This window comes from Pseudomonas sp. FBF18 (assembly GCF_024261405.1).
Lineage (GTDB): Bacteria > Pseudomonadota > Gammaproteobacteria > Pseudomonadales > Pseudomonadaceae > Aquipseudomonas > Aquipseudomonas palmensis.
The window spans coordinates 1-114,538 of the sequence record NZ_QKRS01000010.1; the positions used below are offsets into that span (position 1 = coordinate 1).

At 64.7% G+C, this 114,538-nt stretch carries 101 protein-coding genes (1 of these 101 cut by a window edge); 69 read left to right on the forward strand and 32 right to left on the reverse strand.

From position 1 onward, the window contains the following. Both DN387_RS16430 and DN387_RS16435 read left to right on the forward strand, forming a co-directional pair. Positions 1-4,354, forward strand: a 4,354-nt coding sequence (locus tag DN387_RS16430; RefSeq protein ID WP_254506142.1) for an amino acid adenylation domain-containing protein, incomplete at its 5' end; no start/stop codon positions are given. Positions 4,355-4,420: 66 nt separating this feature from the next. Then, complete coding sequence (locus DN387_RS16435) at positions 4,421-5,371, forward strand: alpha/beta hydrolase (protein ID WP_054915659.1); 951 nt, start codon at positions 4,421-4,423, stop codon at positions 5,369-5,371. 59 nt (positions 5,372-5,430) lie between these two features. Here the strand turns inward: DN387_RS16435 and DN387_RS16440 are convergent, their stop codons facing one another. The 5 genes from DN387_RS16440 to pvdM all read right to left on the reverse strand — a co-directional run bounded on the left by DN387_RS16440 (position 5,431) and on the right by pvdM (position 13,495). Continuing rightward, complete coding sequence (locus DN387_RS16440; protein WP_043863163.1) at positions 5,431-7,908, reverse strand: TonB-dependent siderophore receptor; 2,478 nt, start codon at positions 7,906-7,908, stop codon at positions 5,431-5,433. Positions 7,909-8,198: 290 nt separating this feature from the next. Further along, a complete protein-coding gene (locus DN387_RS16445) occupies positions 8,199-9,848 on the reverse strand; it encodes a cyclic peptide export ABC transporter (protein WP_054915660.1) in 1,650 nt (549 codons plus the stop codon). A 36-nt stretch (positions 9,849-9,884) separates the two neighbouring features. Beyond that, entirely contained in the window at positions 9,885-10,757 is an 873-nt protein-coding gene (locus DN387_RS16450; RefSeq protein WP_088515709.1) for a formylglycine-generating enzyme family protein, read from the reverse strand. Between the two features lie 76 nt (positions 10,758-10,833). Beyond that, a complete protein-coding gene (locus DN387_RS16455) occupies positions 10,834-12,129 on the reverse strand; it encodes an aminotransferase class V-fold PLP-dependent enzyme (RefSeq protein ID WP_054915661.1) in 1,296 nt (431 codons plus the stop codon). 19 nt (positions 12,130-12,148) lie between these two features. Further along, positions 12,149-13,495: a pyoverdine-tailoring dipeptidase-like protein PvdM gene (pvdM, locus tag DN387_RS16460; RefSeq protein WP_043863160.1), complete on the reverse strand. Its 1,347-nt coding sequence runs from the start codon at positions 13,493-13,495 to the stop codon at positions 12,149-12,151. Positions 13,496-13,706: 211 nt separating this feature from the next. Here pvdM and DN387_RS16465 point away from each other — a divergent pair, with 211 nt between their 5' ends. Continuing rightward, positions 13,707-15,326, forward strand: coding sequence for a hypothetical protein (locus DN387_RS16465; RefSeq protein ID WP_054915662.1), 1,620 nt, complete (start codon positions 13,707-13,709; stop codon positions 15,324-15,326). 21 nt (positions 15,327-15,347) lie between these two features. Here the strand turns inward: DN387_RS16465 and DN387_RS16470 are convergent, their stop codons facing one another. From DN387_RS16470 to DN387_RS16480, 3 genes are read right to left on the reverse strand one after another with little or no spacing between them, the layout of a single operon-like run. Next, positions 15,348-16,754 (reverse strand): efflux transporter outer membrane subunit, encoded by a 1,407-nt coding sequence (locus DN387_RS16470; protein WP_043863158.1) that lies wholly within the window; start codon positions 16,752-16,754, stop codon positions 15,348-15,350. A gap of 7 nt (positions 16,755-16,761) precedes the next feature. Then, complete coding sequence (locus DN387_RS16475) at positions 16,762-18,735, reverse strand: MacB family efflux pump subunit (RefSeq protein ID WP_043863157.1); 1,974 nt, start codon at positions 18,733-18,735, stop codon at positions 16,762-16,764. Continuing rightward, positions 18,736-19,905, reverse strand: a complete 1,170-nt coding sequence (locus tag DN387_RS16480; RefSeq protein WP_054915663.1) for an efflux RND transporter periplasmic adaptor subunit — start codon at positions 19,903-19,905, stop codon at positions 18,736-18,738. Between the two features lie 256 nt (positions 19,906-20,161). On the opposite strand from DN387_RS16480, the gene DN387_RS16485 reads away from it, so the two are divergent. The 3 genes from DN387_RS16485 to DN387_RS16495 all read left to right on the forward strand — a co-directional run bounded on the left by DN387_RS16485 (position 20,162) and on the right by DN387_RS16495 (position 22,683). Continuing rightward, the gene (locus tag DN387_RS16485) at positions 20,162-20,638 is read left to right on the forward strand and encodes a sigma-70 family RNA polymerase sigma factor (protein WP_043863155.1); all 477 of its coding nucleotides are present in this window, start codon (positions 20,162-20,164) and stop codon (positions 20,636-20,638) included. 178 nt (positions 20,639-20,816) lie between these two features. Further along, a complete protein-coding gene (locus DN387_RS16490) occupies positions 20,817-21,302 on the forward strand; it encodes a response regulator (protein WP_043863154.1) in 486 nt (161 codons plus the stop codon). 67 nt (positions 21,303-21,369) lie between these two features. Continuing rightward, the gene (locus DN387_RS16495; protein ID WP_043863153.1) at positions 21,370-22,683 is read left to right on the forward strand and encodes an MFS transporter; all 1,314 of its coding nucleotides are present in this window, start codon (positions 21,370-21,372) and stop codon (positions 22,681-22,683) included. A gap of 75 nt (positions 22,684-22,758) precedes the next feature. Here the strand turns inward: DN387_RS16495 and DN387_RS16500 are convergent, their stop codons facing one another. Further along, positions 22,759-24,423 (reverse strand): electron transfer flavoprotein-ubiquinone oxidoreductase, encoded by a 1,665-nt coding sequence (locus DN387_RS16500; protein WP_054915664.1) that lies wholly within the window; start codon positions 24,421-24,423, stop codon positions 22,759-22,761. Positions 24,424-24,966: 543 nt separating this feature from the next. Between DN387_RS16500 and DN387_RS16505 the strand changes: the two genes are divergently transcribed. The 9 genes from DN387_RS16505 (at position 24,967) to DN387_RS16545 (ending at position 31,972) form a co-directional block, all read left to right on the forward strand. Beyond that, positions 24,967-25,716, forward strand: a complete 750-nt coding sequence (locus tag DN387_RS16505) for an electron transfer flavoprotein subunit beta/FixA family protein (protein ID WP_043863151.1) — start codon at positions 24,967-24,969, stop codon at positions 25,714-25,716. After that, entirely contained in the window at positions 25,717-26,646 is a 930-nt protein-coding gene (locus DN387_RS16510) for an electron transfer flavoprotein subunit alpha/FixB family protein (protein ID WP_043863150.1), read from the forward strand. A 70-nt stretch (positions 26,647-26,716) separates the two neighbouring features. Then, positions 26,717-27,547 (forward strand): ABC transporter substrate-binding protein, encoded by an 831-nt coding sequence (locus DN387_RS16515; protein WP_054915665.1) that lies wholly within the window; start codon positions 26,717-26,719, stop codon positions 27,545-27,547. A gap of 9 nt (positions 27,548-27,556) precedes the next feature. Beyond that, positions 27,557-27,910 carry a DUF4398 domain-containing protein gene (locus tag DN387_RS16520; protein WP_043863148.1) on the forward strand — a complete coding sequence of 118 codons (354 nt, stop codon included), beginning with the start codon at positions 27,557-27,559 and terminating at the stop codon, positions 27,908-27,910. Next, entirely contained in the window at positions 27,907-28,716 is an 810-nt protein-coding gene (locus DN387_RS16525) for an OmpA family protein (RefSeq protein ID WP_043863147.1), read from the forward strand. Before DN387_RS16520 ends, DN387_RS16525 begins: the two co-directional genes overlap by 4 nt. A gap of 189 nt (positions 28,717-28,905) precedes the next feature. Further along, positions 28,906-30,351 (forward strand): PLP-dependent aminotransferase family protein, encoded by a 1,446-nt coding sequence (locus DN387_RS16530; RefSeq protein WP_043863146.1) that lies wholly within the window; start codon positions 28,906-28,908, stop codon positions 30,349-30,351. A 67-nt stretch (positions 30,352-30,418) separates the two neighbouring features. Then, complete coding sequence (locus tag DN387_RS16535; RefSeq protein WP_043863145.1) at positions 30,419-30,949, forward strand: hypothetical protein; 531 nt, start codon at positions 30,419-30,421, stop codon at positions 30,947-30,949. A 127-nt stretch (positions 30,950-31,076) separates the two neighbouring features. Then, positions 31,077-31,331, forward strand: a complete 255-nt coding sequence (locus DN387_RS16540; protein ID WP_043863144.1) for a YkgJ family cysteine cluster protein — start codon at positions 31,077-31,079, stop codon at positions 31,329-31,331. A 35-nt stretch (positions 31,332-31,366) separates the two neighbouring features. Continuing rightward, positions 31,367-31,972, forward strand: coding sequence for an START domain-containing protein (locus DN387_RS16545; protein WP_054915666.1), 606 nt, complete (start codon positions 31,367-31,369; stop codon positions 31,970-31,972). A 134-nt stretch (positions 31,973-32,106) separates the two neighbouring features. Here DN387_RS16545 and gltA read toward each other — a convergent pair whose 3' ends face one another. Then, positions 32,107-33,396: a citrate synthase gene (gltA, locus tag DN387_RS16550; protein ID WP_043863142.1), complete on the reverse strand. Its 1,290-nt coding sequence runs from the start codon at positions 33,394-33,396 to the stop codon at positions 32,107-32,109. Between the two features lie 350 nt (positions 33,397-33,746). Between gltA and sdhC the strand changes: the two genes are divergently transcribed. From sdhC to DN387_RS16610, 12 genes are all read left to right on the forward strand, one after another. Next, positions 33,747-34,133 carry a succinate dehydrogenase, cytochrome b556 subunit gene (gene sdhC, locus DN387_RS16555; protein ID WP_088515660.1) on the forward strand — a complete coding sequence of 129 codons (387 nt, stop codon included), beginning with the start codon at positions 33,747-33,749 and terminating at the stop codon, positions 34,131-34,133. Beyond that, entirely contained in the window at positions 34,127-34,495 is a 369-nt protein-coding gene (gene sdhD, locus DN387_RS16560; RefSeq protein WP_043863140.1) for a succinate dehydrogenase, hydrophobic membrane anchor protein, read from the forward strand. The genes sdhC and sdhD overlap by 7 nt, the downstream gene beginning before the upstream one ends. 3 nt (positions 34,496-34,498) lie before the next feature. After that, a complete protein-coding gene (sdhA, locus tag DN387_RS16565) occupies positions 34,499-36,271 on the forward strand; it encodes a succinate dehydrogenase flavoprotein subunit (RefSeq protein ID WP_043863139.1) in 1,773 nt (590 codons plus the stop codon). Between the two features lie 11 nt (positions 36,272-36,282). Then, positions 36,283-36,987, forward strand: coding sequence for a succinate dehydrogenase iron-sulfur subunit (locus DN387_RS16570; RefSeq protein ID WP_043863138.1), 705 nt, complete (start codon positions 36,283-36,285; stop codon positions 36,985-36,987). Positions 36,988-37,231: 244 nt separating this feature from the next. Beyond that, positions 37,232-40,063, forward strand: a complete 2,832-nt coding sequence (locus tag DN387_RS16575) for a 2-oxoglutarate dehydrogenase E1 component (RefSeq protein WP_043863137.1) — start codon at positions 37,232-37,234, stop codon at positions 40,061-40,063. 42 nt (positions 40,064-40,105) lie between these two features. Continuing rightward, the gene (odhB, locus tag DN387_RS16580; RefSeq protein WP_054915668.1) at positions 40,106-41,323 is read left to right on the forward strand and encodes a 2-oxoglutarate dehydrogenase complex dihydrolipoyllysine-residue succinyltransferase; all 1,218 of its coding nucleotides are present in this window, start codon (positions 40,106-40,108) and stop codon (positions 41,321-41,323) included. Positions 41,324-41,417: 94 nt separating this feature from the next. Continuing rightward, positions 41,418-42,854: a dihydrolipoyl dehydrogenase gene (gene lpdA, locus DN387_RS16585; RefSeq protein WP_043863135.1), complete on the forward strand. Its 1,437-nt coding sequence runs from the start codon at positions 41,418-41,420 to the stop codon at positions 42,852-42,854. Between the two features lie 175 nt (positions 42,855-43,029). After that, positions 43,030-44,196, forward strand: a complete 1,167-nt coding sequence (gene sucC / locus DN387_RS16590) for an ADP-forming succinate--CoA ligase subunit beta (RefSeq protein WP_043863134.1) — start codon at positions 43,030-43,032, stop codon at positions 44,194-44,196. Then, a complete protein-coding gene (gene sucD / locus DN387_RS16595; RefSeq protein ID WP_038613108.1) occupies positions 44,196-45,080 on the forward strand; it encodes a succinate--CoA ligase subunit alpha in 885 nt (294 codons plus the stop codon). Before sucC ends, sucD begins: the two co-directional genes overlap by 1 nt. A gap of 348 nt (positions 45,081-45,428) precedes the next feature. Next, on the forward strand, positions 45,429-46,742 hold the full coding sequence (gene brnQ / locus DN387_RS16600; RefSeq protein ID WP_043863133.1) for a branched-chain amino acid transport system II carrier protein: 1,314 nt from the start codon (positions 45,429-45,431) through the stop codon (positions 46,740-46,742). Positions 46,743-46,920: 178 nt separating this feature from the next. After that, entirely contained in the window at positions 46,921-47,661 is a 741-nt protein-coding gene (locus DN387_RS16605) for a DUF599 domain-containing protein (RefSeq protein ID WP_054915669.1), read from the forward strand. After that, complete coding sequence (locus DN387_RS16610; RefSeq protein WP_054915670.1) at positions 47,658-48,059, forward strand: MAPEG family protein; 402 nt, start codon at positions 47,658-47,660, stop codon at positions 48,057-48,059. The genes DN387_RS16605 and DN387_RS16610 overlap by 4 nt, the downstream gene beginning before the upstream one ends. A gap of 49 nt (positions 48,060-48,108) precedes the next feature. Here DN387_RS16610 and DN387_RS16615 read toward each other — a convergent pair whose 3' ends face one another. Further along, positions 48,109-48,390 (reverse strand): hypothetical protein, encoded by a 282-nt coding sequence (locus tag DN387_RS16615; RefSeq protein WP_043863130.1) that lies wholly within the window; start codon positions 48,388-48,390, stop codon positions 48,109-48,111. A 177-nt stretch (positions 48,391-48,567) separates the two neighbouring features. Here DN387_RS16615 and DN387_RS16620 point away from each other — a divergent pair, with 177 nt between their 5' ends. The 4 genes from DN387_RS16620 (at position 48,568) to DN387_RS16635 (ending at position 52,280) form a co-directional block, all read left to right on the forward strand. Next, positions 48,568-49,026: a PaaI family thioesterase gene (locus tag DN387_RS16620; RefSeq protein ID WP_043863129.1), complete on the forward strand. Its 459-nt coding sequence runs from the start codon at positions 48,568-48,570 to the stop codon at positions 49,024-49,026. Then, on the forward strand, positions 49,023-49,484 hold the full coding sequence (locus DN387_RS16625; RefSeq protein WP_043863128.1) for a PaaI family thioesterase: 462 nt from the start codon (positions 49,023-49,025) through the stop codon (positions 49,482-49,484). Before DN387_RS16620 ends, DN387_RS16625 begins: the two co-directional genes overlap by 4 nt. Positions 49,485-49,593: 109 nt before the next feature. Next, positions 49,594-51,498, forward strand: coding sequence for a molecular chaperone HtpG (htpG, locus tag DN387_RS16630; RefSeq protein WP_054915672.1), 1,905 nt, complete (start codon positions 49,594-49,596; stop codon positions 51,496-51,498). 56 nt (positions 51,499-51,554) lie between these two features. After that, entirely contained in the window at positions 51,555-52,280 is a 726-nt protein-coding gene (locus DN387_RS16635) for a dienelactone hydrolase family protein (protein ID WP_043863126.1), read from the forward strand. A 60-nt stretch (positions 52,281-52,340) separates the two neighbouring features. Here the strand turns inward: DN387_RS16635 and DN387_RS16640 are convergent, their stop codons facing one another. Then, positions 52,341-53,201 (reverse strand): pirin family protein, encoded by an 861-nt coding sequence (locus DN387_RS16640; protein ID WP_054915674.1) that lies wholly within the window; start codon positions 53,199-53,201, stop codon positions 52,341-52,343. A gap of 113 nt (positions 53,202-53,314) precedes the next feature. Here DN387_RS16640 and DN387_RS16645 point away from each other — a divergent pair, with 113 nt between their 5' ends. The 3 genes from DN387_RS16645 to DN387_RS16655 all read left to right on the forward strand — a co-directional run bounded on the left by DN387_RS16645 (position 53,315) and on the right by DN387_RS16655 (position 56,610). Next, the gene (locus DN387_RS16645) at positions 53,315-54,319 is read left to right on the forward strand and encodes an amidohydrolase family protein (protein WP_054915675.1); all 1,005 of its coding nucleotides are present in this window, start codon (positions 53,315-53,317) and stop codon (positions 54,317-54,319) included. A gap of 60 nt (positions 54,320-54,379) precedes the next feature. Next, positions 54,380-54,844 (forward strand): DUF3859 domain-containing protein, encoded by a 465-nt coding sequence (locus tag DN387_RS16650; RefSeq protein WP_043863123.1) that lies wholly within the window; start codon positions 54,380-54,382, stop codon positions 54,842-54,844. Positions 54,845-54,984: 140 nt separating this feature from the next. Beyond that, positions 54,985-56,610 (forward strand): methyl-accepting chemotaxis protein, encoded by a 1,626-nt coding sequence (locus tag DN387_RS16655; protein ID WP_054915676.1) that lies wholly within the window; start codon positions 54,985-54,987, stop codon positions 56,608-56,610. 141 nt (positions 56,611-56,751) lie between these two features. On the opposite strand, the gene fabB is transcribed toward DN387_RS16655, so the two are convergent. The 5 genes from fabB to DN387_RS16680 all read right to left on the reverse strand — a co-directional run bounded on the left by fabB (position 56,752) and on the right by DN387_RS16680 (position 63,631). Continuing rightward, positions 56,752-57,972, reverse strand: a complete 1,221-nt coding sequence (gene fabB, locus DN387_RS16660) for a beta-ketoacyl-ACP synthase I (protein WP_054915677.1) — start codon at positions 57,970-57,972, stop codon at positions 56,752-56,754. Positions 57,973-57,983: 11 nt separating this feature from the next. Then, positions 57,984-58,499, reverse strand: coding sequence for a 3-hydroxyacyl-[acyl-carrier-protein] dehydratase FabA (gene fabA / locus DN387_RS16665; RefSeq protein WP_043863120.1), 516 nt, complete (start codon positions 58,497-58,499; stop codon positions 57,984-57,986). Positions 58,500-58,704: 205 nt separating this feature from the next. Continuing rightward, the gene (locus DN387_RS16670) at positions 58,705-60,630 is read right to left on the reverse strand and encodes an ATP-binding protein (RefSeq protein WP_054915678.1); all 1,926 of its coding nucleotides are present in this window, start codon (positions 60,628-60,630) and stop codon (positions 58,705-58,707) included. Next, positions 60,627-61,520: an ABC transporter substrate-binding protein gene (locus DN387_RS16675; RefSeq protein ID WP_043863118.1), complete on the reverse strand. Its 894-nt coding sequence runs from the start codon at positions 61,518-61,520 to the stop codon at positions 60,627-60,629. The genes DN387_RS16670 and DN387_RS16675 overlap by 4 nt, the downstream gene beginning before the upstream one ends. Next, positions 61,520-63,631 (reverse strand): TonB-dependent siderophore receptor, encoded by a 2,112-nt coding sequence (locus DN387_RS16680; protein WP_054915679.1) that lies wholly within the window; start codon positions 63,629-63,631, stop codon positions 61,520-61,522. Before DN387_RS16680 ends, DN387_RS16675 begins: the two co-directional genes overlap by 1 nt. Before the next feature lie 170 nt (positions 63,632-63,801). Between DN387_RS16680 and DN387_RS16685 the strand changes: the two genes are divergently transcribed. The 15 genes from DN387_RS16685 (at position 63,802) to DN387_RS16755 (ending at position 78,254) form a co-directional block, all read left to right on the forward strand. Beyond that, positions 63,802-64,827 (forward strand): NAD(P)H-dependent glycerol-3-phosphate dehydrogenase, encoded by a 1,026-nt coding sequence (locus tag DN387_RS16685; protein WP_043863116.1) that lies wholly within the window; start codon positions 63,802-63,804, stop codon positions 64,825-64,827. A 16-nt stretch (positions 64,828-64,843) separates the two neighbouring features. Further along, positions 64,844-65,191 carry a DUF4389 domain-containing protein gene (locus tag DN387_RS16690; protein WP_043863115.1) on the forward strand — a complete coding sequence of 116 codons (348 nt, stop codon included), beginning with the start codon at positions 64,844-64,846 and terminating at the stop codon, positions 65,189-65,191. Continuing rightward, positions 65,188-65,643, forward strand: coding sequence for a phosphohistidine phosphatase SixA (sixA, locus tag DN387_RS16695; RefSeq protein WP_054915680.1), 456 nt, complete (start codon positions 65,188-65,190; stop codon positions 65,641-65,643). The genes DN387_RS16690 and sixA overlap by 4 nt, the downstream gene beginning before the upstream one ends. 26 nt (positions 65,644-65,669) lie before the next feature. Then, the gene (locus tag DN387_RS16700; RefSeq protein WP_043863113.1) at positions 65,670-66,113 is read left to right on the forward strand and encodes a hotdog fold thioesterase; all 444 of its coding nucleotides are present in this window, start codon (positions 65,670-65,672) and stop codon (positions 66,111-66,113) included. Positions 66,114-66,194: 81 nt separating this feature from the next. Further along, complete coding sequence (locus DN387_RS16705) at positions 66,195-66,542, forward strand: hypothetical protein (RefSeq protein ID WP_043863112.1); 348 nt, start codon at positions 66,195-66,197, stop codon at positions 66,540-66,542. A gap of 92 nt (positions 66,543-66,634) precedes the next feature. Next, a complete protein-coding gene (locus DN387_RS16710; RefSeq protein ID WP_054915681.1) occupies positions 66,635-67,429 on the forward strand; it encodes an alpha/beta fold hydrolase in 795 nt (264 codons plus the stop codon). Next, positions 67,426-68,277 carry an alpha/beta hydrolase gene (locus DN387_RS16715; RefSeq protein ID WP_054915682.1) on the forward strand — a complete coding sequence of 284 codons (852 nt, stop codon included), beginning with the start codon at positions 67,426-67,428 and terminating at the stop codon, positions 68,275-68,277. Before DN387_RS16710 ends, DN387_RS16715 begins: the two co-directional genes overlap by 4 nt. Before the next feature lie 115 nt (positions 68,278-68,392). Continuing rightward, on the forward strand, positions 68,393-69,202 hold the full coding sequence (locus tag DN387_RS16720; protein ID WP_043863109.1) for a DUF4892 domain-containing protein: 810 nt from the start codon (positions 68,393-68,395) through the stop codon (positions 69,200-69,202). 11 nt (positions 69,203-69,213) lie between these two features. After that, on the forward strand, positions 69,214-70,266 hold the full coding sequence (locus DN387_RS16725; protein ID WP_043863108.1) for an AI-2E family transporter: 1,053 nt from the start codon (positions 69,214-69,216) through the stop codon (positions 70,264-70,266). 193 nt (positions 70,267-70,459) lie between these two features. Further along, entirely contained in the window at positions 70,460-70,549 is a 90-nt protein-coding gene (gene kdpF / locus DN387_RS16730; protein ID WP_043863107.1) for a K(+)-transporting ATPase subunit F, read from the forward strand. 8 nt (positions 70,550-70,557) lie between these two features. Beyond that, entirely contained in the window at positions 70,558-72,252 is a 1,695-nt protein-coding gene (gene kdpA / locus DN387_RS16735) for a potassium-transporting ATPase subunit KdpA (protein WP_054915683.1), read from the forward strand. Positions 72,253-72,262: 10 nt separating this feature from the next. Next, positions 72,263-74,314 (forward strand): potassium-transporting ATPase subunit KdpB, encoded by a 2,052-nt coding sequence (kdpB, locus tag DN387_RS16740; protein ID WP_043863105.1) that lies wholly within the window; start codon positions 72,263-72,265, stop codon positions 74,312-74,314. Between the two features lie 14 nt (positions 74,315-74,328). Beyond that, positions 74,329-74,889 carry a potassium-transporting ATPase subunit KdpC gene (gene kdpC / locus DN387_RS16745; RefSeq protein ID WP_054915735.1) on the forward strand — a complete coding sequence of 187 codons (561 nt, stop codon included), beginning with the start codon at positions 74,329-74,331 and terminating at the stop codon, positions 74,887-74,889. A gap of 15 nt (positions 74,890-74,904) precedes the next feature. Beyond that, positions 74,905-77,559, forward strand: a complete 2,655-nt coding sequence (locus tag DN387_RS16750) for a sensor histidine kinase KdpD (RefSeq protein ID WP_043863104.1) — start codon at positions 74,905-74,907, stop codon at positions 77,557-77,559. Continuing rightward, entirely contained in the window at positions 77,556-78,254 is a 699-nt protein-coding gene (locus DN387_RS16755; protein WP_054915684.1) for a response regulator, read from the forward strand. The genes DN387_RS16750 and DN387_RS16755 overlap by 4 nt, the downstream gene beginning before the upstream one ends. A 16-nt stretch (positions 78,255-78,270) precedes the next feature. Here DN387_RS16755 and DN387_RS16760 read toward each other — a convergent pair whose 3' ends face one another. Then, positions 78,271-79,290: a patatin-like phospholipase family protein gene (locus DN387_RS16760; protein WP_043863102.1), complete on the reverse strand. Its 1,020-nt coding sequence runs from the start codon at positions 79,288-79,290 to the stop codon at positions 78,271-78,273. A gap of 160 nt (positions 79,291-79,450) precedes the next feature. On the opposite strand from DN387_RS16760, the gene DN387_RS16765 reads away from it, so the two are divergent. The 3 genes from DN387_RS16765 (at position 79,451) to DN387_RS16775 (ending at position 81,399) form a co-directional block, all read left to right on the forward strand. Beyond that, entirely contained in the window at positions 79,451-79,729 is a 279-nt protein-coding gene (locus tag DN387_RS16765) for a hypothetical protein (RefSeq protein ID WP_043863101.1), read from the forward strand. Between the two features lie 14 nt (positions 79,730-79,743). After that, complete coding sequence (locus tag DN387_RS16770) at positions 79,744-80,511, forward strand: CHAD domain-containing protein (protein ID WP_043863100.1); 768 nt, start codon at positions 79,744-79,746, stop codon at positions 80,509-80,511. A gap of 84 nt (positions 80,512-80,595) precedes the next feature. Next, positions 80,596-81,399, forward strand: coding sequence for an acyl-CoA thioesterase II (locus tag DN387_RS16775; protein ID WP_054915685.1), 804 nt, complete (start codon positions 80,596-80,598; stop codon positions 81,397-81,399). Position 81,400: 1 nt separating this feature from the next. Here DN387_RS16775 and DN387_RS16780 read toward each other — a convergent pair whose 3' ends face one another. The 3 genes from DN387_RS16780 to DN387_RS16790 form a co-directional block, all read right to left on the reverse strand. After that, positions 81,401-81,607 carry a hypothetical protein gene (locus DN387_RS16780; RefSeq protein WP_052504289.1) on the reverse strand — a complete coding sequence of 69 codons (207 nt, stop codon included), beginning with the start codon at positions 81,605-81,607 and terminating at the stop codon, positions 81,401-81,403. Between the two features lie 84 nt (positions 81,608-81,691). Further along, a complete protein-coding gene (locus DN387_RS16785; RefSeq protein ID WP_054915686.1) occupies positions 81,692-83,170 on the reverse strand; it encodes a methyl-accepting chemotaxis protein in 1,479 nt (492 codons plus the stop codon). 86 nt (positions 83,171-83,256) lie between these two features. Beyond that, complete coding sequence (locus DN387_RS16790) at positions 83,257-84,063, reverse strand: TatD family hydrolase (protein ID WP_054915687.1); 807 nt, start codon at positions 84,061-84,063, stop codon at positions 83,257-83,259. A 164-nt stretch (positions 84,064-84,227) separates the two neighbouring features. On the opposite strand from DN387_RS16790, the gene DN387_RS16795 reads away from it, so the two are divergent. From DN387_RS16795 to DN387_RS16805, 3 genes are all read left to right on the forward strand, one after another. Beyond that, the gene (locus tag DN387_RS16795) at positions 84,228-85,649 is read left to right on the forward strand and encodes a transglycosylase SLT domain-containing protein (protein WP_043863096.1); all 1,422 of its coding nucleotides are present in this window, start codon (positions 84,228-84,230) and stop codon (positions 85,647-85,649) included. Between the two features lie 106 nt (positions 85,650-85,755). Next, positions 85,756-86,187: a DoxX family protein gene (locus tag DN387_RS16800; RefSeq protein WP_043863095.1), complete on the forward strand. Its 432-nt coding sequence runs from the start codon at positions 85,756-85,758 to the stop codon at positions 86,185-86,187. Between the two features lie 361 nt (positions 86,188-86,548). Beyond that, a complete protein-coding gene (locus tag DN387_RS16805) occupies positions 86,549-86,857 on the forward strand; it encodes a hypothetical protein (RefSeq protein WP_054915688.1) in 309 nt (102 codons plus the stop codon). Positions 86,858-86,861: 4 nt separating this feature from the next. On the opposite strand, the gene greB is transcribed toward DN387_RS16805, so the two are convergent. Genes greB through DN387_RS16820 form a run of 3 tightly spaced genes read right to left on the reverse strand, consistent with a single transcriptional unit; the run spans position 86,862 to position 90,587 of the window. Further along, a complete protein-coding gene (greB, locus tag DN387_RS16810; RefSeq protein ID WP_043863093.1) occupies positions 86,862-87,359 on the reverse strand; it encodes a transcription elongation factor GreB in 498 nt (165 codons plus the stop codon). A gap of 36 nt (positions 87,360-87,395) precedes the next feature. Next, positions 87,396-89,903 carry an ABC transporter permease gene (locus tag DN387_RS16815; RefSeq protein WP_054915689.1) on the reverse strand — a complete coding sequence of 836 codons (2,508 nt, stop codon included), beginning with the start codon at positions 89,901-89,903 and terminating at the stop codon, positions 87,396-87,398. Further along, positions 89,904-90,587 carry an ABC transporter ATP-binding protein gene (locus DN387_RS16820; protein WP_043863091.1) on the reverse strand — a complete coding sequence of 228 codons (684 nt, stop codon included), beginning with the start codon at positions 90,585-90,587 and terminating at the stop codon, positions 89,904-89,906. Between the two features lie 10 nt (positions 90,588-90,597). On the opposite strand from DN387_RS16820, the gene DN387_RS16825 reads away from it, so the two are divergent. From DN387_RS16825 to DN387_RS16835, 3 genes are all read left to right on the forward strand, one after another. Next, entirely contained in the window at positions 90,598-91,203 is a 606-nt protein-coding gene (locus DN387_RS16825) for an arylesterase (RefSeq protein ID WP_043863090.1), read from the forward strand. A gap of 56 nt (positions 91,204-91,259) precedes the next feature. Continuing rightward, on the forward strand, positions 91,260-91,547 hold the full coding sequence (locus DN387_RS16830; protein ID WP_043863089.1) for a hypothetical protein: 288 nt from the start codon (positions 91,260-91,262) through the stop codon (positions 91,545-91,547). A gap of 113 nt (positions 91,548-91,660) precedes the next feature. After that, the gene (locus DN387_RS16835; RefSeq protein WP_043863088.1) at positions 91,661-92,632 is read left to right on the forward strand and encodes a L,D-transpeptidase family protein; all 972 of its coding nucleotides are present in this window, start codon (positions 91,661-91,663) and stop codon (positions 92,630-92,632) included. 122 nt (positions 92,633-92,754) lie between these two features. On the opposite strand, the gene oprI is transcribed toward DN387_RS16835, so the two are convergent. Beyond that, positions 92,755-93,006 (reverse strand): outer membrane lipoprotei OprI, encoded by a 252-nt coding sequence (gene oprI, locus DN387_RS16840; RefSeq protein ID WP_037058464.1) that lies wholly within the window; start codon positions 93,004-93,006, stop codon positions 92,755-92,757. A gap of 509 nt (positions 93,007-93,515) precedes the next feature. Between oprI and DN387_RS16845 the strand changes: the two genes are divergently transcribed. After that, a complete protein-coding gene (locus DN387_RS16845; RefSeq protein ID WP_043863087.1) occupies positions 93,516-93,797 on the forward strand; it encodes a GNAT family N-acetyltransferase in 282 nt (93 codons plus the stop codon). A 64-nt stretch (positions 93,798-93,861) separates the two neighbouring features. On the opposite strand, the gene DN387_RS16850 is transcribed toward DN387_RS16845, so the two are convergent. Beyond that, positions 93,862-94,938: a 3-deoxy-7-phosphoheptulonate synthase gene (locus DN387_RS16850; RefSeq protein WP_043863086.1), complete on the reverse strand. Its 1,077-nt coding sequence runs from the start codon at positions 94,936-94,938 to the stop codon at positions 93,862-93,864. 283 nt (positions 94,939-95,221) lie between these two features. Between DN387_RS16850 and DN387_RS16855 the strand changes: the two genes are divergently transcribed. From DN387_RS16855 to cysB, 3 genes are all read left to right on the forward strand, one after another. Next, a complete protein-coding gene (locus DN387_RS16855; protein ID WP_043863085.1) occupies positions 95,222-96,130 on the forward strand; it encodes a 5'-nucleotidase in 909 nt (302 codons plus the stop codon). 91 nt (positions 96,131-96,221) lie between these two features. Then, positions 96,222-96,719 (forward strand): universal stress protein, encoded by a 498-nt coding sequence (locus DN387_RS16860; RefSeq protein ID WP_043863084.1) that lies wholly within the window; start codon positions 96,222-96,224, stop codon positions 96,717-96,719. Between the two features lie 124 nt (positions 96,720-96,843). After that, positions 96,844-97,818 (forward strand): HTH-type transcriptional regulator CysB, encoded by a 975-nt coding sequence (gene cysB / locus DN387_RS16865; RefSeq protein ID WP_043863083.1) that lies wholly within the window; start codon positions 96,844-96,846, stop codon positions 97,816-97,818. A gap of 156 nt (positions 97,819-97,974) precedes the next feature. Here the strand turns inward: cysB and DN387_RS16870 are convergent, their stop codons facing one another. Then, positions 97,975-98,709, reverse strand: coding sequence for a phosphoadenylyl-sulfate reductase (locus DN387_RS16870; protein WP_054915690.1), 735 nt, complete (start codon positions 98,707-98,709; stop codon positions 97,975-97,977). Positions 98,710-98,837: 128 nt separating this feature from the next. On the opposite strand from DN387_RS16870, the gene thrH reads away from it, so the two are divergent. Next, positions 98,838-99,455 (forward strand): bifunctional phosphoserine phosphatase/homoserine phosphotransferase ThrH, encoded by a 618-nt coding sequence (gene thrH, locus DN387_RS16875; protein ID WP_043863081.1) that lies wholly within the window; start codon positions 98,838-98,840, stop codon positions 99,453-99,455. A 65-nt stretch (positions 99,456-99,520) separates the two neighbouring features. Here the strand turns inward: thrH and pabB are convergent, their stop codons facing one another. The 4 genes from pabB to DN387_RS16895 form a co-directional block, all read right to left on the reverse strand. Next, positions 99,521-100,864, reverse strand: a complete 1,344-nt coding sequence (pabB, locus tag DN387_RS16880) for an aminodeoxychorismate synthase component I (RefSeq protein ID WP_054915691.1) — start codon at positions 100,862-100,864, stop codon at positions 99,521-99,523. 108 nt (positions 100,865-100,972) lie between these two features. Then, entirely contained in the window at positions 100,973-101,953 is a 981-nt protein-coding gene (locus tag DN387_RS16885; RefSeq protein WP_043863079.1) for an alpha-L-glutamate ligase-like protein, read from the reverse strand. Further along, positions 101,953-103,485 (reverse strand): inactive transglutaminase family protein, encoded by a 1,533-nt coding sequence (locus DN387_RS16890; protein WP_043863078.1) that lies wholly within the window; start codon positions 103,483-103,485, stop codon positions 101,953-101,955. The genes DN387_RS16885 and DN387_RS16890 overlap by 1 nt, the downstream gene beginning before the upstream one ends. A 5-nt stretch (positions 103,486-103,490) precedes the next feature. Beyond that, on the reverse strand, positions 103,491-104,027 hold the full coding sequence (locus DN387_RS16895; RefSeq protein WP_043863077.1) for an ATP-dependent zinc protease: 537 nt from the start codon (positions 104,025-104,027) through the stop codon (positions 103,491-103,493). A gap of 210 nt (positions 104,028-104,237) precedes the next feature. Between DN387_RS16895 and DN387_RS16900 the strand changes: the two genes are divergently transcribed. The 6 genes from DN387_RS16900 (at position 104,238) to prpD (ending at position 112,684) form a co-directional block, all read left to right on the forward strand. After that, positions 104,238-104,954 (forward strand): GntR family transcriptional regulator, encoded by a 717-nt coding sequence (locus DN387_RS16900; RefSeq protein ID WP_043863076.1) that lies wholly within the window; start codon positions 104,238-104,240, stop codon positions 104,952-104,954. Further along, positions 104,951-105,841, forward strand: a complete 891-nt coding sequence (prpB, locus tag DN387_RS16905) for a methylisocitrate lyase (protein WP_043863075.1) — start codon at positions 104,951-104,953, stop codon at positions 105,839-105,841. The genes DN387_RS16900 and prpB overlap by 4 nt, the downstream gene beginning before the upstream one ends. Before the next feature lie 58 nt (positions 105,842-105,899). Further along, entirely contained in the window at positions 105,900-107,027 is a 1,128-nt protein-coding gene (prpC, locus tag DN387_RS16910; RefSeq protein ID WP_043863074.1) for a 2-methylcitrate synthase, read from the forward strand. 193 nt (positions 107,028-107,220) lie between these two features. Continuing rightward, positions 107,221-109,809, forward strand: coding sequence for a Fe/S-dependent 2-methylisocitrate dehydratase AcnD (gene acnD / locus DN387_RS16915; RefSeq protein ID WP_054915692.1), 2,589 nt, complete (start codon positions 107,221-107,223; stop codon positions 109,807-109,809). 148 nt (positions 109,810-109,957) lie between these two features. Then, complete coding sequence (prpF, locus tag DN387_RS16920; protein ID WP_054915693.1) at positions 109,958-111,148, forward strand: 2-methylaconitate cis-trans isomerase PrpF; 1,191 nt, start codon at positions 109,958-109,960, stop codon at positions 111,146-111,148. Between the two features lie 51 nt (positions 111,149-111,199). Then, the gene (gene prpD, locus DN387_RS16925; RefSeq protein ID WP_054915694.1) at positions 111,200-112,684 is read left to right on the forward strand and encodes a 2-methylcitrate dehydratase; all 1,485 of its coding nucleotides are present in this window, start codon (positions 111,200-111,202) and stop codon (positions 112,682-112,684) included. Between the two features lie 71 nt (positions 112,685-112,755). Here prpD and acnB read toward each other — a convergent pair whose 3' ends face one another. Then, positions 112,756-114,538, reverse strand: the 3' portion of a protein-coding gene (gene acnB, locus DN387_RS16930) for a bifunctional aconitate hydratase 2/2-methylisocitrate dehydratase (RefSeq protein WP_054915695.1). It continues 827 nt past the right edge of the window; 1,783 of the gene's 2,610 nt are visible here — the last part of the coding sequence; its start codon lies off the right edge, out of view — the gene reads right to left on this strand; it ends in the stop codon at positions 112,756-112,758.

Here is a 114,538-nt window from a genome sequence, read left to right on the forward strand (position 1 = left end):
ACCCGACAAGGGCATCGGTTTCGGCGCGCTGCGCTACCTGGGCGACGCGCAGGCCCGTGAAGCCCTGGCCGCGCTGCCGGTGCCGCGCATCACCTTCAACTACCTGGGCCAGTTCGACGCCAGCTTTGCCGACGAGCAGGGGGAGGGCGGGTTCTTCACCCCGGCCCGCGAGTCTGCCGGTGACAGCCAGAGCTCCGAAGCACCGCTGGGCAACTGGTTGTCGATCAACGGCCAGGTGTATGGCGGCGAGTTGACCCTGAGCTGGAGTTTCAGCCATCGGATGTTCGCCGAATCCAGCATCCAGACTCTGGCCCAGGCCTATACCGCTGAACTCCAGGCGCTGATTGCGCATTGCATTGCACACGATACGGCTGGCGTGACGCCTTCGGACTTCCCGCTGGCCAGGCTGACCCAGGCACAACTGGACAGCCTGCCGGTAGCGCTGGGCGATGTCGAAGACATCTACCCGCTGTCGCCGATGCAACAGGGCATGCTGTTCCATACCCTGCAGGCCCCCGAGACGGCGCTGTACATCAACCAGATCGCGGTATCGGTCGATGGCCTGGACAGTGCCCGGTTCATTGCGGCCTGGGGCAGCGTGCTGGCTCGTCACGAGACTCTGCGCACCGGCTTCTGCGCCGCGTCACAACTGGCCGAGCCGTTGCAGGTGGTGTATCGCCACGCCGAGCTGCCTGTGCGTCTGCTCGACTGGCGCGACCGCCAGGTGGCTCCGTCGGACCTCGAGGCGCTGGCTGCGGCGGACGCTGGCGAAGGCTTCGACCTGGCCACGGCACCCTTGCTGCGCCTGACCCTGGTCAGGCTCGACGCGCAGCGTAGTCACCTGCTGTGGACCTGCCACCATATCCTGATGGATGGCTGGAGCAGCTCCCGGCTGTTCGCCGAGGTGTTCATGGCGTACCACGGCCGTGCGAGCGACACCGGGGTGGGACGCTACCGTGACTACATCGAGTGGCTGGGACGCCAGTCGCAAGGGCAACTGGAGCAGTTCTGGCGCGCCCACCTGGCCGAGCTGGAAGGCCCCACGTTGCTGGCCGACAACGTGGCCCCGCAGCCGGACTTGGGGCTGGGCGGCCACGCGGCGCTGTACCTGCGCTGGGACCAGGCACGCACCGAGCACCTGCGCACCCAGGCCCAGCACCTGCGGGTGACCCCGAACACCCTGGTGCAGGCTGCATGGCTGCTGCTGTTGCAGCGCTATACCGGGCAGCGCACCGTGTGCTTCGGCGCCACCGTTGCCGGGCGCCCGGCGACGCTGGCGGGTGCCGACGAGATGCTTGGGCTGTTCATCAATACCCTGCCGGTGGTGCAGACCCCGCAGCCGCACCAGCGCGTCAGCGACTGGCTCTCCCAGTTGCAGGGGCACAACCTGGAACTGCGTGATCACGAGCATGCGGCACTGGCCGATGTGCAGCGCTGGGCCGGGCGACCGGGCCAGGCGCTGTTCGACAGCATCGTGGTGTTCGAGAACTACCCGGTGGACGAGCGCCTGCAGGAAACCAGCAACAACGACCTGCAGTTCGGCCAGGCCAGTACCCGTGACGTGACCAACTACGCCATGGACCTTGCGGTGAACCTGGGCCAGACCCTGACAGTCGAGTTCCTGTACCTGCAGAACCGGTTTACCGAGGCGGCCACCGCAGCCATTCTGGGCAACTTCGAACGCCTGCTCGGGGCAATGCTGGACAACCCGCAGGCCACGCTGGGCAGCCTGGACATGCTGACCCCGGCGCAGGCGCGGCTTCTGCAGAGGCGCAACGAGCTGGCAGCACTGCCTGTCGCGGCCCCTGGGTTGCTGGCAGACGATATCGTGGCCCACGCCGGTCGGCGTCCCGACGCTATTGCGGTGATCTGCGCCGACCAGCAACTGAGCTATGCCCAGCTCGATGAGCAGGCCAACCGTCTGGCGCAGTACCTGCTGGCACAGGGTGCGGGTGCCGAAACCTGCATAGGCATCGCCCTCGAGCGTTCGGTGCACACGCTGGTTGCCTTCCTGGCGGTGATGAAGAGTGGCGCGGCCTATGTGCCGCTGGATATCGACTACCCGCAGGAGCGTCTGGCCTGGATCGTCGAGGACTCTGGCATGCACCTGCTACTGACCCACAGCACGCTGAGCCAGCGCTTCGCCGGCGTGGCCTGCACCCTGGAACTGGACCGCCTGGACCTGCATGGCCAGGCGGGCGGTTGCCCGCAGGTGGTAGTGCAGCCGGACAACCTGGCGTACCTGATCTACACCTCCGGCTCGACCGGCAAGCCCAAGGGGGTAGCGGTCAGCCACGGGCAGATCCGCATGCACTGCCGCGCGATTGCCGAGCGCTACGAAATGAGCGAGAAGACCCGCGAACTGCTGTTCATGTCGTTTGCCTTCGACGGCGCGCAGGAGCGCTGGCTGTCGACCCTGCAGGCCGGTGGCTGCCTGGTGGTGCGTGACAACCACCTGTGGACCGCCGAGCAAACCTTGCAGGTGCTTGGGGCACAGCGCATCGATATCGCGTGCTTCCCGCCGGCCTACCTGCAGCAGTTGGTGGAGTGCGCCGAGCGTCAGCACCTGCCGGCGCCACCGGTGCGCGTCTATTGCTTTGGCGGCGATGCCGTGCCGCAAGCGCTGTTCGAAGACGTCAAGCGGGTGCTGCGTCCGCAGTGGCTGGTCAATGGTTACGGGCCGACCGAGACGGTGGTCACGCCGATGCTGTGGAAGGTGCCGGCCAGCGGGCAGTGCGAGGCGGTGTATGCACCGATCGGCGAGCGGGTGGGCCAGCGCACGCTGTATGTGCTGGACGAAGACCTCAACCCGCTGCCCGATGGCGTGGCCGGTGAGTTGTACATCGGCGGCCTGGGGGTTGCGCGCGGCTACTACCGCCGCGCGGCCCTGACGGCCGAGCGCTTCGTGGCCGATCCGTTCGCCGCCGGTGCCCGTCTGTACCGCAGCGGTGATCGTGTGCGTCGGCGCGCCGACGGGGTGATCGATTACCTGGGGCGCCTGGACAACCAAGTCAAGATTCGCGGTTTTCGTATCGAGCCGGGCGAAGTTGAAGCGCGCTTGCGCAATCAGCCGGGGGTGCGCGAAGCGGTGGTGATTGCACGTGACACCCAGGGCAGCAAGCAACTGCTGGCCTACGTCGTGGCCACGGCCCAGGCCGCTGGCGTGGAGCAACTGCGCGAGGCGCTGCGCAGCGAGTTGCCCGACTACATGGTGCCGGCCCATGTCATGCTGCTGCCGGCCCTGCCGTTGACGCCCAATGGCAAGCTCGATCGCAATGCCTTGCCGGCCCCGCAATTGGCCAGCCGGCCCCGGAGTGCACCGCGCAATGCGCTGGAGCGCACGCTGGCGAGCATCTGGCAGGACGTGCTGGAAGTGGACAACGTGGGTATCGACGATAACTTCTTCGAGCTGGGGGGCGACTCGCTGCGTGTGCTGAAGATGCTGTCCAGGGTGCGCGCCTGCGCCGACCTGGACATCGAAATCAAGCTGCGCGATGTGATGGCCGGGCCGACGATTGGCGAGTTGTCCGGCTATTCGACACTGCAGGAGCAGAACCTCGACCCGCTGCTGTTGCTCAACACCCCGGTCGAGCACGGACCTGCGTTGTTCTGCCTGCATGCCGGCTTCGGTACGGTGTTCGACTACGAGCCGCTGGCGCGCCGCCTGGAGGGGCGCTGCAGCGTCTACGGCCTGCAGTGCCGCATGCTGCTGGACCCTGGCTGGGTGGACGAATCGCTGCAGTCGATGGCCATCGACTATGCCCAGTACATTCGCCAGAAACAGCCCGAGGGCCCGTACCGGCTGCTGGGCTGGTCGTTGGGCGGTGCGCTGGCGAGTCTGGTGACCCAGGAGCTGGAAAGCCAGGGGCAGCAGGTGACGTTCCTTGGCCTGGTCGACAGCTTCATCCCGACGTCCTCGCCGGCGCAGCCGGACACTGACTGGGGCGAGGATCTGCGAAGCTTCCTGGGCGTGGTGCTGCAGGCAGCGAAGGCGGATCTGGCATTGCCCGCAGTGCCGGCCGGTGCGCAGGTGGCAACCTTGCACGCGCTGATCGACAGCGTGCGTGCAGGGCTGCCCAGCTCGGCATTTGCCGAGGTCGAGAGCGCGGAGCTGGCGCACACCTTTGCCGTGGCCATGCACCTGAAGGCGCTGTCGACGCGCTTGAACCAGCTGCCGCTGACAGCCGCGGGTGCCTGTTGCTGGTGGGCCGGTGCTCGTGCCGAGGGGGTACGCATCGACGGCAGCGTCGAGGACCTGGCCATCGCCGCCGGCCACTACGACATCCTCAGGCATCCGGACTGGCTGGCCAGCCTGGGCCGACGACTGACCGACGACCTGACTGTTGCTGGCTGAGCCCTGCCGCCCCTCGATCGGGGCGGTTTTTCATTTCTGTTCACTGATTGGCAAGGATAAAAGAAGATGGCCCTGGACCCTGACCTGGAAGGTTTCCTCGAGCTGGTTCAACTGGGACGCCTGAGCGGCAAGACCCGGCCCATGCATGAACTGCAGGTAGCGCAGGCGCGCAGCGACTTCGCCTCGGCCTCGGGCATCCTGGACCCTGCGCCGCCAGGCGACCTGCAGGTGGTCGAGCTGAGTGTACCGAGCCGCGATGCCCAGGCGGTGCCGCTGCGCCTGTACCGGCATGCTCGACGTGGCCCCGGCCTGCAACCGGCGATCCTGTACTTTCATGGTGGTGGCAATGTGGTTGGCAGCCTGGACTCGCATGATGCGGTGTGCCGGCGCCTGGCCAGCAGCGGTACCCATGCGGTGCTGGCGCTGGGGTATCGGCTGGCGCCGGAGCACCCTTACCCTACGGCGGTCAACGATGCGCTGGATGCCGCCGACTGGCTGGCGGCGCAGGCGACATCACTGGCTATCGACAGCCGGCGGATCAGTGTGGCGGGCGACAGCGCCGGTGCTACCCTGGCCACGGTGCTGGCACTGAGCGCACAGCAAGGCCTGTGCCGGCTTGCGCCCAGTGCGCAGTTGCTGTTCTACCCGGTCACGGACATTACCCGCGAGCGTGATTCGCATCGGCGCTATGCCGAGGACTACCTGCTCGAGAGCCAGACCCTGCGCTGGTTCTACGCCCACTACTGCCCCGACCCGGCCCTGCGCGGCGACTGGCGCGCCTCGCCGTTGCTGGCCGGGCACGCCGAGCCGATGATCCGTACCTATGTCAGCCTGGCCGAATACGACCCGCTGTTCGACGAGGGGCAGGCCTATGCCCAGCGCCTCCAGGCCTCGGGCACCGACGTGACGCTACGGGTGGAACAGGGCCTGACCCACGATTTCCTGCGCATGGGAGGGATTTCGTCGCGGGTCGCGGGGATCTATGCCGAGGTCGAGCACTGGCTGCAATCGGCCTGAGGTACGCGGGCTGCTCGACGCAAAAAGGCGCCGAGGCGCCTTTTTTCGTGGGTGTCGATTTACCAGTCGTAGGTCAGGTTGGCGGTCACCGTGCGGCCCTGGCCGTAGGTGCACTCGAACATGCCGCTGCAGCGGGTGACATACAGTTTGTTGTCCAGGTTCTCCACGTTGGCCTGCACTTTCACGCCCTTGATGTGCAACGGGGAGCGTTCCAGGTCGTAGGAGATCATGCCGTCGTACACGTTGAACGACGGGACGTTGAATTCGCTCCAGGCATAGCTGGTGCCCGGGCTGCTGCGCACATAACGCACCCCGACGCCAAAGCCGAGGCCGACCAGGGCGGTGTCTGCCGGCATCTGGTAGTCGACCCAGGCCGAGGCGGTCAGCGGCGATACGCCGACCGGATGACGACCTTTGAGGCCATCGTTGTCCTTGGTGAACTCGGCGTCGACCCGTGATACCGAGGCGATCAGGTTGAGGTTGTCGGTCAGCGCCGCCTTGCCTTCGAGTTCAAAGCCCACCGAACGCATGGCGCCGGCCTGGTTGTTGAAGCCGGGGTTGGCCGGGTCGCTGGTCAGCACGTTCTTCTTGTCGATCTGGTAGGCCGAGAGCTGGATGAAACTGTCAGAACCTGGCGGCTGGTATTTGATGCCCACTTCGTACTGCTTGCCGGTGGAAGGCTCGAATGTCTTGCCGTCCACGTTGGCGGTGCCGGCCACCGGCTGGAACGATTCGGAGTAGCTGAAGTAGGGCGTGATGCCGTTGTCGAACAGGTAGCCAAAGCCTGCGCGGCCGGAGAACTGCTGATCGCGGGTGGTGGAGGGCTTGACGTACAGCGGGTGGTCGTAATCGATCTTGGCCCAGTCGAAGCGCCCGCCCAGGGTAAGGAACCAGCGGTTCCATTTCAGCTGGTCCTGAACGTAGACGCCGGTCTGGGTGATGGTGTCGTCCCAGGGGTTGGCGGCTGCCTGGCTGAAGTCCAGCGGCTGGCCGTAGTGCGGGTCGTAGAGGTCGATGCCTGGCGGGTTGCGGTCGTAGCGGCCGAGGAACTTGGAGTTGAAGTGGTAGTAGTCCAGGCCCAGCAGCACGGTGTGGTTGACGTCGCCGGTGTTGAACACGGCCTGGGCCGAGTTGTCGATGCCAAAGACCTTGTTGGTCTGCTTCCAGTCGATGGCGTAGCGGTCGGTGTAGCGCTGGTTGTTGACCCCCGTGGCGGGGTTGGCGATGAAGCTGTAGCCGTGCAGCACTGCGGCGAAGCGGTCATCGACGTAGGCGTAGCGCGCGTTCTGGCGCAGGCTCCAGACATCGTCGATCTGGTGGGTCAGCTCGTAGCCGAAGACGTACTGTTCACGGTCGTAGGCGTTGAGCCCGGGCTCGCCGATGAAGGTGTTGCGATCGAGCTTGCCGTTGGGGTTCTTGAATACCGTGCCCACTGCCGGCAGGCCCTGGGGCTCGGGCACGTCGTTGTCTTTCTGGTACTGGCCGTAGAAGGTCAGGCTGGTGTCGTCGTTGATGTTCCAGGTGAAGCTGGGGGCCAGCAGCATGCGCTTCTGTTCGGCATAGTCGACTTCGGAGTTGCTGTCGTTGGCCAGGCCGGTGAGGCGGTACAGGAAGGTGCCTTGCTCGTCGAGCTTGCCGCCGAAGTCGAATGCGCCGTAGCGCCGATCATAGCTGCCAGTACCCAGCACCACCTGGTGGATGGGCTCGACACCGGGGCGCTTGGAGACCATGTTGACGATGCCGCCGGGCTGGTTCTGGCCGTACAGCACCGAGGCGGGGCCCTTGAGAACCTCGACCCGTTCGAGCAGGTAGGGGTCGACCTGCAGCGCACCGCCGGTACTGCCGCCGCCATAGGGCAGGTGCAGGCCGTCCAGATACATCGGCGTGGGGCTGAAACCGCGGGAGGTGGGTTCATCGAAGGCCTTGACCCGTGCCGAGAAGCCCTCGACCTGGATGCCGGGGGTATAGCGCAGTGCCTGGGTGACGGACAGGGCGCCGCGGGCGGTCATCTCGTCCTGGGTGACCACGTTGATGGTCTGCGGGGTTTCCAGGATCGAGGTGTCGGTCTTGGTTCCGGTGGCGCTGCGTTTGGCGACATATCCCTGTACCGGCCCCCACGCCGATTCAGTGAACTTGCCTGACACCAGCGACGGTTCCAGGTTGATCTGGTCGGCATCGGCCCCCGAGCGTGCGCCGCTGAAGTAGATGGCGTTGTCCTGCACGCTGTAGCGCACACCGGTGCCTTGAAGCATGATCTGCAGCGTTTCTTCAAGCGGGTAGCGACCCTTGACGGCGTGCGCGTGCAGGCCGTTGATCTCTTCGGGGTTGAACAGGATCTGCAGGCCGGTCTGATGGCTCAGTTCCTGGATCGAGCGGCCAAGCGGGCCGGCGGGGATGTCCAGCTGCCACTCCTGGGTCTGCGCCTGTGCAGCCAGGGTGAACGCCATGCCCAGCCCGACCGCGGGCAACGTGGCTTTGAAGGCGTGGCGCAGGCGCAACGCAGTGGTCAGGGGCTGCAAGCAGTGTCGTGTTGGCATGGCGATGCTCTTGTCTTGGTTGGCTCAAGTGGTTGGGAAGGTAAGTGTCAGCAGTTTTTTTCGAATGTGGGTAAGACGCGTGACCGCTGAAAAACCGGAAATAAAAAAACTTCTCATTGCCTTTCAGGCGATGGCATCTAGCTGTCAGACGAAGTGGGCGGGGCGGGATTTAGCGCAGGGGGGTGGCAGCGCTGGATTCAGGCCGTGGCGCGTTGCAACCGATGTGGGAGCCGGCAAGGCCGGCTTCTCCACCTGCTGCAACGCACCTGGCCTGTGGCAGGCAGGTTTGCTCAGGCCGGCTGCAGTTCGCTCACGACCTTGCCGGCGTGCAAACGGATCAGCTGGTCGGCAATGTCGAAGTAACGGTCGTCGTGGGAGATGACGATGATGGTCTTGCCCAGGCGCTTGAGGTCAGGCAACAGCTCGGTGTAGAAAATTCGCCGGAAGGTCGGGTCCTGGTCGGCCGCCCATTCGTCGAACACCAGCACCGGTCGCTCTTCCAGCCAGGCACTGACCAGCGCCAGGCGCTTGCGCTGCCCGGTGGACAGATCGGTGGTGCTGAACACTCCATCGCGAATGCTGACCTTGTGGTCGATCTCCAGTCGTCTGAGGTAGCGCGCAGCATCCTCGGGCACCGGCTTGTCACCCTGGATCACGTCGTCGAACAGGTAGTAGTCGGCAAAGATGGTGGTGAAGATCTGCCGATAATCATCGCGGTTGGCCGCCGTCACCGCCTGGCCATTGAGCTCGATGCTGCCCGACTGCGGCGCGTACAGGCCCAGCAGCAACTTGATCAGGGTGGTCTTGCCACACCCGTTCTCGCCGACGATGAAGACGATGTCGCCCTGCTGGATGCTTACGTTCACCGGGCCCAGGCGGAATGGCTCGCTGCCCGGCACCGGGGCGAAACTGTAGCTCACCTGATTCAGGACCAGGCTATGCAGCGGCGTGGCCGGCTGGCTCTGGTCGTCGAGCAGCAGGTGGGGCTCGGGGGAGGAGAACTGCTTGGACAGCTCGGCAATGCGGCGGAAGGCGATCTGTGCCTTGCTGATGATCGGCAGGGTGCCGATCAGGTGCTCCAGCGGGCCCTTCATGTACAGCAGCACCAGCACGAAGCCGCTCATCACCGTCTTGTCGGCGCTGGGCCACCAGGACTGCAAGGCCAGCGCCAGGCCGATGACCACGAAGAACAGCATCGAGCCCAGGCTCTTGGCGATCACGAAGGTGTTGATGGAGCGGATCTGCGTGTCGCAGATGCGGTTGGCGGTGTTGCGGATGCCGTGCAGGAACATGCGCTGGCGGCGCGGGCGGTGGATGCGCAGTTCCTTGGCGCCCTCGGCAATCGCGTTGTAGTGCTTTTGCAGGTCGTCCTCGGCTTCACGCGCGGCCTCGAAGCCGCGCATGCCCCAGGCGCGGGCGACAAACTGCATCGCCGTGCCCAGGCCGATGGCCAGCAGCATCACCAGGAACATCGGCCACGACAGGCTCGCCAGGTAGCCCAGGCAGCCCAGGGTCACGGTGAGGGACACCGCCAGTGGCGCGAAGGCGAAGGCGAAGTCGCTGATGGTGTCGACGTCGTGGGTCAGCACCGGAATCAGGCGGTGGCTGCGGTAGCGTTCGATCTGGTCGATGGGCGCAGCCAGGACCTTTTCGCCCAGTTCGCGGCGCAGCCTGGCGATGATGTGCTGGCCCACGTAGTTGCTGCCGATATCGGACAGGATGGTGCTGAGCAGGGCCATCAGGCACAGCCCGGCAAAGCCCAGCACCAGCCCCTGGGTGAGGCCGCTTTCGTTGTGCAGGGCGCTGTTGATGGTGGCCAGCAGCGCGGTGACGCTGAGGCCGCCGAGCATGCCCAGGCCGATCGACAGGCTTACCAGCGGCCAGAAGGGTTTGAGCAGGCCGAACAGTTCACTGATGGCCCCGCGAGGTTTGCTGGTCATTCGAGTCTCCCGAATCACACGTGGTTGAGGGGGCGGTCAGAGCTCGCGGGCAACGCGAAAACCCAGGTAGTCGCCGCGTACATCGGGGGCGCGGCTGTTACGGTTGCCCGAGCGCGAGAACACCGGCGCCTCGCCCCAGTCATTGCCGCGCATGATTCGGATGTCGCAGTTGCCGGTCAGCCACGCGCTGCCATCGGCGGGGGCGCCTTCATAGCTGGTGTTGAGGCAGTCGGCGACCCACTCGTAGACGTTGCCGTGCATGTCGTACACGCCGAAGGCATTGGGCGGGAAACTGCCTGCCGGGGAGGTGTACGAATAGCCGTCGGCAGGCCCGTAGGTGTTGGCGTGCCGAGCGATGCTGTACTTTTTTTCGTCGTTGTCATCGAACGGGAACGGGAACGGCCCGCGCGAGCCGGCGCGTGCGCCGTACTCACGCTCGGCCTCGCTGAGCATGCGGTAGGTGTGGCCGGTCTTTTTCGACAGCCACCGGGCGTAGTCCTGCACGTCGAAGTAGCTGACGCACACCGCTGGCTGGCGGGGACCCTGTTTGTAGGTCGGCTTGCTGGCGGTGCAGGCGCGCCCGGGTCGGGTGTCGCCGTCGGCGATCTTCACCCCGGTTTCGCGGATGTAGGCGTCCAGCTCGCCGGCGGTGACCTGGTAGCGGCTGATGGCAAAGGGCCTGGCGAAGGTCACGGTGTGCAGCGGCCCTTCGTCGTCCTCACGGCCGGTCTCGCCGGGCTCGGTGCCCATGGTGAAGCTGCCGGCGGGCAGTACCACCATTTCGGGGCAGTCCTTGCAGTCGGTGAATACCTGGCCCGGCTGGCGAGGGGAATCTGCCGCGTGGGCGCCCGCGCACAGTGCCAGGCCGAGCGCGGCACTGCACGACAGCTGTGCAAGGGTGCGCGACATGCGCGGGTACGGGGTTGAACGATGGTGAGGCATGGCAGGTTCCGTCAGCTGTTGGCTACAAGATGAAAGGGCGCGATCAGGCACGCAGGCGTTGGCCCAGCACGCTGATCAGGCGATCGATTTCGGCTTCGGTGTTGAGCAGGCCGGGCGCAGCGCGCACCACCGGGCCCACGTCGCGGGACACCGCATCCACCACGATGCGGTGGCGAGTCAGGTACGCGGCCACCTCGTCGGCGTCCTGGCCCTTGACCCGGAAGAAGGTGAAGCCTGACGAGTGACGCGGGCTGCGCGGGGTGACCAGTTCGATCGCCTTGTACTCGGCCAGGCGTTGCTTGAGGTAGTCGTTCAGCCCGTGGATGCGCGCCTGGATCGGCGCCTTGCCCACCTGCAGGTGCAACTCGAAGGCCTTGCCCAGGGCCCAGCGGTGCTCGAAGGCGTGGTAGCCGCCGGGGCTCATGATGGTGGCGAAGTCCTCGTTCTCGGAAAACGTGGCGAAGGTCGGCACCAGGTCCTTGAGCTCGGTGGAGGCCGCGCAGATGATGCCGGTGCCCCGCGGGCCGAACATCCATTTGTGGGTACCGGAGATGAAGTAGTCGCACTTTAGGTCGGCAAAGCGCATGTCTTCCACGCCGAACCCGTGCACGCCGTCGACCACATAGAGGATGCGGTCCTGCTCGTCGCGGTTGCGGTTGCGCTCGCGTACCAGCTCGCCGATGGCCCCGATGGGCAGTTTGACGCCGCTGCCCGAGTGCACCCAGGTCATGCCCAGTACCCGCGTGGACGGGCGGATCGCGGCGGCGATGTTGCCCAGTACCTCGTCGTCCGAGACCCGCTGCGGGTCGCGGAACAGGCGGATCTTGCGCACCTGGGTGCCCTCGCGGGTGGCGCGGTAGGCGAGGCTGTTGCGGGTGGAGTAATGCTCGTGTTCGGTGGTCAGGATCTCCTGGTGGGCGGCCACCTTAAGGCCGCCGTAGATCAGGCCCAGGCCCTCGGTGGTGCTGCCGGTGAGGGCGATCTGGCGTGGCTTGACCTCGAGGTAGCGGGCGGCCCAGTCGCGCACTTCGCCTTCGCGCTTCCATTCGGCCTGGGTTTCCCAGTCGACCCATTGCGCGGGGTGGCGGTCGAGTTTTGCGCGATAGTCTTCGATGGCATCGCGCACCGGCTTGGGATGGGAGGTGATCAGGAAGTTGGCGAAATGAGCGTAATCGGGGTCGAGCTCGAACAGGCTGCGAAAGCCGGCCCAGGCATCGCTGCCGCTGCCGCTGCCGAGCAGGGACGGGCCGGCGAGGGCGCCGGGCAACAGCTGGCTGCCCAGCGGCAGGCTGGCGGCCAGCAGGCCGGCGTACTTGAGAAGGGTGCGGCGATCGGTCATGACGGGGCTCGCTGGCGAGTCAACGGGAAGAGGCGGCTACAGGGCGGGCGGCGTTTTGCGCCTGTTCCCACACCCGCAGGAAGTTGCCGCCCCAGAGCTTGGCGATATCGGCCTCGGAGTAGCCGCGTGAGAGCAGTTCGGCGGTGACGTTGCGGGTTTCGCCCACATCGCGCCAGCCGTCCACGCCACCGCCCTCGTTGAAGTCCGAGCTGATGCCAACGTGATCGATGCCGACCTTGCGCACGGTGTAGTCGATGGCGTCACCGAACTCCTTGAGCGAGGCCGGCGGCTCTTCTTCGAGAATGCCGTACAGCTCGCTGGCGTACTGGCCGAAGCGCTGCTCGGGCCAGGCAGCGATGATCGGGTCGCCGGGCATCAGGGCCACCGCCAGGTTGGGCAGCGGCAGCAGGTCGAAGCGCGCACGCAGGGCGTTGAGCTTGTCCTGGGTCTTCTGGCTCAGGGGCTTGAGGTAGGTGGAGAAGGCCACCACCTGGATCACGCCGCCGCTGTCCTTGATCAGTTGCATCTCCTTGTCGCTGAGGTTGCGCGGGATGTCGACCATCGCCCGTGGGGCGGAGTTGGACGCCACCAGCGGCGTGCGGCTGAGCCGGGCCACCTGCTCCAGGGCCTTGGTGGACATCTGCGAGACGTCGATGATCACGCCCAGGTCGTTGAGCCGCTGTACCGCCTGGCGGCCCAGGGGCGACAGCCCGTCAAGGGCGTCGGCGGTGTCGTTGAAGAACGGCAGCGGGCGCGAGGAGTCGGCCCAGGCGTTGTTACCCACGTAGCTGAAGCCGAACATGCGCATGCCGCGCGAGGCCCACAGGTCGAGCAGGTCGAGGTCGGTACCCAGCGGGTAGGCGTTGAGCATGCTGATGAACACCGCGAACTTGCCTTCGCCGTGCAGGCGCCGCATGTCCTGTGGGGTGTAGGCGATGGCCACCTGGTTGGGGTAGTCGCGCACCATCGCCATGATCGACTTGTAGCGCACTTCCTGCAGGTTGCGTGCTTCCTGCACGAAGCCTTCGGTGGGCCGGTGCGGACCGTTGGGGCCGTTCCACATTTCGGGCCAGGCAAAAATGGTCAGCGCGGCGCCGGACAGGCGCCCGCGGGCGGTCTTGACGAGGTCGAAGCGTCCGCTGCCTTCCTTGTCGGCTTCATTGCCTTCCATGCCGAAGTTGGCCGGCAGGGTGATGTGGCTGTCGAACGAGAGCAGGCGATCCTGCAGTTCATTGGCCTGCTTGACCACCTCGCGGGGGTAGCCGGCGCTGGGGCCGAAGTAGGTCCAGGCGGCCACCCCGGCACCGGCGGTGAGCGCGGTGGCCAGGCTGATGTACAAGGCTTTTTTCCAGCGTGGTGTGGTCATCGTGGTCTCAGTCAGGTTCACCGTCGAGGTTCAGGCACGAGGCCTTTGCTATCTGGTGAGAACGAGCGCAATCGGCAGAAATTTAGCCGTCGCCTGCGCCCTGTGCGGGCCGCCCGGGGCCGCTTGCTGGCTAAATTTCCCTGTGTGCACAACGTTCTAGCTTCGACAACGCCATGCTCCATGGCGCAACGCGAGACACACAGGTAGGTCAATGACGATTTCTCGACGAGGGTTCATTGCGGGTGTTGCACTGACGGGCGTGGCGGTGCCTGGGGCGCTGTACGCGCACCGCGAGCTGACACGCGAGGAATTTCCGATCACCCCCGGGGAGGCCACCGTCGACTTGCCCGATACCGCCGGCCAGCAGTTGGCCGATACCCTGCGTGGCATCTGGCAGCTGGAAGGCGGCAATGCCGGCCTGGAAGGGCTTGAACACACGTCCCTGGAGTTGTTGCTGGATATTGCTCCGCGTGGCCGCGGCCTGCGCGGTTGCCTGGACACGCCCGAGCGCCTGCGCAGTGACGCCGAGCCCCGCTACCGGGTGGTGGGCGACCTGATGCCGGGTGCGCCGAATGTGTTGAGCTGGCGGCTGATACCCACAGCGGACGCTGCGGGGCTGGCGCGCTATGAGTGCCGCGTGCTGCTCGATGAGGTATGGGGCGATTTCGGTAACGCCGGCACTGCCACGCTCACCGGCCAGGTGCTGGACCTGCAGCGCCCGCTGGCCCTGCCCGAGCAGAACCACCGCTTTGTGGCGCGCAAGCGGACCTTCCCCGAAGCTCGCGAGCGCACCGCGCTGAACCCGACGTTGCTGGCGTGGCTGATCTCCCCCGAGCATCGCCTGTTCCACCAGTTGTGGCATGCCTCGCGGGACAAGTGGCACAAGCTGGCACCCAAGCAGCACGAGGCGTTGCGTGCCATCGGCTGGCAGCCCGGTCCGCGTGACCATGAGCGCGATGCCCGTGGCCCGCGCAAGGATCGCAACGGTTCGGGCGAGGACTTCTTTTTCATGCACCGGCACATGCTCGGTACCGCACGTTCGATGCAGGACCTGCCGTCTTGGCCGCGCTTTCCGATGCCGCAGCCGGAACTGGCGCGTGACCGCGCAGGCTTTTTGCGCTACTTCGACAACCAGGATGGCAACGCCTTGCCGCCCACCTGGCTGGCGCAGGGCGATGACGAGTACACCCAGTGGGTCAAGGACATCAAGAGCAGTGAGGTTTTCCATGCCAACTTCGAGCTGTGGGAGTCACGCTACAGCGACCCGCATTATCTTTCGCGCCTGACCCTGGGGCAGTTCGGCTCGGAGGTGGAACTGGGGTTGCACGACTGGCTGCACATGCGCTGGGCGTCGGTGCCGCGTGACCCGGTCAACGGTGCACCGGTGCCCTATGCGCGCACCCCTAGCGATTTTGCGCCGCGCTGGTACGGGCCCGAAAACGATTTTCTCGGCGACCCGTTCTCGTCCCACGTCAACCCGGTGTTCTGGCGCTTCCATGGCTGGATCGATGACCGTATCGAGGACTGGTACCGCGCCCATGAGCGCTTTCACCCCGGCCAGGTGGTGCGGCGCGAGGTCAACGGGGTGGCGTGGTTCGCGCCCGGGCGCTGGGTGGAGGTGGCCGACCCCTGGCTGGGCCCGATCACCCACGGTTGCAGCACGGTGCCGGGCCTGCAGGTGGGCAAGAGCGTGGAGATGGACCCGGAGACCATGAAGCTGGCGTTGCGCATCACCTACAGCGACGAAGACGGGCTGGCCAGCCTGGTTCGCCGGGTGCCGCAGCGTCCGTGGTACGCCCGTCACCTGAAGGTCAGGCAGCGCCAGGTGTAAGGCGCTGCCTGCCGGTGTGCCCTAGCGTACCTGGGGGGTTGCCTGCCAGCCGCCGCCCAGCGCCTTGTACAGCGCGATGCTGGCCTGCAGGCGCGAGCGGCGCAATTGCACGTTGTCGTCCTGGGCAGCGAACAGCGTGCGCTGGGTTTCCAGCACGGTGAGCAGGTCTTCGGCACCTGCCTGGTAGCGGCTCTGGGCAATCTGGAAGGCGCGTTGCGCCTGGGCCAGCTCTTCGCTTTGCCACTGGCGTTGCTGGTCCAGCCCGCGAATGCTGTTCAGGGCCTTCTCTACGTCGGCAAAGCCATTGATGATCGCGCCGCGGTAGGTTTCCAGCAGTTCCTGCTGGCGTGCCGTGGCCTTGTCGCGCTCGGCCTTCAGGCGCCCGCCGTTGAAGATCGGCGCCACCAGCCCGGCACCCAGGTTGTACACCGGGTTGCGCAGCATGTCGTCGACGTGGGAGGCGCCCGAACCGACGGTAGCAGTCAGGGTCAGTGCTGGCAGCATGTTGGCCCGCGCCACCTGCACATCGGCTTGCGCTGCGGCCAGCTGGGCTTCGGCGCTGGCGATGTCGGGGCGACGGGTAAGCAGCTCGCTCGGCAGGCTGGCGGCAATGTCCGGCCAGCTCAGCCGGGCGAAGGCTTCACGATCCAGCTGCAGTTGCTGGCGCGGTTGGCCAAGCAGGGCGGCCAGGCTGATCAATGTCTGCTCGGCGTCCTGGGCCAGCAGTGGCAGCTGGCGCTGTTGCGCGGCCACCAGGCTCTTCTGCTGGGCCAGTTCCAGTGCGGTGGCGGAGCCCGAGTCGTAGCGGCTCTGCACCAGGTGCAGCACGCTCTGGGCGTTGTCCAGGTTCTGTTCGGCAATGCGCTGCTGTTCGACCAGGGCCAGCCAGCGCGTGTAGTGGTCGGCCACGCCGCTGAGCAGGGTCAGCTCGACGGTGTCGCGCTCGAACTCGCTGGCTTGCAGGCTGAAGCGGGCGCTGTCGCGACCGGCGCGCTTGCCACCCCAGAAGTCCACCTCGTAGGTAGCGCTCAGGCTGGCCTGGTAACTGTTGGTGGCCTTGTTGGCGGTGCTGTTGTCCAGGGTGCTGGAGCGGTAGGCGTACATGCGCTTCTGGCGCGTGGCGTTGAGGCCCGCATTGAGTTCGGGCAGCAGCGCGGCGCCGGCGATCACGGCACTGGCCTGGGCCTGGCGCACACGGGCGACGGCACCGGCCAGGTCATGGCTGCCCACCCGCGCCTGGTCGATCAACTGGTCGAGTTCGCGGCTGCCGAAGGTGGTCCACCATTGCCGGTCAAGGGTGCCGGCCGCGTCCAGGTGTTCGGTATGCCAGCGTGGCGGTAGCTGCAGGCCGCTGTCCGGGCGCGGCGCCTGGCTGGCGCAGGCCGCGAGCAACAGGCTGGCGGCAAGTAGGGTCAATGGCGCTTTCATAGTGTGTTCATTCGCTGGTAAGGGCTGCCACCGGGTCGAGCCGGGCGGCCTTGCGGGCAGGCATGAAGCCGAAGATGACGCCGGTGACCAGGGCGCAGGCAAAGGCACCGAGCACGGCGGTCAGGGAAAACGCCACGGCCACCTCGCTGAGCAGCAGCGCCCCCCCCACCAGCAGGGCCAGGCCGATGCCGGTGAGGCCGCCGACCACGGAGAGCATCACCGCCTCGGTCAGGAACTGGCGCAGGATGTCGCGCTGGCGGGCACCGGTGGCCATGCGGATGCCGATCTCGCGGGTACGCTCGCGCACGGTCATGAGCATGATGTTCATCACGCCGATGCCGCCCACCAGCAGCGAGATGGCGGCAATCGCGCCGAGCATCAGCGACAGGGTGCCCTGGGTGCGGGCTTCGGCCTGGATCATGGCGGCGTTGTTGGTCAGCTCGTAGTCGCGCTTGCCGTTGTGCAGGCGCAGCATCAACTGGTCGATGGCCTTTTCGGCCTCGTTGACGCGACGTGCATCGGCGGCGGCAATGGCCACGTACTCGGGGTTCTGGCTGCCGAACAGGCGGATGCTGGCGGCCGAATAGGGCACCGCGATACGGTCGTCGCTGTCCTGGTCGCCTGAACTTGCGCCTTTTTCGGCGAGCACACCCACCACCTGGAAGGGCACGTTCTCGATCAGGATGTATTCGCCAATGGGGTTGGCGGCGTCCTTGAGCAGCTTTTCGCGCACCTTGTGGCCGATGACCGCGACGGCGCTGGCGTTGCGCTCGTCGGCTTCGGTGAAATAGCTGCCTTGCACCACCGGCCAGTTGAAGATGGCCGGGAAGTTGGTGTCGTTGCCGCCCACGTAGCTGGTGTAGTCGGCATTACCGTAGCGCACGCCGGCGGTGGAGCCGTTGACCGGCATGATGCGCTGGACCTGCGGCAGCCTGCCCACGGCGGCGACGTCTTCCAGGGTGATGACCCCAGGCGGTGTACGCGGGTTGGGAGCGTGCCCGCTGAGGTAGATGATGTTGGAACCGAACGCGCCCATCTGCGCCATCACCTGGCGCTTGCTGCCTTCGCCCACCGCCAGCATCACCACCACCGAGGCCACGCCGATGACGATGCCGAGCAGGGTGAGGGCAGTGCGAAAACGGTTGATCCACATGACGCGCCAGGCGGCCTGCACGGCATCGACCAGCTCGCCCTTCCAGGCCCCGGCATATTCGCTGCCGTCGGCCATGCGTTCGCGCAGGTCGACGGCCTGCAGGGCACCCGGCGGAGCGTCCACCGGCTGGTCCAGCGGGACCGGCGCCGAGTCGCTGATGATCCGGCCGTCGCTGATCTCGATGATGCGCCTGGCGCGGGCCGCCACCGCACGGTCGTGGGTGATGAGGATGACCACGTGGCCCTGGCTGGCCAGTTCGTCCAGCAGCTTCATGACCTCTACGCCGCTGTGGCTGTCCAGCGCCCCGGTGGGCTCGTCGGCGAGGATGATGTGGCCGCCGTTCATCAGTGCGCGGGCGATCGACACCCGCTGTTGCTGGCCGCCGGACAGTTGGTGCGGGCGGTTGGCGGTACGCTGGCCCAGGCCCAGGCGCTCGAGCAGCGCAGCGGCGCGCGCGTGTCGCTCCGGCGCCGGGGTGCCGGCGTAGATCGCGGGCATCTCGACGTTCTCTTGGGCCGAGCAGGAGGGGATCAGGTGATAGCCCTGGAACACGAAACCGAAGGCCTCGCGGCGCAGCCAGGCCAGGGCGTCGCTGTCGAGGTGGGCGACGTCCTCGCCGGCGAACAGGTAGTGGCCGCTGGTGGGGCGGTCGAGGCAGCCGAGTATGTTCATCAGGGTCGACTTGCCGGAGCCCGAGGCGCCGACGATGGCGAGGAACTCACCGGCATGGATGGACAGGTCGATGCCATGCAGGACGTCGACCCGCGGCGTGCCTGCGCCGCCGTAAGACTTGCTGATGGATTTGAGCTGGATCAGTGGCGTCTGCATTCAACCCTCGCTGCCTTCTAGCGGGCCGATCAGCAGGCGGTCGCCTTCGCTCAGGCCATCGAGGATCTCGATGTGCAGGCGGTCGCTGATGCCGGTGCGTACCTGACGTTCCTCGACGCGGCCGTTGCTGGCCACCACCCTGGCCATCTGCGTGGTGTCCCTGAGCCCGCCGTGCAGGGCGGCGATGGGGGCGGTGAGGACATTGCTGGCCTGGCTGGCCACGAAGAATACCTGGGCGGTCATCTCGGCCATCAGTGCGCTGTCGGCGTTGTCGACGTCCAGCAGTACGGTGTAGAGCACCACGCGGCCACTGCCGCTTTTGCTCGAGGTGTTCGGGCTGCCACCGCCCTGGCCGCTTTCGCCCAGCGGTTTGGGCGGGATCGGCAGGATCTGGCGCACGGTGCTGGCCCAGCGCCGGCTACCGCCGCTGAGGGTGGTGAAGTAGGCGTTCATGCCCGGCTTGACGTGGCCGATGTCGGCTTCGGAGACCTCGGCCCACACGGTCATCGGCGAGAGCTTGGCGATGCGCAGGATCAGCGGGGTCTGCTGCTGTGCGTTGAGGGTCTGGCCTTCGCGGGCATCGACGGCCACCACGGTACCGGACATCGGCGCGTAGATGCGCGTGTAGCCCAGTTCTGCCTGGTCGCTGCGCAGGGTGGCCTGGGCCTGGCGGATCTGCGCCTGGTACATGTCGATGCGGGCCTGGGTGGCCTTGAGTTCGGCGCGCGCGGTCTGTACGTCTTCCTCGCGGGTGGCGCCATTGGCCACCAGGCTCTGCTGGCGCTGGTACTTCTGGCGGGCCAGTTCGTTCTGGGCGCGCTGTTCCTGGAGCTGGGCCTGCAGGTTCTCGATGGCGAAGCGGCTGGCATCGAGCTTGGCCTGCTGGGTGGAGGGGTCGATCTCGACCAGCAACTGGCCTTCCTCGATCGAGTCGCCGGCTTCGACGTGGATCTTGCGGATCTGCCCGGAAGCCTGGGCACCGACATCGACGTAGCGTCTGGGTTGCAGGGTGCCCAGCGCGGTGACGCTGCTTTCGATGTTGGCGCGGGTGACCGCCACGGTGGTCAGTTGGTCGTTGCCTGGCAGGGTCTTCCAGGCGACCAGCGTGCCCAGGGCAAGCAGGCCGAGGCAGCACACGAGCAGGCGGCGTTTGTTTTTCGGGCGTTTCATGCGGGCTTCCAACCAGGGGGTTGATCCATGCCAGGAGGTGACGAACACGCGCTCGGCAGGCATGGAAGGCTGCAAGTTAAACGAGCGGTATTCGAGGTAATTTAAACCGGTGCGTGGCTGGGCCAGCCCGCGCCAGGGCAACACGGGCGAGAGTATGACCGAGTCGCTTGATGAGAATAATATTAATTAGTGTTATTGTGTCGAGCCATACGACCCAGCGGGTTCAACCTCGGCAACGTCGCGCACAGGTACTGTTGTGGAACACTACTATCGAGAGCTGGTGAGCTTTCTGATGTCGCGCCTGGGCAGCCGCCACGCGGCCGAAGACGTCGCCCATGACGCCTACCTGCGGGTGCTGGAGCGGGCTGATTCGCAACCTATCGAGCACCCTCGCGCGTTTCTCTACCGTACTGCACTGAACCTGGTGGTGGATGGCCATCGACGCGAGCGGATCCGCCAGGTCGAACCCCTGGAGGTGCTCGATACCGACGAGCGCTGGCACAGCCCGACCCCCTTGCACGCCATGCATGGCGATCAGCGCCTGGCATTGATGCAGCGTGCGCTGGCCGAACTCAGCCCGACATGCCGCGACAGCTTCATATTGCGCAAGCTCGATGGCCTGTCGCATCAGCAGATCGCCTTGCGCCTGGGCATTTCCCGCAGCCTGGTGGAGAAGCACATCGTCAATGCGATGAAGCACTGCCGCGTGCGCATGCGCGAGTGGGAATCCTGAGCGCGGGGCTGCGATCCAGGGTGAAAGTTCGGGTTGTTCCTTGATTTATGCGCGATTCCCTACAAGTATCAGTGGCAGACCTCTGTTCAGGCGCGATGTTTGCAGCAACTTGCAGTCGTGGATTGTCGCTGTAGGGTCAAGGACGCTAACTCCCTTTACCTTCTGCCAGGTCCGGACGATGCCAAACAAATCGATGCGCATCCTGATCGCCGACGAGCACCCCAGCCAGTTGCTGCAACTGGAAAAGATGCTCAATGGACTGGGCTATTACCGCATTGCCCCGGTCGAGAGTTTCGTCGAACTGCAGCGCCTGGTGCAGGCGGCCCTGCAGCCCTTCAATCTGCTGATCGGCAACATCGATCTGGCCAGCCACGCGGGCGTGGACATGGCGCGCTTCTGCAAGGCGAGCCTGCCGATCCAGCATGCCTTGCTGTATCACTCTCAGCACCTGAAGGTACCTGCAGTACCGGTGTCACAGCGCCAGGCGGTGAGCCTGAGCCTGCCCAAGGTGCCAGACAGCGAGGCGCTGGAGTCCTTCATGGCGATCATCGATGCGCCGGTGGTAATCGATCAGATGGAGCTGAGCGGTGGCCTGGGCGCCCGTGCAGGCTACCTGCCGCGGCGCACCAATTTTGCCCAGACCGTGTTCTGTCGACCGTCCTGAAGCTTGTCGGGCCATTGGCCGCAGTGTTTTGCTATCCTCTTGCGTTTGCCGATTTGCGGAAACGCCCATGAGTGCCATCGCTACCCCCCGACCGTCGTTGTCACGCGCAGACCACAAGACCCTGGGCCTGGCGGCGCTGGGCGGTGCGCTGGAGATCTACGATTTCATCATCTTCGTGTTCTTCGCGCTGACCCTGAGCCAGCTGTTCTTCCCGCCCGAGATGCCGGAGTGGCTGCGTCTGCTGCAGAGCTTCGGGATCTTCGTCACCGGGTACCTGGCGCGGCCGCTGGGCGGCATCCTGATGGCGCATTTTGCCGATCACCTGGGGCGCAAGAAGGTCTTCAGCCTGAGCATCCTGATGATGGCGCTGCCGTGCCTGCTGATCGGGGTGATGCCGACCTATGCCGACATCGGCTACGCGGCGCCGCTGATCCTGCTGGGCCTGCGCATTCTGCAGGGCGCGGCGGTGGGCGGTGAGGTGCCAAGTGCCTGGACCTTCGTCGCCGAGCATGCGCCGGCCGGGCGGCGGGGCTATGCGCTGGGTTTTCTGCAGGCCGGGCTGACGTTCGGCTACCTGCTGGGCGCGCTGACCGCCACGGCGCTGGCCCAGGTGTTCACCGCCCAGGAGATTCTGGACTACGCCTGGCGCTATCCATTCTTGCTGGGCGGGGTGTTCGGCGTGATCGGGGTGTGGCTGCGCCGCTGGCTGAGCGAGACGCCGGTGTTCCTGGCGCTGCGCGAGCGGCGTGAACAACCGGTGGCCTTCCCGCTGCGCACGGTGCTGCGCGAGCACCGCCGCGCGCTGGTGCCGGCGGCCCTGCTGACCTGCGTGCTGACCTCGGCGGTGGTGGTGCTGGTGGTGATTACCCCGACGGTGATGCAGCAGCGCTTCGGCATGAGCGCGGCCGACACCTTCGCCCTGAGCGCGCTGGGTATCGTGTTCTTGAACATCGGTTGCGTGCTGGCCGGCTTGCTGGTGGACCGGGTAGGTGCCTGGCGCGCGCTGATGGTCTACAGCCTGTTGCTGCCGTTGGGAGTGGGGGCGCTGTATGCCAGCCTGATCGGCGGCTGGGGCTGGACCGGGGTGGCCTATGCGCTGGCAGGGCTGGCCTGTGGTGTGGTGGGGGTGGTGCCGTCGGTGATGGTCGGGCTGTTTCCGCCGGCCATTCGCGTGTCGGGGATTTCCTTTACCTACAACCTGGCCTATGCGCTGTGGGCCAGCACCACGCCGCTTATGCTGATTGCGCTGATGCCGTGGAGCCCATGGGTGTGTGTTGGGTTCTGCCTGCTGATGGGCACGGTGGGCCTGCTCACGGCGGTGTACTTCAGTGCGCGGGAGGACCTGCGGGCCGGGGATGAACTGGTGTTGGCGAAGGTGTGAGACCGTTTGCTCGAACGCCTTCACGAAAAAGCCCCCAGCGCCGCAAGGCGTGGGGGCTTTTTTTGTGGGCGGTACTTACATGTTCGGGTAAGTCGGGCCGCCAGCACCTTCCGGGGTCACCCAGGTGATGTTCTGCGAAGGGTCCTTGATGTCACAGGTCTTGCAGTGCACGCAGTTCTGGGCGTTGATCTGGAAGCGCTTGCTGCCGTCTTCCTGGCTGATCACCTCGTATACGCCGGCCGGGCAGTAGCGCTGCGCCGGTTCGTCGTACAGCGGCAGGTTGGTGCCGATCGGAATGCTCGGGTCGGTCAGCTTAAGGTGGCACGGCTGCTCTTCTTCATGGTTGGTGCTGGAGAGGAACACCGAGCTCAGCTTGTCGAAGCTCAACTTGCCATCGGGCTTGGGGTAATCGATCTTCTTCGAGTCGGCCGCCAGCTTGAGGCAGGCGTAGTCCGGCTTGGTGTCGTGCAGGGTGAACGGCAGCTTGCCGCCGAACCAGTTCTGGTCGACATAGTTGAATGCCGCGCCGAGCATCGGGCCGAACTTGTGCATCGCCGGGCCGAAGTTGCGGCTGGCGAACAGTTCTTCGTACAGCCAGCTGGCCTTGAAGCCGTCGACGTAGGCGGTCAGTTCGTCGCCACCCTCGCTACCGGCCAGCAGCGCATCGGCCACCGCTTCGGCTGCGAGCATGCCGGACTTCATGGCGGTGTGGCTGCCCTTGATCTTGGCCACGTTCATGGTGCCCAGGTCGCAGCCGATCAGCGCGCCGCCCTTGAATACCATTTTCGGCAGCGAGTTCAGGCCGCCCTTGGCCAGGGCACGGGCGCCATAGCTGATGCGCTTGCCACCCTCCAGGTACTGGGCGAGCACCGGGTGGTGCTTGAGGCGCTGGAACTCGTCGAACGGGGAGAGGTAGGCGTTGGCATACGACAGGTCGACGATCAGGCCGACCACCACCTGGTTGTTTTCCAGGTGATACAGGAACGAGCCGCCGGTGTTCTCGGTGCTCATCACGTCCAGCGGCCAGCCGGCGGTGTGGATCACCAGGCCTTGCTGGTGCTTGGCCGGGTCGATTTCCCAGATTTCCTTGAGGCCGATGCCGTAGTGCTGCACGTCGCTGGCGTTGTCCAGGTCGAAGCGCTTGATCAGTTGCTTGCCGATATGCCCACGGCAGCCTTCGGCGAACAGCGTGTACTTGCCGCGCAGTTCCATGCCGGGGGTGTATACGCCTTCCTTGGGGTTGCCTTCGCGGTCGACACCCAGGTCGCCGGTGATGATCCCGCGGACCACGCCGTTTTCATCGAACAGCGCTTCCTGGGCAGCGAAGCCTGGGTAGACTTCCACGCCCAGGTTCTCGGCCTGCTGGGCCAGCCAGCGGCACAGGTTGCCCAGCGAGATGATGTAGTTGCCTTCGTTGTGCATGGTCTTGGGCACGAACAGATCGGGCACCTTGACCGAGCTGCTGGCGTCGCGCAGCACGTAGATGTCGTCGCGCTTGACCTCGGTGTTCAGTGGCGCGCCGAGTTCTTTCCAGTCCGGGAACAGTTCGTTCAGGGCATGCGGCTCGAACACCGCACCGGAGAGAATGTGTGCACCGACCTCGGAGCCTTTCTCGACCACGCAGACGCTGATTTCATTACCGGCTTCGGCGGCCTTCTGCTTCAGTCGGCAGGCGGCGGACAGGCCTGCCGGGCCAGCGCCGACGATGACCACGTCGAATTCCATGTATTCGCGTTCCACAGGTTCTCTCCTACTCAAGGCTCATCGGTTTTTCTTTGTTGGCGGGTGTCAGGCGGTCATTTCGATGTACCCGGGTGTGTAGCTCGGGTGATGACGGACTACACCGCTTTCTCTTGGCCGCGCATTATATCTACACCACTTGCGAGGTCCAATACAAACGTTTGTTTGAATTTGCCGCAGCCCAGTAAAATCAAAGACGCACGGCTTGAAGCTGGCTGGTTTGCCGTATTGACCGGATTGGGCGTTACGGTCAAGATACGGGCGGTTTTACGCTCGCCGTAGGCTGACCGTCGGATGCAGGAGCACCCCTAAAAACCAGGCAAAAAGCAGGGCAGTTACGCCAGGACCCGCCTTTGTAGTGGAGTTTACACGCCACGACAAACAATGACCCACGGGTTTTGCGCGCAAGCGTCGAGAACAGACTGCACAGTCAGTTGAATTTCACCTGCTCGCGTTCGTTTTTGGAGGTGCCCTTGTACCCACGCGCAATCGCCCGGTTCTGCCCAGGCGACATTCTTTTCACCGGAGAGTAACGAGGAATCCATGAAGGTTCTTGTAGCTGTCAAACGAGTGGTCGACTATAACGTCAAGGTTCGCGTCAAGGCGGACAACTCCGGCGTAGACCTTGCTAACGTCAAGATGTCCATGAACCCCTTCTGCGAAATCGCCGTAGAAGAAGCCGTGCGCCTGAAAGAGAAGGGCGTGGCGAGCGAAATCGTCGTCGTTACCGTCGGCCCGGCCACTGCCCAGGAGCAGCTGCGTACCGCCCTGGCCCTGGGTGCCGACCGCGCCGTGCTGGTCGAGTCGGCTGAAGAGCTGACCTCGCTGGCCGTGGCCAAGCTGCTCAAGGCTGTGGTCGACAAGGAGCAGCCTCAGCTGGTCATCCTTGGCAAGCAGGCCATCGACAGCGACAACAACCAGACCGGCCAGATGCTGGCTGCGCTGACCGGTTATGCCCAGGGTACTTTCGCCTCCAAGGTGGAAGTGGCCGGCGACAAGGTCAACGTCACCCGTGAAATCGATGGCGGCCTGCAGACCGTTGCACTGAACCTGCCAGCGATCGTGACCACCGACCTGCGTCTGAACGAGCCGCGCTATGCGTCGCTGCCGAACATCATGAAGGCTAAGAAGAAGCCGCTGGAGACTGTGACTCCGGACGCGCTGGGCGTTTCCACCGCCTCTACCAACAAGACCCTGAAAGTCGAAGCGCCAGCTGCACGCAGCGCTGGTATCAAGGTCAAGTCGGTGGCTGAACTGGTCGAGAAACTGAAGAACGAGGCGAAGGTAATCTAAATGACTATCCTGGTTATCGCTGAACACGAAAACGGCGCCGTTGCCCCGGCGACCCTGAACACCGTTGCTGCCGCCGCGAAAATCGGTGGCGATATCCACGTACTGGTCGCTGGCCAGAACGTGGGTGGCGTTGCCGAAGCTGCCGCGAAAATCGCTGGTGTGGCCAAGGTGCTGGTAGCCGACAACGCTGCCTATGCGCACCAGCTGCCGGAAAACGTCGCGCCGCTGGTGGCCGAGCTTGGCAAGGCCTACAGCCACGTGCTGGCACCAGCCACCTCCAACGGCAAGAACATCCTGCCGCGCGTTGCCGCTCTGCTGGACGTCGACCAGATCTCCGAGATCATCGCGGTCGAGTCGGCGGACACCTTCAAGCGTCCGATCTACGCCGGTAACGCCATTGCCACCGTGCAATCGAGCGCTGCGGTCAAGGTCATCACCGTGCGTGCCACCGGCTTCGACGCCGTTGCCGCCGAAGGTGGTTCGGCTGCTGTCGAAGCGGTTGGCGCTGCCCACGATGCGGGCAAGTCGGCATTTGTCGGCGAAGAGCTGGCCAAGTCCGATCGTCCTGAGCTGACCGCTGCCAAGATCGTCGTCTCCGGCGGTCGCGGCATGCAGAACGGTGACAACTTCAAGCACCTGTACGCGCTGGCCGACAAGCTCGGCGCCGCCGTGGGTGCTTCGCGCGCCGCGGTCGACGCAGGCTTCGTGCCCAACGACATGCAGGTCGGCCAGACCGGCAAGATCGTTGCGCCGCAGTTGTACATCGCCGTCGGCATCTCTGGCGCGATCCAGCACCTGGCCGGCATGAAGGACTCCAAGGTGATCGTTGCGATCAACAAGGACGAAGAGGCGCCGATCTTCCAGGTGGCCGACTACGGCCTGGTCGCCGACCTGTTCGAAGCCGTACCTGAGCTGGAGAAGCTGGTTTAATCCAGCCGCTTCACTTATAAAGAGCCCGGTCTTTTGATCGGGCTTTTTTATTTCGCGACGCAAGGGAGGCATGTGCATGGGGTGGCTTGGCCGAATGGCGATGGCGGGATTGCTGGGGTTTGCCTGCTTGCCCACGGCGGCGCTGGCGGTGGGCAAGTGCGAGCGTCTGGTGGCGACCGGCAGCCCCGATGCGCCGCCCTATGCCTGGCGCGACCCGCAGGACCCCAGGCACCTGATTGGCGCCAACGTCGACCTGCTCAAGCAGGTGGCGACGGAGCTTGGGCTGAAGGTCGAGGTGCTGTACGCAGGCAAGCGCAACGAGGCGCAGGATGAAGTGCGCAGCGGACGCATGGACCTGCTGGTGGATGCGCCGCTGGCCACTGAAGACCTGACCCGCGTCGACTTCATCCACCCGGCGCTGCTGCAGAACGACTACCTGGTGTGGACCCGGCACGACTCCACGCTGGCCTACGACGGCCTGGCCGATCTGCACCAGCACCAGGGCGCGATCTCGGAGAAGGCCAGACTGACCCCGGCGTTCGCCCAGTTTGCCAAGGACCAGTTGAAGCTGGCGCCGGCGCAGAACCTGACCCAGGCATTCCAGAAGCTTTTGCTTGGCCAGGTCGACTATGTGCTGGCCGGGCGTTACGCCGGCATGGCCATGGCGCAGACCCTTGGCATGGCCAACGACCTGATCGCCCGCGGCCTGCCGCTGGATCGCCCCGGGCTGTACCTGGCGCTGTCGCACAATTCGGCGTGCAATGACGCCTGGTTGCGCGGACAGCTGGCCAAAAAACTGACAGAATTGCCGGCCTCAGGCGTGCCTCAGGCAGTACTGCAACGCAATGTCGAGCGCTGGAAGGCGCAGCTGCAGCAACCGCTCGACGCCCCCAAACAGTAGGAAGATTGTGTGAGAACTCAACCGCTTTTCGCTGCCATGGCGTTACTGGCCCTGGCCGGTTGCGCTGCCGACCCGGCGCCCCACGAGCAGATGCGCCTGTCCGAACAGGCGCTGGAGCAGGCCAAGGCCGTCGGTGCCACCGACGAAGTGGCCGAGCTGAAGCTGGCCGAAGACAAGCTTGCCCGCGCCCGCAGCAACATGGCCAGCGAGTCGTACCGTGATGCGCGGCTGCGCGCCGAGCAGGCCGAACTTGATGCGCGGCTGGCCGAAGCCCGGGTGCTGACCCTCAAGAGTCAGGAGCAGCTGTCGCTGCTGCAATCGCGGGTCAATCGTCTGCGCAAGCAGTTGGGGGAGCAACAGTGAGTTCGATCAAGCCCTTGGTGGCCGTGTTGTGTGCAGGTGTGCTGGGGTTGCAGGGCTGCGCCAGCGAGCGCAGCGAAACCGCCCTCGACCAGGCCGCCGCCAGTTTCCAGGCAGTGAAGGACGATTCCAATGTGCTGCGCAGTGCGCCGCGTGACGTGATCCGCGCCGGCGAGTCGCTGGCCCGTGCCGAGCGGTTGTCCAGCTACGTGGGCAGTGGTGCGGACGTGCGCCATTACGCCTACCTGAGTCAGCGCTACAGCGAGATTGCCCGCGAGCACAGCAACCTGGTGCTCAATCAGGAGCGCCTGGCCAAGCTCGAACTGGAGCGCCAGCGCCTGCAACTGGCCCTGCGCGAAGCCAAGCTGGTCAGCGTGCAGCAGCAGGGCAAATGGCTGGAGGCGCAGATCGTCAGCCTGGCCACGACCCAGAGCGACCGTGGCCTGGTGATGACCCTGGGTGACGTGCTGTTCGATACCGGGCAGGCCGAATTGAAGAACTCCGCCAGCCGTACCGTGCTCAAGCTGGTGCAGTTTCTGCAGCTCAACCCCCGGCGCGTTGTGCGCATCGAGGGGTATACCGACAGCACCGGCACCCCCGAGGACAACCTGACGCTGTCGCGTGATCGTGCGCAGGCCGTGGCGGACATGCTGGTCGACCTGGGCGTCGACGAAAAACGCATCCAGGTCGAAGGCTATGGCGACCAGTACCCGATCGAGGCCAATGCCTCGGAGCGGGGCAGGGCGCAGAACCGTCGGGTGGAGATCGTGTTTTCCGACGAGAAAGGCCACCTGGGTGCGCCGCGCTGAGGTCGAGGTAAACAAAAAACCGGTGATAGTCACCGGTTTTTTTATGCCGCAAAGCTTGAAAAAGCCGCTGTCACACAACTGTGTAGTCGACTATTCTGGCATCTGTGCCCGTACACTTATGCACTGTTCCGGTATTCTTCGCCGACTGTACAAGAACAATTAGATAGCCCGCGTTTCGAGATCCGTCCCATGACCAATCTGTTGCTCTACCAGCGCATCGCCCAGCAACTGGCGGAAGACATCCGCCGCGGCGTCTATCAGCCCGGTGAGCGCGTACCGTCGGTACGCAAGATGAGCTCGCAGCTCAATGTCAGCCATGCCACCGTGCTGCAGGCCTATGCCAACCTCGAGGACCAGGGGCTGATTCGCGCGCGGCCGCAATCGGGCTACTACGTCCACCAGACCCCGGCCCTGACTGCGCAGACCCCGGACATCGCGCGGGTCGAGCGTCCAGGGCTGGTCACGCGCAGCAGCATCATCCAGCAGGTACTGACCGAAGCCCGGCGTGATGGGGTGTTCCCGCTGGGGGCGGCGGTTCCGCATGTGGACTACCTGCCGGTGCGCGCGCTGCACCAGCAACTGGCCAAGGTCACGCGGTTCCAGAGCCCGCGCGCGTTCAGCTACATGTTCAGCCCGGGTTTCGAGCCGCTGCGCCGGCAGATCGCCATTCGCATGCGCGACGCCGGGGTGGTGGTCGACCCGTCCGAAGTGGTGGTGACCCACGGTTGCGTCGATGCGCTGCAGATGTCGTTGCGGGTGCTGACCCGGCCAGGCGACCTGATCGCCGCCGAGTCGCCCACCTATTACGGGCTGCTGCAACTGGCGGACCTGCTGGGGCTCAAGGTGATCGAGATCCCCAGCGACCCGGCCACCGGCATCAGCCTGGAGGCCCTGCAACTGGCGGCCAACCAGTGGTCGATCAAGGCGCTGGTGCTGACTGCGCGGTTGAGCAACCCGCTGGGCGGCACCATTCCCGAGGAACGTCAGAAGCAGTTGCTGCGCCTGGCCTCGGATTTCAATATCCAGATCGTCGAGGACGATATCTACGGCGAGCTGATGTTCGAGCAAGGGCGCACCAAGGCACTCAAGGCCTTCGACCGGCTGGGGCGGGTGATCTATTGCTCGAGCTTTTCCAAGACCCTGTCGCCGGGGGTGCGTATCGGCTGGATGATCGCGGGCAACTATCAGCAGGAAATCCAGCGACTGCAGACCTTTACCACGCACTCGGCGTGCAGTGTGACGCAGATGGGGGTGGCGGCCTACCTTGAAAATGGTGGCTATGACCGCCATCTGCGCTACATTCGCCAGGAATATCGCAAGAACCTCAGTGCCTACCAGCTGGCGGTACAGCAGCACTTTCCGGAAGGCACCCAGATGAGCCGGCCTACCGGGGGCTTCATCCTGTGGGTCAGCCTGCCGGGGCGGGTCAACACCCAGGAGTTGCATGTACGTGCCTTGCAGCAGGGCATCAGCATCGCGCCCGGGCTGATCTTCAGTAACACGGAGCAGTTCAACCACTGCATTCGCCTCAACTGCGGCATTCCGTGGAACCGCGAGGCTGAGCGGGCGCTGCTGACATTGGGGATGCTGGCCCATCAGCTTTGCCAGGAAACCGCCTCGGGCGGATACCTCTAGATCGCGGGCTTGCCAGCGACTGCAGGAACAAGGAGCATGTGCGACTCATGAATACGTCTCGTTGCCTATGAAAGCGTTGAGCTGTGCTGCCGTGATGTTGTGTGCGCTGGGCCTGTGTGCAACGGGCCCGGCACTGGCTGTGCCCGGACCGGGGCCGATACTGCTGGCACAGGCGTCGGCTGCCCCGGCACCGGACCGGAAGCCTTCGACCCAGGCCCCGGTAAAAGCGAGTGCCAAGCCACAGGCCAAGCCCAAGGCGCAACCCAAGACCAAGGCTGGCGACCCCAGGAAGACGCCGGCCAAGGCGGTAAAGTCGGGCAAGCGCAAGGCCTCCGAGGTGATTGCCGCGCCCTTGCCCAAGGCGCGCCTGGATCTGAGCCTGCCCCCGGAGATGGTCAAGGACCTGCAGCCGAGCAGTCAGGAGGAAGTCCGTGTGCGACGTCCGCTGCTGCCGTCGTTGTTCGAAGAAAAGCCTGCCGCGGACAGCCCGTTCCAGCTCAATGGCCGCTTGATCAGCAACGAAATGCAATTGCAGTTGCGCAATGATGCCCGTCAGGACATCGAGGGTGCAGCCATCGATTTCGAGTTCAAGCAATAAACGCTGCTCGACCTGTCGGTCACATTCTGCGCGGCGATATTTCATCTGAGCGGTAATTTCAAACACCTGTTTTAGCGGTTACTATCCCCATTCACCCATCATTTGTTAGGCCGAGGTCCATGTCGTCATGAACTGCCGTGAAGGCTGTGGCGCTTGCTGCATTGCCCCTTCCATCAGCTCGCCCATTCCTGGCATGCCGCACGGCAAGCCGGCTGGCGAACGCTGTGTGCAACTGTCCGAGCACAACCTCTGCAGCCTGTTCGGCCAGCCTGAACGGCCGGCGGTGTGCTCGGGCTTCCAGGCGGAGGTGGACACCTGCGGCAATGATCGCGACGAGGCGATCAGGATCATCGGTTGGCTGGAGCAAGTGACGGCGGCTTGAGTGAGTGGAACTTCGCAAACAAGGAAAACAACACGATGGGTTCGATGAAGCGGGTAGTGGTGATTTGTGGTCTGAGTGCGATGTTCATGTCGGTGGCGCAGGCTGAAGACTGGAAGGTTGCCAAGCAAGCGGATGGCATCAAGGTATCGCTGAGCGAAGTGAGTGGTTCGAACTACAAGGCCTATCAGGGCGTGACGACCATCAAGGCGCCGCTGGCCAAGGTCCGGGCGCTGCAGGAAGACGTGGCCGGGGCCTGTGCCTGGATTCACGAGTGCAAGAGCCAGAAGCTGCTCAAGCACGAGGGTGACCAGAGCTGGACCTACACCCAGTTCAATACGCCGTGGCCGGTCACCCCGCGCGATTCGATCATCCATGTAACCACCAGCGAAGGTGCCGACGGCAGCCTGACCCGCAAGCTGGAGGGTGTGCCCAAGTACCTGCCGGAAGAAAAAGGCTATGTGCGGGTGGCTGAAGTGCAGGGTTTCTGGAAGCTGGTGCCCAAGGGTGACACTACCGAGGTGACATACCAGGTGCACACCGAGCCAGGCGGCAGTGTGCCAGCGATGGTGGCGAACAAGTTCGTGGTGGATGCGCCGTTCAATACGCTCAAGGCGTTGAAGGAGCGGGCGGAGAAACCGTAACAGTTTGATGGTAGGCTGCAATATGTCTCAACTGTAGGGGCCGCCAAGGCTTGCTCCTCCTGCATGAAGCGTTACGCAACAAAAAAGGCTGCCCGAGGGCAGCCTTTCTTGTTGTTGCAGGCGAGCCGTTTGGCTTACTTGCGGTCTTCCAGTTTGACGATGTCACGCGACTCGTAGCCGGTGTACAGCTGGCGCGGACGGCCAATCTTGTACGGGCTGGAGAGCATTTCCTTCCAGTGCGAGATCCAGCCGACGGTCCGCGCCAGGGCGAAGATCACGGTGAACATGCTGGTAGGGATGCCGATCGCCTTGAGGATGATCCCCGAGTAGAAGTCGACGTTCGGGTACAGCGAGCGCTCGATGAAGTACGGATCGGTCAGGGCGATCTCTTCCAGGCGCATGGCCAGTTCCAGCTGCGGATCGTTGGTGATGCCCAGCTCGCGCAGCACTTCGTCGCAGGTCTGCTTCATCACGGTGGCACGCGGGTCGCGGTTCTTGTAGACGCGGTGACCGAAGCCCATCAGCTTGAACGGGTCGTTCTTGTCCTTGGCCTTGGCGATGAAGGTGTCGATGTTCGAGACATCGCCAATTTCGTCGAGCATGGTCAGCACGGCTTCGTTGGCGCCGCCGTGGGCAGGGCCCCACAGTGCAGCGATGCCGGCAGCGATACAGGCGAACGGATTGGCGCCCGAGGAGCCTGCCAGGCGTACGGTGGAGGTCGACGCATTCTGTTCGTGGTCGGCGTGGAGGATGAAGATCCGGTCCATTGCCTTGGCCAGCACCGGGCTGATCGGTTTGATCTCGCACGGGGTGTTGAACATCATGTGCAGGAAGTTTTCGGCGTAGGTCAGGTCGTTGCGCGGGTACATCATGGGCTGGCCCATGGAGTACTTGTAGACCATCGCGGCCAGGGTCGGCATCTTGGCGACCAGGCGCACTGCCGAGATTTCCCGGTGCTGCGGGTTATTGATGTCCAGCGAGTCGTGATAGAACGCCGACAGGGCGCCAACCACACCGCACATGACGGCCATCGGGTGGGCGTCGCGGCGGAAGCCGTTGAAGAACGACTTCAACTGCTCGTGCACCATGGTGTGATTTTTGACGGTGCTGACGAACTGAGCCTTCTGCTCGGCATTCGGCAGTTCGCCGTTGAGCAGCAGGTAGCAGGTTTCCAGGTAGTCGGATTGCTCGGCGAGCTGTTCGATCGGGTAGCCGCGATGCAGCAGGATGCCCTTGTCGCCGTCAATGTAGGTGATCTTGGACTCGCACGATGCGGTCGCCATGAAACCAGGGTCGAAAGTGAAGTGACCCGTGGCCCCCAACCCTCTAACGTCGATAACATCGGGACCAACGGTGCCGGTTAAAATGGGCAGCTCGACGGGGGCTGCGCCCTCGATGACCAACTGCGCTTTTTTGTCAGCCATGTGGCCTCCTATTAATGCTTGAAATCATCAGACAGACCCCCCACGCAGGGCCCGCACCACTATAGTGAGATAAATTCGAATGTCAATTTGCCTAAAGCACGGTTGTAAAGGGCTTTGGGCGCTGTTTTTCCGCGAAATTGCGGCCCGTTTACGCCTTTTGTTCGCCAAAGGCAATGCGCTATTTGGGCTAGGGCTTCACGTTGTCATTAGTAGCCTAACTGTCTATACTCGGCACCCGACTGCCAGGGGCTTTAAAGCCCGCTTTTCTGGGGTCGTCACTCCCTGGGTGGTGGGTACCTGACCAGTACACTTACCAACAACTTTGCCCTGCTTGCTAGGGGCTCTTCAGTGTGAAAAAAGCCGTGAAAAGCCAACGACCTGTAAACCTAGACCTAAGGACCATCAAACTCCCCATTACCGGCGTTACGTCATTTCTTCACCGTGTTTCCGGCATCATCCTCTTTCTGGGCCTGGGCATCATGCTGTACGCATTGAGCCAATCCCTGAGTTCCGAGGAAGGTTTTGCCGAGGTGAAGGCATGCCTGACCAGTCCGCTGGCCAAATTCGTGGCGTGGGGCCTTCTGTCCGCCTTGCTGTATCACCTGGTTGCCGGTGTGCGCCATCTGATTATGGACATGGGCATCGGTGAGACGCTGGAAGGCGGCAAACTGGGCTCGAAAATCGTTATCGCCATTTCCGTGGTGGTGATCGTTCTGGCGGGAGTTTGGATATGGTAACTAATGTCACGAACCTGTCGCGTTCGGGCCTCTATGACTGGATGGCGCAGCGCGTTTCTGCGGTCGTTCTCGCGGCTTACTTCATTTTTCTGATCGGCTACCTGGTGGCGCACCCTGGCATCGACTATGCCCAGTGGCACGCCCTGTTCTCCCATAACGCGATGCGGATCTTCAGTCTGCTGGCCCTCGTTGCCCTGGGCGCTCACGCCTGGGTCGGCATGTGGACCATTGCCACCGACTACCTGACGCCGATGGCGCTGGGCAAGTCGGCGACTGCAGTTCGTTTCCTGTTCCAGGCGGTATGTGGTGTCGCGATGTTCGCGTACTTCGTCTGGGGTGTGCAGATTCTCTGGGGTATCTGATTCATGGCTAACATTCCAACGATTTCCTTCGACGCCATCATCATTGGTGGTGGCGGTGCCGGCATGCGCGCTGCGCTGCAGCTGGCTCAAGGCGGCCACAAGACCGCCGTGATCACCAAGGTGTTCCCGACCCGTTCGCACACCGTATCGGCCCAGGGTGGCATCACCTGCGCCATCGCTTCGGCCGACCCGAACGATGACTGGCGCTGGCACATGTACGATACCGTCAAGGGTTCCGACTACATCGGTGACCAGGACGCTATCGAATACATGTGTCAGGAAGGCCCGGCTGCGGTGTTCGAGCTGGACCACATGGGTCTGCCGTTCTCGCGTACCGAAACCGGCCGTATCTACCAGCGTCCGTTCGGTGGCCAGTCCAAGGACTACGGTAAAGGTGGCCAGGCCGCCCGTACCTGCGCCGCTTCCGACCGTACCGGTCACGCGCTGCTGCACACCCTCTATCAGGGCAACCTGAAAGCCGGCACCACCTTCCTCAACGAGTGGTACGCGGTTGACCTGGTCAAGAACCAGGACGGCGCCTTCGTCGGCGTGATCGCGATCTGCATCGAAACCGGCGAGACCGTCTACATTCGCGCCAAGGCCACCGTACTGGCCACCGGCGGTGCAGGGCGTATCTACGCCTCCACCACCAACGCCCTGATCAATACCGGCGACGGTATCGGCATGGCCCTGCGTGCCGGCGTGCCGGTGCAGGACATCGAGATGTGGCAGTTCCACCCGACCGGCATCGCCGGCGCAGGTGTACTGGTTACCGAAGGCTGCCGTGGTGAAGGTGGTTACCTGATCAACAAGCACGGCGAGCGTTTCATGGAGCGCTACGCGCCAAACGCCAAGGACCTCGCCGGTCGCGACGTTGTGGCCCGCTCCATGGTCAAAGAGATCATCGCCGGCAACGGCTGTGGCCCGAACGGCGACCACGTGATGCTCAAGCTCGACCACCTGGGCGAGGAAGTGCTGCACAGCCGCCTGCCAGGCATCTGCGAGCTGTCCAAGACCTTCGCGCACGTCGACCCGGTCGTTGCACCCGTACCCGTCGTTCCAACCTGCCACTACATGATGGGCGGCGTTGCCACCAACATTCATGGCCAGGCGATCTCGCAGAACGCCGACGGCGAAGACACCATCATCGAAGGGCTGTTCGCGGTCGGTGAAGTGGCTTGCGTATCGGTTCACGGCGCCAACCGCCTGGGCGGCAACTCGCTGCTCGACCTGGTGGTGTTCGGCCGTGCGGCCGGCCTGCATCTGGAAAAGGCCCTGAGCGACGGTATCGAATACCGCGACGCCAGCGACACCGACGTGGAAGTTGCGCTGAACCGTCTGAACAAGCTCAACGAGCGTACCGACGGCGAAGACGTGGCAACCCTGCGTCGCGAGCTGCAAAGCTGCATGCAGAACTACTTCGGCGTGTTCCGCACCGGCGAATACATGCAGAAGGGTATCGAACAGCTGGCTGGCCTGCGCGAGCGTATCGCCAACGTCAAGATCAACGACAAGTCCCAGGCCTTCAACACCGCGCGTATCGAAGCGCTGGAGCTGCAGAACCTGCTGGAAGTCGCTGAAGCCACTGCAATCGCTGCTGAAGTGCGCAAAGAGTCCCGCGGTGCCCACGCCCGTGAAGACTTCGAAGACCGTGACGACGAAAACTGGCTGTGCCACACCCTGTACTTCCCGGGTGAAAAGCGGGTTGCCAAGCGTGCAGTCAACTTCTCGCCGAAAACCGTTCCGACGTTCGAGCCTAAAGTCCGGACTTACTAAGGGTGGCCACTATGTTGAAAGTCGAAGTTTATCGCTACAACCCCGACACCGACTCGGCACCTAAGACCCAGGTGTTCGAAGTCGATACCGGCGGCAAGGACCTGATGGTTCTGGATGTGCTGGCACTGATCAAGGAACAGGACGAAGGTTTCTCCTATCGTCGTTCGTGCCGCGAAGGCGTGTGCGGTTCCGATGGCATGAACATCAACGGCAAGAACGGCCTGGCCTGCATCACCCCGCTGTCGGCGGTGGTGAAGAAGAACAAGCTGGTCGTGCGTCCGCTGCCCGGCCTGCCGGTCATCCGTGACCTGGTCGTTGATATGAGCATCTTCTACAAGCAGTACGAGAAGGTGAAGCCGTTCCTGCAGAACGATACCCCGGCGCCGGCGATCGAACGCCTGCAGTCACCGGAAGAACGCGAGAAGCTGGACGGTCTGTACGAGTGCATCCTGTGCGCTTGCTGCTCGACTTCCTGCCCGTCGTTCTGGTGGAACCCGGACAAGTTCCTGGGCCCGGCCGCTCTGCTTCAAGCTTATCGCTTCCTGGCCGATAGCCGTGACACCAAGACCCAGGAGCGCCTGGCGTCCCTGGATGATCCGTTCAGCGTATTCCGCTGCCGCGGGATCATGAACTGCGTAAACGTTTGCCCCAAAGGTCTGAACCCGACCAAGGCAATCGGCCACGTACGTAACATGCTGCTGCAAAGCGGCACCTGATTCAAAAGTGTTGTACCCGTAGCACACCGAAGTGCGGGCCCTTGCCCGCACCGAGGTGCAACTTGAGCAAAGGCCAAAAGCCCGAGCTTTTACCTATGAAGATATGAGACCAGCAGGGGCGTCCGGGCTGGTACCCGGTAAATCTGCGGAACTCTCGGTGGCTTGGTTCAGTCGCTGCATACGGACTCAACTCAGCTTGCTGTGGTTCTTGCCGATCGAGGCCCCTAACCGAGGGTGACCAAGCATGCAAGAAAGCGTGATGCAGCGCATGTGGAACAGCGCCCACCTTTCAGGTGGTAACGCTGCCTATGTGGAAGAGCTCTACGAGCTCTACCTGCACGACCCTAACGCTGTGCCAGAAGAGTGGCGCACTTACTTTCAGAAGTTGCCCGCCGAAGGCAGCACTGCCACCGATGTATCGCACTCGACGATCCGCGACCATTTCGTACTGCTGGCAAAGAACCAGCGCCGCGCCCAACCGGTTTCCGCCGGTAGCGTGAGCAGTGAACACGAGAAGAAGCAGGTTGAAGTGCTGCGACTGATCCAGGCCTACCGTATGCGCGGCCACCAAGCCGCGAAGCTCGACCCCCTGGGGTTGTGGCAGCGCCCTGCGCCAGTAGACCTGTCGATCAATCATTACGGCTTGACCAATGCCGATCTTGATACGACCTTCCGTGCCGGCGACCTGTTCATCGGCAAAGAGGAAGCGAGCCTACGCGAAATCTTCGAGGCGTTGCAGCAGACATATTGCCGCACCATCGGCGCCGAGTTCACCCACATCGTCGACTCCGAGCAGCGCAGCTGGTTCCAGCAGCGTCTGGAGAGCGTGCGTGGGCGTCCTGAATTTTCCGCAGACATCCAGAGCCACCTGCTCGAGCGCGTTACCGCGGCAGAAGGCCTGGAGAAATACCTGGGTACCAAATACCCGGGCACCAAACGTTTCGGCCTGGAAGGCGGCGAAAGCCTGATTCCGATGCTGGACGAGCTGATCCAGCGCTCCGGTTCCTATGGCACCAAGGAAGTCGTGATCGGCATGGCCCACCGTGGTCGCCTGAACGTACTGGTCAACACCTTCGGCAAGAACCCGCGCGAGCTGTTCGACGAGTTCGAAGGCAAGAAGAAGGTCGAGCTGGGTTCCGGTGACGTGAAGTATCACCAGGGCTTCTCGTCCAACGTGATGACCGCCGGCGGTGAAGTTCACCTGGCCATGGCGTTCAACCCTTCGCACCTGGAAATCGTCTCGCCAGTGGTGGAAGGTTCGGTGCGTGCCCGTCAGGACCGCCGCAACGACAGCGTTGGCGACAAGGTACTGCCGATCTCGATCCACGGCGACGCGGCCTTCGCTGGCCAGGGCGTGGTCATGGAAACCTTCCAGATGTCGCAGACCCGCGGTTTCAAGACCGGCGGCACCGTGCACATCGTGATCAACAACCAGGTTGGTTTCACCATCAGCAACCCGCTGGACTCGCGTTCCACCGAGTACTGCACCGACGTCGCCAAGATGATCCAGGCGCCGATCCTGCACGTCAACGGCGACGATCCGGAAGCGGTGCTGTTCGTGACCCAGCTGGCGGTCGACTACCGCATGCAGTTCAAGCGTGACGTGGTCATCGACCTGGTCTGCTACCGTCGTCGCGGCCACAACGAGGCCGACGAGCCGAACGGCACCCAGCCGCTGATGTACCAGCAGATCAGCAAGCAGCGCACCACCCGTGAGCTGTACGCCGATGCGCTGACCCAGGCCGGTCGTCTGGATGCCGAGCGCGTCCAGGCCAAGGTCGACGAGTACCGCAATGCGCTGGACAACGGCCTGCATGTTGTGAAAAGCCTGGTCAAGGAGCCGAACAAGGAGCTGTTCGTCGACTGGCGTCCATACCTGGGCCACGCCTGGACCGCGCGTCACGACACCCGCTTCGACCTCAAGACCCTGCAGGAGCTCTCGGCCAAGTTGCTGGAGCTGCCGGAAGGCTTCGTGGTTCAGCGCCAGGTCTCGAAGATCTACGAAGATCGCCAGAAGATGCAGGCCGGTGGCTTGCCGATCAACTGGGGTTACGCCGAAACCATGGCGTACGCCACCCTGGCCTTCGAAGGTCACCCGATCCGCATGACGGGTCAGGATATCGGTCGCGGCACCTTCTCTCACCGCCATGCGGTGTTGCACAACCAGAAGGACGCCAGCACCTATATCCCGCTGCAGAACCTGTTCCCGGGCCAGCCACGTTTCGACCTGTACGATTCGTTCCTGTCCGAAGAGGCGGTACTGGCGTTCGAATACGGCTACTCGACCACCCAGCCCAATGCGCTGGTGATCTGGGAAGCCCAGTTCGGCGACTTCGCCAACGGTGCCCAGGTGGTTGTCGACCAGTTCATCACCAGCGGCGAGCACAAGTGGGGCCGTCTGTGCGGTCTGACCATGCTGCTGCCACACGGTTATGAAGGGCAGGGGCCTGAGCACTCCTCGGCGCGTCTGGAGCGTTACCTGCAACTGTGTGCCGAGCACAACGTTCAGGTCTGCGTACCTACCACGCCGGCTCAGATCTACCACCTGCTGCGTCGTCAGGTCATCCGTCCGCTGCGCAAGCCGCTGATCGTGCTGACACCCAAGTCGCTGCTGCGCCACAAGCTGGCCATCTCGACCCTGGAAGAACTGGCCGAAGGCTCGTTCCAGACCGTCATTCCGGAAATCGACAGCCTCGATCCGGCCAAGGTGACGCGCCTGGTGCTGTGCAGCGGCAAGGTCTACTACGATCTGCTGGAAAAACGCCGTGCCGAAGGCCGTGAAGACATCGCTATCGTGCGTATCGAGCAACTGTATCCGTTCCCTGAAGACGATCTGGTTGAAATCCTTGCGCCTTACACCGGTCTGAAGGACGTGGTGTGGTGTCAGGAAGAGCCGATGAACCAGGGCGCGTGGTACAGCAGCCAGCACCACATGCGTCGCATCCTGAGCCGTCACAACAAGGACCTGGTCCTTGAGTACGCCGGTCGTGACGCCTCGGCAGCACCTGCCTGTGGTTACGCTTCGATGCACGCCGAACAGCAGGAAAAACTGCTGCAAGCTGCCTTCACCGTTTAATGCCATCGCGCACCAGAAACCGAATTTAAGGAACCACTGATAATGGCTATCGAGATCAAAGCCCCTACTTTCCCGGAATCGGTTGCCGATGGCACCGTTGCCACCTGGCACAAGAAACCGGGCGAAGCCGTCAAGCGTGACGAGCTGATCGTCGACATCGAGACCGACAAGGTCGTCCTGGAAGTGCTGGCCACCGCCGATGGCGTGCTGGGCGACATCGTCAAGGGCGAAGGCGAGACCGTGCTGTCCGACGAAGTGCTGGGTTCGATCAATGAAGGCGCTGCACCAGCTGCTGCTCCGGCCGCCGCTGCCGCCGCACCTGCCCAGGCTGCCGCTCCGGCCGACGCTGGCGAAGACGACCCGATTGCTGCGCCTGCCGCACGCAAGCTGGCCGAAGAAAACGCCATCGACCTGGCCAGCGTCGCTGGCACCGGTAAAGGCGGTCGCATCACCAAGGAAGACGTCGTCGCTGCCGTCGCCAACAAGAAGGCCGCTCCGGCTGCCGCTGCTGCCAAGCCGGCCGCTGCTGCCGCTGCCCCGGTTGTCGCCACTGGCGACCGTACCGAGAAGCGTGTGCCGATGACCCGCGTGCGTGCCACCGTGGCCAAGCGTCTGGTCGAAGCACAGTCGAACATGGCGATGCTGACCACCTTCAACGAAGTCGACATGACCGAAGTCATGGCACTGCGTTCGAAGTACAAGGACCTGTTCGAGAAGTCCCACAACGGCGTGCGCCTGGGCTTCATGTCGTTCTTCGTCAAGGCTGCCACCGAAGCGCTGAAACGCTTCCCGGCCGTCAACGCCTCGATCGACGGCAGCGACATCGTCTACCACGGCTACGCCGACATCGGTGTTGCCGTGTCCAGCGACCGCGGCCTGGTGGTACCGGTACTGCGTAACGCCGAGCAGATGAGCCTGGCCGAAATCGAAGGCGGCATCGCCACCTTCGGCAAGAAGGCCCGTGACGGCAAACTGTCGATCGACGAGATGACCGGCGGTACCTTCACCATCACCAACGGTGGTACCTTCGGTTCGATGATGTCGACCCCGATCGTCAACCCGCCGCAGGCTGCAATCCTGGGCATGCACAACATCATCCAGCGTCCGATGGCCGTCAACGGCCAGGTCGTGATCCGTCCGATGATGTACCTGGCACTGTCCTACGATCACCGCCTGATCGATGGCAAAGAAGCAGTGACGTTCCTGGTGACCATCAAGAACCTGCTGGAAGACCCGGCTCGTCTGCTGCTGGACATCTGATAAACAGCTGCAGGCTGCAAGCGACAAGCTTCGAGCAGAAGCGTGTTCGCCTTGCCGCCTGCAGCTTGCCGCTTGACGCTAAAAGGAATCTTTTATGACCCAGAAATTCGACGTGGTAGTGATTGGTGCAGGTCCTGGCGGCTATGTAGCCGCGATCAAGGCTGCCCAGCTCGGCCTGAGCACTGCCTGTATCGAGAAGTACGTTGACGGCGAAGGCAAACTGGCCCTCGGCGGTACCTGCCTGAACGTGGGTTGCATTCCGTCCAAGGCGCTGCTGGACAGCTCCTGGAAGTACAAGGAAGCCAAAGAGAGCTTCAACGTGCACGGCATCTCCACTGGCGAAGTGAAGATGGACGTGGCTGCGATGGTTGGCCGCAAGGCTGGCATCGTCAAGAACCTGACCGGCGGCGTTGCCACCCTGTTCAAGGCCAACGGCGTCACTTCGATCCAGGGCCACGGCAAACTGCTGGCCGGCAAGAAAGTCGAAGTCACCAAGCCTGACGGCAGCACCGAAATCATCGAAGCCGAGAACGTGATCCTGGCCTCCGGTTCGCGTCCGATCGACATTCCGCCGGCTCCGGTCGACCAGAAAGTCATCGTCGACTCCACCGGCGCCCTGGAATTCCAGACCGTGCCAAAACGCCTGGGCGTGATCGGCGCCGGCGTCATCGGCCTGGAGCTGGGTTCGGTATGGTCGCGCCTGGGTGCCCAGGTGACCGTGCTCGAAGCCCTGGACACTTTCCTGATGGCAGCCGACACCGCTGTTGCCAAGGAAGGCCTGAAGACCCTGACCAAGCAAGGTCTGGACATCAAGCTGGGCGCTCGCGTGACCGGCTCGAAGGTCAACGGCGACGAAGTCGAAGTGACCTACACCGACGCCAACGGCGAGCAGAAGATCACCTTCGACAGGCTGATCGTTGCAGTCGGCCGTCGCCCTGTGACCACCGACCTGCTGGCTGCCGACAGCGGCGTGACCATCGACGAGCGCGGTTTCGTGTTCGTTGACGACTACTGCGCTACCAGCGTACCGGGCGTCTACGCCATCGGTGACGTGGTACGTGGCATGATGCTGGCGCACAAGGCCTCGGAAGAGGGCATCATGGTCGTCGAGCGCATCAAGGGCCACAAGGCCCAGATGAACTACGACCTGATCCCATCGGTTATCTACACCCACCCGGAAATGGCCTGGGTCGGTAAAACCGAGCAAGCCTTGAAGGCTGAAGGCGTTGAGGTTAACGTGGGCACCTTCCCGTTCGCGGCCAGCGGCCGTGCGATGGCGGCCAACGACACCGGTGGTTTCGTCAAGGTCATCGCCGATGCCAAGACCGACCGCGTTCTGGGTGTACACGTCATTGGCCCAAGCGCTGCCGAACTGGTGCAGCAGGGTGCAATCGCAATGGAATTCGGCTCCAGCGCCGAAGACCTGGGCATGATGGTCTTCTCCCATCCGACCTTGTCTGAAGCGCTGCACGAAGCCGCTCTGGCCGTGAATGGCGGTGCCATCCACGTAGCCAACCGCAAGAAGCGTTAAACAATAAGAAACCACGGCGGACGGCCCGTCGTGAGTCTTGCGTGCATGGCTCACCGCGGAAAGTCCGCCGGACTCGAACTCCCGGAGCATACCGGGGGCAAGCGGTCACAGGTGGCGCGGCACTCCACAGGAGCGCAGCGCCGAAGCGCAGTACCTAACGAAGACGGTAAAAAGCATGAATCTTCACGAGTATCAGGGTAAGCAGCTGTTCGCTGAATACGGCCTGCCAGTTTCCAAGGGTTTCGCAGTCGACACCCCTGAAGCTGCAGCAGAAGCCTGCGACAAGATCGGTGGCACCGAGTGGGTTGTAAAAGCCCAGGTTCACGCCGGTGGTCGCGGTAAAGCGGGCGGCGTAAAGCTGGTTCGCAGCAAAGAAGACGCCAAGGCGTTCGCTGCCCAGTGGTTGGGCAAGCGTCTGGTTACCTACCAGACCGATGCCAATGGTCAGCCAGTCACCAAGATCCTGGTTGAATCGTGCACTGATATCGCTAAAGAGCTGTACCTGGGCGCTGTCGTTGACCGTTCGAGCCGTCGTATCGTGTTCATGGCCTCCACCGAAGGTGGCGTGGACATCGAGAAAGTCGCTCACGACACTCCGGAAAAAATCATCAAGGCCACTATCGATCCACTGGTTGGCGCTCAGCCATTCCAGGGTCGCGAGCTGGCATTCCAGCTGGGTCTGGAAGGCAAGCAGGTTGCTCAGTTCGCCAAGATCTTCGTCGGTCTGGCCAAGCTGTTCAAAGAGCACGACCTGGCACTGCTGGAAGTGAACCCGCTGGTGATCAAGGCCGACGGCGATCTGCACTGCCTCGATGCCAAGATCAACATCGACGCCAACGCCATGTACCGTCAGCCCAAGCTGAAAACCTTCCACGACCCGTCGCAGGACGATCCTCGTGAAGCCCACGCTGCCAGCTTCGAGCTGAACTACGTGGCCCTGGAAGGCAACATCGGCTGCATGGTAAACGGTGCCGGCCTGGCCATGGGTACCATGGACATCGTCAACCTGCACGGCGGCAAGCCAGCCAACTTCCTCGACGTAGGTGGTGGCGCTACCAAAGAGCGCGTGACCGAAGCGTTCAAGATCATCCTGTCCGACAGCAATGTCGCGGCCGTACTGGTCAACATCTTCGGCGGCATCGTTCGTTGCGACATGATTGCCGAAGGCATCATCGGTGCAGTGAAAGAAGTTGGCGTTAAAGTGCCGGTTGTTGTTCGTCTGGAAGGCAACAACGCTGAACTGGGCGCCAAAGTACTGGCAGAAAGCGGTTTGAACATCATTGCGGCAACCAGCCTGACCGACGCTGCTCAACAAGTTGTCAAAGCTGCGGAGGGCAAGTAATGAGCGTCCTGATCAATAAAGACACCAAAGTCATCTGCCAGGGCTTCACCGGCTCGCAGGGTACCTTCCACTCCGAGCAAGCCATCGCCTACGGCACCAAGATGGTTGGCGGCGTGACCCCAGGCAAAGGCGGCACCACTCACCTGGGCCTGCCGGTGTTCAACACCGTGAAAGAAGCAGTAGCTGCTACCGGCGCCGACGCGTCGGTCATCTACGTACCGGCTCCTTTCTGCAAGGACTCGATCCTGGAAGCAGCGTTCGGCGGCATCAAGCTGATCGTGTGCATCACCGAAGGCATTCCTACCCTGGACATGCTCGATGCCAAGGTCAAGTGCGACGAGCTGGGTGTTACCCTGATCGGCCCTAACTGCCCAGGCGTCATCACCCCGGGCGAGTGCAAGATCGGCATCATGCCAGGTCACATCCACTTGCCAGGCAAGGTCGGTATCGTGTCGCGTTCCGGCACCCTGACCTATGAAGCCGTGAAGCAGACCACTGACGCCGGTTTCGGTCAGTCCACCTGCGTCGGTATCGGTGGCGACCCGATCCCGGGTTCGAACTTCATCGACATCCTGAAGCTGTTCCAGGAAGACCCGAAGACCGAGGCGATCGTGATGATCGGCGAGATCGGCGGTTCGGCTGAAGAAGAAGCGGCTGCCTACATCAAGGCAAACGTCACCAAGCCAGTGGTTTCCTACATCGCCGGTGTGACTGCCCCAGCGGGCAAGCGCATGGGCCATGCTGGCGCCATCATTTCGGGCGGCAAGGGTACTGCAGACGAGAAGTTCGCAGCCCTGCAGGACGCCGGTGTAAAAACCGTGCGTTCGCTGGCCGACATCGGCAAGGCCCTGGCCGAGCTGACCGGTTGGGAAGTGAAGAAGTAAGCTGCGGCTGACCTTCCACGCTTCGGCAAAGGCCACCCTCGGGTGGCCTTTGTGCTTTCTGGTGTACGCTGCCCCCTGTAGGAGCCGGCCTTGCCGGCGAAGCAGACAGCGCGTTCTTGCATAAAAGTCGGTCATCCACGCGACATGCATATTCGCTCATCGGACAAGCACCCCTCTGGCAGTGCGTTTTGCGGCCAGATTCGTTAACCTGTGCCCTCATTTTGTGCCAGCACCCCAAAAGGGAGCTACACGCTAAACGGGTCTGCTCCATCCGGGCAGGCAGCATTTCCCTCACCCAAGGGGAAGTCCCTCTCTAAATCCCGATTTCAGAAGTGTGGTATTTCCTTAATGAAAGTCTTGAAAGGCCAGGACATCCTGGCGCTTGGTTTTATGACGTTCGCGTTATTCGTGGGCGCAGGCAACATCATTTTCCCGCCTATCGTCGGCCTGCAATCGGGCCCCTACGTCTGGTTGGCCGCCCTGGGCTTTCTGGTCACTGCCGTGGGCCTGCCCGTGATCACCGTGGTGGCACTGGCCAAGGTCGGTGGCGGCATGGACGCGCTGAGCAGCCCGATCGGCAAGGTGGCCGGTGGCCTGCTGGCGGCTGCGGCGTACCTGGCCGTAGGCCCGCTGTTCGCCACCCCGCGTACCGCGACCGTGTCCTTCGAGGTAGGTGTGGCACCGCTGACCGGCGAGAGCCCGACCGCGTTGTTCATCTATAGCCTGGTGTACTTTGCCGTGGTGCTGGCCGTGTCCATGTACCCGGGCAAGCTGCTCGATACTGTCGGGCGCTTCCTGGCCCCGCTGAAGATCATCGCGCTGGCCGCGCTGGGCATCGCCGCGTTCATGCTGCCGGCCGGGACCATGGGGGTGGCGCAACCTGAATATGTCGCCGCGCCGTTCTCCCAGGGCTTCATCAATGGCTACCTGACCATGGATACCCTGGGCGCGCTGGTGTTCGGTATCGTCATCGTCAACGCGATCCGCTCGCGTGGCGTCGACTCGCCGCAACTGATCACCCGCTATGCCATCATCGCCGGCCTGATTGCCGGTGTCGGCCTGGCGCTGGTGTACATCAGCCTGTTCCGCCTGGGTGCGGGCAGCCACGAGATCGCCGCCGGTGCGAGCAATGGCGCGGCGGTGCTGCATGCCTATGTACAGCACACTTTCGGTTCGCTGGGCAGTGGCTTCCTGGCTGTACTGATCGCGCTGGCCTGCCTGGTCACCGCCGTGGGCCTGACCTGCGCCTGCGCCGAGTACTTCAGCCAGGTACTGCCGTTGTCGTACCGTATGCTGGTGGTGCTGCTGGCCGGCTTCTCGCTGGTGGTGTCGAACCTGGGCCTGACCAAGCTGATCGCGTTCTCGATCCCGGTGCTGACGGCAATCTACCCGCCCTGCATCGTGCTGGTGGCGCTGAGTTTCTGCGGCAACCTGTGGAACTCCCAGACCCGCATCATGGCCCCGGTCATGGCGGTGTCGCTGCTGTTCGGCGTGATCGACGCGCTCAAGGGCGCCAACCTCGCTGGCTGGCTGCCGGAGTCGCTGGCGCACCTGCCGCTGAGCGAGCAGGGCCTGGCCTGGCTGGTGCCTTCGGTGGCGATGCTGGCTGTTGCCGTGGTGCTTGACCGCATGCTCGGCAAGCCGCGCGAAGCGGTCGCCTGAGTGTCGGCCGCGGCAGGCGAGGGCCACAAGCCATGATCGCCTGCCGGGCCAGCCTCTGAAGAGCCCCGCATCCATTCGGATGCGGGGCTTTTTCGTCTCGGGGCCACGTGTCTTTTTGCCGCTGGCAGCGTCGAAAGGCGGACAATGCACCATCCTGTGCCATTTCTTCGGGAGCGCCATGAGCTTCATCCAGAACAACCTGATCAACCTGTTTGCCGCCTGCTGGTTCGTTGCCTGCTGGGGCGGCTACACCCGCTACGCCAGCTGGAAGGCCCGTGATACCGCCTGCCTGGCCAGCGTCATGCACCTGTACCGCGAGGACTGGATGCGCCGCATGCTGCTGCGCGACAACCGCATCGCCGACGCCAGCGTGATCGGCAACCTGGAGCGCAACGCATCGTTCTTCGCCTCCAGCACCCTGATCATCCTGGCCGGTATCCTCACCGTGCTGGGCGCCTCGGACCGCGCCTGGTCGCTGCTGGCCGACCTGCCTCTGGTACAGCAGACATCCCAGGGCATGTCCGAAATCAAACTGTTATGCCTGGCGATGGTGTTCGTGTACGCCTTCTTCACCTTCAGCTGGTGCATGCGCCAGTACAACTTCGCCGCCGTGCTGGTGGGCTCGGCACCGATGATCGGCGAGCGTCAGGTCAGCGAGCAGGAGCGCAAAGCCTTCGCTCTGCGCGGGGCGCGGGTGATCTCGCTGGCGGCCAACCAGTTCAACTTCGGGCTGCGCTCGTACTATTTCGGCATGGCCTTGCTCAGCTGGTTCATCAGCCCCTGGCTGCTGGTGCTGATGAGCACCGGGGTAGTACTGGTGCTGTACCGCCGCGAGTTTCATTCCGACGTGCTCGACGTGATGGTCTATACCCCTACAGAGGCGCCATTGCCTGAGCCGAACAAGGAACCGGTCGCATGAGTATTCCGTTCTGGTGTGTGTTGATCAGCGCACTGCTGATCTATGTGGCGCGGGTGCCGGTGGCGCGTGCGATGAAGCAACAGGGCAGCTACGACAACCACCTGCCGCGCAGCCAGCAGGCGCAACTGACCGGCATGGGCGCCCGGGCGGTGGCGGCGCACCAGAACAGTTTCGAAGCATTCATGTTGTTCGCCGTAGGTGTATTGATGGCGCACACCACCCAGACCCAGGGTTTTCTGATCGATACCCTGGCGATCATCTTCGTGATCGCGCGGATCATCTACCTGCCGCTGTATTGGTATGACTTTGCGTGGCAGCGCAGCCTGGTCTGGTCGATCGGGCTGATCTGTTCATTGTTGCTGATGCTCAGCCCGACCTTTCGCCAACTTCTGGCCTGACATGAAAAAACCCGACCTGAGTCGGGTTTTTTCATTAAAGCGCAGTTGCTTACTTGGCAGGTTCTGCCGGGGCGGCTTCTGGTGCTGGCGTCACAGGAGCGGCCTGGTTGTTTTCTTCTGCACGCTTTTGTTCGGCTTCAGCACTGTCTTTGGCGGCTTCGGCGTTTTCTTTGGCGGCGTCGTTCATCTTATCCTGAGCGTCGTCCATTTTCTTCTGGGCTTGCTCGGCATGTTCTTGAGCGTCCTGGGCTTTGTTTTCGCTGGCTTTATCGCAAGCAGCGAGGCCCAGGGCGGCGGCCAGCATAACGGCAAAGGCAATGGGTTTACGCATGGGGTGTTTCTCCTTGTGGAATAGAGTTGCTTGAATTATCTGAGTTCAAGTAAGCGACATAAGTTCCGCGTCGTTTGCACATATATAAGTGCCGGATCCATATAGACTTTCCCTCAGGCTTATGCAGCACCTGAGTTATTGCACAAGGAGCTGACCGTGAATGAACCGTCACCGTTGATGGCCCAGGCCGAACGTTTTCTTTCGGCGCTGCGCCATTGCCAGTTGTTGAAGATGCGCGTAGAGCGCGCCGATGCCGACGGCATCACGCTGTGCCTGCCGTACTCGCCGCAGATCGTGGGTAACCCGCAGAGCGGCGCGATCCATGGCGGTGCAATCACCACGCTGATGGACACTGCGCTGGGCATGGCCACCCTGTGCGCCCTGGCCGAGTTCGAGGTGTGCCCGACCCTGGACCTGCGCATCGACTACATGCACCCGGGGCAGGCCGACAAGGCGGTGTATGGCCAGGCGCAGTGCTACCGGGTCACCCGCGACGTGATCTTCATCCGCGGCTGCGCCTACCAGGACGACCCCGACCAGCCGATTGCCCAGGTGGTGGGCACCTACATGCGCCTGGGCAAGGACATCAAGGGCGGCCTGGGCTTTGGCCGGCAGCTCAAGGCGGTGGCGCAATGATTCCCGCGGACGTGCATGCACAGCTGCGCCAGGCGCATGCCCAGGGCAACTACGCGCCATTGCTGCAACTGATCCCCTACGCCAGCCTGATCGGCATCCAGTGCAGCCGTGACGGCGACGACCTGCTGTTCTGCCTGCCGGCCAGTGCCGACAATATCGGCAACCCGTTGCTGCCGGCGATCCATGGGGGGGTGATCGCCGGGTTCATGGAACTGTCGGCGGCGCTGTACCTGCTGATTTTCAGCGAAAGCGCGAGCATTCCCAGGATCATCGACTTTTCCATCGATTACCTGCGCGCCGGCCTGTACCGCGATACCTATGCGCGGTGCCAGCTGTGGCGCCAGGGGCGGCGGGTGACCAACGTCGCGATCACCGCCTGGCAGGGCGACCCGGACCAGCCCATCGCCACGGCCCGTGCGCATTTCAAGATCAAAGAACTGCCCGTGCCCTTGAAATAGATATGCCAGCCCCCATCTGCTGTTCATCCCGCCACGAAAGGCCGGACGCTGCCCCGCGGGGGCCGTCGGCCCGAGTGACTACTGCCATCAGATCGGAGTGTTGAAGACCATGAGTGTGGAAACTCAAAAAGAAACCCTGGGCTTCCAGACCGAGGTGAAGCAGCTGCTGCACCTCATGATCCATTCGCTGTACTCGAACAAGGAAATCTTCCTTCGCGAATTGATTTCCAACGCCTCCGACGCCGTCGACAAACTGCGCTTCGAAGCCCTGGCCAAGCCCGAGCTGCTCGAGGGCGGCAGCGACCTGAAGATTCGCGTGAGCTTCGACAAGGCGGCCAACACCGTCACCCTGGAAGACAACGGCATCGGCATGAACCGCGATGACGTGATCACCCACCTGGGCACCATCGCCAAGTCCGGCACTGCCGACTTCATGAAGAACCTCACCGGTGACCAGAAGAAAGACTCGCACCTGATCGGCCAGTTCGGTGTGGGCTTCTACTCGGCGTTCATCGTCGCCGACCAGGTCGATGTCTACAGCCGCCGCGCCGGTACTCCGGCGAGCGAGGGCGTGCACTGGTCGTCCAAGGGCGAGGGCGAGTTCGAAGTCGCCACCGTGGACAAGGCCGAGCGCGGTACGCGCATCGTGCTGCACCTGAAAAAAGGTGAAGACGAATTCGCCGATGGCTGGCGCCTGCGCAACATCATCAAGAAGTACTCCGACCATATCGCCCTGCCGATCGAACTGCCCAAGGAAGCGACTGCCGCCGAAGGCGAAGAGCAGCCGGCCGTGGAGTGGGAAACCGTCAACCGTGCCAGCGCGCTGTGGACCCGTCCGCGTACCGAGATCAAGGACGAGGAATACCAGGAGTTCTACAAGCACATCGGCCACGATTTCGAAAACCCGCTGGCCTGGAGCCACAACAAGGTCGAAGGCAAGCTGGAGTACACCTCGCTGCTGTACGTGCCGGCCCGTGCGCCGTTCGACCTGTACCAGCGTGAAGCGCCACGCGGCCTGAAGCTGTACGTGCAGCGCGTGTTCGTGATGGACCAGGCCGAATCGTTCCTGCCCTTGTACCTGCGCTTCATCAAGGGTGTGGTCGACTCCAACGACCTGTCGCTGAACGTGTCGCGCGAGATTCTGCAGAAAGACCCGATCATCGATTCGATGAAGTCGGCGCTGACCAAGCGCGTGCTGGACATGCTCGAGAAGCTGGCCAAGAACGAGCCTGAGCAGTACAAGGGCTTCTGGAAGAACTTCGGCCAGGTGCTCAAGGAAGGCCCGGCGGAAGACTTCGCGAACAAGGAGAAGATCGCCGGCCTGCTGCGCTTTGCCTCCACCCACGACGACAGCGGCGAGCAGAGCGTGTCCCTGGCCGACTACCTGGCACGTGCCAAGGAAGGTCAGGACAAGATCTATTTCCTCACCGGCGAGTCCTACGCGCAGGTACGCAACAGCCCGCACCTGGAAGTCTTCCGCAAGAAAGGCATCGAAGTGCTGCTGCTGACCGACCGCATCGACGAGTGGCTGATGAGCTACCTGAGCGAGTTCGACGGCAAGGGCTTCGTCGACGTGGCCCGTGGCGACCTGGACCTGGGCAAGCTGGACTCCGAGGAGGACAAGAAGGCTCAGGAAGAAGTGGCCAAGGACAAGGAAGGCCTGGTCGAGCGTCTGAAAGCCGCGCTGGGCGATACCGTCAGCGAAGTGCGCGTGTCGCACCGCCTGACCGATTCGCCGGCGATCCTGGCCATCGGTGAACAGGACATGGGCCTGCAGATGCGCCAGATCCTCGAAGCCAGCGGGCAGAAGGTGCCGGACTCCAAGCCGATCTTCGAATTCAACCCGGGTCACCCGCTGATCGAGAAGCTGGACAACGAGCAGAGCGAAGACCGTTTCGCCGACTTCTCGCATATCCTCTTCGATCAGGCCGCCCTGGCGGCGGGCGACAGCCTCAAGGATCCGGCGGCGTATGTGCGTCGACTGAACAAGCTGCTGGTCGAACTGTCGGCGTAAGCAGTTGCAGGAAAGCCCGCTTCGGCGGGCTTTTTTCATTGTGCAAGGAGGGGTTCATGAGCAATGTGACGATCGAGTCGCTGGTGTACAAGCTTGACGGCAAGGTGTACGAAAGCCGCCTGGTGTATACCCACGGCGCCAAGGAACAGCCGGGCCTGGTGATGGCGCCGAACTGGATGGGCATCGGCGAGGGCGCTGAGCGCATTGCCAGGGAGGTGGCGGCCCAGGGCTATGTGGTGCTGCTGGCTGACCTGTATGGGCAGACGCTGCGCCCATCCAACATGGATGAAGCGGGGGCGGCGATGATGCCGCTGAAAAATGATCGGGTCGAGCTGCGCAAACGCATGAAGGCGGCGCTGGATCAGTTGCTGGGGCAATCGAAGGCAGTGCTTGCGCCGGGCAAGCTGGCCACCTTCGGCTTCTGCTTCGGCGGTTGCTGCGCACTGGAGCTGGCCCGTGAAGACCAGCGTCTGCGCGCTGCGGTGTCGTTCCACGGTACGCTGGACACGCCGCTGCCGGCCCAGGAGGGCAAGGTGTCGGCAGCGTTGCTGGTGTTGCACGGTGCAGCCGACCCGCTCGTGCCGCGCGAGCAACTGCCTGCCTTCGAGGCCGAGATGGATGCGGCCAAGGCTGACTGGCAACTGGTGAGCTACGGAGGCGCGGTGCATTCGTTCACCGACCCCGCAGCGAACGTGCCAGGCAAGATGAAGTACGACGCCAGGACGTCCAAGCGCGCGTTCCAGGCGATGCACACCCTGCTGCGGGAAGTGTTCCAGGCCTGATGGCCTCTTCGCTGGCAAGCCCGCTCCTGCCTCTGTAGGAGCCGGCCTTGCCGGCGAATCTCAAGGCAACTCGATTCGCCCGATCTCGCCCGGTACCACCGGCCAATCCCCGGCCGCCCAGCGTGCCCGTGCCTGCTCGATCAGCGCCGGGTCACTGGCGACGAAGTTCCAGTTCATCCGCCGCGGCCCGTCCAGTGCGTCGCCGCCAATGATCACCAGGTGGCATTCGCTGTCGGCGTACAGGCTCATCGCTTCGCCTTCGGGCAGCACCACCAGGCTGCATGGCTCCAGTGGCTGATCATCAAGGCTCGCCTCACCGTCGAGTACATAAACCGCCCGTTCAGCGTGTTCGGCGGGAATCAGCAGCGTGCTCGCCGCTTGCATGCGCACCTCGGCATACAGGGTCGCTGACAACACCGGCACTGGCGAGGTCAGGCAAAACCCCGTGCCCGCGATCATGCGGATACTCACCCCCAGCGCATCGCTGCTCGGCAAGCTGGCCGCCGGGTGATGGCTGTAGTGTCCCGGCCCCTGTTCGTGATCCTTTGGCGAGGCCAGCCACACCTGCAGCCCGTGCAGGCGCTTGGGCTGACCCAGCAGCTCCGGCGGGGTGCGCTCGATATGCGCCACGGCGCTGCCGGCGGTCATCCAGCTCACCTCGCCGGCACTCACGCGCTGATCCGAGCCCAGGCTGTCCTTGTGCTGCAACTGGCCTTCGAACAGGTAGGTGAGGGTGGACAGGCCGATGTGCGGGTGCTGGCGAATGTCCATGCCACGCCCGGGCGGGTAGTCGGTCGCCAGCATGTGATCGAAGAACACGAACGGCCCGACGCTGCGCCGCCGTGCCGAAGGCAGCGGGCGCAGGATGGGTTGGCCTTCGACGGATTCGGCGCGCGGGCGGATTACCAGGGGAGGGTTCATCAGGGGCACCAGGGCGATGGAAATAATTGGAAGCATAACCTGCCCGGTGCCCGGGCTGAACCGTTGCGCCCGGCGGCAGGTCTACCCTGGGTCAATTGCACAAGGGGATTGCGATGTGGGCCAGGACGCTGGGGTGCCTGTTGCTGTCGGTGACGCTGTCGGGCATGGCCCAGGCGCGGGAGTACCGCTACAGCGACGCGCACCTGCATTATGTCGATTTCTTTCAGGAAAGCGCCGGCATGGACGAGTTGCTCAAGGCCATGGATGCGGCGCGTATCGATCAGTCGATGATCTCGGGTGTGGCGGTGGCCAAGAAATGGCATGAAGACGAGCCCAAGCGCCCGCGCTACTACGCCGGCGATGATGCCGCAGCCTACTGGTACAGCGCCACCGACATCTATGTGGCAGCGGCGCTGCAACAGTTGCCCGAGCAGCAGCGCCAGCGCTTTCACCCGTTTCTGACCGGCTTCAACCCGGTGGACAAGAACGCGGCCACCCATATCGAGCGCATGCTCGAGCTGTTTCCCGGCCTGTGGCAGGGCATCGGCGAAGTCTTCACCCGCCACGACGACCTGACGGCGTTGACCAGCGGCGACACGCCACGGGCCAACAACGAGGCGCTGGGCCTCATCTATCAGCTGGCGGCCAGGCACGACATGCCGGTGCTGATCCACTCCAACATCACCTCCAAGCGCGAACGCAACCCGCTGTACCTGGAAGAGATCGAGCAGCCCCTGCGCGAGCACCCCGATACCCGTTTCATCTGGGCCCACGCCGGCACCAGCATGGAGATTCACCGCCACCAGACCCAGCTGGACTTTCTGCTGCCGACCCTGACGCGCATGCTCGAGCGTTATTCGAACCTGTACATCGACCTGTCGTGGAGCGTGCTCCAACCCTACCTGCTGGACGACAAGGGCGTGCCACGGCCCGAATGGGTTGCGCTGGTGGAGCGCTTCCCCGAGCGTTTCATGCTCGGTTCCGATGTGGTCGGCCGCTTCGGCAGCCTGGGCGAGCAACTGCACGGGTTCGACCGGTTCCTGGATGCCTTGCCCGAGGCCGTGGCGCACAAGGTGGCCAAGGACAACTTTCTCGCGGTACTGCCCAGGTCACGCTGATGTCATCAGCCTGTCATGCAAGCCCCATAGCCTGCCGCCATCAACCTGATGGAGAGCAGTATGTCGAAGAGTCGTTTGGGCGCCATGGCCGCGCTGATGCTGGTGAGTGCGGTGGCCGGTGCAGAGGTGCGGGTGCAGGGGCCGGTGGAGTACGGCGTGTTCCAGACCCGCCACCAGGACTTCCAGCCCGGTGAACGGGTATTGACCCAGACCAGCCAGACCCTGGAGCACACCGACCGAGTGCCGGCCCGTCTTGGCAGCAAGTTCGGCCTGCGCTATCGCCTTGAAGGCAAGGTGGCCGAAGACACGCCCCTGACGCTGCTGTACCTGACCCCCGGGGTGATCACCCCCGACGGCCAGCGCCATGACAAGTTCGAGGTGGTGCAGAAGTTGGTACCGGGGGCCGCGCAGGATGTCATGGCCTATGAATTTACCGAGCACCACGAAGTGGTACCGGGCCAGTGGCACTTCATGGTGTTCCAGGGGGACCGCCTGCTGGCCGAGCAGCGCTTCATCGTGCAATGAGGCATGCGCCGCCTGCGCTCGCAATGACAAGGCGTTTTGATATCACTTTTTCGTCTTACGCAAAAATCTCAAGGGCCGATACCTTCTAATAAGCACGTCAGCTGCATGACCGATGCAGCGCTTTTGGAGGGAACCGGAAGATGAGCTTGAGACGTTTGAACATTGCGCCGCGGGCAGGTCTGGGGTTTGGTCTGGTAGCGTTGCTGGTGTTTGCATTGGGGGCCTTCTCGCTCCTGCAGATGAGCAGCATGCGCCAGCAGTCCGAACAGGTCGACAGCAACTGGCTACCCAGTGTGATCTCGGTGGGGCAGATCAGCCAGGACATGTTCCGGATACGGGCACTGACCCTGCGCCTGCTGCTCAACAGCGACAACGCCGCGCAGCAGCAGACCCATTCACGCATCGAGCAGATCAAGGGCGAGCTGGGCAAGGAACAGCAACGCTACCAGGCCCTGATTGCATTGCCCGAGGAGCAGGCGCTGTTCGACCGCTACCTCAAGCTCGAGCAGCAGTACCTGAGCTATCAGGCACGGGTAGTGCAGATGGCCCTGCAGGGCCAGACAACGGAGGCGGTGGCGCTGGTCAACGGTGAGATGAACCAGCTGGCCGATCAGCTCACCACCACCCTCAACGAGCTGATCGCCCTCAACAACCATCACGCCAACATGGCCACCGAGCTTGCCGGCACGGTGTACGAGCGTGCCCGCGTGTGGGTGGTCGGCCTGCTGGTGGCCGCACTGGTGCTCACCGTGGTGCTGGCGCTGACCCTGACCCGCAGTATCGTGCGCCCGCTGGCGCAATCGCTGCAGGTGGCCGAGGTGGTCGCCACCGGCGACCTGACCCCGCAGATCAACGTGGAGGGCAGTGACGAGCCGGCGCGCTTGCAGGCGGCCCTCAAGCAGATGCAGCAGAGCCTGCGCGATACCATCGGGCGTATTTCCGATTCGTCCAACCAGCTGGCCTCGGCGTCCGAAGAGCTCAGCGCAGTGACCGAGGACGCTACCCGCGGCCTGCACCAGCAGACCCAGGAAATCGAGCAGGCCGCCACCGCCGTGAACCAGATGACCGCCGCGGTGGAAGAGGTGGCGAGCAATGCGGTGGCCACCTCCCAGGCCTCGACCGAGTCCGATCGCATTGCCCGTCAGGGGCGCGAGCAGGTGCGCCTGACGGTGGCGTCGATCGAGGCGCTGGCCGATGGCGTTACCGCCAATGCCGCGGAAGTCGGGCAGTTGGCCGAGCAGGTGCACGGCATCACCAAGGTGCTGGATGTGATCGGTTCGATCGCCGAGCAGACCAACCTGCTGGCCCTGAACGCGGCCATCGAGGCGGCGCGGGCGGGGGATGCCGGGCGCGGTTTTGCAGTGGTGGCCGACGAGGTACGGGCACTGGCCCATCGTACCCAGCAGTCGACACGGGAAATCGAACAGATGATCGGTGGCATCCAGGAGGGTACCGACCGGGCGGTGGAGGGCATGCAGCAGACCAACCAGCGTGCCCAGGGCACCCTGGATGGCGCGCATGCGGCGGGTACGGCGCTGGAAGAGATTGCCACGGCCATCAGCCTGATCAACGAGCGCAACCTGGTGATCGCCAGTGCGTCCGAGCAGCAGGCACAGGTGGCGCGGGAGGTGGACCGCAACCTGACCAACATCCGCGACCTGGCGCTGCAGAGCTCGGCGGGTGCCAACCAGACCAGCGCGGCGAGCCAGGCGTTGTCGCAGCTGGCCATCGAGCTCAATACGCTGGTGGGCAGGTTTTCGGTGTAACGCCTTTGGCCGGCAAGGCCGGCCCCTACAGGCATCGCGTGCCCTGCAGGAGCCGGCCTTGCCGGCCAATTGCCCCGAAAGCCGCAAACAAAAACGCCCCGAACCAGTCGGGGCGTTTCTACAGCAGGGGCGAGCCCTTGCTTACTTGCCAGCCCAGCGCTTGAGCACCAGGGTGGCATTGGTGCCGCCGAAACCGAAGCTGTTGCTCATCACGGTGTCGATCTTGGCATTTTCGCGGGTTTCGCGCAGAACTGGCAGGTCGGCCACTTCCGGGTCCAGCTCGTCGATGTTGGCGGAGCCGGCAATGAAGTTGCCTTCCATCATCAGCATGCAGTAGATCGCCTCGTGAACGCCGGCAGCGCCCAGCGAGTGGCCCGACAGGCTCTTGGTGGAGCTGATGGCCGGGGCCTTGTCGCCGAACACTTCACGCACACCCTTCATTTCGGCAACGTCACCGACCGGGGTCGAGGTGCCGTGGGTGTTCAGGTAGTCGATCGGGGTATCGACGGTGGACAGCGCCTGCTGCATGCAGCGGATCGCGCCTTCGCCACTTGGGGCAACCATGTCGTAACCGTCGGAGGTCGCGCCGTAGCCAACGATTTCGGCGTAGATCTTCGCGCCACGGGCCAGAGCGTGCTCCAGCTCCTCGACCACTACCATGCCGCCACCGCCGGCGATGACGAAACCGTCACGGTCGGCATCGTAGGCGCGCGAGGCTTTTTCCGGGGTGTCGTTGCGCTTGCTGGACAGTGCGCCCATGGCGTCGAACAGGAACGACTGGCTCCAGTGCTCTTCTTCACCGCCACCGGCGAACACCACGTCCTGCTTGCCCATCTGGATCTGTTCCATCGCGGTACCGATGCAGTGCGCGCTGGTGGCGCACGCCGAGGCGATGGAGTAGTTCAGGCCCTTGATCTTGAACGGGGTGGCCAGGCACGCCGACACGGTGCTGCTCATGGTGCGGGTAACGCGGTATGGGCCGACGCGCTTGACGCCTTTTTCGCGCAGGATGTCCAGCGCTTCCATCTGGTTCAGGGTCGAGGCGCCGCCGGAACCGGCGATCAGACCGGTGCGCGGGTTGGACACCTGCTCTTCGCTCAGGCCCGAGTCCTTGATCGCGTCCTGCATCGCCAGGTAGGCGTAGGCGGCAGCGTGACCGACGAAGCGATAGACCTTGCGGTCGATCAGCTCTTCGAGGTTGAGGTCGATGGAACCGGAAACCTGGCTGCGCAGCCCCATTTCCTTGTATTCCGGGTTGAAACGGATGCCCGGACGGCTTTTACGCAGGTTTTCGGAGACGGTCTCTTTGTCATTGCCCAGGCACGATACGATGCCCAGACCTGTGATTACGACGCGGCGCATGCGAATAACCCTTAGAAATTTTCAGTGGAGGTAAATACACCGACCCGAAGGCCTTCGGCGGTGTAGATCTCGCGGCCGTCGACGCTGACCGAGCCATCGGCGATGGCCATGTTCAGCTTGCCTTTCAGGACGCGCTTGATGTGGATGTTATAGGTGACTTTCTTGGCGGTCGGCAGTACCTGACCGAAGAACTTCACTTCGCCCGAACCCAGGGCCCGGCCACGGCCTGGCAGGCCTTGCCAGCCCAGGAAGAATCCGACCAGCTGCCACATGGCATCCAGGCCCAGGCAGCCTGGCATCACCGGGTCGCCTTCGAAATGGCAGGCGAAGAACCACAGGTCTGGACTGATATCCAGCTCGGCGACCAACTCACCTTTGCCGTACTTGCCACCCTCTTGGCTGATGTGCGTGATGCGATCCACCATCAGCATGTTAGGGGCGGGCAGTTGCGCGTTACCTGGGCCGAACAGCTCACCGCGACTGCAGCGCAGCAGGTCTTCCCGGGTAAAGGCGTTTTGTTTGGTCATGCGAGCTCCTCAATAGTCACCGTGCGGCACGGGGTAGATCTTCCCGACCGACCCAAAAGCCTCAGGCTTGGGGCGGCAGCCTACACATAGACTATTGCGTTGTAGTGAAAGTCACAGCACAGGGGACGAAGATGTACACTTGTGCACTGAAATTTTTATGACAAGCCCGGCAAGGGCCCGGTTCAGTCTGTAAGACTGCCGCACTTTAGCATTTATCGCCAGTCACAGATGCCTGTGCGGGCAGCCAGCGTTGCAGAATCTGCTGCAGATCAATGCGTTTGAACGGCTTGGTCAGGTAGTCGTTCATGCCGGCGGCCAGGCAGCGTTCGCGATCGCCCTGCAGCGCGTTGGCAGTCAGGGCGATGATCGGCATGGCTGCGGCATGGGGGATCTGGCGGATGCGCCGGGTGGCCTCGTAGCCGTCGATGACCGGCAGGCGGCAATCCATCAGCGTGGCGGCAAAGCGCTGGCGGCTGGCCAGCGCCACCGCCTGGGCGCCATCGGCGGCCACGCACACCTCGAACCCCAGGCTGCGCAGCATGGCCTGGGTCACGGCCTGGTTCACCGGGTTGTCCTCCACCAGCAGGATGCGTCGGCCCTGGCCAGGGTCACTGTCGTCGGCCCTGGGCGCAGGCAGCGTGGGGTTCTGCTGCATGCATAGCGCCAGCGGCATTTCCAGGGTAAAGGTCGAGCCCCTGCCTTCACGGCTTTCGGCACGCAGCGTGCCGCCCATGCGCTCGGTCAGGGTGCGGGCGATAGACAGCCCCAGGCCGGTACCGCCGTAACGTCGTGAAATAGAACTGTCGGCCTGCTGGAAGGCAACGAACATGGTTTCCAGGCGCTCGCTGTCGATACCGATGCCGGTATCGCGCACCGCACAGGTGAACCAGATCAGTTGTCGGTCCAGTACCTGCCAGCGCGGTTCGATCTGCACGCTGCCGTGTTCGGTGAACTTCAGCGCGTTGCCGATCAGGTTCACCAGCACCTGGCGGATGCGGGTCGGGTCGCCGGCCACGCGCAACTGTTCCATGCCCGGCGGCAGTGGCGCCAGCAGCAGCAATCCGCGCTGCTGGGCGACATGCTGGAACGACTGTGTGCAACTGCCCAGCAGCTCGGCCAGGTTGAACTCGATGTGCTCCAGCTCCAGCGTCGTGCGCTCGATCCGCGAGAAGTCGAGGATGTCGTTGATCACCTTGAGCAGATGGCCGGTGGACTCGCTGGCCACGGCCGCGTACTCGCTCTGTTCTTCGCTCAGCGCGGTGGTCTGCAGCAGTTGCAGCATGCCCAGCACCCCGTTCATGGGGGTGCGCAGCTCGTGGCTCATCATCGCCAGGAAGTCCGACTTGGCCTTGTTCGCCTGTTCCGCTTCCTCGCGGGCCTGGATCAGCTGGGCGATGGCCTGTTGCTGCTCGTGGCTGGCCTGTGCCAGGCCGCTGGCCAGGTTGTTGATGTGGCGGGCCAGGTGGCCCAGCTCGCTGTCGTCGACCACCGGCAGCGGCGCATTGAAGTCGCCTTTCTGGATGGCCTTGACCGCGTGCCCCATGTCGCTGATCGGACGCGACAGGCTGCGCGCCAGGCGCCGTGCGAGGATGAAGGTGAACAGCAGGGCGAACAGGGCCAGGATCGCGGCCTTGATCACGATTTCCTGCTGGCGCTGGTTGAAGGCGTCATCGGACATGCCCACGATCACCCGGCCCAGGTAATCGTCCTTGCGGGTCGAGGCCGAGCCACCGTTGTGCAGGAAATCGCTGTCCAGAAAGATCCGCTGCAGGCGGATAGGCGCCTGGAACACCTCGACCTGCTGGGGGCGGTTCTCGTGCTCGTCGGCCTGCTCGACATACACCAGGATGTGGTTTTCGCTGTCCTGCACTTCGAGAAAGCGCACATGCGGGATGGTCAGGGTGGCGCGCATCAGGCTCTCGAGCACTTCGTCATTGCCCGAAATGACCCCGTATTCCGAGGCCGGTGCCAGCTGGTTGGCGATCAGCTGGCCGGTATGGTTGAGCTCCTGGCGCAAGTCCTGGATGCGCACGAAGGTGAAGAAGCTGATCAGCAGCAACGTCAGCAGCAGGGCCGGCCCCAGGCTGATGATCTGGGTGCGGGTACTGATGTCCCAGGTCAGTTTTTTCATCGGTGCTTCTCTCCTGCGGCCACGGCCTGCTGTGCGGCCACCGGGTCTATCGCCTCGATGCCCAGGGCTCGGGCCACCTGCTGGTTGCCGGCCACGCGAAATCGCTCGGGGTACAACGTCCGCGGCCAGGCCGCCGGCGGCTGGTCGAGCAGGCGGTCGAGCACCGCCAGCCAGTCATGCTGGTCGCTCAGGGTACTGGCCAGCCCGCCGGCGCGCACGAACCCGGCATTCGGACCGATCAGCGGGACCTGGCGTGCATAGCTGCTCAGCAGCAGGTGCTTGGCCGTGGTGGCGTTGTACAGCAGTGGGTCGTCCAGGCCCAGTAGCACATCGCTGTTTTTGAGCACGGCCTGCAGCGGCCGATTGTCACGCGGGTCGGGCCAGGCCTGGGCGATGATCTCAAGGCGCAGCGCCTTGGCCGCCTGGCGCAGCTCGTCGAGCAGGAACCGGCTGTTCTCGGTATATAGCACACCAATGCGCCTGGCCTGGGGCAGCAGGTAGTGGGCCAGGCGCAACTGACGCGCGGGCGGCGGGTCGCTCCACAGCAGGCTCAGGTAGGACGGGCGTCGGTCGCCCAGGTGCCGGCTGGCCTGTACCCGGCTGACCCGCAAGGCCAGCGTCGGCGGGCCTTCGGCCTGTTTCAGGCGCCAGTCCAGTGCGGCCAGGTCGAGCAGAATCAGGCGCGTGCCCGGCTTGAGCCTGTGCCCGGCAGGCAGTTCTGACACGGCGGTGAAGCGCACGTGATCGGTGGGGCGCTGCGCGCGCAGGGCGGTGACGAAGTCGCGCACGCCTGCATTGCCCTGGGCGGCGGTAACCAGAATGTCTGCGGCCGCCAGTGCGCTCAGCGGCCACGCCAGCATCAGCACCAGGCAAGCGTGCAGCAGGCGCATCAGAATTCCAGCTCCGCGCTCAGGTACAGCACCTGCCGGCTGTCGTAGCGGTTCTGCCAGTTGCTGGTGGGCTCGTCATCCAGGCGTTGCTGAAGCATCCCGGCCAGCTCCAGGCTGGCGTTGCGGATGGGGATGCGCCTGGCCACGCGCAGGTCGATACGCTCGAAGCGGTACTGGTTGAGGGCGTCGTCGCCGTAGTAGAACACTGCGCTCGACCAGCCTCGGCCCCAGTCGCGCAGCCAGCCGGCCGAGCCGCTGTTGCGTGCGCTGAGGTGGCGGTCATCGGGGTTGCTGGCCCAGGCATCCACATAGGCGTAGGTCAGGCGCAGGCGGTCGGCACTGCGCAGTTGCCAGTCCAGTTGCGCCTCGCTGCCGGTGAAACGCGCCTTGTTGGCGTTGCTGGCGATGGGCCGGTTGTTGCGCAGCGGTTCGCTGACCATGCCGGTGAGCTGGTCATGGAACAGCTTGATGTCCAGGCTCAGGCCGATTTCGCTGAAAAAGCCGTTGTAGCCCAGCTCCTGCGAGCGCATGCGTTCCTGATCGAGGTCGCCCGGGCCGCGGGTGGTGACGAAGTACTCGGCGTGGCGCTGGCCGAAGGCGGCCGGGCGCAGGTTGTCGACGCGGTAGCTCCAGTTGACGTTGTTCTCGAACATGTCCGGCGAGCGTACCGCCTCCGAGTACACCGCACGCAGGCCGTGGCGCGGGGTGATCAGGTAGTTCACGGCCAGGCGCGGGGCCAGCGAGCTGCCCGCCAGCCGGGTATCCTCGAACATCGCGCCGCCCTGCACGATCCAGTGTTCGTCGGCGCGCCACTCGAGCTGGCCGAACAGGCGCCAGGTGGTGTCGTCGAGGCTGCCATCGTAGTAGGTCTGCGAGTCGGCCCGGTCGTAGCGGTAGGCGATTCCGCTGACCAGGCGCAGGCTGTCGCTCAGGCTCAGGGTGTCCTGCAGCTCCAGGTCCAGGCGGCTTTCGCGGGTACTCTGGTCGATGTCGCCGCACACCGGGTTGGCACCGCCGTTGTGCCACTGCTGGCGGACCTCGCGGGCCAGCGCCTGCTCCTGGTCGCTGCCGGGAGGAATCGGCGCGTCGATGTTGCGGGCCAGGCGTTCGGTATAGCCCGGGTTGAGCCGCCACAGCTGCGCCAGTTGCGGGCTGAAGGCGATGGCCGCATCGCACGCGCTCCACACCTGCTGGCGATCCCAGTGCAGCGCCGAACCCTGCAGGTACAGGCTGTGCCGCGGGTCCAGGTCGATGTTCCAGCGTACCGAGGCGGCGTAGTCCTTGGCATTCACGTCGGCGTTCGCCCCTGCGCCGCTAACGCCGGGGAACACCGGGGTATAGGCATAGGGGCGCTGCTCGCTGCCTTCCTTGGCGGAAAACTGCCAGTCCAGGCTCTGCTCGGCGTTCAGCGCATGGCTGGCGCTCAGGCTCAGGCGGGTCAGGCGGCGGCCATCGCGGTAGTGCTGGCCCTGCGCGTTGTGGTCAAAGCCGTCGTCCTGCTGGCCCGACAGCGACAGGCGCAGGTCGCCGCCTTCCCAGCCCAGGCCCTGGCTGGCGTACCAGTCGTCGATGCCGCGCTGGCCGCGGATCACCTTGAGCCGCGTGCCATGGCTGTCGGCCGGGCTGCGGGTGAGGATGTTGACCACCGCCATCAGTGCATTGGCGCCATAGCTGACGGTGTTGGGCCCGCGGAACACCTCGATGCGCTCGATATCCTCCAGTGCCAGCGGGATATCGCCCCAGTCCACCGTCGCCAGCCCCGCGCGGTACACCGAACGGCCATCGACCAGCACCTGCATGCGCCGCGCATCGTTGACGCTGCTGCCGTGGTAGTTGGCCGCCGGCTGGTTGCCCGCGCCGTAGCCGACCATCATGCCGGGCACCAGGCGTAGCAGTTCGGGTACGTTGCGCGCGCCGCTGGCGCGGATCAGCTCACTGTCGAGCACGCTCATGCTGCCGGGCACCGCCGCCGGCGACTGCCTGAGGCGGGTGGCGGTCAGGATCTGCGGCAGCGCCTGGCTGTCGACGAACAGGTCGTCCGCCACCGCCGGACCGCCCAGCAGGGCAGTCAGCAGAACCAGCGGGCGCGAGGGGGGAGGGCCAAGATGCACGGCGCGGCCTTGATGGCGGGTATCGAGCGGGCATGTTAACCGAGTAGCCGGCTTTTTCCAGCGATCAAACCCGCATTGCTGCGGTCCAATCGCACATCTGGCGCTGGCCGTGGCCTTAACGCTCCGTATAATGCGGGGGTCGCCACTTTATTGGTTTTAACGGATTGGATATGACTGAACAGCAGCCTGTTGCAGTTCTTGGAGGCGGGAGCTTTGGTACCGCCGTGGCGAACCTGCTGGCCGAGAATGGTGTCGAGGTACGGCAGTGGATGCGCGACCCCGAGCAAGCCGAGGCCATGCGCAACAACCGCGAAAACCCGCGCTACCTCAAGGGCGTGAAGATCCACCCGGGCGTCGAGCCGGTCAACGACCTGCTGGCCACCCTGCAGGCCTGCGAGCTGATCTTCGTCGCCTTGCCGTCCAGCGCCCTGCGCAGCGTGCTGGCGCCCCATGCCGAGCTGCTGAGCAACAAGCTGCTGGTGAGCCTGACCAAGGGCATCGAGGCGCACACCTTCAAGCTGATGAGCCAGATTCTCGAAGAGATCGCCCCACAGGCGCGCATCGGCGTGCTCTCCGGGCCCAACCTGGCCCGCGAGGTGGCCGAGCACGCGCTGACCGCCACCGTGGTCGCCAGCGAGGACGAGCAGCTGTGCCAGCGGGTCCAGGCCGTGCTGCACGGGCGTACCTTCCGTGTCTATGCCAGCAACGACCGCTTTGGCGTCGAGCTGGGCGGCGCCCTGAAGAACGTCTATGCCATCATCGCCGGCATGGCGGTGGCGCTGGGCATGGGCGAGAACACCAAGAGCATGCTGATCACCCGCGCGCTGGCCGAGATGACCCGCTTCGCCGTCAGCCAGGGCGCCAACCCGATGACGTTCCTGGGCCTGGCCGGTGTCGGCGACCTGATCGTCACCTGCTCCTCGCCCAAGAGCCGCAACTACCAGGTCGGCCATGCCCTGGGCCAGGGGCTGAGCCTGGACGAGGCGGTCAACCGCCTGGGCGAGGTGGCCGAAGGGGTCAACACCCTCAAGGTGCTCAAGGCCAAGGCCGAGCAAGTGCAGGTGTACATGCCGCTGGTAGCCGGCCTGCATGCCATCCTGTTCGAAGGCCGGACCCTGAGCCAGGTGATCGAGCTGCTGATGCGCGGCGAGCCGAAAACCGACGTCGACTTCATTTCCACCAGCGGTTTCAACTGAATTACAGGAGCAGGGCATGAACGAGTCCCCAAAACAGGCGCAGCGCGAATCGATCATCTTGCGTGTGCTGTGGATGCTGGTGTTCCTACTGGTATGGCAACTGGCCGAGCTGCTGCTGGGTGGCCTGGTGGTGGTGCAACTGGTGTACCGGCTGATCTACGGCGCACCCAGTGCCAGCCTGATGAACTTCGGCGACAGCCTGAGCCAGTTTCTGGCCCAGATCGGTCGCTTCGGCAGTTTCCACACCGACCAGAAGCCCTGGCCGTTCGCCGACTGGCCCACCCCGCGCGCGCCGGAAGGCGAAGCCGCCCACAGCGTGCCGCCTGCGCCACACCCGGCGCGTGACGAAGAGCCCAAGCTGTGAAGCTGTGGGTACTGCGCCACGGTGAAGCCGAGCCCCGCGCCAACAGCGACGCCGAACGCCGGCTGACCGCCCACGGTCGCGAGCAGGTGCTGCGCAGTGCCGCCCAGTTGCTCGGCTGCGCGCCGCAGGTGATCCTGGCCAGCCCCTATGTACGCGCGCAGCAGACCGCTGCGCTGGTCCACGAGGCGCTGGGTTTGGACAAGCCGGTGCAGACCGTGCCCTGGCTCACTCCCGAAAGCGACCCGCAGCAGGTCATCGCCGAGCTGGACAGGCTGGGGTTGGAGCAGGTGCTGCTGGTCAGCCATCAACCGCTGGTGGGCACGCTGGTGTGCCTGCTCGAGCATGGCCACCGCAAGGACCCCGCACCCATGGGCACCGCCAGCCTGGCCGAACTCGACGGCGACCACCCCCTGGCCGGGCTGATGACACTGCGCAGTCTCACTCCCACCTGATCGCCAACCACGACAAGGAATGCTGCATGAGCCTCTGGAAAACCCAACCCGATATCGACCAGCTCAACGCCCGCCAGAAAGGCACCATCGGCGAAGTGCTGGATATTCGCTTCGAAGGCTTCACCGACGACTCCCTGAGCGCCAGCATGGTCGTCGACCAGCGTACCCACCAGCCATTCGGCCTGCTGCACGGCGGCGCCTCGGTGGTGCTGGCCGAGAGCGTCGGCTCCATGGCCAGCTACCTGTGCATCGACACCACGCGCTTCTATTGCGTGGGCCTGGAGATCAACGCCAACCACCTGCGCGGTGTGCGCAGCGGGCGCGTCACGGCCACTGCCCGGCCTGTACACATTGGCCGCAGCACCCATGTGTGGGACATCCGCCTGAGCACCGAAGACGGCAAGCTCAACTGCATCTCGCGCCTGACCATCGCCGTCATCGCGCTGGGCGACAACCCACCGGCGACCTGATATTTCTACCAGTTGTTGCCCATGCGCTGCCTTGCTAGCGTGCCCCCAGGACCCATCGGGGGCGCGAACAGGAGTTTGGCGATGAACACACCGGATCCGGAAATGGCAGGCTCGGCCTACTTCTACGACATCGTGCGCCAGGTCGAGCGTGCCCAGGCGCTGGATTTTGCCGAGTACAACGTGCTCAAGGACAGTGCCGAGGCCAAGCTCGACGAGTTGATGCGACGCCTGGAGGGGCTGCGCGAGCTCAGGCAATTGCGCGAGACGGGCCGCCTGATGGGGCATCAGTTGCAGGCCACCTGCCTGGCACTGCGCCGGGCCGAACTGAGCCGCGAGCACAAGCGCAAGGCACGTGATGCGCTCGAGTACCAGTTGCTGTACCTGCAGGCCTGCCTGCGCCGTTCGATTGCCAGCTTCGACGCGAATTGACCTGATCGTCGTGCTCCCTGGCCTGTACGGATGTTGCCGGGTGTTGCTGCGGCGGGGAAAATGGCCCGATTCCCCTTCGCGGACAGGCGACCATGACGCAGCAGATCTTCTTCGCCCATGCCAACGGCTTCCCCTCGGCCACCTACGGCAAGCTGTTCGCTGCGCTGGCCCCCGATTATCACGTCACCCACCTGCCGCAGCACGCGCACGACCCGCGCTTTCCGGTCAACGACAACTGGCAGAACCTGGTCGATGAACTGATCCATCACCTGGAGCAGCAGCCCGAGCCGGTGTGGGGGGTAGGGCACTCGCTGGGCGGGGTGCTGCACCTGCACGCGGCGATGCGCTGCCCGCAGTACTACCGTGGGGTGGTGATGCTCGATTCGCCGGTGCTGACCCGAGCCGACGAGTGGCTGATCCAGCTGGCCAAGCGCTTTGGCTTCATTGACCGCATCACCCCGGCCGGCCGCACCCTGGGACGCCGCGAGGCGTTCGCCGACCGCGAGAGCGCCCGGGCCTACTTCACCGGCAAGGCGCTGTTTCGACAGTTCGACCCCGACTGCTTCGAGGCTTATCTGGAACATGGCCTGCAGGACGAGGGCGAGCAGTTGCGCCTGCGCTTCGACCCGGCCACCGAGATCAGCATCTATCGCAGCCTGCCCCACGTAAGCCCCGGCCCGGCCCGCCAGCTGACGCTGCCGCTGGCGATGGTGCGTGGCAGCCAGAGCCGCGTGGTACGCCGCCACCACGCGTATGCCGTGCGCAGCATGCCCAGGGGCGAGTTCCACAGCCTGCCGGGTGGGCACATGTTTCCGCTGGAGCGCCCGCATGACACCGCGAGCCTGATCAAGGGCCTGTTCGATCGCTGGCAGGAGGCGGTGCAATGAGTGGCGTGGAGGAAGTGCGCCTGAACCTGGGGCACATCGAACTGGCAGCGCACCTGTTCGGCCCGCAGCAGGGCATCCCGGTAATCGCCCTGCATGGCTGGCTCGACAACGCCAACACCTTCGCGCGCCTGGCGCCCCGGCTGCATGGGCTGCGCATCGTGGCACTGGACCTGGCCGGGCATGGCTATTCAGACCATCGGCCGGTGGGCGCCGGCTACGCGCTGTGGGACTACGCCCACGACGTGCTGCGGGTAGCCGAGCAACTGGGCTGGCAACGGTTTGCCCTGCTCGGGCACTCGCTGGGGGCGATCATCTCGGTGATCCTGGCCGGTGCCTTGCCCGAGCGGATCACCCGCCTGGCGCTGATCGACGGGGTGATCCCGCCCGGCGCCGGCCCCCAGGACACGGCCGAGCGCATGGGCATGGCCTTGCAGGCGCAGTTGCGCCAGGGCGGCAAGGGCAAGACCGTCTACCCGACCCTGGAGCTGGCGGTGCAGGCACGCATGCAGGGCATGGTCGCGGTCACCCGCGAGGCCGCCGAGCTGCTGGCCCAGCGCGGCCTGATGCCGGTGCCGGGTGGCTACACCTGGCGCAGCGACAGCCGTCTGACCCTGCCGTCGCCGCTGCGCATGAGCGAAGAACAGGCGCTGACCTTCGTGCGCCGCATCGCCTGTCCGACCCAACTGGTGGTGGCCGCCGACGGCATGCTGGCGCGCAACACCCCCCTGCTCGAGCAGCTACCCTTCAAGCTGGAACAGCTGCCGGGCGGGCATCACCTGCACCTGAACGACGAGTCGGGCGCCAGCCTTGTTGCAGACTGTTTCAATCGCTTCTTTGCCATTTCTTGACTTGCGGCGGGCAACTGTCGAGGCTTGGCGGGTTGAACAGGGAGACAACCATGACCAAGCGCGACACCGTTGCACCTTTTTTCGCCATCGAGGCCCTTAGCGCCATGGCCCGCCAATGAGTATTTCGCGTCTGATTCGAACAGGCCTTGCCGGCCTGGCCGTGCTTGCCAGCACGCCACTGATGGCCGATCAACTGCCGATTCCGGTGGATGCCAAGGTAGTGGGCCAGACCAGTGCGCAGGAACTGGAGCAGGAACAGGAGCGGGTGTACCCCCTCGGTTCGCTGCGCAAGATCAGCAATGTGGTACGCATGGAGGGCAAGGTCGAGGGCCGCGGCAAGGTCAGCTATGCCACCTACCAGCTGCCGGCCGAGCGCAGTGCCAACGAAGCCTTTACCGCCGCCCGCGAAGCCTTGCAGACCGCAGGTGGCTATCCGCTGTTCTGGTGCCAGGGGCAGGACTGCGGTGAAAGCAGCCTGTGGTCGGCGCAGCTGGCCGGGCGATTCAACCTGACCGGTGCCGACAACCAGCAGGCGTTCATTCTGTTGCGCCGCTCCGGCGCCTCCAGCGACACCCTGGTTGCGCTGTACAGCATCACCAAGGGCAATCGGCGCGCGTACCTGCATGTCGAGGAGTTCGTGGCCAACGCACCGCTGGGCGAGGTGTTGCCCACGCCGGCCACCGTGCAGCGCGAACTGCTGAGCACCGGCAAGCTCGACTATGCCGACCTCAAGGGCGAACCGCAGCCGGCCTGGGTCAACCTGCTGTCGCGCAGCCTCAACCTGAACAGTACCTTGCGCGTGACCCTGACCGGCGCCCAGGCCGAGGCCTGGCGCGAGCAACTGGTCAAGGCCGGGGTGCGCGCAGCACGGCTTGAAGTGGGTACGCAGCCGGCTGCCGGGCTGCATGTCGAACTGATCCGCTGACCGGGGCCGCTATGCTCAACAACGATCGCCTGCTGGTGCAGATCATCCTTATCGGCCTGCTGGGGGCCGGTCTGTGGGTCATGGCCCCGTTCATTTCCGCGCTGCTGTGGGGGGCGATCCTGGCCTATGCCAGCTGGCCGCTGATGCGCCTGCTCACGCGCGTGCTCGGCGGGCGCGAAACCCTCGCGGCGAGTGTACTGACGGGCGTGTGGATGCTGCTGGTGGCATTGCCGCTGGTGTGGCTGGGCTTCAACCTGGCCGACCATATTCGTGATGCCACCGCGTTCGTGCGCGACGTGCAGGTCGACGGCCTGCCCGATGCGCCGGCCTGGCTGGGCGGCATACCCTTCGTGGGGGAGCGCCTGGTCGGCTTCTGGGACACCCTCGACCAGCAGGGCGCGGCCATGCTGGCGGCGATCAAGCCACACCTGGGGCAGGTGGGCAACTGGTTGCTGGCCCGCAGTGCGCAGATCGGCGGCGGGATTCTCGAACTGACCCTGAGCCTGGTGTTCGTGTTCTTCTTCTACCGTGACGGGCCGCGGCTGTCGGCCTTCGTGCTGCGCCTGCTGAACCGCCTGATCGGCGAGCGCGCCGAATACTACCTGGACCTGGTGGCTGGCACCGTGCAACGGGTGGTCAACGGCGTGATCGGCACCGCAGCGGCGCAAGCCCTGCTGGCGCTGATCGGCTTCCTGATCGCCGGGGTGCCGGGCGCGCTGGTGCTGGGCCTGGTGACCTTCCTGCTCAGCCTGATCCCCATGGGGCCGCCGCTGGCCTGGGTGCCGGCCACCGCATGGCTGGCGTGGCAGGGCCAGTACGGCATGGCGGTGTTCCTGGGGATCTGGGGCACGTTCATCATCAGTGGCGTGGACAACGTGCTCAAGCCCTACCTGATCAGCCGGGGCGGCAACCTGCCGCTGGTGATCGTGCTGCTGGGGGTGTTTGGCGGGTTGCTGGCGTTCGGCTTCATCGGCCTGTTCATCGGCCCCACGCTGCTGGCAGTGGCCTACAGCCTGCTGCTGGACTGGACCCGCAGCGAGCCGCAGCACCCGCCGCGGGCCTGATCGCACCGGCCTGGCTGGCCGGGCCGCCCTTGCCAGGCGCCGGCCCTGCCGGCCAACGGGGCGTCCCAGCCATGCCGATTCGCTCTCTTTACGCATTCTTTATACCCAACCCTCGCTAGCCCTCTCGCCCCTTTACGCCCCCCCTCCCGACAATCACCGTCAGCGGCACCGTGCCGCGGGACGGAGATTCTTCATGAGCATTCTGGACGGGGTGTCACTGCTGCTGGCAGTGGCGTTGTTTGTGTACCTGATGGCCGCGCTGCTGCGCGCTGATCGCGGTTAGGAGCAGCCATGCACAGTTACGATTACGCATTGCTGCTGGCCTTTTTCGCCCTGGTGCTGCTGCCGGCGCCCTGGCTGGGCCGCTTCTACTACAAGGTGATGGAAGGCCAGCGCACCTGGCTGAGCCCGCTGCTGGGGCCGGTGGAGCGGGGCTGCTACCGGCTGGCCGGGGTCGACCCTGCCACCGAGCAGAGCTGGAAGACGTACGCCCTGGCGCTGCTTGCCTTCAACCTTGCAGGCTTCGGGCTGCTGTTTGCCGTATTGCTGCTGCAAGGGCACCTGCCGCTGAACCCGCAGCACCTGCCCGGCCAGGAGTGGTCGCTGGCGTTCAACACCGCCGTCAGCTTCATGACCAACACCAACTGGCAGTCCTACAGCGGCGAAGCCTCGCTCAGCTACCTGAGCCAGATGCTCGGCCTCACCGTGCAGAACTTCGTCAGCGCCGCCACCGGCCTTGCCGTGCTGGTCGCGCTGTGTCGTGGCATTGCTCGACGCTCGGCCAGCACCCTGGGCAACTTCTGGGTCGACATGACCCGCGCCACCCTCTACGGGCTGCTGCCGCTGTGCCTGCTGCTGGCGCTGCTGCTGGTATGGCAGGGTGTGCCGCAGACCTTCACCGATTATGTGCATGCACTGACCCTGCAGGGCGCCGACCAGGTGATCCCGCTGGGCCCGGCTGCCAGCCAGATCGCGATCAAGCAGCTGGGCACCAACGGCGGCGGCTTTTTCGGGGTGAACTCGGCGCACCCGTTCGAGAACCCCAGCGCCTGGAGCAACCTGTTCGAGGTGGCCTCGATCATCCTGATTCCGGTGGCCCTGGTGTTCACCTTCGGCCACTACGTCAAGGACCTGCGCCAGAGCCGCGCGATCATCGCCTGCATGCTTGCGCTGTTCGTGATCGGCGGCGCCACCGCGCTGTGGTCGGAGTACCAGCCCAACCCCACCCTGAACAGCCCGCTGGTGGAGCAGACCGCGCCGCTGGAAGGCAAGGAGAGCCGCTTCGGCACCACCGCCAGCGTGCTCTGGAGCGTGACCACCACCGCGGCCTCCAACGGCTCGGTGAACAACATGCACGACAGCCTCAACCCGCTCAGCGGCATGGTCGCGCTGGTCAACATGATGGTCGGCGAGGTGATTTTCGGCGGCGTCGGCGCCGGGCTCTACGGCATGCTGCTCAACGTGCTGATCGCGGTGTTCCTGGCCGGGTTGATGATCGGTCGTACCCCTGAATACCTGGGCAAGAAGCTGCAGGCCCGCGAGGTGCAACTACTGGTCGCCACACTGCTGGTGATGCCGGTGGGCGTGTTGGTGCTCGGCGCGCTGGCCACCAGCCTGCCGGGGCCTGCCGCCGCGGTCAGCAACCCGGGCCCGCACGGCTTCAGCCAGTTGCTGTACGCCTACACCTCGGCCAGTGCCAATAACGGCTCGGCGTTTGCCGGGCTGGGCGCCAACACCACCTTCCACAACCTGATGATCGGCCTGGGCATGTTGATCGGGCGCTTCGGCTACATCCTGCCGGTGCTGGCCCTGGCCGGCAGCCTGGCGCTGAAGAAGAGCGCGCCGGTGGGCCAGAACAGCTTCCCGACCCATGGCCCGCTGTTCGTCACGCTGTTGCTGGTGACCATCCTGCTGATCGGTGGCCTGACCTTCCTGCCGGCCCTGGCCCTGGGCCCGGTTGCTGAATACCTGAGCCTGGGCTTGTGAGGAGCCGACCATGAACCTGCCTGTTTCCGAAGTGAAGGCGGCCCCGTCCGCCACTGCCCGCACCACCTTCGCCGCGCTCTGGCGCCCGGCCCTGGTGCAGGCATTCGTCAAGCTCGACCCGCGCCAGCTCAAGCGCGCCCCGGTGATGCTGGTGGTGGAACTGACCGCTATCTTTACCACCCTGTTGTGCCTGCTGCCTAGCGACGTGCCCACCGGCGTATCGGTGCAGATCGCCGTGTGGCTGTGGTTCACCGTGCTGTTCGCCAACTTCGCCGAGGCCCTGGCCGAAGGCCGTGGCAAGGCCCGCGCCGACAGCCTCAAGGCCGGCAGCCAGGGCCTGAACGCGCGGCGGCGCATGGCCTCGGGCGAGTTCGAGGTGGTGCCGGCCAGTGACCTGCGCAAAGGCGATGTGGTGCGTGTGGATGCCGGGGAGATGATCCCCGGTGACGGCGAGGTGATCGAAGGGATCGCCGCAGTCAACGAGGCGGCAATCACCGGCGAGTCCGCACCGGTGATCCGCGAGTCTGGCGGCGACCGCTCTGCGGTCACCGGCAACACCCGGCTGGTGTCCGACTGGCTGCTGGTGCAGATCACCAGCAACCCGGGCGAGTCGACCCTGGACCGCATGATCGCCCTGGTCGAGGGCGCCAAACGCCAGAAGACGCCCAACGAGGTGGCCCTGGACATCCTGCTGATCGGCCTGACGCTGATCTTCCTGGTGGTAGTGGTCACGCTGCAGCCCTTCGCGCACTTTGCCGGTGGCAGCATCCCGATGGTGTTTCTGGTGGCCTTGCTGGTGACCCTGATCCCCACCACCATCGGCGGCCTGCTGTCGGCCATCGGCATCGCCGGCATGGACCGACTGGTGCGGCTCAACGTGATTGCCCGTTCGGGGCGTGCAGTGGAAGCGGCCGGCGATGTGCACGTGCTGCTGCTGGACAAGACCGGCACCATCACCTTCGGCAACCGCCGTTGCAGTGCGGTGCACGCCGCCCCCGGCATCACTGCCCGCGAGCTGGGCGAGGGCGCCTTGCTGGCCTCGCTGGCCGACGACACCGCCGAAGGCAAGTCGATCGTCGACTACCTGCGCCAGTTGCATGACTTCACCCCACCCGACGCTGCACACCTGGTGCCGGTGGCCTTCAGCGCCGAAACCCGCCTGTCGGGCGTCGACTTCGGCGCCCAGCGCTACCGCAAGGGCGCGGTGGATTCGGTACTGGCGTTCGTCGGCATGCAACGCCTGGACCTGCCGGCCGCCCTGGCCCGTGAAGTCGACCGCATTGCCCAGAGTGGCGGTACCCCGTTGCTGGTGTGCGTGGACAAGCGCCTGCTGGGCGTTATCCACCTCAAGGACGTGGTCAAGCCCGGCATTCGCGAGCGCTTCGCCGAGCTGCGCAAACTGGGCATTCGCACCGTGATGGTGACCGGCGACAACCCGCTGACCGCCGCGGCGATTGCCGCCGAGGCCGGGGTCGACGACGTGCTGGCCGAGGCCACGCCGGAGAAGAAGCTGGCACGCATTCGCCAGGAACAGAACGACGGGCGCCTGGTAGCCATGTGCGGCGACGGCGCCAACGACGCCCCGGCGCTGGCCCAGGCGGATGTCGGCATGGCCATGAATGACGGCACCCAGGCGGCCCGCGAGGCGGCCAACATGGTCGACCTGGACAGCGACCCGACGAAGTTGCTGGATGTGGTACAGGTGGGCAAGGAGCTGCTGGTGACCCGTGGCGCGCTCACCACCTTTTCCATTGCCAACGACGTGGCCAAGTACTTCGCCATCCTGCCGGCGCTGTTCGCTGCGATCTACCCGCAGCTGGGCGTGCTCAACCTGATGCAACTGGCCAGCCCGCAGAGCGCCATCGTCTCGGCGATCGTGTTCAACGCGCTGATCATCGTGGTGCTGATCCCGCTGGCGCTGCGCGGGGTACGGGTGCAGGCCGCCAGCGCTGCCCACCTGCTGCGGCGCAACCTGCTGATCTACGGTCTGGGCGGGCTGCTGGTGCCGTTCGTGGGGATCAAGCTGATCGATCTGGCGCTCAATGCGCTGCACCTTGTGTGAACTGGGAGATGAACATGACTACGCTAGTACGCCCGGCCCTGAGCCTGATTGTGCTGATGACCCTGATCACCGGCGCGGTGTACCCGCTGGTGGTCACCGGGGTCGCCCAGGTGGCGTTCCCCGAGCAGGCCAACGGCAGCCTGCTGCGCGACGACAGTGGCCAGGTGCGCGGCTCTCGCCTGCTGGCCCAGCCGTTCAGTGGCGCGGGCTGGTTCCAGCCGCGGCCCTCGGCGGCCGACTATGCCACGGTGTCCAGCGGTGCCAGCAACCTGGCGCCGAGCAACCCGGCGTTGGCCAAACGCGTGGGCGAGCAGGCCCAGGCGCTGTATGTGCCGGCACAAGGCCCGGTGCCGCTGGCGCTGCTGACCACCTCCGGCAGCGGCCTGGACCCGCACCTGCCGCCAGCAGCCGTGGCCTATCAGCTGGCGCGGGTGGCAGCGGCGCGGCAATTGCCGCTGCCCACCTTGCAAGCCCTGGTGGAGCAGTCCACCCTGCACCCACTGGTGGGGCCGCCGGTGGTCAATATCCTGGCCCTGAATGCGGCCCTCGACCAGCTCGCACCTGCTTCGAAATAAGGACGTGTGTCGACCATGAGTGATTCTGAACGCGCCGATGCGTTGTTGGCCGAGTTGCCGCGCGAGGGGCGCGGCCGGCTCAAGGTGTTCCTGGGCGCAGCGCCCGGCGTAGGCAAGACCTACGCCATGCTGCAGGCGGCCCATGCGCAGTTGCGCCAGGGGGTGAGGGTGCTGGCGGGCATCGTCGAAACCCATGGGCGCAGCGAAACCGAGGCGCTGCTGGGCGGTTTGCCGCAACAGCCGCTGGTGCGCTCCGAGTACCGTGGCGTGCAGTTGGAGGAAATGGACCTGGACGGCCTGCTCAAGGCCGCCCCGCAACTGGCGCTGGTGGACGAGCTGGCCCACAGCAACGCACCCGGCAGCCGCCACGCCAAGCGTTGGCAGGACGTGCAGGAGCTGCTGTCGGCCGGTATCGACGTGTACACCACGGTCAACGTGCAGCACCTGGAAAGCCTCAATGACCATGTGCGCGGCATCACCGGCGTGCAGGTGCGCGAAACGCTGCCCGACTGGGTGCTGCAGGAAGCCTTCGAACTGGTGCTGATCGACCTGCCGCCGCGCGAGCTGCTCGAACGCCTGCGCGACGGCAAGGTGTACGTGCCGGAGCAGGCGCGGGCGGCGATCGATGCGTTCTTCACCCAGACCAACCTGACGGCCCTGCGCGAGCTGGCGATGCAGACCGCCGCCGCCCAGGTCGATGCCGACCTCGCCCACGGCTACCGCAGCCTGGGCCAGGATGCGCCGGCGCTGCGTGGGCGCCTGTTGGTGGGGGTGGATGGCGATGCCCAGGCCGAGCGTCTGGTACGTCATGCCAGCCGCGTGGCACAGCGCCGCCACCTGCCCTGGAGCCTGGTGCACGTGGACAACGGCCGCCTGCGCGACGAAACCGCACGCCAGCGCCTGCAGGCCGCCCAGCAGCTGGCCGAGCGGCTGGGCGGCGAAGTGGTGGTGCTGCGCGCCGGCGAGGTGGCCAACACCTTGATCCAGCATGCGCTGGAGCGGCGTGCGAGCCTGGTGCTGGTGGGCCAGTCGCGTGATCGGCTGCGTCGGCGCTGGTTCGGTGCCGGTGTGGCGGCGCGCCTGTTGCGCGAGGCCCACGGGCTGGAAATCAACGTGCTCGACCGCGACGCACAGCCAGAACCGGTCAGCGCTCCGGTGGCGCGAGCCTGGGCCTGGCGCCACTACCTGCTGGCGCTGCTTGCCACCGTGCTGGCCAGTGCACTGGCCTGGGGCGTGGCCGGTGTGCTGGCGCTGCCCAACATCTCGCTGGTGTTTCTGGCAGCAGTGCTGCTGGTGGCGGTGCGCAGCAGCTTGGGCCCGGCGCTGGTGTGCGCCGCGCTGTCGTTTCTGGCCTACGACTTTCTGTTCATACCGCCGAATTTCTCGCTGAGCATCCAGCGCGAGGAGGACGTGCTGACCCTGGTGTTCTTTCTGCTGATGGCCGCCCTGACCGGCAACCTGGCGGCGCGCCAGCGGCGTCAGTTGCAGGCGCTGCGCGAAACCCAGGAGCAGACCGGCCAATTGCTGGACCTGACCCGCCGGCTGACCGCAGCCACCGACCGCCAGGCGGTGTTCAATGCCGCCAGCCACCACCTGGAGGGCTGGACGGACGTGCAGATGTGCCTGCTCGAACGCGATGCCGAAGGTCGCCTGCAGGTGGCCAGCGGCGGTGCCCTGCAGTTCAATGACACCGAGCGGGCGGCCGCCGACTGGGCCTGGCAGCATGACCAGGCCGCCGGCCTTGGCAGCGACACCTTGCCCAACGGGCGCTGGTGGTGGTGGCCGCTGTCGGTGGAGGAAGGCCCGCTGGCCCTGCTGGGGGTACGCCCGCGCGAGGGCCAGGTGCTGACGGCTCAGCGCCGGCGCCTGCTCAAGGCCCTCAGCCAGCCATTGGCCCAGGCCCTGGCCCGGGCGCGGCTGGCCGATCAGCTGGAGGCGGCGCGCCTGCACGGCGAAACCGAGCAGTTGCGCAGTGCCTTGCTGGCCTCGGTGTCCCACGACCTGCGCACCCCGTTGACTGCCATGCGCGGCAGCATCGACAGCCTGCTGGCACTGGGTGAGGCAATCAGTCAGCACGACCGTCGCGAGCTGCTCGAAGGCACCCGCGACGAGGCCGAGCGCCTGGACCGTTACATCCAGAACCTGCTCGACATGACCCGCCTGGGGCATGGCGGGCTCAAGCTCGCGCGGGACTGGGTGGCGCCGACCGACATCGTCGGCAGCGCCCTGAGCCGCCTGCGCGTGGTGCTGGCCCCGTTGCAGTTGCGCACCGAGGTGCCGGCAGAGCTGCCGCTGCTGTTCGTGCATGCCGCACTGATCGAGCAGGCCCTGATCAATGTGCTGGAGAACGCGGCACGCTTCTCGCCGGCCCACGGGCGCCTCGAACTGCGGGTGAGTGTGGAAGGCGAGCAGCTGTGCCTGGCCGTCGCCGACGAGGGCCCGGGGATTGCGCCGCAGGACCGGGCGCGCATCTTCGACATGTTCTACACCGCTGCGCGCGGGGACCGGGGCGGGCAGGGCACGGGGCTGGGGCTGGCGATCTGCCAGGGCATGATCGGCGCCCATGGCGGGCAGATCCGTGTAGAGGACGGCATCGATGGCCGTGGCACCTGCATCACACTATGCTTGCCGCTTCCGGCCCAACCTGAACTGGACAGCGAGACCCCATGAGCCAGACCGCGACCGTGCTGGTCATCGACGACGAACCGCAGATCCGCAAGTTCCTGCGCATCAGCCTTGGCTCGCAGGGCTACAAGGTGCTGGAGGCGGGCACCGGTGCCGAGGGCCTGAGCCAGGCGGCGCTGGGTCGGCCGGAGCTGGTGGTGCTCGACCTGGGGTTGCCCGACATGGACGGGCAGCAGGTGCTGCGCGAACTGCGCGAATGGAGCCAGGTGCCGGTGCTGGTGTTGTCGGTGCGGGCCAGCGAAGTGCAGAAGGTCGAGGCGCTGGACGGCGGGGCCAATGACTACGTGACCAAGCCGTTCGGCATCCAGGAGTTTCTGGCGCGGGTGCGCGCATTGCTGCGCCAGGCGCCCCAGGCGGTGGCCGAAGAGTCGGCGCCGCGCTTCGGCCCGTTGACCGTGGACCTTGCCTACCGGCGCGTGACGCTGGAGGGCGAGGAGGTGGCGCTGACCCGCAAGGAGTATGCGTTGCTGGCGCAACTGGCGCGTCACCCGGGGCGGGTGATCACCCAGCAGCAGTTGCTCAAGGATATCTGGGGCCCCACCCATGTGGAGGACAGCCACTACCTGCGCATCGTGGTGGCGCATGTGCGGCAGAAACTGGGGGACGACCCGACGGCGCCGCGGTTCATCGTGACCGAGCCGGGGGTGGGGTATCGGTTGATCGGGCCGGAGCAGGCTTGAGGGCCTCTTCGCCGGCCTAGCGCCTCTCGGCCTCATAGTTGTCCAGCGTATCACGTGCAATCTCGCGTCCCAGCGCGATCAGCTCCGGCGCCTTGTAGAACTCGAAGAACCGGCACACCCGCTTGGGCACGTTGATCAGTACATCCGGCGGGTAGCCGGCGATCTTGTACTGCGCCAGCGACGTCTGCATCACCTCGAAGCTCTGGTTGATCAGGTCCAGCAGCGAAGCCGGGCCCACGTTGTCGACAATGAACGAGCCGGCCGCCGATTTCGGCGCGCCGTCAGTCTCGGGCGCCGCCGAGGGCTGCTGCGCCTCGGGCTCGGCCGCATCGCTGAGCCACGGGTTGGGCGCCGCCTGCTCGATGCGGATCAGCCCTTCGGCGGCCTTGCGCCGGAACGGCAGGTGCGAGCCCAGCGAGTTGATCAGGTTGTCGAAGCGCAACTTGAACGCCGCCGGCCGCTCGATCACCGGCAACTGGTAATGCTTCTGGTTGGTGGAGTTGAGGTTCACCGCCACGATCAGGTCGCAGTGGCTGGACACCACCGGGATGATCGGCAACGGGTTGAGGATGCCGCCATCGACCAGCATGCGGTTGCCCTGCACCACCGGGGTGAACAGGCTGGGGATCGCCGCCGAGGCGCGCATGGCCTGGTGCAGGCAGCCTTCCTGGAACCAGATCTCCTGCTGGTTGGTGAGGTCGGCCGCCACTGCGGTGTAGGGGATGCGCAGGTTCTCGATGTTGACCTCGCCGACGATCTTGCGGATCTGCCCGAACACCTTCTCGCCGCGAATCGCGCCCAGCCTGAAACTCACGTCCACCAGGCGCAGCACATCCAGGTAATCCAGGCTCTCGATCCAGCGTCGGTATTCGTCGAGCTTGCCGGCGGCGTAGATGCCGCCGATCACCGCGCCCATCGAACAGCCGGCAATGCAGGCGATGTCGTAGCCGCGCCGCTCCAGCTCCTCGATCACGCCGATGTGTGCATACCCTCGGGCGCCCCCCGACCCCAGCACCAGTGCTACGCGTTTGCTCATGGTCGTTCCTTGCGGCTGTTCTGCTCGTGGGCCTAACAATGCACCCATTCAGGGCTGTGCTTCAATCGTGACAAGCGCTGGGCTACGCTGAGCAGGGCACTTTTCAGCGTGCGTGCCGTCGAAGTGCCACCCCGAACATTTTCCTTTTGAGGTAACACCGATGAAAGCCTGGATCTGCCTGCCCCTGATTGCCCTGGTACTGAGCGGCTGCGCCGGCAAGACGGCGTACCGGGACAGCTGCGCCAATCAGCTGGATTCGGCCTGGAAGGAGCTGGACCTGGCCAAGGCCGAGGGCTTCGCCGGCACGGTCAGCTATTCCAAGGCCCTGTCGCTGCTGACCGGCGCCAAGACCCAGCAGCAGTTCGAAGCCTTCGAAGGCTGCAGCAACAAGGCCGAGAAGGCACGCTTCTACATCCGTGAATCGCGCGCCGGGCGCTGAGGGAGGACCAGGCCATGTCGGCAATGCTCGACCATGTGATCGCCCAGGTGCTGACCCTGCACGTGCGCCTGCTGGCCTGCCAGGCGCGCCTGGCGGCCAATACCGACAGTGAGGCGCTGCATGACCTGCGTACTAGCGTGCGTCGCCTGCGCAGCCTGCTGCGGCCCCTGCGCGGGCTGCCGGGGGTGGACAAGCTGGAGGATGCTGCCGCCGAGCTGGGGCGCCTGACCACGCCGCTGCGCGATCGCGAGGTGCTGGCCGCGCAGTTGCTCGAACGCGGGCTGCCCGAGGTGGCCCGCCAGCAGCTTGGCGACCCGGCCCGCACCTTTGCCCGGGTGGCGGCCAGCGCCGAGCTTGCGCGGCTGCTGGCGATCATCGATGCCTTCCCGATGTTCCTGCGCGCGGCCCAGCGCCAGGGCCTGGTACGCCGCCTGGAGGCGCGGGTGGGCAAGCGCCTGCACAAGCAGTGGCGCAACCTGCAGGCGGCCATGAACGACCCGGCGCACGACCGCCACCGCCTGCGCCTGCTGATCAAGCGGGTGCGTTATGGCGCCGAGGCCTATCCACAGCTCGAACGCCTGCGCCCGGCCCTGCGCCGAGGGCTCAAGCGCGCCCAGGGCGATCTGGGCGACTGGCACGACCTGTTGCAGTGGCTGTTGCAGGCCGAGCAGCAGCCTGGCCTGGCGCCCTGCGTGGCGCACTGGCAGGCGCAACAGGCGGCGGCCGAGCAACGTGCCGACCGCACGCTGGAGACACTGCTGAGCGAAATCCAACGTCGATAAGTCGCGTGTTTGGCGCAAATGCGGCCTGTGCGCGGCGCGGCGGCTGGTTAACATCGCCACATTTGCCCACTGGTCGAGGTCCCGATGAATTTTTCCCAACTGCTCACCGCCGTGCGCCTGCAGCCCCAGGCGGTGACCATCCCGGCCGAATGGGCCCAGGGGCGTGCCTGTTTCGGCGGGCTGATGGCGGCGCTGGTGTACGAGGCCATGCACGCCAAGGTCGCCCCGGACCGTCCGGTGCGCTCGCTGGCCATCACCTTCGTAGGGCCGGCCGAGCCTGGGGTGCCGATCAGTTTCGAGGTGGAGCTGTTGCGTGACGGCAAGGCGGTCAGCTCGCTGCTGGGGCGCGCGGTACAGAATGGCCAGGTGGTGACCCTGGTGCAGGGCAGTTTCGGTGCCGGGCGCGATTCGGTGGTGCAGGTGCCAGGGCTGGCGCCGGTGCCGATGAAAAGCCTTGCCGAGTCCAGCCCCGAGTTGCCCTTCATCAAGGGCGTGACCCCCGAGTTCATTCGCCACCTGGCCATGCGCTGGGGCATTGGCGGCTTGCCGTTCAGCGGTAGCCGGTCACGCGAAATGGGCGGCTGGGTGCGCCTGCGCGGTGAGGATGTGGTCGAGGAGCCGGTGACCGAAGCCCACCTGCTGGCGCTGGTCGATGCCTGGCCACCGGCGTTGATGCCGCACCTGAGCACGCCCGCTGCCGGCAGCACCCTGACCTGGACCATCGAGTTCGTGCAGCCGGTGGCCAGCCTGACCACCCTGGACTGGTGCCAGTACTGCGCCCAGATCGACTATGCGCGTGACGGCTACGGCCATGTGGCGGCTGCCTTGTGGAACGGGGCCGGTGATTTGCTTGCCATCAGCCGCCAGACGGTGACCGTGTTCGCCTGAATCACTGGCGCTGGCGCTCCACCGCCACACCGGCCAGCAGGCCGATGACGCCGACGGCCAGGGTGCCCAGGTCGGCGTCGAGCGCACCGCTCAAGACCAGCAGCGCGCCGATGGCCAGCAGCGGCAGTGCAATCAGCTGCAGCGCGATGTTGGTAGGGGTACGAGGGGCGTGATGCCAGTGGGGCAGGTGAAACAGGTGCTTGTTCATCACGGTTCTCCTCAAGGTGCAAAACGGATAACCCAAGCGTAGTTTGGCCCCCGCCAGGGGGCCAATTGCGCGCGGCTATCGCGTTTATAGCTTGAGTTGACCGATGGCCTTGTTCAGCTCGCCGGCCAGGGTGGCCAGTTCGCTGCTGGTGGTGGCCGAGTCGACGGTCTGCTGCACGGTCTCTTCGGTCACGTCGCGGATGCTCACCACTGCGCGGTTCATCTCTTCGGCCACCTGGCTCTGCTGTTCGGCCGCCACGGCGATCTGGGTATTGCTCTCGCGCATCTGCGCCACCGCGCCGGTGATCTCCGCCAGGGCCTCGCCGGCTTCCTGGGCCTGCTTGACGCAGTCGTCGGCCTTGAACGAGCTCTCGGTCATGAACTCCACCGCATCGCGGGTGCCGGCCTGCAGGGCAGAGACCATGGTGGTGATTTCATCGGTGGAGCTCTGCACGCGCTTGGCCAGGTTGCGCACCTCGTCCGCCACCACCGCGAAACCGCGGCCCAGGTCGCCGGCACGGGCCGCCTCGATCGCCGCGTTGAGGGCCAGCAGGTTGGTCTGTTCGGCGATGCTGTGAATCACCCCGACCACGCTGTTGATCTTCTGGCTGTCCTCGGCCAGTTGACGAATCATCTCGGCCGTCTGCTGCACGCCGGTGGAGAGCCCCGAGATCGACGACTGCACGCGGCTGACCACGTCCTTGCCGCTGCCGGCCAGGGTGTCGGCGCTTTGCGACAGGTCGCGTGTGGCGCCGGCATGCTGGGCGATGTGGTAGACGGTGGCGGTCATTTCGTTGATGGCGGTGGCGGCCTGGTCGGTTTCGCTCTGCTGGCCGAGCATGCCGTGGCGCACCTCGTTCATGCTGGCGGCCAGGCGCGCGGCGCCGGCATCCAGCTGCGCGGCGGTTCGCGCCACGGTGTTGACCACGCGGTGGTAGGTGGTCTGCATGGCGTTGAAGGCGCTGGCCATCTGGCCGATCTCGTCGCCGCAGGACAGCGGCACCCGTGCCGACAGGTCACCGGTCTTCTCGACGTGCAGCATCACGTCCTTGAGGATGTTGAGCTGGCTGAGCAGGAAGCGGATCAGCAACTGCGAGGCGCACAGCATGGCCAGCATCAGGATCAGCACGCACACCGCATAGTTGACGAAACGGTCGGTGAACACCTGCGCCATGCTCGGGGCCTGGGCCAATACCGCGATCTGCTGGCCATCACGCTGGATGACCTGCGCGCCGATCAGCGGGTCGCTGCCCAGCAGCGGCATGCCGTTCAGCTCGACCCAGCCCTGGGCAGTGGCCAGGGCCGGCAACGCCTGGCCATCGAAGGTGGGCGCCTGCCCGGGTGTGAAGCTTACCCAGGTGGCGTTCTGCGGCAAGGCCTGGCCGGCGGGCCAGGCGGCCAGCAGGCGGGCTTCGGATTGCACCCGGGCCTGGGCCGTCTCGGCCCTGGCGCGGGTTTCCAGGTGCACCGCATACAGCACCACGAACAGGGTTGTGACGAAGGCGACTGCGTTCACCGCCCAGAACTTGTACTTCAGTGAGATATTGCTGAGCCAGGCACCCATGGATAGGTCTTCTCTGATTGAGCGGAAACAATTTGGCAAGGTGCCATCAGTGTGCCAGCCAATTCAAAGACAAATCTTGATATGCGTCAAACTATGTCGGGGAGCCCGAAGAAGCGCCGGGCGCAGTCGCTGGTGTGCGCAGCCACCTGCTCGGGTGTCTCGCCCCGGTGCAGGGCCACTTCGCGCAGCACTTCGGGCAGGTAGGCCGGTTCGTTGCGACCGCTTTTGGGTTTGGGGCGCAGGGTCCGGGGCAGCAGGTAGGGGGCGTCGCTCTCCAGCATCAGGCGGCCAGTGGGGATGCTGGCAACCAGCGGGTGCAGGTGGGTACCGCGACGTTCGTCGCAGATCCAGCCGGTGATGCCGATGTGCAGGTCCAGGTCCAGGTAGCTGAACAGGGCGCTGCGCTCGCCGGTAAAGCAGTGCACCACGGCGGCGGGCAGGTGGTCGCGGTAGTCCTTGAGAATCTGCAACAGGCGTTCGTTGGCATCACGCTCGTGCAGAAACACCGGCATCTGCAGCTGCACCGCCAGCGCCAGTTGTTCTTCCAGGGCCTTTTCCTGTTGCGGGCGCGGCGAGAAGTCGCGGTTGAAGTCCAGCCCGCATTCACCCACCGCGTGCACCCGTGGCTGTTCGAGCAGCGCGCGCAGATGGCGCGCGGTGTCGCTGTTCCAGCTGCTGGCATCGTGGGGGTGTACACCGGCCGTGCTGAACAGTCGCCGGGCCTGCGGGTCGAGTTGCTCGCACAGGTGTAGCGCGGCTTCGCTGCCGGCCAGGCTTGTACCGGTCACCAGCATCTGATGCACCCCGGCGGCCTCGGCACGCTGCAAGATGGCCTCGTGCTTGCCGTCGAAACTTGGGTTGGTCAGATTGACGCCGATGTCGATGAGTTGCATGGTGCTACCTCAGGTTGTGCGGCAAAAGCGCTTGGCAGCGCCGAAAAATACCAATAACGCCAAGAACTTCAAGAAGTTGTCGCGGTCTTTTGCGGTCAATTGTCACGGACCGACCGCTCATTATGGCGTCAAATACTCAATCGCGGCCCTTTGCCGGAGACCGGATGACGCGATCACTTTGGCTTTTTTTGCTGTGTGTGGGCCTGCTGTGCGCCGGCCCGGCCCACGCACGCCTGCCCGGCCCGCAGCAGGCGGTGCCTGCGGCCAAGGTGCGCGACCTGGCGCAGATCCGTGAAAGCCGGGTGTTGCGCGTGCTGGTCAACCAGAGCCGCAACAGCTCCGGCGAGGTCAAGGGCCAGCCGGTGGGCATCGAATACCATCGGTTGATCGCCTTCGAGCACTATCTCAACGGGCGTGCCCGTGACGGTCAGCAGATCCGCCTGAAGATCATCCCCAAGGCCAAGGACCAGTTGATCGGCGCATTGCAGCGTGGCGAGGGCGATCTGGTGGCGCCCGGCGAGCTGATCGATTTGAGTTCCACCCGCGGGGTGATGGCCAGCGACCCGGTGCTGGAGAATGTGCCGCTGGTGCTGGTGGGGCGCAAGGGCGAACGGACCTACCAGCGCGTCGAGCAGCTTGCCGGCCGCACCGTGACCCTGACCAGTTCGAGTGCGGCAGGCGATACCCTCCACGAAATCAACCAGCGCCTGGCCCTGCGCAAGCTGGCGCCGCTCAAGGTGGAATGGGCGGACCCCAGCCTTGCGGTGGAGGATGTGCTGGAAATGGTGCAGGCCGGCATCTTCCACCTGACCGTGGTCGAACAGCCGATTGCCCGGCGCTGGGCGCAGGTGATGCCCAAGCTGCTGGTGCAGCGCAAGGTGCAGCTGGCCCAGCCCGAGGCGATGCATTGGTACGTGCGCCGCGACGCGGCGATGCTGCACGCCAGTGTCGATCGCTTCCTCAAGGGGTATCACGCCCCGGCCGATCAGGATGTGGCGTTCGAGCGTATCTACCGGCGCCTGTACAAGGTGCATTACCCGCTGGCCCAGGCCAACCGCCAGCGCCTGGAAAAACTGCGGCCGGTGCTGCAGCGTCACGCCCAGGCCCAGAACCTGGACTGGCTGAACCTGGCGGCACTGGCGTTCAAGGAGTCGGCCCTTGACCCGGCGGCCAGGGGCGCAGGTGGCGCCCATGGGCTGATGCAGATCACCCCCGGTGCGGCGCAGCGGGTGGGGATCAGCGATATCGCCAATGTCGATGGCAATGTACAGGCCAGCGCGCGCTACCTGGCACTGATCCGGCGCAAGTTCTTTTCCAGCAACCAGCTCAACGAACGCGAGCGCATGGCGTTCGTGCTGGCCGGCTACAACCTGGGACCGGAGCGGGTTCAGGCCATGCGGGCCGAGGCGCGGCGACGCGGCCTGAACCCCAACCAGTGGTTCTTTCAGGTAGAGCGTGTGGCGCTCGAGCAGGTGGGAATGGGGCCGGTCAGCTATGTTAATAGCGTCAACAAGTACTTTCTGGCATTCGACCGCGAACGCGACGCGCTGGAAGCCCGGGGACGAAAAGTGGCCTCACGCAAGTAATCGAAAATTACGATTGGTATGTGCAGATAATCGCGATTTTAACATTTGAAAATATGATTAAGATGGCGACCTCTACCACACACCTGCATCGCTTAAGGAAGACAGCATGAACGCCATCAACTCCGTATTGTTCACCCGCGCCGGCTGGGGCATTACCGTACTGCGCATCTTCATCGGCATCATCTTCATGGCCCATGGCTCGCAGAAGCTGTTCGGCCTGTTTGGTGGCGGCGGGCTGGCAGGCACCGCGCAGTACATGGAAAGCCTGGGGCTGACCCCGCCGACACTGATGGCGGCGCTGTCCGGTGGGGCCGAGTTCTTCGGCGGGCTGGCACTGGTCATCGGCCTGCTGGCACGCCCGGCGGCCCTGGCGCTGGTGGGGTTGCTGCTGGTGGCGATTTTCTCGGTGCACATCGGCAACGGTCTGTTCATGGCCAACAACGGCTATGAGTTCGCCCTGGCGCTGCTGGGTGGCGCGATTGCGGTACTGGTGGAAGGGGCGGGCAGGGCGTCGGTGGACCGCATGATCGCCAAGTGAGCCTTGGCGTTGTGGCACAAAAAGGGCCTGCATTGCAGGCCCTTTTTTGTGCCCGACCCGGCTGCTTGCTTCTGCGGCAACGCAGGCGCCTTCAGGGGCACCGACAGGTGCAGGAACCGGCGTCGCCGTCGAATGCGAGAAACTCGCTTGTTTTTCTGGCGTGCGGGTCGTTTATCAGACGATGGCATTGTTGACAGCCGGGCCGGCGCTTCTCTAGGATGCTGGCTTGCGCCGATTTAAACAGCTACTTGCGGGGCGCAGGAAGACCACCAGCAGGTCGTCCGAATACCGCTAAAGCGCTGGTTCGGTGACGCCTCGCACCGCAGCCCAGCGGGATCTGCGAGGCACAGAGAAGTACACCATGAGTTGCCCACGTACCAGCGTTTGCCTCACCCCTCTCCCTACCAGCCAGGCGGCTCGCACGCCGCGCATTCTGCTGAGCGGCAAACACCAGCCGACCCTGCTGCGCTACCTCGATGGCTGGCCCCGCCCCAAAGGCCGCGCCACGGCGTTCCTGATCCAGTTCGCCGACTCCTGCGAAACCCTCGCCCGGTTCGGCAACGACCGTTTCGACCTGGCCGTGGTGCAGGCGCCCTCGAGGGCCGATGCCGCCGAAGTGATCCACCACCTGACCCGCGTCGCCCGCCAGGGCTTGATCACCCGCGCCTGATCGCTCAGGGGTACTCGATCTCGACGATGTACACCGTCTGTTCGCCAGTCGGTGTCTGCACCCGCACTTCAGCGTCCAGCGCCTTGCCGATCAGGGCGCGGGCCAGGGGCGAATCGATGCTGATCAGGCCCAGTTTCAAGTCCAGCTCGTCGGGCCCGACGATGCGGTAGCGCGATTGTTCGCCGTCTTCGTTCTCGACCGTGACCCAGGCCCCGAAGTACACCTTGTTCGGGTCGCTGGGCCGCTCGCTCACCACTTTCAGGTTTTCCAGGCGCTTGGTCAGGAAGCGCACGCGGCTGTCGATTTCGCGCAGCATCTTCTTGCCGTAGGTGTACTCGGCGTTTTCCGAACGGTCACCTTGCGCTGCTGCCTCACTGACCGACTGGGTCACCTGGGGCCTGCGCACATGCCACAGTTCATGCAGCTCGGCGCGCATGCGCGCCTCGCCCTGTGGGGTGATCAGTGCGGTGCCGGCAGTGCGGGGCGGGCGGTATCGGCTCATGGGCTTCCAGGCTCGGGTAGGTAGCCGCCGAGTCTATCAGCCCTCGCGAAGCACTGTCAGCGGGCTGGCATTGAGCGCCCGGCGCGTGCCGAATACCCCCGCACCCCCCACCAGCAACGCACCGATCACCGGCAACAGCAGCAGCCACGGGTGCGGGCTCCAGTGCAGGTCGAATGCGTAGCGGTACAGCAGCAGGCTGATCAGTTCGGTGCCCAGCGCCGCGAGCAGGCCGCTGGCGGCGCCCAGCAGGCCGAACTCGATGCGCCGGGCCTTGACCAGCAGGCTGCGGCTGGCGCCCAGTGCCCGCAGCAGCGCACCCTGGTGGATGCGCTCGTCCAGGGTGGCCTGCAGCCCGGCAAACAACACGGCCAGGCCCGCCGCCAGCACGAACAGCAGCACATACTGTACCGCCAGGGTCACCTGGGCCAGGATGCTGCGCAACTGCTCCAGCAGCGCATCGACCTGCAGGATGGTGGCTGCCGGGAACGCTCGCGACAGGGCCACCACCTGCTGGTCGTGGCCTGGGGCCAGGTAGAAGCTGGTGAGATAGGTGGTCGGCAGGTCCTGCAGGGTGCCGGGCTGGAAGATCATGTAGAAGTTGGGCTGGAAACTGTCCCAGTTGACCGTGCGCAGGCTGCTGACCTGTACCTGGCGCTCCAGGCCACCGATGCTGAAGGTCAGGGTGTCGCCCAGCTTGAGCTTGAGGCTCTCGGCCAGCTGCGCCTCCACCGACACGCCGGGCAAGGCATCGGCCGTTGGCTGTGCCTGCCACCACTGGCCGGCGCTCAAGGTGTTGCCCTGGGGCAGGTCGGCGGCCCAGGTCAGGCTCAGGTCGCGCTGGACGGCGCGGTCACCGGTGGATTCCTTGCTGACGATCTCGCGCACCGGCTCGCCATTGATGAGCGTCAGGCGCCCGGGAATCACCGGGAACAACGGCGCGGCATGGACCGAGAATTCGTTCAGGCGCTGGGCGAAGGTGTCCTTGTCGTCCGGCAGGATGTTGAGCACGAAATAGTTGGGAGCATCCTTGGGCAGCTGGTTCTGCCAGGTGTCGAGCAGCTCGGTGCGCAGCAGGGCGATCAGGGCCATGGCCAGCAGGATCATGCCGAAGGCCAGCGACTGGCCTGCCGCCGCCAGCGGATGCTTGAGCAGTTGCCCCAGGCCCAGGCGCCAGGCCAGCGGGGCGCCGGCCAGCAGCCGGCGCAGGCTGCGCAGGCCGAGCAGCAGCAGACCGCCCAGCACCAGCGCGGCCACCAGACCGCCGCCGAGCAGGGCGAAGGTCAGCAGCAGGTCCAGGCTCAGGCGCCACATGATGAGGCCCAGGGCCAACAGCGCTGCGCCATACACCAGCCAGCTGCTTGCCGGCACCGGCAGCAGGTCGCGGCGTAGTACACGCAGCGGCGGCACCCGGCCCAGCGCTGCCAATGGCGGCAGGGCGAAGCCGGCCAGCGCCACCAGCCCGGTGGCGATCCCGGCCAGGGCCGGGGCGATGCCGCCTGGCGGCACCTGCGAAGGCAGCAGGCCCTGCAGCAGGGCGAACAGACCCAGTTGCGCCAGCCAGCCGAGCAGTGCGCCCCCCAGGGCTGCCACGCTGCCCAAAATCGCCAGTTGCAGGCAGAACAGGCTCAGCGCCTGGCGCCGGGACAGGCCCAGGCAGCGCAGCAGGGCGCTGGCATCGAAGCGGCGCATGGCAAAACGGCTGGCCGACAGCGCCACGGCCACGCCGGCCAGCAGCACCGCCACCAGGCTGGCCATGTTCAGGTAGCGTTCGGCCTTGCCCAGTGCACCGCCGATCTGCTGGTTGCCGTCACGCGAGTCGCGCAGTTGCTGGTGGGCGGCAAGCCCCGCCTTGGTAGCCTGGGTGTAGCTTGCCAGGGCCTGGGGCTCGCCGCGCCACAGGTCGCGGTAGGTGACCCGGCTGCCGGGCTGCACCACGCCGGTGGCATCCAGGTCGGCCAGGTTCATCAGCACCCGCGGGGTGAGGCTGTAGAAGTTGCCGGCGCGGTCCGGCTCATAGGTCAGCACGCGGCTCAGGCGCAGGGTCTTCATGCCCACGTCGACGCTGTCACCGATCTTGAGGTTCAGCGCCGCCAGCAGGCGCGACTCGACCCAGGCTTCGCCCGGCGCCGGGCCACCGCCGGCCACCTCCGGCCCGTAGGCCTCGGCGGCACTGCGCAGCTCCCCGCGCAGCGGGTAACCCGTGCCGGCAGCCTTGACACTGGAGAGCTGGATGCCGTTGTCGGTGGCGATCACGCTGGAGAACTCGACCACTTTCGCATGGGCCAGGCCCAGCTGTTCGCCGTTGCGGATCTGTTCCGGGGTGGCCGGGGCGCTGCCCTGCAGCACCAGGTCGGCGCCAAGGAACTCGGTGGCACGCAGCAGCATGGCGCCGTTCAGGCGGGCGCCGAAGTAGCCGATGGCGGTGCTGGCGGCCACGGCCACCAGCAGGGCGAAGAACAGCACGCGCAGTTCGCCGGCGCGTGCATCGCGCATCAGTTGACGCAACGCCAGGCGCGGCAGGCGCAGAAACGACAGGTGTGCCATCTAGGGCTCCAGCGGGGTGACCAGGTGGCCGGCTTCCAGGCGAATCAGCCGGCCGCAGCGGTGCGCCAGGCGTTCATCGTGGGTGACCAGGACGAGGGTGGTGCCGCGTTCCTTGTTCAGTTCGAACAGCAGGTCGCTGATGCGTTCACCGGTGTGGCTGTCGAGGTTGCCGGTGGGCTCGTCGGCGAACAGCACCGCAGGCTCGGCGGCAAAGGCGCGGGCAATTGCCACCCGCTGCTGCTCGCCGCCGGACAACTGGCGTGGCGAATGGCTCAGGCGCTGGCCCAGGCCGACCCGTTCGAGCAGGCTGCGGGCGTGTTCGCGGGCATCGCGGCGTCCGTCCAGCTCCAGGGGCAGCATCACGTTCTCAAGGGCATTGAGGCTGTCGAGCAGCTGGAACGACTGGAACACGAAGCCGACATGCTCGGCGCGGACCTGGGCGCGCTGGTCTTCGTCGAGCGGGCCCAGGTCGTGCCCGGCCAGTGTCACCGAGCCTGCACTGGGCAGGTCGAGGCCGGCCAGCAGGCCGAGCAGGGTGGACTTGCCCGAGCCGGAGGCGCCGACAATGGCCAGGCTGTCGCCCTGTTTCAATTCCAGGCTCAGTTCGTGCAGGATGGTCAGGTCGCCTTCCGCGCTGGGGACCACTTTGCTAAGGTTGCGCGCAGTCAAGATGCTGGGGCCCATGGAGAATCCAATGCGAGTGTGGTTATTGAGTGCAGGCCTGGCCTTGCTGTGCATGGCCCAGGGCGCATCGGCAGGAACGGTGTTGATCGTTGGGGATAGTATCAGTGCCGCTTTTGGCCTGGATACCCGTCAGGGGTGGGTTGCCCTGCTCGAACAGCGGCTCAAGGCCGAGGGTTTCGATGACAAGGTGGTCAATGCCTCGATCAGTGGCGACACCAGTGCCGGGGGCCAGGCGCGGCTGCCTGCGCTGCTTGCAGAGCACAAGCCCAGCCTGGTGGTGGTGGAGCTGGGCGGCAATGACGGGCTGCGCGGGCAGGCACCGGCGCAATTGCAACAAAATCTTGCCTCGATGATCGATCGCTCCCGTGATGCCGGTGCCAGGGTGCTGCTGCTGGGCATGCGCCTGCCACCCAACTATGGCAAGCGCTACACCGATGCGTTCGCACAGGTGTATGCCGATCTTGGCAAGGAAAAGGACGTGCCGCTGGTGCCGTTCTTTCTCGAAGGGGTAGGTGGCGTGCCCGAGCTGATGCAGGCCGATGGCATCCATCCGGGGCAGGGCGCCCAGGCGCAGTTGCTGGAAAATGCCTGGCCATCAATAAAACCGCTGCTTTGACGCTTTTATACTGATCGGCTTTCGGCTAATGTTGCGCCCCCGATTTGGAGCCCCCGATGCCGCGTCCCGCCTGGTCCCTGTATGCCTATCAATTGATCGAGCCTGACGAACAGCTTGACCTGTTCGCCTGCCAGGAGAGTCGCGTCCACCTGATCGCCCGCCAACTCGAACTGGGCGGCTCCGTCGACCGTACCCTGTGTGGCACCCTGTTGCCGGCGCAACCGCGCTGGTCGGGTGTGGAACGCAGCATCTACCGTGACCAGCGCCTGTGCCGCCTGTGCCGGGCGATCCTCGAGGCGCAGCGGCGCGGCACGCGTCCGGTATGGCCCGAGCTGCAGGCCTGACGTCGGATCTTTTACGTTTGGCAAGGGTTCTGTGCCCGGATGCCTCCCGATCCCGCAGGGGGCGGTGTACAATTGCCCGCTTGACCCACCTGAATTAGCGAAGGATTTCCCGGATGTTGCCGCGCTTTCCCGCCGTCACCCGTTGCCTGTCCCTGGCCGCCCTGCTGGCGGCGGGCCCTGTTGCCGCTCTGGAGTTCCCCCTGCCGCCGCCGGGCGAGGATGTCATCGGCCAGGTCCAGGTGATCAAGGCCAAGTATGAGGACACCTTCGCCGACATCGGTACCGCCAACGACCTGGGCTACCTGGAGATGGTCGCGGCCAACCCGGGCGTGGACCCCTGGCTGCCAGGCGCCGGCACCGAGATCGTGCTGCCGACCCGTTTCATCCTGCCGCCGGGCCCGCGCGAAGGCATCGTGATCAACCTTGCCGAGTACCGCCTGTACTACTACCCCAAAGGCGAGAACGTGGTGCACACCTTCCCGCTGGGCATCGGCCGCGAAGGCTGGGGTTCGCCTATTGCCAACACCAAGGTCACGGCCAAGACGCCGAACCCGACCTGGACCCCACCGGCCTCGATCAAGGCCGAGCACGCCGCCGACGGTGATCCGTTGCCCAACGTGGTGCCGGCCGGCCCGGACAACCCGCTGGGCCCGTTCAAGTTCACCCTGGGCGTACCGGGCTACCTGATCCACGGTTCCAACAAGAAGTTCGGCATCGGCATGCGTACCAGCCATGGCTGTTTCCGCATGCTCAACAACAACGTGCTGCAACTGGCGAGCATGGCCCCGGTGGGGACTTCGGTGCGCATCATCAACGAGCCGTACAAGTTCGGCCTCAGTGGTGGCAAGGTCTACCTCGAGGCGCATACTCCGCTGGATGACAAGGGCGACCCGTCGGTGGTCGACAAGCACACGGCAGTGATCAATGCCCTACTCAAGCGCGAAGACCTGGCCAACAACCTGCGCATGAACTGGGACATGGTGCGTGACGTGGTGGCGGCCGAAGATGGTATCCCGGTAGAGATCGCGGTGCCGGGTGACGCCAGTGCGCCGATGGTATCGAGCGTTCCGCTCGAAATGCAGTAACCCGCCTGTGTTTGCACGAGGCCCGCTTCATGCGGGCCTCGTCGTTTGCGCAGGACGGTTCTGCAGGCAATAAAAAAGCCGACCCACAGGTGGGTCGGCTTTTTAACAATCCCGAGGGATTATTACTTGCGGCTGGCTTTTTCCAGCATACGCAGAGCGCGCTCGTTAGCTTCGTCAGCAGTTTGCTGAGCTTTCTGAGCGGCGGCCAGAGCGTCATCAGCCTTGCGGTAGGCTTCATCGGCACGAGCTTGTGCACGGGCTGCTGCGTCTTCGGTTGCAGTCAGACGGGCTTCGGTTTCTTTGGAGACGCTGCTGCAACCGGTGGCCAGTACTGCGGCCAGAGCCAGAGCAGAGAATTTCAGAACGTTGTTCATCGTGTTCCCCTTCAAGGACTTTCTATTAAAGAGCCATCTCTCAACAAAGAGAAACTGGCCGGCGTACATAGTACCCATTACTTGTAGTAAGTAAACTGACCGAGCGCAAGAACCGGAAAAAAATTGCGCGGTTGCGCAGGCCGCCCCGGCGGGGGTGTGAAAAGAATGCAGGCGCTTTTGTAGCGGCGCTGAAACACCGCTGTAAATGCGTCTTTGTAGTGAACTAAAAGTGACTCCAAGTGTCATTGTTCGTCTTACCACTACATCATCCGGCTACTGTTGGCAGTGTGGCTCGCTGCCGTGTTCGCATGCTGCAAGTGCAGGTTTTTTACGATCAAGTACCTTGAGCATCTGTGCACTGGGCGCCTACTATTTGTAGGTGCTCAGTTGCCAGAGAACAACCAGGCTGTTCTCGCTGTCCAAACGGGCACGGGGTGGCGTAGAGGTTCCTTCGCCGGACAAACATCGGTAAGGTAAGGGTCTGACGAGAAGACCCGCGAGGAGTAGTGATGAGCGAGGCGTTGTCCATCCACCATGACCAGGCTGGTCATCAGTTCGAGACCAATGTGGACGGTCATCGTGCCTACCTGACCTACATGGACCTGGGTAAGCAGACATTGGATATCTACCGCACGTTCGTGCCCAATGCGCTGCGTGGGCGAGGCATCGCTGCGGCGCTGACCGAAAAGGCCCTCGCCTATGCCGAGGACATGGGCTACACCGTGATCCCCTCGTGCTCCTATGTCGAGCGCTACATGGAACGTCATCAAAAGCATTCCAACAAGGCCTGAGCCTGCTGACACCCTGTTGAAAACGAAAACGCCGGGCATTGCCCGGCGTTTTCGTTGATGGCTTTCAGCCGCGGTTGCGCTTGGGCAACACGTCCTTGAGCTTGGCGCGCATGCTGCGCACGGACTTCTCGGTGGCTTCCCAGTCGATGCAGGCATCGGTGATCGACACGCCGTACTGCAGTTCGGCAAGGTCCTTGGGGATGGCCTGGCAGCCCCAGTTGAGGTGGCTTTCGACCATCAGGCCGATGATCGACTCGTTGCCTTCGAGGATCTGGTTGGCCACGTTGTCCATCACCAGCGGTTGCAGGGCCGGGTCCTTGTTGGAATTGGCGTGGCTGCAGTCGACCATGATGTTCGGCTTGATCCTGGCCTTGGCCAGGGCCTGCTCGCACAGGGCGACGCTGACCGAATCATAGTTGGGCTTGCCGTTGCCGCCGCGCAGCACCACGTGACCGTAGGCGTTGCCCTTGGTGGTGACGATGGATACGCCACCTTCCTGGTTGATGCCCAGGAAACGGTGCGGGCTGGAAACCGATTGCAGTGCGTTGATCGCCACGGTCAGGCCGCCGTCCGTACCGTTCTTGAAGCCGACGGCCGACGACAGGCCCGAGGCCATCTCGCGGTGGGTCTGGGATTCGGTGGTGCGCGCGCCGATCGCCGACCAACTGATCAGGTCCTGCAGGTACTGCGGGGAGATCGGGTCGAGGGCTTCGGTGGCGGTGGGTAGGCCCATTTCCGCCAGGTCCAGCAGCAGTTGGCGACCGATGTGCAGGCCGTCCTGGATCTTGAACGAGTCATCCAGGTACGGGTCGTTGATCAGGCCCTTCCAGCCCACCGTGGTGCGCGGCTTCTCGAAATACACGCGCATCACCAGGTACAGGGTGTCGGCGACTTCGGCCGCCAGCACCTTCAGGCGCTCGGCGTATTCGTGTGCGGCCTTGAGGTCATGGATCGAGCAGGGGCCGATCACCACGAACAGGCGGTGGTCCTTGCCGTCGAGGATATTGCGTACCACTTCGCGGCCCGCGGTCACGGTCTGCAGGGCGGTGGCGCTGAGTGGAATGTCCTTCTTGAGCTGATCGGGGGTGATCAAGGTCTCGTTGGAGGCAACGTTAAGGTCGTCGATCGGTAAATCAGCCATCGTGTTACTCGTCAGGTCACGGGTGCCGGCCGCCAGCTACCCGCGCGGCGGAGCAGCATGATTGAACGCGGCGGGGTGCCGAACCTTAGCGCGTTACACCGTGATTCGACAATGGGCAGGGCCCGCTTTCCTGCCGCTTTGGCCCATTGGTATGGGCTTTTCTGATCAAAAGTGCCGTCACCCGACACGCTCGCAGGTTGCGGGCGGCAGCGCCCGGGCTGATAGTGTGTCGATTGTTTGACCTTATGGCGCCCGATGCAGGGCAGTGCGGAGCAGAGCGGCGATGAGCAAAGGCCTTGGCGACAAACTGGTGGTAGCCATTTCATCACGGGCACTGTTCGACCTCAGCGAGAGCCATCGACTGTTCCTGGCCGAGGGTGTCGAAGCCTACCGCCAGTACCAGATCGAGCACGAAGACGAATACCTGCAACCGGGTGATGCGTTCCCGTTGGTGGAAAAGCTGCTGGGCCTCAATGCCAGCCTCGGCCAGGCCCGGGTCGAGGTGGTGCTGGTGTCACGCAACAGCGCCGACACCGGGCTGCGGGTGTTCAATTCCATCGAGCATTATGGTCTGGGTATCTCGCGGGCAGCCTTCGTTGGCGGGCGCAGTCCGTATCCGTACCTGGCCGCCTTTGGTTGCCACCTGTTTCTGTCCACCGATGCAGAAGATGTGCGCCGCGCACTGGACGCCGGCTTTGCCGCTGCCACCATCCTTTCCGGCGGGGCACGGCGTGCGGCCAGCGCGGAGCTGCGTATCGCCTTCGATGGCGATGCAGTGGTGTTTTCCGACGAGTCCGAGCGCGTCTATCAGCTAGGCGGCCTGGAGGCGTTCCAGGCCAGCGAGCGCGAGTCGGCCCGCGAGCCGCTGCGCGGCGGGCCGTTCAAGGCCTTCCTGGCGGCGCTCAACGTGCTGCAGAAAGAGTTCCCCAGTGGCGCCTGTCCGATTCGCACCGCACTGGTGACGGCGCGCTCGGCGCCGGCCCACGAGCGGGTCATCCGCACCTTGCGCGAATGGGACATTCGCCTGGACGAGTCGCTGTTTCTCGGCGGCCTGGACAAGTCGGCGTTTCTCGAGGCGTTCGCGGCCGATGTGTTCTTCGACGACCAGGCAGGGCACTGCGAACGCGCCAGTGCAGTGGTCGCCACCGGCCATGTGCCCCACGGCATCAGCAACGAACGTACCCCCGGCTAGGCCGTCTGGCAGGGCGCCGGACGGCTCTGCGCGTCGTTTCGGCGCTGCTAAGCTGAACCTTGCCCTGCCGTATCGGCAGCTAGGAGGTCAAATGATCCGTTCGATGCTGTGTGCCACCGACCTCGGTTGTTACTCCCCTTATGTCATGCAACACGCGCTGGCGCTGGCACGCAGCTTCAGCGCCGAACTGTACGTGGTCCATGCCGTGGAACCGATGGGCCAGTTCGCCGAATCGCTGCTGGAAAGCTACCTTGATGAACATACCCTGTCCCATATGCGCGGTCGGGCGCTCAATACCGTGATGGCGAACATCGAACAGCGGGTGCTGGAGAACTTTCAGGATGAACTGGGCGAGAAGGAAGACCTGGCGCTGATCCGCGCGGTGCGGGTACGCCAGGGCGACCCGGCCGACGTGATCCTGGAGCAGGCCCAGCGCCTGAGCGTCGACCTGCTGATCGTCGGCAGCCACAGCCAGGGCGCCGGTAGCGAGATCCCCTTGGGGCGCACGGCGGTACGCGTCCTTCAGCTGTCGCCGGTGCCTGTGTACATGGTGCCCCTGGCGCAGTACCTGGGGCGGCGCAAGTCATAGGGGAGGCGGTGTAGGACGTTGTAAGAAAGCTGAAGAAATAGTTCTAGATTTATTCTTCAAACCACTAATATAGTTATAACTCGTCGCTGCTGCCGGTGACGCCCAGTTGATTTGAGGGATACCTATGAAGCTTCAACAATTGCGCTACATCTGGGAAGTGGCGCACCACGACCTCAACGTCTCCGCGACAGCGCAGAGCCTGTATACCTCCCAGCCGGGGATCAGCAAGCAGATTCGCCTGTTGGAAGACGAGCTGGGTGTGGAAGTGTTCGCCCGCAGCGGCAAGCACCTGACCCGCGTGACCCCGGCAGGTGAGCGCATCATCACCACCGCCGGCGAGATTCTGCGCAAGGTCGAGAGCATCAAGCAGATCGCCCAGGAATTCTCCAACGAGAAAAAGGGCACCCTGTCGATCGCCACCACCCACACCCAGGCACGCTACGCCCTGCCGCCGGTGATCAGTTCGTTCATCAAGCAATACCCTGAAGTGGCGCTGCACATGCACCAGGGCTCGCCGATGCAGATCGCCGAGATGGCGGCTGACGGTACCGTCGACTTCGCCATCGCCACCGAGGCCCTGGAGCTGTTCGGTGATCTGGTGATGATGCCGTGCTACCGCTGGAATCGTTGCGTGGTGGTGCCGCAGGGTCACCCCCTGACCAAGCTGCCCAAGCTCACCCTGGAGGCGTTGGCCGAATACCCGATCGTGACCTATGTGTTCGGCTTCACTGGCCGCTCCAAGCTCGACGAAGCCTTCAGCCATCGCGGCCTGACCCCCAAGGTGGTGTTCACCGCGGCCGATGCCGACGTGATCAAGACTTACGTGCGCCTGGGCCTGGGCGTGGGCATCGTGGCCAAGATGGCGGTGGACACCAAGCTCGACAACGACCTGGTGGTGCTCGATGCCAGTGAGCTGTTCGAGTCCAGCATCACCAAGATCGGTTTCCGTCGTGGCACCTTCCTGCGTGGTTTCATGTGCGACTTCATCGAGAAGTTCGCGCCCCACCTGACCCGTGAAGTGATGGCCAAGGCCATCCAGTGCCACAACAAACAGGAGCTCGAAGAGCTGTTCGCTGGCGTCGAACTGCCAGTGCACTAAGCCCTTGCAGTGCCTTCAGGCCGCCAGCACGGTGGCCTGAAGGCGCTCCTGCAGATAGCCCCGCGAGCAGGTAGCCCAGCCACTGGCCACGATGCCCTTACTGCTGACGCAATGTCTGGCAGGTGGGGCCAGGTGCTGCGCTCAGGGTGTGCATGTTCAGCCCTTGGTAATCAGGTTGCCGGCGTGCAGGCCGCATTCCTTCTGAGTCGACTCCTCCCACCACCAGCGGCCTTCGCGCTCGTGCTGGTTGGGCAGTACCGGGCGCGTGCAGGGTTCGCAGCCGATGCTGATGAAGCCGCGTTCATGCAGGCTGTTGTAGGGCAGCTCGAGCATGCGGATATAGCCCCACACCTCTTCGCTGCTCATCTGCGCCAACGGGTTGAACTTGTACAGGGTGCGCTCGGGGGTGGAGAAGGCGCTGTCGATTTCCAGCGCGGCCACCTGGCTGCGGGTGCCCGGGCTCTGGTCGCGGCGCTGGCCGGTGGCCCAGGCGCTGACGGTGCTCAGCTTGCGGCGCAGCGGCTCGATCTTGCGGATGCCGCAGCATTCGCCGTGGCCGTCCTTGTAGAAGCTGAACAGGCCCTTTTCCTTCACGAAGGGGTCGAGTGCACTGCGATCGGGGGAAAGGATCTCGATCGGCAGCTTGTACTGCTCGCGCACCTGGTCGATGAACCGGTAGGTTTCCGGATGCAGGCGGCCGGTGTCGAGGCTGAACACCTTGACGTTCTTGTTCAGCTTCCAGGCCATGTCCACCAGCACCACGTCTTCGGCGCCACTGAAGGAGATCCACAGGTCGTCGCCGAAGTGTTCGAAGGCGAGCTTGAGGATGTCCTGCGGGGACTTGTTGGCATAGGTCGCGGCGAGGGCGGCGACGTCGAAGGGTTGGCTCATCAGGCGGCTTCCGGTCATTGAATGGCGCTTGGCGCTCGTAATGGGCGAATGTTAACAAAAATTGCCGGGTTAGACGGTGCGCCTGTAGAGTGCGCCTTCCATTTTTAGCGTTGTTCGAGGAGTGAGCTGTGGAAATTGCCTGTCTCGACCTGGAAGGTGTACTGGTCCCGGAGATCTGGATCGCCTTTGCGGAAAAAACCGGAATCGAATCGTTGCGGGCCACCACCCGCGACATTCCCGATTACGACGTGCTGATGAAGCAGCGCCTGCGCATCCTGGATGAGCATGGCCTCAAGCTCTCCGACATCCAGGCAGTGATTGCCACGCTCAAGCCGCTGGACGGCGCCATCGAGTTCGTGGACTGGTTGCGCGAGCGTTTCCAGGTGGTGATCCTGTCCGACACCTTCTACGAATTCTCGCAGCCGCTGATGCGCCAGCTGGGTTTCCCGACCTTGCTGTGCCACCGCCTGATCACCGACCAGAGCGATCGTGTGACCGGCTACCAACTGCGCCAGAAAGACCCCAAGCGCCAGTCGGTGCTGGCATTCAAGAGCCTGTACTACCGGGTGATCGCGGCGGGTGACTCGTACAACGACACCACCATGCTGGGCGAGGCGGATGCAGGCATCCTGTTCCATGCGCCGGAAAACGTGATTCGCGAGTTCCCGCAGTTCCCGGCGGTGCATGATTTCGAGGCGCTGAAGAAAGAGTTCATCAAGGCCTCGAACAGGTCGTTGAGCCTGTAATACCGCCTTCGCCGGCAAGGCCGGCTCCTGCACGCTGTAGGAGCCGGCCTTGCCGGCGAAGCGTTCTAGAGGCCCTGCAGGGTCTGGAGCAACACCCTGACCTTGGTGATCGACTCCTCGTACTCCGCCTCCCACTGCGAGTCTGCCACCACCGCACCGCCTCCCCAGCAGCACACCTGGCCGTCCTTCACCAGCAGGCTGCGGATGGTGATCGAGCTGTCCATCTCCCCGCGCACGTCCACATACAGCAGCGAGCCGCAATACAGTGCACGTCGGCTCGGCTCCAGTTCGTCGATGATCTGCATCGCCCGAATCTTCGGCGCCCCGGTGATCGAGCCGCCGGGGAAGCTGCCGGCTATCAGGTCCAGCGCATCCTTGCCCGGTGCCAGGCGTCCGGTCACGCTGCTGACCATGTGGTGCACGTTGGGGTAGCTCTCCAGGCTGAACAGCTCCGGCACCTGCACCGAGCCGGTAGCGCAGCTGCGCCCCAGGTCGTTGCGCAGCAGGTCCACGATCATCAGGTTCTCGGCGCGGTCCTTGGTGCTGGCCAGCAGCTCGGCAGCATTGGCGGCATCCTGCACGGGGTCGCTGCTGCGCGCACGGGTGCCCTTGATCGGGCGGGTTTCGACCTCGCCCTGGCTGACCCTGATGAAGCGCTCGGGCGAGAAGCTCAGCAGCGCGCTGCCATCGGCCAGTACCTGATAGCCGGAGAAGGGCGTAGGGCAGGCAGCCCGCAGCGCCTGGTAGGCCGCCCACGGGTCGCCCTGGCAGGGTGCGCGAAAGCGTTGGGTAAGGTTGATCTGGTAGCAGTCGCCGGCATGGATGTACTGCTGCACCCGCTCGAACGCCTGACGGTAATCCTCGGCTGCGAGGTCGCCGCGCATTGGCGCAGCAAGCCTGAATGCGCCGGCTGCCGTCGGGGCGTCGTGCTCGAACAGTGCCACCAGGCGCTCGCGTTCGGTGGCGGGCAGCGCCGGATGAAACACCAGCTGGCTGCGCTGCAGCTGATGGTCGCTGATCAGTGCCCAGGCATACAGCCCCAGGCTTGCGTCACCCAGCCCCAGGTCGTTGCAGGCAATGGCGGGCAGGCGCTCCAGGCGCCGGCCGAAGTCGTAGCTCAGGTAGCCGATCAGGCCGCCGGCGAACGGCAGCTCGACACCTGCCGGCAAGTGCGCGCGCCCAAGCCCGGCCTGTTGCTCGCGCAGGCGCTGCAGGTAGTGCTGGCCGTCTTCTTCGGCGTCCGGGGTCAGCGTGCACAGTGGCCAGGCGCTGAGCAGGTCGAAGCGCCCACGCACGGCGCCAGGCCGTGCGCTGTCGAGCAGCACGGCGCCAGGTGCCTGGCGGATACGGGCGAAGTAGGCGGCCGGGTCGGCCTGGTAGGGCAGGGGGTGAAGTGTGCAGGTCGGCATTCGGGTGAACAGCTGTCGAGGCGGGGCGAGCATTGTAGCCCTGTGCAGGCGATGCTCCTAGCGGATCGGCGACCGCCCTGTGCGCTGCTGCGCCAGGGCGGTGGCAGATTACTGCGCCGGGATGTGGCCGAACAGTTCCTGGGCGAAGCGCACGCGCTCTTCGACGCTTTCCTTGATGCCATTGCTGGCCAGTTCCTCAAGGTGCGCCTCGACGGCGTGGGTGCGCAGGGTCAGGCCGCAATCGTTGGCGATCTGGATGTTCAGGCCGGGGCGGGCGTTGAGTTCCAGGATCAGCGGGCCCTTGTCCTGGTCCAGCACCATGTCCACGCCGATGTAGCCCAGGCCGCACAGTTCATAGCAGCCGGCGGCCAGCTTCATGAAGCCGTCCCAGTTGGGCAGTTGCACGCCGTCCACCGCATTGGTGGTGTCGGGGTGCTTGCTGATGATGTTGTTCAGCCAGGTACCGCGCAGGGTCAGGCCGGTCGCCAGGTCCACACCCACGCCGATGGCGCCCTGGTGCAGGTTGGCCTTGCCGCCGGACTGGCGCGTGGGCAGGCGCAGCATGGCCATGACCGGGTAGCCCATGAGCACGATGATGCGGATGTCCGGCACGCCTTCGTAGCTGATGCTCTTGAAGATCTGGTCCGGGGTTACCCGGTACTCGATCAGCGCGCGGTCGCGATGGCCACCCAGCGAGTACAGCCCGGTGAGGATGCTCGACACCTGGTGCTCGATTTCCTCGTGGGTGATGATCTTGCCCGACACCGTGCGGTAGCGGTTCTCGAAGCGGTCGGCGATCACCAGGATGCCGTCACCACCGGCGCCCTGCGCCGGCTTGATGACGAAATCGCTGCGCCCGCCGATGATCTCGTCGAGCTTGTCGATGTCCTTTTCGGTGGAGATCACCCCGTACATTTCCGGCACGTGGATGCCGGCCTTGATCGCCCGCTCCTTGGTGATGATCTTGTCGTCGACGATCGGGTACAGGTTGCGCTTGTTGTACTTGAGCACGTAGTCCGCGTTGCGCCGGTTGATACCCATGATGCCCCGGGCTTCCAGGGCCTTCCAGGTTTTCCATAGGCCGAACATCAGGCGTCAGCCTTCACGAAGGCCTTGAAGCGCACCAGCTCCGTCAGGCGGTAGCCGCGGTAGCGGCCCATCGCCAGCATGAAGCCCACCAGAATCAGCAGCACCGCCGGGAAGGTGAACACGAAGTACACCAGTTCGGGCACGCTCATCAGCAGGTGCGCGACCGAGGCGGCGAACAGGGTGCCGATGGCGACTTTCATGGCATGGCCGCCGCCGCGTTCCTCCCAGGTGATCGACAGGCGCTCGATGGTCATGGTCAGAATCACCATCGGGAACAGTGCCACCGACAGCCCGCGCTCCAGGCCCAGCTTGTGGCTGAACAGGCTGATGGCCGCGATCAGCACCACCACGAAGGTCAGTACCACCGACAGGCGCGGCAGCATCTGCAGCTTCAGGTGTTCGAGGTAGGAACGCAGGGTCAGGCCCAGCGCGGTGATCACCGTGAACAGGGCGATACCGAAGCCCAGCTGGGTCTCACGGAAGGCCAGGGCGATCAGCACCGGGGTGAAGGTACCCAGGGTCTGCAGGCCGATCAGGTTGCGCAGTACCAGGATCACCAGCACGCCGATCGGGATCATCACCATGATCATGAAGGTCTGCTGGGTCTGCAGCGGCAGGCCGTACAGCGAGTATTCGAGGAAGTCGGCGTCGGTGTTCTCGTCGGTCAGCTTGGCCAGGCGGATGGCGTTCATCTCGCTGTTGTTCAGGCTGAAGCTGACGTTGACCTTCTTGCCGCCATCGACGGTGATCAGCGGATCATCGCCGGTCCACCACAGCAGGCGGTCGGCCGGCAGGCCCTGCTCGCCGGTGTCCGGGTTGAAGTACAGCCAGTCGTTGCCGTTGAAGCTGCGCAGCCACAGTTCCGGGCTCTGCGGCTGGTCGGCCAGCAGGCGGATGGTGTGCACCTTCTCCACCGGTACGTGGGCGATCGACAGCAGCAGGTCGATGACCTTGGCCTTGTTCAGCGAAGAGGCATCGCCGGCCAGCAGCAGCTTGACATTGTCGTCGTTGGGGTTGTTGACCCGCTTGATGGTCTCGCTGACGAAGGTCTCGACGTCGGCCGAGTGCTGGCGGATAGGTGCCATCAACGCTTCGGCGGCGATCTTCTCCGGCCCTTCGACCGGCTGGCTGTCACGGAAGGTCGGGCCCTTGATCTTGACCTTTTCGCTGCTGTAGCGCTTGGTCAGTACCAGGCGGTAGTAGAGGGTCTGGTTGCCCTTGGCGCGCCGCGCCGACCAGGTCACCTTGCGGTTGCCATCGACACGGTTGACGCTCACGCCGTAGTTGTTGGAGATGAAGCTCTCATTGAGGCTGACGTAGTCGTTGCTCAATGGCGGCACGAACATCTGGATCTTGATCGGGTCCTTGGGGCTGGCGACGAACTCGACCTTGGCATCGATGTTCCACAGGTCGTCGGTTTCGTCTTCGGTCACCGGGATGCCGAGCATGAAGATCTGGTACGCCGTGATCGACACACCCAGCAACACCAGGAGGGTGATCAGGACTTTCAGATGAAGGGTAAGAGAGCGCATCGAAATTACTCTGCGGTATGAGCGTCAGTGGCGCAGGCAGGTTTGCCGGCAGCGTATTTAAGGCTTGGGTCGACCAGCGCGTCGAAGTGCTTGAGCGCCTCGGAGCCGATCAGTAGCGGGTACTGGAAGGCACTGCGGTCGGTCAGGTTCACTTCGATGCTGCGCAGGGCCGTACCCATGCAGATATTCAGCGCGATCACCGGGCGGGAGGTATAGGCCTTGCCTTCGTCCGGGTTGTAGTCACCGGCGCGTCGCTTGATCTTGCTGACACGAGCCAGTGGTCGTTCTATCGGATGCGAATGGGCTGCGTCAATTGCCAGATAGAAGCGCACCCACGATTCGCCGTTGCGCTTGAAGCGCTTGATATCGCGCGCGCTCAGCGAGGCGGTCTTGGCCCCGGTGTCGAGCTTGGCCGCAACCTCGAGGTCGATATCGACAAGGCGGGCATATTCATTGAGGCCATAGACAGTCTTGTCTGCCGCCTGGCTCAGGGCAGGCAGCCCACAGAGGCTGAGTAACAGTAGAAAGGGTGTGAGTCTCATAAATCCTGACGCGATGCTGTGGGGGTTTGCCCCCTCAGAGGCGGCGGCATTCTACCACGCTGGTGTGTCGATGCCAGCGGCTGGAGTCAGACAACACCGACAGACACGAAGTTCGTTCTTAGACGATTGTCGACAATATTGAATTTGTCTTTGACTGGGGTGGCTTAATTAGCTAGTTTTGGCCCTACAGATTTTCAAGGTGTCGACAATATGCTGGATGCAGCCCAAGCCTCCGCCCCCCTTCAGGAAGATTCGGAGACGCTTTCCGAAAACGTCTTCCGGCGCATCCAGGCCGCGATCGTCAAGGGCGAGATCGCCCCCGGCAGCAAGATCTCCGAGCCGGAGCTGGCGCGTACCTACGGCATCAGCCGCGGCCCGCTGCGCGAGGCCATCCATCGCCTGGAAGGCCAGCGCCTGCTGGTGCGGGTGCCGCACGTAGGGGCGCGGGTGGTGTCGCTGAGCCATGCCGAGCTGATCGAACTGTACGAGATTCGCGAGTCCCTCGAGGGCATGGCCTGCCGCCTGGCCGCCCAACGCATGAGCGTAGCCGAGATCGACGAGTTGCGCCGGGTGCTCGACACCCATGAGCGTGATGCCGCGTTCCAGGCCGGGGTGGGCTACTACCAGCAGGAGGGCGACTTCGACTTCCACTACCGCATCATCCAGGGCAGCGGCAACCGCACCCTGGTGCAGATGCTGTGCGGCGAGCTGTACCAGCTGGTGCGCATGTACCGCATCCAGTTCTCCGCCACGCCCAACCGCCCGCACCAGGCGTTCGCCGAACACCACCGGATTCTCGATGCCATCGCCGACCGTGACGGCGAGCTGGCCGAATTACTGATGCGCCGCCACATCGGCGCATCCAAGCGCAATATCGAGCGTCATTACAAAGACGCCACCGCCCCTAGCCCACGAGGTGAGTCATGAGTCAGAAAAGCAGTCCCGGCCAGCGTTTTCGCGATGCAGTCGCCGCCGAGCACCCGCTGCAGGTCGTCGGCGCCATCAATGCCAACCATGCGCTGCTGGCCAAGCGCGCCGGGTTCAAGGCCATCTACCTCTCCGGTGGCGGTGTGGCGGCAGGCTCGCTGGGCCTGCCCGACCTGGGCATCACCGGTCTGGATGACGTGCTGACCGACGTGCGCCGCATCACCGACGTGTGCGACCTGCCGCTGCTGGTGGACGTGGACACCGGGTTCGGTTCGTCGGCGTTCAACGTGGCGCGCACGGTCCGCTCGATGATCAAGTTCGGCGCCGCCGCCATTCATATCGAGGACCAGGTGGGCGCCAAGCGCTGCGGCCATCGTCCGAACAAGGAAATCGTCTCGCAACAGGAGATGGTCGACCGCATCAAGGCGGCCGTGGATGCGCGTACCGACGACAGCTTCGTGATCATGGCGCGTACCGACGCCCTGGCGGTAGAAGGCCTGGAGGCCGCGCTGGATCGCGCTGCGGCGTGCATCGAGGCCGGTGCCGACATGATCTTCCCCGAGGCCATCACCGAGCTGTCGATGTACAAGACCTTCGCCAACCGCGTGAAGGCGCCGATCCTGGCCAACATCACCGAATTCGGCGCCACGCCGCTGTACACCACCGAAGAGCTGGCCTCGGCCGACGTGTCGCTGGCGCTGTATCCGCTGTCGGCGTTCCGCGCCATGAACAAGGCGGCCGAGAACGTCTACACCGCGCTGCGCCGCGACGGCACGCAGAAAAACGTCATCGACACCATGCAGACTCGCATGGAGCTTTACGATGCCATCGACTACCACGTGTTCGAGCAGAAGCTCGACGCACTGTTCGCTCAGAAGAAGAGCTGAACCGCAGCACACCGCAATTAGCCGATTCCCATAACAAATTCAAAAGTGGAGAAAACCAATGGCCGAAGCAAAAGTACTCAGTGGTGCCGGCCTGCGTGGTCAGGTGGCCGGGCAAACCGCACTGTCGACCGTGGGCCAGGCCGGTGCCGGCCTGACCTACCGTGGCTATGACGTTCGCGACCTGGCCGAGCACGCGCTGTTCGAAGAGGTCGCCTACCTGCTGCTGTACGGCGAGCTGCCGACCCAGGCCGAGCTGAGCGAGTACCAGCACCAGCTCAAGGCGCTGCGCGACCTGCCCCAGGCGCTCAAGGAAGTGCTCGAGCGCATTCCGGTCACCGCCCACCCGATGGACGTGATGCGTACCGCCTCCTCGGTGCTCGGCACCCTGGAGCCGGAGCTCAACTTCGGCCTGCAGCACGAGAAGACCGACCGCCTGCTGGCGCTGTTCCCGGCGGCCATGTGCTACTGGTACCGCTTCAGCCACCACGGCGTGCGCATCGACTGCACCAGCGACGAAGACACCCTGGGCGGGCACTTCCTGCACCTGCTGCACGGCAAGAAGCCGAGCGAGCTGCACGTCAAGGTGATGAACGTTTCGCTGATCCTGTACGCCGAGCATGAATTCAACGCCTCGACCTTCACTGCCCGGGTGTGTGCCTCGACCCTGTCGGACCTGTACTCGTGCGTGACGGCGGCCATCGGCTCGCTGCGCGGGCCGCTGCATGGCGGTGCCAACGAGGCCGCGATGGAAATGATCGAGCGCTTCAAGACCCCGCAGGAAGCCGTTGCCGGCACCCTCGGCATGCTCGAGCGCAAGGACAAGATCATGGGCTTCGGGCATGCCATCTACAAGGAGTCTGACCCGCGCAACGAAGTGATCAAGGGCTGGGCGAAGAAGCTCGCCGACGAGGTGGGCGACACCGTGCTGTACCCGGTGTCCGAAGCCATCGACAAGACCATGTGGGAGCAGAAGAAACTGTTCCCCAATGCCGACTTCTACCATGCCTCGGCCTACCACTTCATGGGTATCCCGACCAAGCTGTTCACCCCGATCTTCGTCTGCTCGCGCCTGACCGGCTGGGCGGCGCATGTGTTCGAGCAGCGTGCCAACAACCGCATCATCCGCCCGAGCGCCGAATACACCGGCGTCGAACAGCGCAAGTTCGTGCCAATCGAACAACGCTGAGACTGGCGTGCAGTACCTTTGATATGGCCCTGCCGAACCTGGTGGGAGCGGGCTTGCCCCGCGATAGCCGCTGCGCGCAGTAGCTGATACCGCGCCGATGCCATCGCGGGTCGAGCCCGCTCCCACAGGGGGCGGGGTATGCCATCAGGGGGACTGCGCACCGCCGACTTATCCGTGATTGAGTCCCGCGTCCATGAATACTGAATTTCGCAAGCACCTGCCGGGCACCACGCTCGACTACTTCGACGCCCGCGCCGCCATCGACGCCATCAGCCCCGGCGCCTACGACAAGCTGCCCTATACCTCCCGCGTACTGGCCGAAAACCTGGTGCGCCGCTGCGATCCGGCAACCCTCGATGCCTCGCTTAGCCAACTGATCGAGCGCAAGCGCGACCTCGACTTCCCCTGGTACCCGGCCCGCGTGGTGTGCCATGACATCCTTGGCCAGACCGCACTGGTTGACCTTGCCGGCCTGCGTGACGCCATCGCCGACAAGGGCGGCGACCCGGCCCAGGTCAACCCGGTGGTGCCGGTGCAACTGATCGTCGACCACTCGCTGGCCGTGGAGTGCGGCGGCTTCGACCCGCAGGCGTTCGAGAAGAACCGCGCCATCGAAGACCGTCGCAACGAAGACCGCTTTCACTTCATCAACTGGACCAAGAAGGCGTTCAAGAACGTCGATGTGATCCAGCCCGGCAACGGCATCATGCACCAGATCAACCTGGAGAAGATGTCGCCGGTGATCCACGCCGAGCAGGGCGTGGCCTATCCCGATACCTGCGTCGGTACCGACAGCCACACCCCCCACGTGGATGCCCTGGGCGTGATCGCCATCGGCGTCGGCGGCCTGGAGGCCGAGAACGTGATGCTGGGTCGTGCGTCCTGGATGCGCCTGCCGGAAATCGTCGGCGTGCAGCTCACCGGCAAGCCGCAGCCAGGCATCACCGCCACCGACGTGGTGCTGGCGCTCACCGAGTTCCTGCGCAAGGCCAAGGTGGTAGGCGCCTACCTCGAGTTCTACGGCGAGGGCGCCCGTGCGCTGACCCTGGGCGATCGCGCGACCATCTCCAACATGGCCCCCGAATACGGCGCGACGGCGGCGATGTTCTCCATCGACCAGCAGACCATCGATTACCTCAAGCTCACCGGTCGTGAAGACGCCCAGGTCAAGCTGGTGGAAACCTACGCCAAGGTCGCCGGCCTGTGGTCCGACAGCCTGGTCAATGCCGAATACGAGCGTGGCCTGCAGTTCGACCTGTCGAGCGTGGTACGCAACATGGCCGGCCCGTCCAACCCGCATGCGCGGGTGGCCACCAGCGAGCTGGCTGCCAGGGGCATTGCCGGGCAATGGGAAGAGGTGCCGGGGCAGATGCCTGACGGCGCGGTGATCATCGCTGCCATCACCAGCTGCACCAACACCAGCAACCCGCGCAACGTGATCGCTGCCGGGCTGCTGGCGCGCAATGCCAACAGGCTGGGGCTGACGCGCAAGCCGTGGGTCAAGTCGTCGCTGGCGCCAGGCTCCAAGACCGTGGCCCTGTACCTCAAAGAGGCTGGCCTGGAGGATGAGCTGGAGCAGCTGGGTTTTGGCATCGTGGCGTTTGCCTGCACCACCTGCAACGGCATGTCCGGCGCTCTGGACCCGGTGATCCAGCAGGAAATCATCGACCGCGACCTGTACGCCACCGCCGTGCTGTCGGGCAACCGCAACTTCGACGGGCGTATCCATCCGTATGCCAAGCAGGCCTTCCTGGCCTCGCCGCCGCTGGTGGTGGCCTACGCCATTGCCGGTACCATCCGTTTCGATATCGAGAAGGACGTGCTGGCCGTGGTGGACGGCAAGGAAATCCGCCTCAAGGACATCTGGCCCAGCGACGAAGAGATCGATGCAGTGGTCAAGGCTGCGGTCAAGCCGGAGCAGTTCCGCCAGGTGTACATCCCGATGTTCGCCGTGCACGAAGACACCGGGCCCAAGGTCGACCCGCTGTACGACTGGCGCGCCATGAGCACCTACATCCGTCGCCCGCCGTACTGGGAAGGCGCGCTGGCAGGCGAGCGCTCGCTCAAGGGCATGCGCCCGCTGGCGGTGCTGCCGGACAACATCACCACCGACCACCTGTCGCCGTCCAACGCGATCATGCTCGACAGCGCCGCAGGCGAGTACCTGGCGAAGATGGGCCTGCCCGAAGAGGACTTCAACTCCTACGCCACCCACCGTGGCGACCACCTGACCGCGCAGCGCGCGACCTTCGCCAACCCCAAGCTGTTCAACGAGATGGTGCAGGAGAACGGCAAGGTCAAGCAGGGTTCGCTGGCGCGTATCGAGCCGGAGGGCAAGGTGACGCGCATGTGGGAGGCCATCGAGACCTACATGCAGCGCAAGCAGCCGCTGATCATCGTGGCCGGTGCCGACTATGGCCAGGGCTCGTCACGCGACTGGGCGGCCAAGGGCGTGCGCCTGGCCGGTGTCGAGGCCATCGTGGCCGAGGGCTTCGAGCGTATCCACCGTACCAACCTGGTGGGCATGGGCGTGTTGCCGCTGGAGTTCAAGCCGGGCACCGACCGCAAGACCCTGGGTATCGATGGCAGCGAGACCTATGACGTGGTGGGGCAGCGGACACCGCGGGCCACCTTGACCCTGGTGATCACGCGGCGTGACGGCGAGCGCCTGGAGGTGCCGGTGACCTGCCGTCTGGACACGGCGGAAGAGGTGTCGATCTACGAGGCGGGCGGTGTACTGCAGCGCTTTGCCCAGGACTTCCTCGAGTCGTCGGTGGCATAAAAGACTCAGCTTGCCTCGCCCTAGTGGGAGCGGGCTTGACCCGCGATGCAGGCGACGCGGTACTGGCTGTAACCGCATCGCTTGCATCGCGGGTCGAGCCCGCTCCCACAGAGCAGGTGGCTCGATCACATTACAGGACAAGATTTCCATGCCACACGTACCCCAGATCAGAATCCCCGCCACCTACATCCGTGGCGGCACCAGCAAAGGCGTGTTCTTCAACCTCGAAGACCTGCCCGAAGCCGCCCAGCTCCCCGGCGCCGCGCGCGATGCGCTGCTGCTGCGGGTTATCGGCAGCCCCGACCCCTACGGCAAGCAGATCGACGGCATGGGCGGGGCCACCTCCAGCACCAGCAAGACGGTCATCCTGTCGCGCAGCATCAAGCCCGGGCACGACGTCGACTACCTGTTCGGCCAGGTCGCCATCGACAAGGCCTTCGTCGACTGGAGCGGCAACTGCGGCAACCTCTCGGCGGCAGTCGGCTCGTTCGCCATCAGCGCCGGCCTGGTCGACGCCAGTCGCATCCCGCGCAATGGTGTGGCTGTGGTGCGCATCTGGCAGGCCAACATCGGCAAGACCATCATCGCCCACGTACCGATCACCGAAGGCGAAGTGCAGGAAACCGGCGACTTCGAACTCGACGGCGTGACCTTTCCGGCCGCCGAGGTGCAGCTCGAATTCCTCGACCCGGCCGCCGACGAAGACGGCGCGGGCGGCTCGATGTTCCCCACCGGCAACCTGGTCGACGACCTGGTGGTGCCCGGTGTCGGCACCTTCAAGGCAACCCTGATCAACGCCGGCATCCCGACCATCTTCATCGACGCCCAGGCCCTGGGCTACACCGGCACCGAGCTGCAGGACGCAATCAACGGCGACCCCGAGGCCCTGGCGCGTTTCGAAACCATTCGTGCCCACGGCGCCGTGCACATGGGCCTGATCGAGCACGTCGAGCAGGCCGCGCAGCGCCAGCACACGCCCAAGGTGGCGTTCGTGGCAGCGCCGGCCGACTACCAGTCCTCCAGCGGCAAGACCGTGGCAGCGAGCGATATCGACCTGCTGGTGCGTGCGTTGTCGATGGGCAAGCTGCACCACGCGATGATGGGGACGGCAGCGGTGGCCATCGGCACCGCGGCGGCCATCCCCGGCACCCTGGTCAACCTTGCTGCCGGTGGCGGCGAGCGCAGCGCCGTGCGCTTCGGTCACCCCTCGGGCACCTTGCGCGTGGGCGCCGAGGCGCGCCAGGTGAATGGCGACTGGACCGTTACCAAAGCAATCATGAGCCGCAGCGCTCGCGTGCTGATGGAGGGTTGGGTACGCGTACCTGGCGATACCTTCTAGAGGCAGCGGTGCTCGGCTCTCCTTTCACCCCATGTGAACAGAGAGACGACAATGAGTGCCAATGTTGACCTGAACGACCGCCCCGACTACGACCGGGTCCTGCAGGACATTGCCGACTATGTCCTGCACTTCAGGGCCGAGCCGGGGGAGGCGCTGGACACGGCGCGCAACTGCCTGATGGACACCCTGGGTTGCGGCCTGCTGGCGCTGCGCTTTCCCGAGTGCACCAAGCACCTGGGGCCGCTGGTGGAGGGTACCGTGGTGCCCCATGGCGCGCGGGTGCCCGGCACCGCGTACCGCCTCGACCCGGTCAAGGCGGCCTGGGACATCGGCTGCATCGTGCGCTGGCTGGACTACAACGATACCTGGCTGGCCGCAGAATGGGGTCACCCCTCCGACAACCTCGGCGGCATCCTCGCGGTGGCCGACCACCTCTCGCAAAAGCGCGTGGCCAACGGCGACGCGCCGCTGACCCTGCACGCGGTGCTCGAGGCCATGATCATGGCTCACGAGATCCAGGGCGTGCTCGCGCTGGAAAACGCTTTCAACCGGGTGGGCCTGGACCACGTGCTGCTGGTCAAGGTCGCATCCACGGCGGTGTGCGCCCGGCTCATGGGCGCCAATCGCGAGCAGTTGCTGGCGGCCCTGTCCCAGGCCTTCGTCGATGGCCAGGCGCTGCGCACCTACCGCCATGCCCCCAATGCCGGCTCGCGCAAGTCGTGGGCGGCCGGTGATGCGTCGAGTCGCGGGGTGCGCCTGGCGGACATCGCCCTGCGCGGCGAGATGGGCATCCCCGGCGTGCTCACCGCGCCGCAGTGGGGCTTCTATGACGTGCTGTTCAGCCATACCAACAAGGACCTGGCGCTCAAGCCCGAAGGCAAGCGCGAATTCAGCCTGTCGCAGCCGTTCGGCAGCTACGTGATGGAGAACATACTGTTCAAGATCAGCTTCCCGGCCGAGTTCCATGCCCAGACTGCCTGCGAGGCGGCGGTGACCCTGCATCCACAGGTGCGCAATCGCCTGCATGAAATCGAGCGCATCGTGATCACCACCCATGAGTCGGCGATTCGCATCATTTCCAAGGTCGGCACGCTGGCCAACGCGGCGGACCGGGACCACTGCCTGCAGTACATGACGGCGGTGCCGCTGATCTTCGGCAACCTGGTGGCCGAGCATTACGAAGATGATTTTCATGCGGCGCACCCGACCATCGACCGCTTGCGCGAGAAGATGGTGATCGTCGAAGACCCGCGTTTCAGTCGCGAGTACCTGGAGGCCGACAAGCGCTCGATCGCCAACGCGGTGCAGGTGTTCTTCACCGACGGCTCGAGCACCGAGCAGGTGGTGGTGGAGTATCCCATCGGGCACCGGCGCCGGCGCGCCCAGGGCATCCCGCTGCTGGAGGACAAGTTCAAGGCCAACCTGGCGACGCGGTTTACTGCGCAGCGTTCGGCCGAGATCCTTGCGTTGTGCAAGGATCAGGCGAAGCTTGAGGCGACGGCGGTGCATCGGTTCATGGATCTGTTCGTGATCTGAGGGGCGAAGCTTTTCAGAAGACAACAAAAAGCCCCGCCAATTGGCGGGGCTTCTTTTCACGCTAAGTCAGCTTACGCTTGAACGACCGGGATATTGGCGTTCGCAGCGGCTTCACGGAACTCGGCGATCTGGTCGAAGCTCAGGTAGCGGTAGATGTCGGCAGCCATGCTGTCGATATTCGCCGCGTACTCCATGTACTCCTCGACGGTTGGCAGCTTGCCCAGGATCGAGGCAACGGCAGCCAGTTCGGCGGAGGCCAGGAACACGTTGGCACCATCGCCCAGACGGTTCGGGAAGTTACGGGTCGACGTCGACACAACGGTCGAGTTCGGCTCTACACGTGCCTGGTTACCCATGCACAGCGAGCAGCCCGGCATTTCCATGCGCGCGCCAGCCTTGCCGTAGATGCCGTAGTAGCCTTCCTCGGTCAGCTGGTGAGCGTCCATCTTGGTCGGCGGCGACAGCCACAGACGGGTTGGCAGCTGACCCTTGACCTTGTCCAGCAGCTTGCCGGCAGCGCGGAAGTGACCGATGTTGGTCATGCACGAGCCGATAAACACTTCGTCGATCTTCTGGCCCTGGACGCTGGACAGCAGGCGAGCGTCGTCCGGGTCGTTAGGAGCGCAGAGAACCGGCTCCTTGATATCGGCCAGGTCGATCTCGATGACTTCGGCGTACTCGGCATCGGCGTCGGCCGACAGCAGCTCGGGTTTGGCCAGCCAGGCTTCCATTGCCTGGGCACGGCGCTCCATGGTGCGCGCATCGCCGTAGCCTTCGCTGATCATCCAGCGCAGCAGGGTGATGTTCGACTTCAGGTACTCGGCAATGGCTTTTTCAGGCAGCTTGATGGTGCAACCGGCAGCCGAACGTTCGGCCGAGGCGTCGGACAGTTCGAATGCCTGTTCCACGGTCAGGTCGTCCAGGCCTTCGATTTCCAGGATGCGGCCGGAGAAGGCGTTGATCTTGCCCTTCTTCTCGACGGTCAGCAGGCCTTTCTGGATGCCGTAGTAAGGGATGGCGTGAACCAGGTCACGCAGGGTGATGCCTGGGTTCAGCTTGCCCTTGAAGCGCACCAGTACCGACTCCGGCATGTCCAGTGGCATCACGCCAGTGGCAGCGGCGAAGGCGACCAGGCCGGAACCGGCCGGGAACGAGATGCCGATCGGGAAACGGGTGTGCGAGTCACCACCGGTACCGACGGTGTCCGGCAGCAGCATGCGGTTCAGCCAGCTGTGGATGATGCCGTCGCCTGGACGCAGGGACACGCCGCCACGGGTGCGGATGAAATCCGGCAGGGTGTGGTGGGTGGTCACGTCGATCGGCTTCGGATAGGCCGCGGTGTGGCAGAACGACTGCATGACCAGGTCGGCCGAGAAGCCCAGGCACGCCAGGTCTTTCAGTTCGTCACGGGTCATCGGACCGGTGGTGTCCTGGGAGCCGACGGTGGTCATCTTCGGTTCGCAGTAGGTGCCAGGACGAACGCCCTTGCCCACTGGCAGGCCGCAGGCCTTGCCGACCATCTTCTGGGCCAGGGTGTAGCCCTTGCCGGTGTCGACAGGTGCTTCAGGCAGCTTGAACAGGTCGGTCGGGCCCAGGCCCAGCTCGGCGCGCGCCTTCTCGGTCAGGCCACGGCCGACGATCAGCGGGATACGACCACCGGCGCGGACTTCGTCCAGCAGCACGGGGGTTTTCATCTCGAAGGTGGTGATGACTTCGTCGGTACCGTGCTTGCACACCTTGCCGGCGTGCGGGTACAGGTCGATCACGTCGCCCATGTGGATGTTCGACACGTCGAATTCGATCGGCAGCGCGCCGGCGTCTTCCATGGTGTTGTAGAAGATCGGGGCGATCTTG

Bases quoted from the DNA above. Each gene is read 5' to 3' on its own strand.
- DN387_RS16885 (WP_043863079.1), bottom strand. From the start codon at position 101,953: ATGTTCGGCCTATGGAAAACCTGGAAGGCCCTGGAAGCCCGGGGCATC.
- DN387_RS16820 (WP_043863091.1), bottom strand. From the start codon at position 90,587: ATGGGCCCCAGCATCTTGACTGCGCGCAACCTTAGCAAAGTGGTCCCC.
- DN387_RS16530 (WP_043863146.1), top strand. From the start codon at position 28,906: ATGACCAATCTGTTGCTCTACCAGCGCATCGCCCAGCAACTGGCGGAA.
- DN387_RS16575 (WP_043863137.1), top strand. From the start codon at position 37,232: ATGCAAGAAAGCGTGATGCAGCGCATGTGGAACAGCGCCCACCTTTCA.
- DN387_RS16465 (WP_054915662.1), top strand. From the start codon at position 13,707: ATGACGATTTCTCGACGAGGGTTCATTGCGGGTGTTGCACTGACGGGC.
- kdpC (WP_054915735.1), top strand. From the start codon at position 74,329: ATGACTACGCTAGTACGCCCGGCCCTGAGCCTGATTGTGCTGATGACC.
- DN387_RS16800 (WP_043863095.1), top strand. From the start codon at position 85,756: ATGAACGCCATCAACTCCGTATTGTTCACCCGCGCCGGCTGGGGCATT.
- DN387_RS16675 (WP_043863118.1), bottom strand. From the start codon at position 61,520: ATGCGCCTGCTGCACGCTTGCCTGGTGCTGATGCTGGCGTGGCCGCTG.
- DN387_RS16720 (WP_043863109.1), top strand. From the start codon at position 68,393: ATGAGTATTTCGCGTCTGATTCGAACAGGCCTTGCCGGCCTGGCCGTG.
- lpdA (WP_043863135.1), top strand. From the start codon at position 41,418: ATGACCCAGAAATTCGACGTGGTAGTGATTGGTGCAGGTCCTGGCGGC.
- DN387_RS16850 (WP_043863086.1), bottom strand. From the start codon at position 94,938: ATGGCTGATTTACCGATCGACGACCTTAACGTTGCCTCCAACGAGACC.
- DN387_RS16440 (WP_043863163.1), bottom strand. From the start codon at position 7,908: ATGCCAACACGACACTGCTTGCAGCCCCTGACCACTGCGTTGCGCCTG.
- DN387_RS16605 (WP_054915669.1), top strand. From the start codon at position 46,921: ATGAGCTTCATCCAGAACAACCTGATCAACCTGTTTGCCGCCTGCTGG.
- pvdM (WP_043863160.1), bottom strand. From the start codon at position 13,495: ATGACCACACCACGCTGGAAAAAAGCCTTGTACATCAGCCTGGCCACC.
- DN387_RS16725 (WP_043863108.1), top strand. From the start codon at position 69,214: ATGCTCAACAACGATCGCCTGCTGGTGCAGATCATCCTTATCGGCCTG.
- gltA (WP_043863142.1), bottom strand. From the start codon at position 33,396: ATGGCTGACAAAAAAGCGCAGTTGGTCATCGAGGGCGCAGCCCCCGTC.
- DN387_RS16780 (WP_052504289.1), bottom strand. From the start codon at position 81,607: ATGAACAAGCACCTGTTTCACCTGCCCCACTGGCATCACGCCCCTCGT.
- DN387_RS16825 (WP_043863090.1), top strand. From the start codon at position 90,598: ATGCGAGTGTGGTTATTGAGTGCAGGCCTGGCCTTGCTGTGCATGGCC.
- DN387_RS16480 (WP_054915663.1), bottom strand. From the start codon at position 19,905: ATGAAACGCCCGAAAAACAAACGCCGCCTGCTCGTGTGCTGCCTCGGC.
- sucC (WP_043863134.1), top strand. From the start codon at position 43,030: ATGAATCTTCACGAGTATCAGGGTAAGCAGCTGTTCGCTGAATACGGC.
- greB (WP_043863093.1), bottom strand. From the start codon at position 87,359: ATGAGCCGATACCGCCCGCCCCGCACTGCCGGCACCGCACTGATCACC.
- prpD (WP_054915694.1), top strand. From the start codon at position 111,200: ATGAGTGCCAATGTTGACCTGAACGACCGCCCCGACTACGACCGGGTC.
- prpB (WP_043863075.1), top strand. From the start codon at position 104,951: ATGAGTCAGAAAAGCAGTCCCGGCCAGCGTTTTCGCGATGCAGTCGCC.
- DN387_RS16470 (WP_043863158.1), bottom strand. From the start codon at position 16,754: ATGAAAGCGCCATTGACCCTACTTGCCGCCAGCCTGTTGCTCGCGGCC.
- DN387_RS16790 (WP_054915687.1), bottom strand. From the start codon at position 84,063: ATGCAACTCATCGACATCGGCGTCAATCTGACCAACCCAAGTTTCGAC.
- DN387_RS16435 (WP_054915659.1), top strand. From the start codon at position 4,421: ATGGCCCTGGACCCTGACCTGGAAGGTTTCCTCGAGCTGGTTCAACTG.
- DN387_RS16685 (WP_043863116.1), top strand. From the start codon at position 63,802: ATGACTGAACAGCAGCCTGTTGCAGTTCTTGGAGGCGGGAGCTTTGGT.
- htpG (WP_054915672.1), top strand. From the start codon at position 49,594: ATGAGTGTGGAAACTCAAAAAGAAACCCTGGGCTTCCAGACCGAGGTG.
- DN387_RS16830 (WP_043863089.1), top strand. From the start codon at position 91,260: ATGCCGCGTCCCGCCTGGTCCCTGTATGCCTATCAATTGATCGAGCCT.
- DN387_RS16770 (WP_043863100.1), top strand. From the start codon at position 79,744: ATGTCGGCAATGCTCGACCATGTGATCGCCCAGGTGCTGACCCTGCAC.
- DN387_RS16625 (WP_043863128.1), top strand. From the start codon at position 49,023: ATGATTCCCGCGGACGTGCATGCACAGCTGCGCCAGGCGCATGCCCAG.
- DN387_RS16870 (WP_054915690.1), bottom strand. From the start codon at position 98,709: ATGAGCCAACCCTTCGACGTCGCCGCCCTCGCCGCGACCTATGCCAAC.
- DN387_RS16620 (WP_043863129.1), top strand. From the start codon at position 48,568: ATGGCCCAGGCCGAACGTTTTCTTTCGGCGCTGCGCCATTGCCAGTTG.
- DN387_RS16505 (WP_043863151.1), top strand. From the start codon at position 24,967: ATGAAGGTTCTTGTAGCTGTCAAACGAGTGGTCGACTATAACGTCAAG.
- DN387_RS16690 (WP_043863115.1), top strand. From the start codon at position 64,844: ATGAACGAGTCCCCAAAACAGGCGCAGCGCGAATCGATCATCTTGCGT.
- DN387_RS16640 (WP_054915674.1), bottom strand. From the start codon at position 53,201: ATGAACCCTCCCCTGGTAATCCGCCCGCGCGCCGAATCCGTCGAAGGC.
- DN387_RS16610 (WP_054915670.1), top strand. From the start codon at position 47,658: ATGAGTATTCCGTTCTGGTGTGTGTTGATCAGCGCACTGCTGATCTAT.
- DN387_RS16475 (WP_043863157.1), bottom strand. From the start codon at position 18,735: ATGCAGACGCCACTGATCCAGCTCAAATCCATCAGCAAGTCTTACGGC.
- DN387_RS16860 (WP_043863084.1), top strand. From the start codon at position 96,222: ATGATCCGTTCGATGCTGTGTGCCACCGACCTCGGTTGTTACTCCCCT.
- DN387_RS16615 (WP_043863130.1), bottom strand. From the start codon at position 48,390: ATGCGTAAACCCATTGCCTTTGCCGTTATGCTGGCCGCCGCCCTGGGC.
- sdhD (WP_043863140.1), top strand. From the start codon at position 34,127: ATGGTAACTAATGTCACGAACCTGTCGCGTTCGGGCCTCTATGACTGG.
- DN387_RS16645 (WP_054915675.1), top strand. From the start codon at position 53,315: ATGTGGGCCAGGACGCTGGGGTGCCTGTTGCTGTCGGTGACGCTGTCG.
- fabA (WP_043863120.1), bottom strand. From the start codon at position 58,499: ATGACCAAACAAAACGCCTTTACCCGGGAAGACCTGCTGCGCTGCAGT.
- kdpB (WP_043863105.1), top strand. From the start codon at position 72,263: ATGAACCTGCCTGTTTCCGAAGTGAAGGCGGCCCCGTCCGCCACTGCC.
- DN387_RS16570 (WP_043863138.1), top strand. From the start codon at position 36,283: ATGTTGAAAGTCGAAGTTTATCGCTACAACCCCGACACCGACTCGGCA.
- DN387_RS16650 (WP_043863123.1), top strand. From the start codon at position 54,380: ATGTCGAAGAGTCGTTTGGGCGCCATGGCCGCGCTGATGCTGGTGAGT.
- DN387_RS16495 (WP_043863153.1), top strand. From the start codon at position 21,370: ATGAGTGCCATCGCTACCCCCCGACCGTCGTTGTCACGCGCAGACCAC.
- DN387_RS16445 (WP_054915660.1), bottom strand. From the start codon at position 9,848: ATGACCAGCAAACCTCGCGGGGCCATCAGTGAACTGTTCGGCCTGCTC.
- DN387_RS16510 (WP_043863150.1), top strand. From the start codon at position 25,717: ATGACTATCCTGGTTATCGCTGAACACGAAAACGGCGCCGTTGCCCCG.
- kdpF (WP_043863107.1), top strand. From the start codon at position 70,460: ATGAGCATTCTGGACGGGGTGTCACTGCTGCTGGCAGTGGCGTTGTTT.
- DN387_RS16700 (WP_043863113.1), top strand. From the start codon at position 65,670: ATGAGCCTCTGGAAAACCCAACCCGATATCGACCAGCTCAACGCCCGC.
- DN387_RS16835 (WP_043863088.1), top strand. From the start codon at position 91,661: ATGTTGCCGCGCTTTCCCGCCGTCACCCGTTGCCTGTCCCTGGCCGCC.
- DN387_RS16655 (WP_054915676.1), top strand. From the start codon at position 54,985: ATGAGCTTGAGACGTTTGAACATTGCGCCGCGGGCAGGTCTGGGGTTT.
- DN387_RS16815 (WP_054915689.1), bottom strand. From the start codon at position 89,903: ATGGCACACCTGTCGTTTCTGCGCCTGCCGCGCCTGGCGTTGCGTCAA.
- DN387_RS16715 (WP_054915682.1), top strand. From the start codon at position 67,426: ATGAGTGGCGTGGAGGAAGTGCGCCTGAACCTGGGGCACATCGAACTG.
- DN387_RS16635 (WP_043863126.1), top strand. From the start codon at position 51,555: ATGAGCAATGTGACGATCGAGTCGCTGGTGTACAAGCTTGACGGCAAG.
- acnD (WP_054915692.1), top strand. From the start codon at position 107,221: ATGAATACTGAATTTCGCAAGCACCTGCCGGGCACCACGCTCGACTAC.
- DN387_RS16785 (WP_054915686.1), bottom strand. From the start codon at position 83,170: ATGGGTGCCTGGCTCAGCAATATCTCACTGAAGTACAAGTTCTGGGCG.
- cysB (WP_043863083.1), top strand. From the start codon at position 96,844: ATGAAGCTTCAACAATTGCGCTACATCTGGGAAGTGGCGCACCACGAC.
- DN387_RS16705 (WP_043863112.1), top strand. From the start codon at position 66,195: ATGAACACACCGGATCCGGAAATGGCAGGCTCGGCCTACTTCTACGAC.
- DN387_RS16890 (WP_043863078.1), bottom strand. From the start codon at position 103,485: ATGCGCTCTCTTACCCTTCATCTGAAAGTCCTGATCACCCTCCTGGTG.
- DN387_RS16755 (WP_054915684.1), top strand. From the start codon at position 77,556: ATGAGCCAGACCGCGACCGTGCTGGTCATCGACGACGAACCGCAGATC.
- kdpA (WP_054915683.1), top strand. From the start codon at position 70,558: ATGCACAGTTACGATTACGCATTGCTGCTGGCCTTTTTCGCCCTGGTG.
- DN387_RS16710 (WP_054915681.1), top strand. From the start codon at position 66,635: ATGACGCAGCAGATCTTCTTCGCCCATGCCAACGGCTTCCCCTCGGCC.
- fabB (WP_054915677.1), bottom strand. From the start codon at position 57,972: ATGCGCCGCGTCGTAATCACAGGTCTGGGCATCGTATCGTGCCTGGGC.
- DN387_RS16775 (WP_054915685.1), top strand. From the start codon at position 80,596: ATGAATTTTTCCCAACTGCTCACCGCCGTGCGCCTGCAGCCCCAGGCG.
- oprI (WP_037058464.1), bottom strand. From the start codon at position 93,006: ATGAACAACGTTCTGAAATTCTCTGCTCTGGCTCTGGCCGCAGTACTG.
- DN387_RS16455 (WP_054915661.1), bottom strand. From the start codon at position 12,129: ATGACCGATCGCCGCACCCTTCTCAAGTACGCCGGCCTGCTGGCCGCC.
- brnQ (WP_043863133.1), top strand. From the start codon at position 45,429: ATGAAAGTCTTGAAAGGCCAGGACATCCTGGCGCTTGGTTTTATGACG.
- DN387_RS16795 (WP_043863096.1), top strand. From the start codon at position 84,228: ATGACGCGATCACTTTGGCTTTTTTTGCTGTGTGTGGGCCTGCTGTGC.
- DN387_RS16535 (WP_043863145.1), top strand. From the start codon at position 30,419: ATGAAAGCGTTGAGCTGTGCTGCCGTGATGTTGTGTGCGCTGGGCCTG.
- prpC (WP_043863074.1), top strand. From the start codon at position 105,900: ATGGCCGAAGCAAAAGTACTCAGTGGTGCCGGCCTGCGTGGTCAGGTG.
- DN387_RS16855 (WP_043863085.1), top strand. From the start codon at position 95,222: ATGAGCAAAGGCCTTGGCGACAAACTGGTGGTAGCCATTTCATCACGG.
- DN387_RS16515 (WP_054915665.1), top strand. From the start codon at position 26,717: ATGTGCATGGGGTGGCTTGGCCGAATGGCGATGGCGGGATTGCTGGGG.
- DN387_RS16805 (WP_054915688.1), top strand. From the start codon at position 86,549: ATGAGTTGCCCACGTACCAGCGTTTGCCTCACCCCTCTCCCTACCAGC.
- DN387_RS16760 (WP_043863102.1), bottom strand. From the start codon at position 79,290: ATGAGCAAACGCGTAGCACTGGTGCTGGGGTCGGGGGGCGCCCGAGGG.
- odhB (WP_054915668.1), top strand. From the start codon at position 40,106: ATGGCTATCGAGATCAAAGCCCCTACTTTCCCGGAATCGGTTGCCGAT.
- sdhA (WP_043863139.1), top strand. From the start codon at position 34,499: ATGGCTAACATTCCAACGATTTCCTTCGACGCCATCATCATTGGTGGT.
- pabB (WP_054915691.1), bottom strand. From the start codon at position 100,864: ATGCCGACCTGCACACTTCACCCCCTGCCCTACCAGGCCGACCCGGCC.
- sucD (WP_038613108.1), top strand. From the start codon at position 44,196: ATGAGCGTCCTGATCAATAAAGACACCAAAGTCATCTGCCAGGGCTTC.
- DN387_RS16670 (WP_054915678.1), bottom strand. From the start codon at position 60,630: ATGAAAAAACTGACCTGGGACATCAGTACCCGCACCCAGATCATCAGC.
- DN387_RS16845 (WP_043863087.1), top strand. From the start codon at position 93,516: ATGAGCGAGGCGTTGTCCATCCACCATGACCAGGCTGGTCATCAGTTC.
- DN387_RS16900 (WP_043863076.1), top strand. From the start codon at position 104,238: ATGCTGGATGCAGCCCAAGCCTCCGCCCCCCTTCAGGAAGATTCGGAG.
- DN387_RS16750 (WP_043863104.1), top strand. From the start codon at position 74,905: ATGAGTGATTCTGAACGCGCCGATGCGTTGTTGGCCGAGTTGCCGCGC.
- DN387_RS16540 (WP_043863144.1), top strand. From the start codon at position 31,077: ATGAACTGCCGTGAAGGCTGTGGCGCTTGCTGCATTGCCCCTTCCATC.
- DN387_RS16545 (WP_054915666.1), top strand. From the start codon at position 31,367: ATGGGTTCGATGAAGCGGGTAGTGGTGATTTGTGGTCTGAGTGCGATG.
- DN387_RS16765 (WP_043863101.1), top strand. From the start codon at position 79,451: ATGAAAGCCTGGATCTGCCTGCCCCTGATTGCCCTGGTACTGAGCGGC.
- prpF (WP_054915693.1), top strand. From the start codon at position 109,958: ATGCCACACGTACCCCAGATCAGAATCCCCGCCACCTACATCCGTGGC.
- DN387_RS16895 (WP_043863077.1), bottom strand. From the start codon at position 104,027: ATGAGACTCACACCCTTTCTACTGTTACTCAGCCTCTGTGGGCTGCCT.
- DN387_RS16490 (WP_043863154.1), top strand. From the start codon at position 20,817: ATGCCAAACAAATCGATGCGCATCCTGATCGCCGACGAGCACCCCAGC.
- DN387_RS16450 (WP_088515709.1), bottom strand. From the start codon at position 10,757: ATGTCGCGCACCCTTGCACAGCTGTCGTGCAGTGCCGCGCTCGGCCTG.